98 protein-coding genes and 3 tRNA genes (1 of these 101 running past the window's edge) are annotated in these 115,343 nt (G+C 63.4%); 40 read left to right on the forward strand and 61 right to left on the reverse strand.

The genetic code is table 11. The features are described from left to right. Window positions 1-222: 222 nt before the first annotated feature. Window positions 223-1,422, reverse strand: coding sequence for a tyrosine--tRNA ligase (gene tyrS, locus C793_RS0112500; RefSeq protein WP_017431288.1), 1,200 nt, complete (start codon window positions 1,420-1,422; stop codon window positions 223-225). A 123-nt stretch (window positions 1,423-1,545) separates the two neighbouring features. On the opposite strand from tyrS, the gene C793_RS0112505 reads away from it, so the two are divergent. Then, window positions 1,546-2,670, forward strand: a complete 1,125-nt coding sequence (locus tag C793_RS0112505; protein WP_017431289.1) for an anhydro-N-acetylmuramic acid kinase — start codon at window positions 1,546-1,548, stop codon at window positions 2,668-2,670. A 49-nt stretch (window positions 2,671-2,719) separates the two neighbouring features. On the opposite strand, the gene C793_RS0112510 is transcribed toward C793_RS0112505, so the two are convergent. Beyond that, the gene (locus C793_RS0112510) at window positions 2,720-3,886 is read right to left on the reverse strand and encodes a PilT/PilU family type 4a pilus ATPase (RefSeq protein ID WP_017431290.1); all 1,167 of its coding nucleotides are present in this window, start codon (window positions 3,884-3,886) and stop codon (window positions 2,720-2,722) included. Window positions 3,887-4,054: 168 nt separating this feature from the next. Further along, entirely contained in the window at window positions 4,055-5,089 is a 1,035-nt protein-coding gene (locus tag C793_RS0112515) for a type IV pilus twitching motility protein PilT (protein WP_017431291.1), read from the reverse strand. A 33-nt stretch (window positions 5,090-5,122) separates the two neighbouring features. Here C793_RS0112515 and C793_RS0112520 point away from each other — a divergent pair, with 33 nt between their 5' ends. From C793_RS0112520 to C793_RS0112545, 6 genes are all read left to right on the forward strand, one after another. Then, window positions 5,123-5,827, forward strand: a complete 705-nt coding sequence (locus C793_RS0112520) for a YggS family pyridoxal phosphate-dependent enzyme (protein WP_017431292.1) — start codon at window positions 5,123-5,125, stop codon at window positions 5,825-5,827. Between the two features lie 151 nt (window positions 5,828-5,978). After that, a complete protein-coding gene (proC, locus tag C793_RS0112525) occupies window positions 5,979-6,803 on the forward strand; it encodes a pyrroline-5-carboxylate reductase (protein WP_017431293.1) in 825 nt (274 codons plus the stop codon). A gap of 90 nt (window positions 6,804-6,893) precedes the next feature. Beyond that, window positions 6,894-7,487 (forward strand): YggT family protein, encoded by a 594-nt coding sequence (locus tag C793_RS0112530; RefSeq protein WP_017431294.1) that lies wholly within the window; start codon window positions 6,894-6,896, stop codon window positions 7,485-7,487. A gap of 67 nt (window positions 7,488-7,554) precedes the next feature. After that, complete coding sequence (metX, locus tag C793_RS0112535) at window positions 7,555-8,754, forward strand: homoserine O-succinyltransferase MetX (RefSeq protein ID WP_017431295.1); 1,200 nt, start codon at window positions 7,555-7,557, stop codon at window positions 8,752-8,754. Then, on the forward strand, window positions 8,754-9,350 hold the full coding sequence (gene metW / locus C793_RS0112540) for a methionine biosynthesis protein MetW (RefSeq protein WP_017431296.1): 597 nt from the start codon (window positions 8,754-8,756) through the stop codon (window positions 9,348-9,350). The genes metX and metW overlap by 1 nt, the downstream gene beginning before the upstream one ends. A 42-nt stretch (window positions 9,351-9,392) precedes the next feature. Further along, window positions 9,393-9,842: a DUF4426 domain-containing protein gene (locus C793_RS0112545; protein WP_017431297.1), complete on the forward strand. Its 450-nt coding sequence runs from the start codon at window positions 9,393-9,395 to the stop codon at window positions 9,840-9,842. Between the two features lie 13 nt (window positions 9,843-9,855). On the opposite strand, the gene sfsA is transcribed toward C793_RS0112545, so the two are convergent. After that, the gene (gene sfsA / locus C793_RS0112550) at window positions 9,856-10,608 is read right to left on the reverse strand and encodes a DNA/RNA nuclease SfsA (protein ID WP_017431298.1); all 753 of its coding nucleotides are present in this window, start codon (window positions 10,606-10,608) and stop codon (window positions 9,856-9,858) included. A gap of 190 nt (window positions 10,609-10,798) precedes the next feature. Here sfsA and dksA point away from each other — a divergent pair, with 190 nt between their 5' ends. From dksA to C793_RS0112605, 11 genes are all read left to right on the forward strand, one after another. Continuing rightward, window positions 10,799-11,236 carry an RNA polymerase-binding protein DksA gene (dksA, locus tag C793_RS0112555; protein ID WP_026106279.1) on the forward strand — a complete coding sequence of 146 codons (438 nt, stop codon included), beginning with the start codon at window positions 10,799-10,801 and terminating at the stop codon, window positions 11,234-11,236. A gap of 132 nt (window positions 11,237-11,368) precedes the next feature. Beyond that, complete coding sequence (gluQRS, locus tag C793_RS0112560; protein ID WP_017431300.1) at window positions 11,369-12,274, forward strand: tRNA glutamyl-Q(34) synthetase GluQRS; 906 nt, start codon at window positions 11,369-11,371, stop codon at window positions 12,272-12,274. Window positions 12,275-12,276: 2 nt separating this feature from the next. Continuing rightward, window positions 12,277-12,453, forward strand: coding sequence for a hypothetical protein (locus C793_RS14575; protein WP_017431301.1), 177 nt, complete (start codon window positions 12,277-12,279; stop codon window positions 12,451-12,453). Next, on the forward strand, window positions 12,443-15,376 hold the full coding sequence (locus C793_RS0112570; protein WP_017431302.1) for a sensor histidine kinase: 2,934 nt from the start codon (window positions 12,443-12,445) through the stop codon (window positions 15,374-15,376). The genes C793_RS14575 and C793_RS0112570 overlap by 11 nt, the downstream gene beginning before the upstream one ends. Beyond that, entirely contained in the window at window positions 15,354-16,745 is a 1,392-nt protein-coding gene (locus C793_RS0112575) for a sigma-54-dependent transcriptional regulator (RefSeq protein ID WP_017431303.1), read from the forward strand. The genes C793_RS0112570 and C793_RS0112575 overlap by 23 nt, the downstream gene beginning before the upstream one ends. Before the next feature lie 1,110 nt (window positions 16,746-17,855). Continuing rightward, complete coding sequence (gene pcnB, locus C793_RS0112580; RefSeq protein WP_026106280.1) at window positions 17,856-19,241, forward strand: polynucleotide adenylyltransferase PcnB; 1,386 nt, start codon at window positions 17,856-17,858, stop codon at window positions 19,239-19,241. 7 nt (window positions 19,242-19,248) lie between these two features. Beyond that, entirely contained in the window at window positions 19,249-19,746 is a 498-nt protein-coding gene (folK, locus tag C793_RS0112585; RefSeq protein WP_017431305.1) for a 2-amino-4-hydroxy-6-hydroxymethyldihydropteridine diphosphokinase, read from the forward strand. 202 nt (window positions 19,747-19,948) lie between these two features. Further along, window positions 19,949-20,740 carry a 3-methyl-2-oxobutanoate hydroxymethyltransferase gene (gene panB / locus C793_RS0112590; protein WP_017431306.1) on the forward strand — a complete coding sequence of 264 codons (792 nt, stop codon included), beginning with the start codon at window positions 19,949-19,951 and terminating at the stop codon, window positions 20,738-20,740. Between the two features lies 1 nt (window position 20,741). Then, window positions 20,742-21,590, forward strand: coding sequence for a pantoate--beta-alanine ligase (gene panC, locus C793_RS0112595; protein WP_017431307.1), 849 nt, complete (start codon window positions 20,742-20,744; stop codon window positions 21,588-21,590). Between the two features lie 155 nt (window positions 21,591-21,745). Then, on the forward strand, window positions 21,746-22,126 hold the full coding sequence (gene panD, locus C793_RS0112600; protein ID WP_017431308.1) for an aspartate 1-decarboxylase: 381 nt from the start codon (window positions 21,746-21,748) through the stop codon (window positions 22,124-22,126). A 57-nt stretch (window positions 22,127-22,183) separates the two neighbouring features. Then, window positions 22,184-23,359, forward strand: a complete 1,176-nt coding sequence (locus tag C793_RS0112605; protein WP_017431309.1) for an acetyl-CoA C-acetyltransferase — start codon at window positions 22,184-22,186, stop codon at window positions 23,357-23,359. On the opposite strand, the gene C793_RS0112610 is transcribed toward C793_RS0112605, so the two are convergent. The 16 genes from C793_RS0112610 to rlmE all read right to left on the reverse strand — a co-directional run bounded on the left by C793_RS0112610 (window position 23,356) and on the right by rlmE (window position 40,677). Beyond that, a complete protein-coding gene (locus tag C793_RS0112610) occupies window positions 23,356-24,486 on the reverse strand; it encodes an MFS transporter (RefSeq protein WP_051038371.1) in 1,131 nt (376 codons plus the stop codon). The two genes, C793_RS0112605 and C793_RS0112610, sit on opposite strands and share 4 nt — an antisense overlap. A 190-nt stretch (window positions 24,487-24,676) precedes the next feature. Beyond that, window positions 24,677-26,830: a polyribonucleotide nucleotidyltransferase gene (gene pnp, locus C793_RS0112615; protein ID WP_017431311.1), complete on the reverse strand. Its 2,154-nt coding sequence runs from the start codon at window positions 26,828-26,830 to the stop codon at window positions 24,677-24,679. A gap of 271 nt (window positions 26,831-27,101) precedes the next feature. Next, entirely contained in the window at window positions 27,102-27,371 is a 270-nt protein-coding gene (gene rpsO / locus C793_RS0112620) for a 30S ribosomal protein S15 (RefSeq protein WP_017431312.1), read from the reverse strand. Between the two features lie 97 nt (window positions 27,372-27,468). Next, entirely contained in the window at window positions 27,469-28,428 is a 960-nt protein-coding gene (truB, locus tag C793_RS0112625) for a tRNA pseudouridine(55) synthase TruB (protein ID WP_017431313.1), read from the reverse strand. Continuing rightward, window positions 28,428-28,841: a 30S ribosome-binding factor RbfA gene (rbfA, locus tag C793_RS0112630; protein WP_017431314.1), complete on the reverse strand. Its 414-nt coding sequence runs from the start codon at window positions 28,839-28,841 to the stop codon at window positions 28,428-28,430. The genes truB and rbfA overlap by 1 nt, the downstream gene beginning before the upstream one ends. Before the next feature lie 17 nt (window positions 28,842-28,858). Next, window positions 28,859-31,378: a translation initiation factor IF-2 gene (gene infB / locus C793_RS0112635; protein WP_017431315.1), complete on the reverse strand. Its 2,520-nt coding sequence runs from the start codon at window positions 31,376-31,378 to the stop codon at window positions 28,859-28,861. Window positions 31,379-31,405: 27 nt separating this feature from the next. Next, the gene (gene nusA, locus C793_RS0112640; protein WP_026106281.1) at window positions 31,406-32,920 is read right to left on the reverse strand and encodes a transcription termination factor NusA; all 1,515 of its coding nucleotides are present in this window, start codon (window positions 32,918-32,920) and stop codon (window positions 31,406-31,408) included. Window positions 32,921-32,987: 67 nt separating this feature from the next. Next, window positions 32,988-33,449 (reverse strand): ribosome maturation factor RimP, encoded by a 462-nt coding sequence (gene rimP, locus C793_RS0112645; protein WP_017431317.1) that lies wholly within the window; start codon window positions 33,447-33,449, stop codon window positions 32,988-32,990. 365 nt (window positions 33,450-33,814) lie between these two features. Beyond that, window positions 33,815-33,891 (reverse strand) — tRNA-Met (locus tag C793_RS0112650). A gap of 144 nt (window positions 33,892-34,035) precedes the next feature. Then, window positions 34,036-34,122 (reverse strand) — tRNA-Leu (locus tag C793_RS0112655). 45 nt (window positions 34,123-34,167) lie between these two features. Continuing rightward, window positions 34,168-34,572, reverse strand: coding sequence for a preprotein translocase subunit SecG (gene secG, locus C793_RS0112660; RefSeq protein WP_026106282.1), 405 nt, complete (start codon window positions 34,570-34,572; stop codon window positions 34,168-34,170). A 4-nt stretch (window positions 34,573-34,576) separates the two neighbouring features. Next, entirely contained in the window at window positions 34,577-35,323 is a 747-nt protein-coding gene (tpiA, locus tag C793_RS0112665; RefSeq protein ID WP_017431319.1) for a triose-phosphate isomerase, read from the reverse strand. A 74-nt stretch (window positions 35,324-35,397) separates the two neighbouring features. Then, window positions 35,398-36,747: a phosphoglucosamine mutase gene (gene glmM / locus C793_RS0112670; RefSeq protein ID WP_017431320.1), complete on the reverse strand. Its 1,350-nt coding sequence runs from the start codon at window positions 36,745-36,747 to the stop codon at window positions 35,398-35,400. Beyond that, the gene (folP, locus tag C793_RS0112675) at window positions 36,744-37,643 is read right to left on the reverse strand and encodes a dihydropteroate synthase (RefSeq protein WP_017431321.1); all 900 of its coding nucleotides are present in this window, start codon (window positions 37,641-37,643) and stop codon (window positions 36,744-36,746) included. Before folP ends, glmM begins: the two co-directional genes overlap by 4 nt. Before the next feature lie 181 nt (window positions 37,644-37,824). Continuing rightward, window positions 37,825-39,813: an ATP-dependent zinc metalloprotease FtsH gene (gene ftsH / locus C793_RS0112680; protein WP_017431322.1), complete on the reverse strand. Its 1,989-nt coding sequence runs from the start codon at window positions 39,811-39,813 to the stop codon at window positions 37,825-37,827. Window positions 39,814-40,029: 216 nt separating this feature from the next. After that, entirely contained in the window at window positions 40,030-40,677 is a 648-nt protein-coding gene (gene rlmE, locus C793_RS0112685; protein ID WP_017431323.1) for a 23S rRNA (uridine(2552)-2'-O)-methyltransferase RlmE, read from the reverse strand. 117 nt (window positions 40,678-40,794) lie between these two features. Here rlmE and yhbY point away from each other — a divergent pair, with 117 nt between their 5' ends. Continuing rightward, entirely contained in the window at window positions 40,795-41,121 is a 327-nt protein-coding gene (gene yhbY, locus C793_RS0112690) for a ribosome assembly RNA-binding protein YhbY (RefSeq protein ID WP_017431324.1), read from the forward strand. A 100-nt stretch (window positions 41,122-41,221) separates the two neighbouring features. Here the strand turns inward: yhbY and greA are convergent, their stop codons facing one another. The 3 genes from greA to carA form a co-directional block, all read right to left on the reverse strand. Continuing rightward, window positions 41,222-41,698: a transcription elongation factor GreA gene (gene greA, locus C793_RS0112695; RefSeq protein WP_017431325.1), complete on the reverse strand. Its 477-nt coding sequence runs from the start codon at window positions 41,696-41,698 to the stop codon at window positions 41,222-41,224. Then, window positions 41,695-44,925: a carbamoyl-phosphate synthase large subunit gene (carB, locus tag C793_RS0112700; protein ID WP_017431326.1), complete on the reverse strand. Its 3,231-nt coding sequence runs from the start codon at window positions 44,923-44,925 to the stop codon at window positions 41,695-41,697. The genes greA and carB overlap by 4 nt, the downstream gene beginning before the upstream one ends. Before the next feature lie 65 nt (window positions 44,926-44,990). Beyond that, window positions 44,991-46,136 carry a glutamine-hydrolyzing carbamoyl-phosphate synthase small subunit gene (carA, locus tag C793_RS0112705; protein WP_026106283.1) on the reverse strand — a complete coding sequence of 382 codons (1,146 nt, stop codon included), beginning with the start codon at window positions 46,134-46,136 and terminating at the stop codon, window positions 44,991-44,993. 498 nt (window positions 46,137-46,634) lie between these two features. On the opposite strand from carA, the gene dcm reads away from it, so the two are divergent. Both dcm and C793_RS0112715 read left to right on the forward strand, forming a co-directional pair. Beyond that, the gene (gene dcm / locus C793_RS0112710) at window positions 46,635-48,080 is read left to right on the forward strand and encodes a DNA (cytosine-5-)-methyltransferase (RefSeq protein ID WP_017431328.1); all 1,446 of its coding nucleotides are present in this window, start codon (window positions 46,635-46,637) and stop codon (window positions 48,078-48,080) included. A gap of 11 nt (window positions 48,081-48,091) precedes the next feature. Beyond that, complete coding sequence (locus tag C793_RS0112715) at window positions 48,092-48,568, forward strand: very short patch repair endonuclease (protein ID WP_017431329.1); 477 nt, start codon at window positions 48,092-48,094, stop codon at window positions 48,566-48,568. Window positions 48,569-48,724: 156 nt separating this feature from the next. Here the strand turns inward: C793_RS0112715 and dapB are convergent, their stop codons facing one another. Beyond that, window positions 48,725-49,549, reverse strand: coding sequence for a 4-hydroxy-tetrahydrodipicolinate reductase (gene dapB / locus C793_RS0112720; RefSeq protein WP_017431330.1), 825 nt, complete (start codon window positions 49,547-49,549; stop codon window positions 48,725-48,727). Window positions 49,550-49,794: 245 nt separating this feature from the next. On the opposite strand from dapB, the gene C793_RS0112725 reads away from it, so the two are divergent. The 3 genes from C793_RS0112725 to C793_RS0112735 all read left to right on the forward strand — a co-directional run bounded on the left by C793_RS0112725 (window position 49,795) and on the right by C793_RS0112735 (window position 52,743). After that, window positions 49,795-50,814, forward strand: coding sequence for a TRAP transporter substrate-binding protein (locus C793_RS0112725; protein ID WP_017431331.1), 1,020 nt, complete (start codon window positions 49,795-49,797; stop codon window positions 50,812-50,814). Then, window positions 50,807-51,352: a TRAP transporter small permease subunit gene (locus C793_RS0112730; RefSeq protein ID WP_026106284.1), complete on the forward strand. Its 546-nt coding sequence runs from the start codon at window positions 50,807-50,809 to the stop codon at window positions 51,350-51,352. Before C793_RS0112725 ends, C793_RS0112730 begins: the two co-directional genes overlap by 8 nt. Window positions 51,353-51,423: 71 nt before the next feature. Beyond that, a complete protein-coding gene (locus C793_RS0112735) occupies window positions 51,424-52,743 on the forward strand; it encodes a TRAP transporter large permease (RefSeq protein ID WP_017431333.1) in 1,320 nt (439 codons plus the stop codon). 30 nt (window positions 52,744-52,773) lie between these two features. Here C793_RS0112735 and C793_RS0112740 read toward each other — a convergent pair whose 3' ends face one another. The 4 genes from C793_RS0112740 to grpE form a co-directional block, all read right to left on the reverse strand. Continuing rightward, window positions 52,774-53,655 (reverse strand): DMT family transporter, encoded by an 882-nt coding sequence (locus C793_RS0112740; protein WP_017431334.1) that lies wholly within the window; start codon window positions 53,653-53,655, stop codon window positions 52,774-52,776. 103 nt (window positions 53,656-53,758) lie between these two features. Then, a complete protein-coding gene (gene dnaJ, locus C793_RS0112745; RefSeq protein WP_017431335.1) occupies window positions 53,759-54,907 on the reverse strand; it encodes a molecular chaperone DnaJ in 1,149 nt (382 codons plus the stop codon). Between the two features lie 131 nt (window positions 54,908-55,038). Further along, complete coding sequence (gene dnaK, locus C793_RS0112750; protein ID WP_017431336.1) at window positions 55,039-56,964, reverse strand: molecular chaperone DnaK; 1,926 nt, start codon at window positions 56,962-56,964, stop codon at window positions 55,039-55,041. Window positions 56,965-57,123: 159 nt separating this feature from the next. Next, window positions 57,124-57,786: a nucleotide exchange factor GrpE gene (grpE, locus tag C793_RS0112755; RefSeq protein ID WP_017431337.1), complete on the reverse strand. Its 663-nt coding sequence runs from the start codon at window positions 57,784-57,786 to the stop codon at window positions 57,124-57,126. Between the two features lie 343 nt (window positions 57,787-58,129). Between grpE and recN the strand changes: the two genes are divergently transcribed. Beyond that, entirely contained in the window at window positions 58,130-59,803 is a 1,674-nt protein-coding gene (recN, locus tag C793_RS0112760) for a DNA repair protein RecN (RefSeq protein ID WP_017431338.1), read from the forward strand. A gap of 103 nt (window positions 59,804-59,906) precedes the next feature. Here the strand turns inward: recN and ilvN are convergent, their stop codons facing one another. From ilvN to rluD, 5 genes are all read right to left on the reverse strand, one after another. After that, on the reverse strand, window positions 59,907-60,398 hold the full coding sequence (gene ilvN, locus C793_RS0112765) for an acetolactate synthase small subunit (protein WP_017431339.1): 492 nt from the start codon (window positions 60,396-60,398) through the stop codon (window positions 59,907-59,909). Then, window positions 60,398-62,122, reverse strand: a complete 1,725-nt coding sequence (locus tag C793_RS0112770; protein ID WP_017431340.1) for an acetolactate synthase 3 large subunit — start codon at window positions 62,120-62,122, stop codon at window positions 60,398-60,400. Before C793_RS0112770 ends, ilvN begins: the two co-directional genes overlap by 1 nt. 497 nt (window positions 62,123-62,619) lie before the next feature. Then, complete coding sequence (clpB, locus tag C793_RS0112775) at window positions 62,620-65,223, reverse strand: ATP-dependent chaperone ClpB (RefSeq protein WP_017431341.1); 2,604 nt, start codon at window positions 65,221-65,223, stop codon at window positions 62,620-62,622. A 252-nt stretch (window positions 65,224-65,475) separates the two neighbouring features. Continuing rightward, window positions 65,476-66,249 carry a peptidoglycan editing factor PgeF gene (pgeF, locus tag C793_RS0112780; RefSeq protein WP_017431342.1) on the reverse strand — a complete coding sequence of 258 codons (774 nt, stop codon included), beginning with the start codon at window positions 66,247-66,249 and terminating at the stop codon, window positions 65,476-65,478. Between the two features lie 36 nt (window positions 66,250-66,285). Continuing rightward, complete coding sequence (gene rluD / locus C793_RS0112785) at window positions 66,286-67,245, reverse strand: 23S rRNA pseudouridine(1911/1915/1917) synthase RluD (protein ID WP_017431343.1); 960 nt, start codon at window positions 67,243-67,245, stop codon at window positions 66,286-66,288. Window positions 67,246-67,414: 169 nt separating this feature from the next. On the opposite strand from rluD, the gene C793_RS0112790 reads away from it, so the two are divergent. After that, window positions 67,415-68,218, forward strand: a complete 804-nt coding sequence (locus tag C793_RS0112790) for an outer membrane protein assembly factor BamD (protein ID WP_017431344.1) — start codon at window positions 67,415-67,417, stop codon at window positions 68,216-68,218. Between the two features lie 81 nt (window positions 68,219-68,299). On the opposite strand, the gene C793_RS0112795 is transcribed toward C793_RS0112790, so the two are convergent. Then, on the reverse strand, window positions 68,300-69,934 hold the full coding sequence (locus tag C793_RS0112795) for an NAD+ synthase (protein ID WP_017431345.1): 1,635 nt from the start codon (window positions 69,932-69,934) through the stop codon (window positions 68,300-68,302). A 181-nt stretch (window positions 69,935-70,115) separates the two neighbouring features. Here C793_RS0112795 and C793_RS0112800 point away from each other — a divergent pair, with 181 nt between their 5' ends. Together C793_RS0112800 and C793_RS14645 are read left to right on the forward strand one after the other, a co-directional pair. Then, window positions 70,116-70,388, forward strand: a complete 273-nt coding sequence (locus tag C793_RS0112800) for a PP0621 family protein (protein WP_017431346.1) — start codon at window positions 70,116-70,118, stop codon at window positions 70,386-70,388. Window positions 70,389-70,623: 235 nt separating this feature from the next. After that, a complete protein-coding gene (locus tag C793_RS14645; RefSeq protein WP_281103882.1) occupies window positions 70,624-71,253 on the forward strand; it encodes a GspH/FimT family pseudopilin in 630 nt (209 codons plus the stop codon). Between the two features lie 24 nt (window positions 71,254-71,277). On the opposite strand, the gene trxB is transcribed toward C793_RS14645, so the two are convergent. After that, a complete protein-coding gene (gene trxB / locus C793_RS0112810) occupies window positions 71,278-72,228 on the reverse strand; it encodes a thioredoxin-disulfide reductase (protein ID WP_026106286.1) in 951 nt (316 codons plus the stop codon). 367 nt (window positions 72,229-72,595) lie between these two features. On the opposite strand from trxB, the gene acnA reads away from it, so the two are divergent. Next, window positions 72,596-75,334 (forward strand): aconitate hydratase AcnA, encoded by a 2,739-nt coding sequence (acnA, locus tag C793_RS0112815; protein WP_017431349.1) that lies wholly within the window; start codon window positions 72,596-72,598, stop codon window positions 75,332-75,334. A 128-nt stretch (window positions 75,335-75,462) separates the two neighbouring features. Here acnA and C793_RS0112820 read toward each other — a convergent pair whose 3' ends face one another. The 15 genes from C793_RS0112820 to fliD form a co-directional block, all read right to left on the reverse strand. Beyond that, complete coding sequence (locus C793_RS0112820; protein WP_017431350.1) at window positions 75,463-77,139, reverse strand: NAD-dependent malic enzyme; 1,677 nt, start codon at window positions 77,137-77,139, stop codon at window positions 75,463-75,465. A 315-nt stretch (window positions 77,140-77,454) separates the two neighbouring features. Continuing rightward, window positions 77,455-78,477 (reverse strand): tryptophan--tRNA ligase, encoded by a 1,023-nt coding sequence (locus tag C793_RS0112825; RefSeq protein ID WP_017431351.1) that lies wholly within the window; start codon window positions 78,475-78,477, stop codon window positions 77,455-77,457. 74 nt (window positions 78,478-78,551) lie between these two features. Beyond that, window positions 78,552-80,174, reverse strand: a complete 1,623-nt coding sequence (locus C793_RS0112830) for a pilus assembly PilX family protein (protein WP_017431352.1) — start codon at window positions 80,172-80,174, stop codon at window positions 78,552-78,554. A gap of 47 nt (window positions 80,175-80,221) precedes the next feature. After that, window positions 80,222-80,689 carry a PilW family protein gene (locus tag C793_RS0112835; protein WP_017431353.1) on the reverse strand — a complete coding sequence of 156 codons (468 nt, stop codon included), beginning with the start codon at window positions 80,687-80,689 and terminating at the stop codon, window positions 80,222-80,224. Between the two features lie 11 nt (window positions 80,690-80,700). Continuing rightward, window positions 80,701-81,108: a prepilin-type N-terminal cleavage/methylation domain-containing protein gene (locus C793_RS14130; RefSeq protein WP_017431354.1), complete on the reverse strand. Its 408-nt coding sequence runs from the start codon at window positions 81,106-81,108 to the stop codon at window positions 80,701-80,703. After that, window positions 81,101-81,553: a GspH/FimT family pseudopilin gene (locus C793_RS14135; RefSeq protein WP_017431355.1), complete on the reverse strand. Its 453-nt coding sequence runs from the start codon at window positions 81,551-81,553 to the stop codon at window positions 81,101-81,103. The genes C793_RS14130 and C793_RS14135 overlap by 8 nt, the downstream gene beginning before the upstream one ends. Then, a complete protein-coding gene (locus C793_RS14815; RefSeq protein ID WP_017431356.1) occupies window positions 81,554-81,976 on the reverse strand; it encodes a type IV pilin protein in 423 nt (140 codons plus the stop codon). A gap of 63 nt (window positions 81,977-82,039) precedes the next feature. Further along, window positions 82,040-83,053: a 4-hydroxy-3-methylbut-2-enyl diphosphate reductase gene (ispH, locus tag C793_RS0112855; protein ID WP_017431357.1), complete on the reverse strand. Its 1,014-nt coding sequence runs from the start codon at window positions 83,051-83,053 to the stop codon at window positions 82,040-82,042. A gap of 84 nt (window positions 83,054-83,137) precedes the next feature. After that, complete coding sequence (gene fkpB, locus C793_RS0112860) at window positions 83,138-83,587, reverse strand: FKBP-type peptidyl-prolyl cis-trans isomerase (RefSeq protein ID WP_017431358.1); 450 nt, start codon at window positions 83,585-83,587, stop codon at window positions 83,138-83,140. Between the two features lie 131 nt (window positions 83,588-83,718). Beyond that, window positions 83,719-84,210, reverse strand: coding sequence for a signal peptidase II (lspA, locus tag C793_RS0112865; RefSeq protein WP_245550231.1), 492 nt, complete (start codon window positions 84,208-84,210; stop codon window positions 83,719-83,721). Window positions 84,211-84,262: 52 nt separating this feature from the next. Then, on the reverse strand, window positions 84,263-87,094 hold the full coding sequence (ileS, locus tag C793_RS0112870) for an isoleucine--tRNA ligase (protein ID WP_017431360.1): 2,832 nt from the start codon (window positions 87,092-87,094) through the stop codon (window positions 84,263-84,265). 7 nt (window positions 87,095-87,101) lie between these two features. Next, window positions 87,102-88,163 (reverse strand): bifunctional riboflavin kinase/FAD synthetase, encoded by a 1,062-nt coding sequence (gene ribF, locus C793_RS0112875; protein WP_026106290.1) that lies wholly within the window; start codon window positions 88,161-88,163, stop codon window positions 87,102-87,104. Window positions 88,164-88,324: 161 nt separating this feature from the next. Further along, entirely contained in the window at window positions 88,325-89,938 is a 1,614-nt protein-coding gene (gene murJ, locus C793_RS0112880) for a murein biosynthesis integral membrane protein MurJ (RefSeq protein ID WP_017431362.1), read from the reverse strand. A gap of 117 nt (window positions 89,939-90,055) precedes the next feature. Then, window positions 90,056-90,322, reverse strand: coding sequence for a 30S ribosomal protein S20 (gene rpsT, locus C793_RS0112885; protein ID WP_017431363.1), 267 nt, complete (start codon window positions 90,320-90,322; stop codon window positions 90,056-90,058). A 494-nt stretch (window positions 90,323-90,816) separates the two neighbouring features. After that, window positions 90,817-92,172, reverse strand: coding sequence for a flagellar filament capping protein FliD (gene fliD / locus C793_RS0112890; RefSeq protein ID WP_017431364.1), 1,356 nt, complete (start codon window positions 92,170-92,172; stop codon window positions 90,817-90,819). A 455-nt stretch (window positions 92,173-92,627) separates the two neighbouring features. Between fliD and nhaD the strand changes: the two genes are divergently transcribed. Beyond that, entirely contained in the window at window positions 92,628-94,103 is a 1,476-nt protein-coding gene (nhaD, locus tag C793_RS0112895; RefSeq protein WP_017431365.1) for a sodium:proton antiporter NhaD, read from the forward strand. A gap of 24 nt (window positions 94,104-94,127) precedes the next feature. On the opposite strand, the gene C793_RS0112900 is transcribed toward nhaD, so the two are convergent. The 8 genes from C793_RS0112900 to rplU form a co-directional block, all read right to left on the reverse strand. Next, window positions 94,128-94,850, reverse strand: coding sequence for a glutathione S-transferase (locus C793_RS0112900; protein WP_017431366.1), 723 nt, complete (start codon window positions 94,848-94,850; stop codon window positions 94,128-94,130). A gap of 16 nt (window positions 94,851-94,866) precedes the next feature. Then, complete coding sequence (locus C793_RS0112905) at window positions 94,867-95,094, reverse strand: DUF2835 domain-containing protein (protein ID WP_017431367.1); 228 nt, start codon at window positions 95,092-95,094, stop codon at window positions 94,867-94,869. A gap of 75 nt (window positions 95,095-95,169) precedes the next feature. Beyond that, a complete protein-coding gene (locus tag C793_RS0112910; RefSeq protein ID WP_051038370.1) occupies window positions 95,170-96,906 on the reverse strand; it encodes a putative bifunctional diguanylate cyclase/phosphodiesterase in 1,737 nt (578 codons plus the stop codon). Between the two features lie 325 nt (window positions 96,907-97,231). Next, window positions 97,232-98,521: a sensor domain-containing diguanylate cyclase gene (locus C793_RS0112915; protein ID WP_017431369.1), complete on the reverse strand. Its 1,290-nt coding sequence runs from the start codon at window positions 98,519-98,521 to the stop codon at window positions 97,232-97,234. 188 nt (window positions 98,522-98,709) lie between these two features. Beyond that, window positions 98,710-99,864: a glutamate 5-kinase gene (gene proB, locus C793_RS0112920; protein ID WP_026106291.1), complete on the reverse strand. Its 1,155-nt coding sequence runs from the start codon at window positions 99,862-99,864 to the stop codon at window positions 98,710-98,712. Between the two features lie 80 nt (window positions 99,865-99,944). Beyond that, on the reverse strand, window positions 99,945-101,138 hold the full coding sequence (gene cgtA, locus C793_RS0112925; protein ID WP_017431371.1) for an Obg family GTPase CgtA: 1,194 nt from the start codon (window positions 101,136-101,138) through the stop codon (window positions 99,945-99,947). Between the two features lie 173 nt (window positions 101,139-101,311). Then, window positions 101,312-101,569, reverse strand: coding sequence for a 50S ribosomal protein L27 (rpmA, locus tag C793_RS0112930; RefSeq protein WP_017431372.1), 258 nt, complete (start codon window positions 101,567-101,569; stop codon window positions 101,312-101,314). Window positions 101,570-101,600: 31 nt separating this feature from the next. Beyond that, a complete protein-coding gene (gene rplU / locus C793_RS0112935; RefSeq protein ID WP_017431373.1) occupies window positions 101,601-101,912 on the reverse strand; it encodes a 50S ribosomal protein L21 in 312 nt (103 codons plus the stop codon). A 380-nt stretch (window positions 101,913-102,292) separates the two neighbouring features. Here rplU and ispB point away from each other — a divergent pair, with 380 nt between their 5' ends. Continuing rightward, window positions 102,293-103,306 (forward strand): octaprenyl diphosphate synthase, encoded by a 1,014-nt coding sequence (ispB, locus tag C793_RS0112945; protein ID WP_017431375.1) that lies wholly within the window; start codon window positions 102,293-102,295, stop codon window positions 103,304-103,306. Between the two features lie 258 nt (window positions 103,307-103,564). Further along, window positions 103,565-103,641: transfer RNA gene (locus tag C793_RS0112950), tRNA-Pro, on the forward strand. Window positions 103,642-103,753: 112 nt separating this feature from the next. Here C793_RS0112950 and C793_RS0112955 read toward each other — a convergent pair. Next, entirely contained in the window at window positions 103,754-105,121 is a 1,368-nt protein-coding gene (locus C793_RS0112955) for an NAD-dependent succinate-semialdehyde dehydrogenase (protein WP_017431376.1), read from the reverse strand. 253 nt (window positions 105,122-105,374) lie between these two features. On the opposite strand from C793_RS0112955, the gene C793_RS0112965 reads away from it, so the two are divergent. Genes C793_RS0112965 through C793_RS0112975 form a run of 3 tightly spaced genes read left to right on the forward strand, consistent with a single transcriptional unit; the run spans window position 105,375 to window position 107,697 of the window. Beyond that, window positions 105,375-106,283 (forward strand): beta-keto acid cleavage family enzyme, encoded by a 909-nt coding sequence (locus tag C793_RS0112965; protein ID WP_017431378.1) that lies wholly within the window; start codon window positions 105,375-105,377, stop codon window positions 106,281-106,283. Continuing rightward, window positions 106,280-107,236, forward strand: coding sequence for an L-carnitine dehydrogenase (locus tag C793_RS0112970; RefSeq protein WP_017431379.1), 957 nt, complete (start codon window positions 106,280-106,282; stop codon window positions 107,234-107,236). Before C793_RS0112965 ends, C793_RS0112970 begins: the two co-directional genes overlap by 4 nt. Beyond that, on the forward strand, window positions 107,236-107,697 hold the full coding sequence (locus C793_RS0112975; protein WP_017431380.1) for a thioesterase family protein: 462 nt from the start codon (window positions 107,236-107,238) through the stop codon (window positions 107,695-107,697). The genes C793_RS0112970 and C793_RS0112975 overlap by 1 nt, the downstream gene beginning before the upstream one ends. A 33-nt stretch (window positions 107,698-107,730) precedes the next feature. Here C793_RS0112975 and C793_RS0112980 read toward each other — a convergent pair whose 3' ends face one another. Further along, a complete protein-coding gene (locus C793_RS0112980; protein WP_017431381.1) occupies window positions 107,731-108,693 on the reverse strand; it encodes a GlxA family transcriptional regulator in 963 nt (320 codons plus the stop codon). 210 nt (window positions 108,694-108,903) lie between these two features. Here C793_RS0112980 and C793_RS0112985 point away from each other — a divergent pair, with 210 nt between their 5' ends. Both C793_RS0112985 and C793_RS0112990 read left to right on the forward strand, forming a co-directional pair. Next, window positions 108,904-109,857, forward strand: coding sequence for a GlxA family transcriptional regulator (locus tag C793_RS0112985; protein WP_017431382.1), 954 nt, complete (start codon window positions 108,904-108,906; stop codon window positions 109,855-109,857). 159 nt (window positions 109,858-110,016) lie between these two features. Further along, complete coding sequence (locus tag C793_RS0112990) at window positions 110,017-111,240, forward strand: TauD/TfdA family dioxygenase (protein ID WP_017431383.1); 1,224 nt, start codon at window positions 110,017-110,019, stop codon at window positions 111,238-111,240. A 7-nt stretch (window positions 111,241-111,247) separates the two neighbouring features. On the opposite strand, the gene C793_RS0112995 is transcribed toward C793_RS0112990, so the two are convergent. Then, window positions 111,248-112,252 (reverse strand): GlxA family transcriptional regulator, encoded by a 1,005-nt coding sequence (locus tag C793_RS0112995; protein ID WP_051038372.1) that lies wholly within the window; start codon window positions 112,250-112,252, stop codon window positions 111,248-111,250. Window positions 112,253-112,355: 103 nt separating this feature from the next. On the opposite strand from C793_RS0112995, the gene tmpA reads away from it, so the two are divergent. The 3 genes in view from tmpA to C793_RS0113010 are tightly spaced (each overlapping or abutting the next) and all read left to right on the forward strand, a layout consistent with a single transcriptional unit that may run on beyond the window. Further along, window positions 112,356-113,474, forward strand: coding sequence for a 2-trimethylaminoethylphosphonate dioxygenase (gene tmpA, locus C793_RS0113000; protein ID WP_017431385.1), 1,119 nt, complete (start codon window positions 112,356-112,358; stop codon window positions 113,472-113,474). Next, window positions 113,471-114,076: an HD domain-containing protein gene (locus C793_RS0113005; protein ID WP_017431386.1), complete on the forward strand. Its 606-nt coding sequence runs from the start codon at window positions 113,471-113,473 to the stop codon at window positions 114,074-114,076. Before tmpA ends, C793_RS0113005 begins: the two co-directional genes overlap by 4 nt. Continuing rightward, on the forward strand, window positions 114,073-115,343 hold the 5' portion of the coding sequence (locus C793_RS0113010) for a 5-guanidino-2-oxopentanoate decarboxylase (protein WP_017431387.1). It continues 325 nt past the right edge of the window; the window shows 1,271 of its 1,596 coding nt (coding positions 1-1,271); the start codon lies at window positions 114,073-114,075; its stop codon lies off the right edge, out of view. Before C793_RS0113005 ends, C793_RS0113010 begins: the two co-directional genes overlap by 4 nt.

Genomic DNA, 115,343 nt, shown 5'->3' on the forward strand with positions numbered 1-115,343 from the left:
ACACCACTTCAACTTCCTGTCAACGACGATGAAAAATAAAATCAAACCAAAACATCGCGTAACCGACTGACAGGCAAGGCCTTTTCGGGCCCTGCACCGCCGGCAACGCGGGGCGTCGCCGGCAGCGGATGCGTACTATAAGGGCTGTGGAGGTGGTTGGCAACAGCCGCCGGCAAAAAAGTTGTGGCGGCGCCTGTTTCAGGTTTGCCAGCACGTCTGCCGCTACGTCAACGTGACGCTGGCGTAGCGCTTCTTGCCGGCCTGAATCACGTAGGTTTTCCCTGTGGCCAGCATGGCGTCCCTGGCCACCGCCTCGCCATCGACCTTGACGCTGCCGTTTTTCAGCATGTCCTTGGCCTGGGCGCTGTTTTTGGTCAGCTCGGCGCGGTTGAGGATGGCTGCAATAGGCGCTTCCGGACTGCCTTCAAAATCGACTTCCACTTCCGGCAGGTCATCCGGCAGTTCGCCGTCGGCCAGCTGGTTACCCGCCGACCTGTGCGCGGTGGCCGCCGCCTCTTCCCCGTGATAGCGGGTAATCAGTTCACGCGCCAGCTCCATCTTGATGTCGCGCGGGTTGGCGCCTTCATCTACCTGCTGCTTCAGCGCATCGATGGCTTCGTTCGACTTGAGCGACAGCAGATCGAAATAGCGCCACATCAAACTGTCGGGCATCGACACCAGCTTGTTGAACATCGTGCCCGGCGCCTCGTCCACGCCGACATAGTTGTCCAGCGACTTGGACATCTTCTGCACGCCGTCGAGGCCTTCCAGCAGCGGCATGGTCATGACCACCTGGGATTCCTGACCGTAGTGCTTCTGAATCTCGCGGCCCATCAGCAGGTTGAATTTCTGGTCGGTGCCGCCCAGCTCGACGTCGGCCTCCAGCGCCACGGAATCGTAGCCCTGCACCAGCGGATAGAGAAACTCGTGGATGGAGATCGCGCGGTTGGCGTTATAGCGCTTTTCAAAATCATCGCGCTCGAGCATCCGCGCCACGGTGCTCTGTGCCGCCAGCTCGATCATGTTTGCCGCGCCAAGCTCGCTGAACCACTCGGCGTTAAAGCGCACTTCGGTTTTCTGCGGGTCCAGCAGCTTGAACACCTGCGCCTTGTAGGTTTCCGCGTTGGCCGTGACTTCCGCTTCGGTCAGCGGCTTGCGGGTCACGCTTTTCCCCGAGGGGTCGCCAATGCGCCCCGTGAAGTCGCCAATCAGGAAGACAACCGTATGCCCCAGGTCCTGAAACTGGCGCATCTTGGTCAGCAGTACGCTATGCCCCAGGTGCAGATCCGGTGCGGTAGGATCAAAGCCTGCCTTGATGCGCAGTTGGCGACCGGAAGCGAGTTTGTCCCTGAGTTCATCCTCCACCAGGATTTCATCGGTACCGCGCGCCAGCAGCGCCAAAGCCTGATCCACCTCACTCATTTGTCTCTCTCCACTGACTTTCCAGGTCGCCGGATAGCAGGCGACGTTGATAAACGGCGTACGATGTTACCATGCTCACTCTTTACGAGTTGAGCTTTCGCCCGGGAGAATTTCGATAGCGCCATGCAAAGCCACACGGAGATCTACGCCGGCTTGATGTCCGGCACCAGCCTGGATGGCGTTGACGCCGCGCTCGTCGCCATAGCGCCCGATTCAGCGCCGCAGCTGCTGGCAACCCATGCCGAACCCATGCCCCGGTCGTTGCACCAACAGCTGCTGACGCTATGCCACGCCGATACCGTCAGCTTTGCCCAGCTGGCGGCAGCGGAACAGGCGTTCTGCCATCTGCAAGCGCGCGCCGTTAGAACACTGCTGGAAAACCGCGGCCTGGCCGCCGACGGGGTGATGGCCGTGGGCAGCCACGGGCAAACCATCGAGCACGCCCCCGGCGGTCATCACGGCGGACCGGCCTACACGCTGCAGCTGGACAACCCGAGCCTGTTGGCCGAACTGACCGGCTGCCGGGTCGTGGCCGATTTCCGCCGACGCGACCTGGCGGCCGGCGGCCAGGCCGCTCCACTGGCGCCCGCGTTTCACCAGGCGCTGTTCCACGACGCAAAGGAAGACCGCGTCATCCTCAACCTGGGCGGCTTTGCCAACATCACCTGGCTGGCTCGGGATGGCCATGCAACACAGGGGTTTGATACCGGCCCGGCCAACGTCCTGCTGGATGCCTGGTGCCAGCACCATGACCGGGGCAGCCACGACGAAAACGGGCGTTGGGCCGCATCGGGCAATGTCGACCCGGTACTACTCGCACACCTGCTGGACGAGCCGTTCTTTCACCAGCCGCCGCCCCGCAGCACCGGGCGCGAGCTGTTTCACCTGGCCTGGCTGAAGCAGCATCTGAGCGGCGCGGAGCATCCCGCCGATGTGCAGGCGACGCTTGCCCAGCTGACCGCCAACAGCGTAGCCAGCGGTATTCGCCAGCTGTGCGGCGAGCGCGCCACAACGCTGATTATCGGCGGCGGCGGCGCGCACAATGCCGACCTTTGCCGGCGGCTCGGCGACGCACTACCCCAATCGACCCTGCGCACGGCGGATGCCTGGGGCTGGCCCGCCGACTGGATCGAAGCCGGTGCCTTTGCCTGGCTGGCGTATCGGCGCCTCAACCATCTGCCCGGCAACCTGCCGGAGGTAACCGGCGCGGCCGGGGAGCGCGTGCTGGGCGGCGTCTACGCCCCGTGACCGTCATGCCCCGAGCCGGGCACTCAACGACCTCGGGCCACGCCCGACCCTAAAAATCATCGCCATCGCGCAGGGCCAGCCCTTCCGGCACCTGACTGTCCAGCGACGGCTGCGACGCTCCTTCGTCAATGCCGTATTTGAGCATCATGCGTAAATCATTGGCCGAGTCGGCATGCGCCAGGGCGCTGTCCTCGCTGATTTTGCCGGCCCGACACAAGGCATAAAGAGCCTGATCAAACGTCTGCATGCCGTCCTGGCGGGCATTGGCCATGGCCACTTTCAGCTCACCCACTTTGCCCTTGCTGATCAGGTCGGCAATGCGCGGCGAGCGGCGCATGATCTCAATCGCCGGGCAGCGGCCCCCGCCGGTTTCAGGCAGCAGCTGCTGGGCGATTACCGCGCTGAGGTTCAGGGACAGGTCCATCCATACCTGTTCGTGGCGCTCATGGGGAAAGAAATGGATGATCCGATCCAGCGCCTGGTTGGCGTTGTTGGCGTGCAGCGTGGCCAGACAGAGGTGGCCGGTTTCGGCGAACGTCAGCGCGTGCTCCATGGTTTCCCGGGTACGAATTTCACCGATCAGGATCACATCCGGAGCCTGGCGCAGCGTGTTCTGCAACGCCACTTCAAACGACTCGGTATCGATGCCGACCTCGCGCTGATTAACGATACCGCGCCGGTGCGGGTGCACGTATTCAATCGGGTCCTCGACGCTGACAATATGACCGCCCAGGGTGGTGTTGCGCTCCTGAATCATCGACGCCAGCGTTGTCGACTTGCCGGTGCCGGTACCGCCGACCACCAGCACCAGCCCGCGCTTCTGCCGAGCCAGCTCCGACAGCGCCGGCGGCACGCCAAGGCTCTCAAGCGGCGGAATTTCCAGGGCGATGCGCCGAATGACCATGGCCATCTGGTTGCGCTGCTGAAAGGCGCTAACGCGAAACCGCCCCAGATCGTCGAGGCTCAGGGCAAAGTTGGCTTCCTTGACGCGGTCAAAGCGCTCACGAAGTCCATCGGGCAGCGCGTGGCTGACCAGATCGCTGACCTGGCGCTCATCCAGCGACTCATGGCCCAGCGGCGTCAGCCCGCCGGGCATTTTCAGGCTGGGCGGTGCTCCCACCGATATCAGCAGGTCGGAAGCCTGCTGCTCGACCATGATGCCGAGCAGCTGGTGCAGCCACTGAACCGGCGTCATCGTGGTTGGCGTGTCGGCCATGTCAGCTCCCCCTGCGCCAAGAGCCGTTTATTCGAATACGGCTTATCCGAGTACGTTTTATCCAAGGTCATGTTATCCAGGTACGATTTGTACATATTGTGCGTGCGCTTTACCGCCTGGCAGCCGTAGCGCTGCGGTGCAGCGCGGTGTTATCGAGGCGAACGTGCGTTACCGGGATAAATCGCTCCGGGCCTGAAGACCGGCCTGCTCGTGGTCGACCAGGCCTTTGTGCACCAGCTGCTCAAGAGCGGCGTCCAGCGTCTGCATACCCAGCTCGCCCCCGGTTTGAATCGCCGAATACAGCTGGGCCACCTTGTCTTCCCGGATCAGATTGCGCACAGCGGGCGTGGCAATCATCATTTCGTGCGCGGCGATCCGGCCGCCGCCCTGGCGCTTGAGCAACGTCTGGGAAATAACAGCCCCCAGCGACTCCGACAGCATCGAGCGCACCATGGACTTCTCGGCGGCCGGAAAGACATCAATGATGCGGTCGATGGTTTTGGCCGCCGACGTCGTGTGCAGCGTGCCCAGTACCAGGTGGCCGGTTTCGGCGGCGGTCAACGCCAGGCGGATGGTTTCCAGGTCGCGCAGCTCGCCCACCAGAATCACGTCGGGGTCTTCGCGCAGGGCGCTGCGCAAGGCGTCGGCGAAGCTCCAGGTATCACGGTGCACTTCACGCTGGTTGATCAGGCAACGCTTGCTGGTATGGACGAACTCCACCGGGTCTTCGATGGTCAGGATATGCTCGTAACGCTGGTTGTTGATGTAGTCCAGCATGGCGGCGAGCGTGGTGGTTTTACCCGAGCCGGTGGGGCCGGTCACCAATACCAGCCCCCGGGGCAGCGACGAGAGGCGTTCAAACACCTCCCCCAGCCCCAGGTCTTCCAGCGACAGCACCTCATTGGGGATCGTCCGGAACACCGCGCCGGCGCCGCGCGCCTGATGGAAGGCATTGACACGAAAGCGCGCAATGCCGGGCACCTCGAAGGAAAAGTCCACTTCCAGGTGCTCTTCGTAGTCACGCCGCTGGCGGTCGCCCATAATGTCGTAAATCAGCTTGCGCACGTCGGCGCCATCCATGGCCGGGACGTTCAGCCGGCGAATATCGCCATCCACGCGTATCATGGGCGGCAGGCCGGCCGACAGGTGCAGGTCGGATGCATTCTGTTTTGCCGAGAATGCCAGCAGTTCGGTAATATCCATGTCTCTTTTCCTGCGGCGGTAAAGGTATTGAACATGACAGACATTGCGCTACCCGAGGCGCTGGCCAGCGCGCACAAGCGCCTTGAGCGTGCGCTCGACGAGGCCGGCCGGCCCCATGATGCCGCGATGCTGCTGGCCGTCAGCAAGACCCGGCCGGCAGAGCGGCTGCGCCAGGCTTACGCAGCGGGGCAGCGCGCCTTCGGCGAAAGCTACCTGCAGGAAGCGCGCGACAAGCAGGCAGCGCTGGCCGATCTTGACGACATTGTCTGGCATTTTATCGGCCCGTTACAGTCGAACAAGACGCGCGCCGTCGCCGAGCATTTTGACTGGGTGCACAGCGTCGACCGCCTTAAGGTAGCGCGCCGGCTCGACGAGCAGCGCCCTGCCGGGCTGGCACCGCTCAATGTCTGCTTGCAGGTCAACGTCAGCGGCGAAGACGCCAAGAGCGGTGTTTCGCCGGATGCGCTGGTTGAGCTGGCTCGCTCCGTTGACCAGCTGGCCAATGTGCGGCTCCGCGGCGTCATGGCCATTCCGGCGCCCGCCGACACCCGGGCAGCGCAGCAGCGACCGTTTGCCGAGCTTCGCAGCTGCCTGGAGAGACTGCAAAAAGCGCTGCCCGATGCACCACTGGATACGCTGTCGATGGGCATGAGCGGCGATCTGGAAGCCGCGGTTCAGGAAGGCGCCACCCAGGTCAGACTCGGCACCGCCATTTTCGGGCAGCGCCCACCCGGCTGAGCCGGGCTCGACGCGACCCGGCCATGATGACGCAACCCGGGGGTGCCTTCCAGCCGGAACACGCCCAGCGGACGTTTTGACAGAGATGTCTCACAAGGCGTTTCCAGGAGCGCTCCCACCGTTCACAAGGTTTCCTACAGGATTTGATTCCATGACAGACAAGGTGACGTTTATCGGCGCCGGCAACATGGCCGGCGCAATCATTGGCGGGCTGGTCGGGAACGGCACCGCCCCCGACAGCATTACCGCTACCGCAACAAGCGCCGAGACGCTGAGCGCTCTGGGCGAACGCCTGGGCATTCGCACCACCACCGATAACCACGCGGCCGCGGCCGACGCGGATGTGCTGGTTCTGGCGGTCAAGCCGCAGCTCATGCGTGAGGTTTGCCAGGGGTTGGCCGACAGCGTGCAGGCAAACCGCCCGCTGGTAATCTCGATTGCCGCCGGGCTGGACGCGACCACCATTGACCACTGGCTTGGCGGCAACAACGCGCTGGTACGCTGCATGCCCAATACGCCCTCGCTGGTGGGTCAGGGCGCCAGCGGGCTCTACGCCAACGAGCGGGTCAGCGCCGAGCAGCGCGACACCGCTACCCGCCTGATGGAGGCCGTGGGCCTGGTCGAGTGGGTTGACGACGAAGCTCTGCTGGAAGCGGTAACCGCGGTATCGGGCAGCGCTCCGGCGTACTTTTTTCTGATGTTTGAAGCCATGGAAGACGCCGGTACCGGCCTTGGCCTGCCGGCCGAAACGGCCCGCCGGCTGGCCATCCAGACGGCACTGGGCGCGGCCACCATGGCCGGTCAAAGCGAGCACGACCCGGCCACACTCAAGCAAAACGTGATGTCGCCGGGTGGCACGACCGAACGCGCCATTGCCCGCCTGGAAGACGCCGAGCTGCGCCAGGCGCTGGCAGACGCCATGAACACCTGCGCCGAGCGCGCCCGGGAAATGGCCGACGAGCTTGTCAGGCACTGACACAGCGCGCCGGCAGATTGAAACGCAACACGGCGCGGCGACGGCGCCGGCTGTTATGGTATAACGTCACACCGCCACGGAGATTTACCCATGGGCACACAACTCGGCAATGCCGGGCTCTCGCTGATCAATATGCTGATCGGCATTTACCTGTTTATTCTTATGCTGCGCTTTTTGCTGCAGGCTTCCGGCGCCGATTACTACAACCCGCTGAGTCAGTCGGTGGTCAAGGTCACTCAGCCGGTCGTGCAGCCGTTTCAAAGCTTTCTCGGCCCGGTAGCCGGGCGCTTCGACATGGCCACCCTGGCGGCCGGTTTTGTGCTCAAGGTGCTGAGTATTCTGGCGATTTTCATGATCATCGGCGTGGGCATGCCGCCCCTCGGGGGAATGCTGATCGGCGCGGTCGCCGCGCTGGCCAACGCCATTTTGAAGATTTACTTCTTTGCCCTGATCGTGATGATCATCCTGAGCTGGGTCGCCCCCAACGCCGACCATCCCGGTGCCATGCTGATCATGCAGCTGGTCGAACCGATCATGGCGCCGGTCCGCCGGGTGATTCCGCCGCTGGGCATGATCGACCTCTCCCCGATCGTGGTCTTCATCGCCATCAACCTGCTGGATGCGCTGGTGGTCGGCGCCATGATTCGCGCCGCCGGCATTTCCGGTAGGCTGGTGGGACTCTAACGGCTGCCACGGCTGCTTCCATGACTTTTTCCATGACTTCTCTTATTGCATAACACGACGACACTCCATGCCTGATTCACATTCGGCCGACGCGGAAAGCCAGCTGCCCCCCGATTCGGTGGGGCTGGTAACGCCCCGGGTCGCCCATTTTGATGCGCCGCTCGAGCTTGCCTGCGGCAAAACGCTGCCGGCCTACGACCTGGTGTATGAAACCTACGGTACGCTCAACGCCGCAGGCAGCAATGCGGTACTGGTGTGCCATGCGCTGTCCGGCCACCACCACGCCGCCGGCTACCATCATGCGGATGACCGCAAGCCCGGCTGGTGGAATGCCTACATCGGCCCGGGCAAGCCCGTGGATACCCGGCATTTTTTTGTGGTCTCGGTGAACAACCTGGGCGGCTGTCACGGCAGCACCGGCCCGCTGAGCCACAACCCGGCAACCGGCCGGCAGTGGGGGCCGGACTTCCCCGTCGTGACAGTCAGCGACTGGGTTCACAGCCAGGCGCGTCTGGCCGATCGTCTGGGCATCGAGCGCTTTGCCGCGGTGATCGGCGGCAGCCTGGGCGGCATGCAGGTGCTGCAGTGGAGCATGGAATACCCCCGGCGCATCGGGCGTGGCGCGGTCATTGCCGCCACGCCCCGGCTGTCGGCGCAGAATATCGCCTTTAACGAGGTGGCCCGCCAGGCCATACGCTCGGACCCGGACTTCCATGATGGCTGGTACGCCGAGCACGACGCCGTACCCCGGCGCGGACTCAAGCTGGCGCGCATGGTAGGCCACATTACCTATCTGTCCGAAGACGCCATGGGCTCCAAATTTGGCCGTGACCTGCGCAGCGATGACCTGCACTTCGGCTTTGGCGTGGAGTTTCAGGTGGAATCGTATCTGCGTTATCAGGGCGATACGTTTTCCAGCAGCTTTGATGCCAACACCTATCTGCTCATGACCAAGGCGCTGGATTACTTCGACCCTGCAGCAGAGTACGACGGCAAGCTGGCACTGGCCCAGGCGCTGGCACCGGCGCAATGCCCGTTTCTGGTACTGAGCTTTTCCTCCGACTGGCGCTTTCCCCCGTCGCGCTCGCGGGAGCTGGTTGACGCTCTGATACACGCCGACAAGCCGGTCAGCTACGCCAACATCGACTCGCCCTTCGGTCACGATGCCTTTCTCCTGCCCGACGCGCGCTACCAGGCTATCTTCGGTGCCTTCATGCAGCGCGCCCTGCCGGAAGCCACCGCCATACCCGAGGAGCCCACATCGTGATGCGCGCCGATCTGAATATTATCCACGACTGGGTACCGCCAAACGCTCATGTGCTCGATCTGGCTTGCGGCGACGGCGTACTGCTCGACACCCTGGCGCGGCACAAGAGCGTCACCGGCTACGGTCTGGAAATCGACCCGGACGGTATTACCGGCTGCGTGGCGCGGGGCGTCAGCGTGATTGAGCATGACCTGGACGACGGCCTGGCGAGCTTTCGTGACCACAGCTACGACCAGGTGATCATGACCCAGGCGTTGCAGGCGTTGCGCCGGCCGGACCGCATGCTGCATGAAATGCTGCGCGTTGCCGACGAAGGCATTATCACTTTCCCCAACTTTGCCTACTGGCGTCACCGCATCTATCTGGGGGTGCGCGGCTATATGCCGGTATCGCGCTCGCTGCCTCACGCCTGGTACGATACGCCCAACATCCACCTGTCGACATTCAACGACTTTGAACGCCTGTGTCGTGACCAGGGGCTGGTTATCGTTGACCGTGCGGTCGGCGTCGGCAACCATCGAGGCCACTGGACATCCCGGCTTTGGCCCAACCTGTTTGGCGAAATCGCGATTTTCCGCGTACGCCGGCGGTCATGACGCCAGGGTCCAACAACGCATCAGCCAAACGGGGAGGCAATCATGCAACAACGCTGGCTGCTCCGCATGACCGCATGCCTGGCACTCTGTCTCGTTGCGCTGGGCGCTTACGGCGAACAACAGCGCGCCGGCAACCATGAAATCCACTATAGCGCCGTCAGCACCCGCTTTTTGACGCCGGAAGTGGCCCATCAATACGGCCTTCAGCGCAGCGCCGGGCTGGGGCTGGTCAACGTCAGCGTGCTTGAACATCGGGAAGACGGCAGTACGCGCGCGGTCAATGCCGCCGTGGAAGGCAGCGTCGGCCTGCTGGATGAAGACCCCGATGCGCTGAATTTTCGCACCGTGCGCGACGACGGTTCCGTCTATCAGCTGGCCACGTTTCGGTTGCAACACGACGCCCCCATGCACTTTACGCTCAAGGTCCGCACCGATCGCGGCGTCGAGCCGGAAAGCGTCAGTTTCATCCAGCGCTTTTTTCCGCAACGCTGAAGCCCGCCGCCCGTCAACCGCGCACGGCCAGACGCCGCCCCAGCGTTACCGTGGCGGGCATCCTGTCGGCCCATGTAAAACACACCCCGTGGGCCAGCACTTCGACGCCGCAAGTCCTGGCCTCGGCCAGCGCCTCGGCATAGGCCGGGTCGATATGCGCCGCGGCAGCCACGCTGTCGATGCCTTCGTGCGCGACGCAGAATACCAGTACCGCGCGATAGCCCTCGCGGGCCAAACGGCTCAGGGTTTGCAGGTGGCGGGTGCCGCGCTTGCTCACCGCATCGGGAAAATAGCCCAGGCCGTCGGCCTCCTTCAGCGTTACCTGCTTGACCTCAACGTAGGCCGTGCCCCGTTCCGGGTCGTCAAGCCGGAAATCCAGCCGCGCATCGTCGACGCGCGCTTCACGCTTCAGCTGCGCATAGCCGCTCAGGGGGTCTATCAGCCCGGCTTTCAGCGCCTCTTCGACCAGACGATTGGCGCGCCCGGTATTCACCGAGGCCAGAGCAACGCCGCCTCCGCTTTCCGGCAGCTCGATCAACTCCCAGGTCCAGGCCAGCTTGCGCGCGGGGTTCTCGCTGTGTATCAGCCATACCCGGCAACCCGGCTGATTGACCGCTGTCATCGCCCCGGTGTTGGGGCAGTGCGCGACCACCTCGCGGCCGTCGTCCAGCCGCACGTCGGCCAGAAAGCGCTTGTAGCGGCGTATCAGCGTACCGCCCACCAGCGGCGGGTAGCGCCATGCGCCCTCGCGGTCATTATCCGGCATCGTCAAAAAAACCCTTTATTATCAGAACTATTGTAGCAAGACCCGGGCCATGAAGAGCCGGCCTCGACGCGTAGAGACTTGCATTCCACCATGTTTTAAGCTAAACAAGCATGCCTTTGGCGCGACATCATCAGGAGCTGATTGCCTGAATGGTCGTTCAGCAGTCATTTATGTAAGGGGCACTCCCACCATGCCAGTAGCGGAACAGAAACCGGAAGCGTCCAGGACCTTCACCCCGTACGAACCGGCACAGGGTGAAGAATATATGAACGAGCGGCAGCTGGCACATTTCCGTCAGCTGCTGCTGGACTGGAAACAGGAGCTCATGGAAGAGGTGGACCGCACCGTCCGCCACCTGCAGGAAGATGCAGACAACTATGCCGATCCGGCCGATCGAGCCACCCAGGAAGAAGGCTTTAACCTGGAGCTGCGCACCCGGGATCGTGAGCGCAAGCTGCTGAAAAAGATCAATGAAACGATCGAAAAGATCGATGAAGACGACTACGGCTTCTGCGAAGCCTGCGGTATCGATATCGGTATTCGCCGTCTGGAGGCACGCCCGACCGCGACGCTGTGCGTGGACTGCAAGACCCTGGACGAGCTCAAGGAAAAGCAGCTTGGCAGCTAACCGCCCTCCCGAGCATTCTCGCCGGGCAGCCGGAAACCAGCCACAACGGGCACCTGCGGGTGCCCGTTGGCGTTTTATACCGCGGCATGACGCTCGCGTACCGTTGCGTACCGGTGCTGTTACCCTACGCCCATGAGCAATGACCTGACGCGCCGGTACCGGGGCCGCTTTGCCCCGACACCGTCCGGCCCGCTGCACTTCGGCTCGCTGGTGGCCGCGCTGGGCAGCTATCTGGATGCCCGCGCCGCCGGCGGCGAATGGCGAGTACGCATCGAGGATATCGACCCGCCACGCTGCCCCGAGGGCGCTGCCGACACCATCCTGCGCCAGCTTGAGGCCTTCGGCCTGGCCTGGGACGGCAACGTACGCTGGCAGCACCGCCGCCACGAGGCCTATCAGGCCGCCCTGGAGCGGCTGGCCGCTCAGGGCCTGGCGTATCCGTGCAGCTGCTCGCGCAAGCAATGGCGCGAGCATGCCGTCTACCCCGGCTGGTGCCGCGACGGGGTTTGTCGCCCGGACGCCCCCGTGGCCTGGCGGCTGAGAAGCGACCTGGGCGAGCAGCCGGCGACGTTTGACGATCGCCGCCTGGGGCGCATCCGTCTGGACCCCGAAGCGCTGGGCGACGTGGTGCTCAAGCGCAAGGATGACCTCTTTGCCTACCAGCTCGCGGTCGTCGTGGACGACGCCGACCAGGGCATCACCGACGTGGTACGCGGGGAAGACCTGCTCGACAACACCCCCTGGCAGCGCCAGCTACAGCGCGCGCTGGGGTATCCGCTACCGCGCTATCTGCATCTGCCGCTGCTGGTCGCAGCCAACGGCCAGAAACTCTCCAAGCAAAATTTCGCCCCGGCGCTGGCTACCGACGCGGACGCTATCCGTCGTCAGCTGTTTTGTGCCCTGCAAGCGCTGGATCAATCGCCGCCGCTCGAGCTGGCGTCCTACCCGGTGAGCGAACAGCTGGCCCGGGCGACGTCACAGTGGTCGCCCTCCCGGCTGACCCGCGCCTCCACCCGCGCCGTTCCGCAGGAGTTATAGCCGTGTACGTCTATCGCATCATGCTGTTTCTGGTCTTCGGGGGCTACCTGCTCTCGCCGATGTTGATGAGCGGCTGGGGCAACCCGGATATCGCCTGGTATCGACCGTTCATGATCTGGGGCGGGCTGATCGCCCTGACCGTGTGGCTGGAACAGAAAAGGAAGCTGGATGAGCGTTGAACCGGCGACAATCATGGGGCTGGGGCTGGGCTATCTGGCCCTGCTGTTCGGCTGCGGCCTGGCCGTGGAACGCGGCTGGATAACCACTCGCTTCACGCGCCACCCGGCGGTGTATACGCTGTCGCTGGGCGTCTACGCCAGCGCCTGGGCGGTCTACGGCAGCATCGAGTTTGCCGCCGATGCCGGCTTTGGCTATCTGGCCTATTATCTCGGTGCCGCCGGCGCCTTTTTGCTCGCTCCGGTGCTGCTGGTGCCCGTGCAGCGTATTACCCGCACCTATCAGTTGGCCTCGCTGGCCGACCTCTTTGCCTTCCGCTTCCGCACCCGCTGGGCCGGCACCCTGGTGACGCTGGTGAGCATACTCGCGGTCCTCCCCTTGCTGGGCATCCAGGTCAAAACCCTGAGCGAAGCCATCAACGTCATGACCGGCACCCGCATCGGCAGCTCGGTGGCGCTGCTGTTCTGCCTGGTGATTGCGGCCTTTGCAGTGCTGTTCGGCGCCCGCTCCAGCCAGCTGCGCACGCGCCACAATACCCTGCTGGCGGCCATTGCCTTCGAGTCGCTGGTCAAGCTCGGGGCCATGCTGGCGCTGGGCGCGATAGCGCTGTGGGGTGTTTTCGGCGGCATCCAGCCGCTACAGCAGTGGCTGGAAGGCAACGGCCAGGCGCTGGTTGCACAAACGCCCACTCTGGAACCGGCGCATTGGCGCACCCTGCTGCTGCTGTTTTTCGCCGCCGCTTTCCTGATGCCGCACATGTTTCACGTCACCTTCGCCGAAAGCCTGTCGCGGCGTACGCTGCTGCAGGCCAGCTGGACACTGCCGCTATACCTGCTGCTGATGGCCCTGCCGGTGCCGCTTATCTGGTGGGCCGCACAAAGTACCCTCCAGGGGCCCATCAACATCGAGGGCTATGCGGCTTTTCTCATCAGCGAGCACGCCGGCGTCGGGGCTCTGGTGTTTATTGGCGGGCTGGCGGCGGCCAGCGGCACCATGATCATGATTGCGCTGGCGCTTTCGGGCATGGTGCTCAACCACATCGTGCTGGTGGCACGCCCGCCCGAAGCGCGCGCGGACCTGTATGGCTGGCTGCGCTGGCTGCGCCGCGGGCTGGTCATCGCGGTGGTGTTCGGCGGCTGGCTGTTTCACGTCAGCGTTGACCAGCACGGGCTCATGGCGCTGGGTATCGCCGCCTTTGCAGGCATGGTGCAGTGCCTGCCGGGCATCCTCGCGCTGCTCTACTGGCCTGGCGCCAACCGCAAGGGGCTGGTGGTCGGGCTGCTGGCCGGCGTCGCGGTATGGCTTTGGGGGCTTTGGCTGCCGCTGTTTATCCCGCTGCCCGAGTTTGGCCTGCTGCTACCGGACGAACCGCCCTGGTATCAGATCACATTACTGTCGCTGGCCGTCAATATTCTCGGGCTGATTGGCGTTTCGCTGTTTACCCGCACATCGGACGGCGAACGTTCGGCCGCCGAGGCCTGCTCGGTCGATGCCGTCATCCGCTCCAAGCGGCTGCCGCTGGAAGCGGCCGGGGTCAACGACTTTAGCGTTCAGCTGGCCGAGGCGCTGGGCGATGAAGCCGCCGATCGCGAAGTCGCCCGCGCGCTTGAGGTGCTGAATCTCGATCGCCGGGAACAGCGCCCCTACGCCCTGCGCCGGTTGCGCGACCGTATTCAGGCCAACCTGTCCGGGCTGATGGGCCCGTCGGTGGCCCGCGACATCGTTGACCGCTACCTGCCATACCGCCATAACGACGCGCCGGCCACCGACGACATCCACTTTGTCGAAAGCCGCCTGGAAGCCTACCGCTCACGACTGACCGGCCTCGCCCGGGAGCTTGACGGCCTGCGTCGCCACCACCGCCAGACGCTGGCCAACCTGCCGGTGGGGCTTTGCATATTCGGCAACGACGACGAGATCGTGATGTGGAACCGCGCGCTGGCAGACCTGTCGGGCATCGGCGGCGACAGCGTTATCGGTGCCCACCGCGACAGCCTGCCCGAACCCTGGCCAACGCTGATGCAAAACGCCCTGGCGAGCTCCAGCGTCACGCTGTATCAGCAGCCCGCGCGGCTGCACGAGCGCGACACCTTTCTGACCCTGCACAAGGCCAGCCTGGACGACGACGACAGCCACGGCGGCAGCGTGGTGCTGATCGAGGATCACACCGAAATGAAGTGGCTGGAAGACGAGCTGGTACACGCCGCCCGATTGGCGTCCATCGGTCAGCTGGCCGCCGGCGTGGCCCACGAGATCGGCAATCCGGTCACCGGCATTTCGTCGCTGGCCCAGAATCTGCGCTACGACACCGACGACCCGGTGGTGCTGGAAACCGCCGAACATATCCAGACCCAGACCGAACGCATTACCCGCATCGTCAACTCGCTGGTGGAATTTGCCCACGACGGCCGTCGCAGCGTGACCCTGCCGAGCGCCGCGGTGGGGCTGGGCCGCATCAGCGAGGAGGCCCTGCATTTGTTACACTTGGCGCGTACCGACGAGGCCGTCACGCTGTATAACGAATGCCCGGCGGATGTCGTGGTGCGCGGCGATGCCCAGCGACTCATCCAGGTCATGCTCAACCTGCTGGGCAACGCCCGGGATGCCTGCGCGCCGGACGGCACGGTCACCATCAGCGCCGGAACCCGGGGCAGCTACGCCTGGTGGCGCGTGAACGACGACGGCGCGGGCATCGACCCGGACATCCGCGACCGCCTGTTCGAGCCGTTTGCCACCACCAAGAGCGCCGGTGAAGGCACCGGGCTCGGGCTGTCGCTGGCCTACCAGATTGTCAGCGAGCACCAGGGCAGCATCGACGTCGCGTCGCCGGTTCCCGGCCATTCCTGCGGCACCGCCATCACGCTATGGCTCCCGCTCTACCCGGAGGACGATTCGTCGCCCCATGCACAAGATCCTGATTGTTGAAGATGAAGCGATTATCCGCAGCGCCCTGAAGCGTCTGCTGGAGCGCCATGACTACGACGTCAGCGAAGCCGACAGCGCCGAAGACGCCGAGCGGCTCGACCCTCAGGGGTATGATCTGGTGATTGCCGACCTGCGCCTTCCCGGCGCCGAAGGCACGACGCTGATCGAACGTGCCGCCCCGGTGCCGGTGCTGATCATGACCAGCTACGCCAGCATGCGCTCGGCCATCGACTCGCTCAAACAGGGCGCGGTGGACTACATTGCCAAACCCTTTGACCACGCCGAGCTGGTGGAAACCGTATCGCGCATCCTGCACCAGCAGGCCATGCGCCAGGGCGAGCCGCCGGACGTCACCGACGAGGGCGGCAGTCGCCAGCCGATGATCGGTGACTGCGCGGCCATGCAGCAGGTGTATACCCGCATCCGCAAAACCGCCCCGGCCGATGTCACCGTGATGATCCAGGGCGAATCGGGCACCGGCAAGGAGCTGGTGGCCCGGGCGCTGCATCAGCAAAGCAAGCGCGCGGCCGCGCCGCTGGTCTCGGTCAACTGCGCGGCGATTCCCGAAACGCTGATCGAATCCGAGCTGTTCGGCCACGAAAAGGGCGCCTTTACCGGCGCCAGCGCCTCGCGTACCGGGCTGGTCGAAGCCGCCGACGGCGGCACGCTGTTCCTCGATGAAATCGGCGAGCTGCCGCTGGACGCCCAGGCGCGGCTGCTGCGCGTCCTCCAGGAAGGCGAAATTCGCAAGGTGGGCTCGGTGCAGACCCGCCATGTGGACGTGCGCCTGGTGGCAGCATCGCACCGCGATCTGCGCGCGCTATCCAAAACCGGCGAGTTCCGGCTTGACCTCTATTACCGGCTCAACGTCATGCAGATTGACTTGCCGCCGCTGCGCGAGCGCGAGGACGACGTCCTGGCGATTGCCGACATCCTGCTCGACAAGGCGCTCAAGCGCCACAGCCGCGAAGGACTGCGCCTCTCCCGGGCCGCGCGCCAGGATCTGCGCGACTACCCCTGGCCGGGCAACGTGCGCGAGCTGGAAAATGCCCTGGAACGCAGCGTGATTCTCGCCGAAGGCTACCTGATTCACCCGGATGACCTGGGGCTTGCCCCGGCCACCACGCGCCCGCAGCCCGAAGCCGACCCGACACCCGACAGCGGCCTTGCCGAAACGCCCCCCGGCGATGAAACGGCCGAAGGTGTCTCGCTGGAGGATTACTTCCAGCACTTTGTTCTGGAGCACCAGGACCAGATGAGCGAAACCGAGCTGGCGCAAAAGCTGGGTATCAGCCGCAAAAACCTCTGGGAGCGTCGCCAGCGGCTGGGCATCCCGCGCAAGAAAAATGCTCGCCGCGCCAGCCAGTAAAGCTCTCCGACCATCATCACGCCCGAATAGCGGCCACCGAAACCGCTGCCCACCCTGGACCCCGGGCGTTACCCGACACTGTTACCGTCCCACACAACAACCCCACGCTCTGTGCCCCGGTGCGGTAACACGAGGCGGTAACACTGCGCCTTTCATTGTCTTTCCACATTCGGCCTTCTTTTCCAAGACACTGAAAAAAAAGGCTTTCCATAAAACTGGCACGCCAGATGCAACGTATAGGGCAAGAAAAACAAACACACCTGACATAACCGGGCCGGGTGGTCCTCGCTTGCGGAGAACGCAGGCATTCAACAACAACAAATCAGAGGCCACCTTCGCTTCTGCCGGCCAACAAGAACAACAAACCGGCAGAACACCAAAAACAACCGGAAGGGCGTCAACAAAAACAACAAATGCCACTTTCGCCGCTACCCGTCAGCGCTGCCAACAACAACAATCGGCGCCGGCGGGCAGTCAGCCCGGAAGAGAACGCGATGTACGCCAACAATGCACGCCACCACGGCTGGAGGGCAGCACAACAAGAACAACAACCGCTACCGGCGTACCCCCGGCAACAAAAACAATAGCCGGGGAGACAAATTCGCGGATGGATTATTGTTTTGAATACGAGGCGGTCGGATATTTCCGTCAACCCGGCGTCTGCCGACTGCGGTGCGTATTCAGGGCGATTGCCAACACGAAGAAAAAAATCAGCAAGGACGCTGACCTATCGACCTGCACTGATCGACTTCAAGGGGAGCCCTCACCGGCTCCCCTTTTCTATGGGCGCTTTCCTCTATTGGCGCTTTCCACAGTTCTGTGTCACAGGCCCCTTTTTCACAGCCCTCCCGTTTTTCACAGGCCTCCCGTTTTTCACAGGCCCCTTTTGCACAACCCACCCCTTTTCGACAGCCCTTTCATGGACCTTTTGCGTTGCCGCGCGGCCCTGGCCGGCGCTTGGTTGGCGGTGACGCCAGGCGGTGGGAAACACGCGCTGGTACACGGCATGATCACCGCTTGACAGTCTGCGCTTTGCAAGTCCCGGGGGGTCGGCTACACTTGAGCATTTCCTACCCTGTGTACTTGTATCCTGCGAGTTGAATTCGCCGCATGTTCAAAGGAATTACCCGTCTTTTAAACTTCGGAGAGCATTTGAAATCCCTCCACCCCGACAACGGCCAGGCCGTCACGACAACCCCCCGCATCATTCCGCGTACCGAGCATCCCATCTCGCGCCAGCACATCAGCGACGCCGCGCTCAAGGTACTTTACCGCCTGGACAGCGCAGGCTTTGATGCCTATCTCGTGGGCGGCTGCATCCGCGATGCGCTGCTGGGCAAGATGCCCAAGGACTTCGACGTGGCGACCAGTGCCACGCCCGAAGAGGTGCGCGACCTCTTCCGCAACTCGCGCATGATCGGCCGGCGCTTCCGCATTGTTCACGTCCGTTTTGGCCGCGAAACCATTGAAGTCACGACCTTTCGCGGCAAACCCCAGGAAGAGCACGCCGACCACATTGCCCGCCAGTCCGATGCCGGGCTACTGCTGCGCGACAATGTCTGGGGCAACATCGAGGAAGACGCCAGACGCCGCGACTTCACCATCAACGCGCTGTACTACAGCATTGCCGACTGCAGCCTGCACGACTTTGCCAACGGCGTGCAGGACATGGAAACGCGCACACTGCGCCTGATCGGCGACCCGGAAACCCGCTATCGGGAAGATCCGGTGCGCATGCTCCGCGCGGTGCGCTTTGCCGCCAAGCTGGACTTTACGCTGGACCCGATCACCGAAGCCCCGATTTATGACCTGGCACCGCTGCTGCTGCAAATCCCCCCGGCGCGGCTGTTTGACGAGGTGCTGAAGCTGTTCATGGCCGGCCACGGGCTGATGACATTCCGCATGCTCAGCCATTACGACCTTTTCGGCATGCTCTTTCCCGAAGCCGAGGAGGCCATGGCCGACGCCGCCTGGGTCGAGGATCTGATAGAAGCCGCGCTGGCCAATACCGACCGCCGCATTGCCGAGGGACGCCCGGTCACGCCGGCCTTTCTGCTTGCCGCCTTCCTTTGGGCGCCCGCAGCGGCGCGCCAGGCAGAGCTGAAGCAGAATGGCATGCCCGACGTTCCCGCCATGCAGACCGCCACTCAGCAGGTCATCTCGCGCCAGCTACACCACGTCTCGATTCCCAAGCGCTTCGGTATGCCCGTGCGCGATATCTGGGAGCTGCAGGCGCGACTGGGCAAGCGCCAGGGCAAACGCGCTTTCCAGACCCGCGAACATCCGCGCTTCCGCGCTGCCTATGATCTGCTGCTGCTGCGTGAACAGGCGGGCGAAATCCCCGCGGGGCTGGGCGACTGGTGGACCGCCTTTCAGCAGGGAGACGAACACGAAAAGCGCCGCCTGCTGAGCAAGGTGGGCAGCGACCCGGCCAGCCAGGGCAAACGCCGCAAGCGGCCACGCAAGCGCAAACCGCGCCCTCGCGTGGAAGAGTAGCCAACGCATGTCATCAACATCCGACCGCCAAACATCGCTGGCCTACATCGGCCTGGGCAGCAACCTTGAGCAGCCGCAGCAGCAGGTAGCCACCGCTCTTGAGGAGCTGGATACGCTCACCCTGTGCCGCGTAACCGCCGCTTCCCGGCTATACGCCAGCCGCCCGGTCGGCCCTCAGGACCAGCCCGACTTCGTCAACGCCGTTGCCGCCGTCGAGACCGGCCTTTCACCGCTGGCACTGCTGGACCAGCTGCAAGCGCTGGAACAGCGCCACCGCCGCCGCCGGGAACGCCACTGGGGCCCGCGCACCCTGGATCTGGACGTGCTGCTGTTCGACCGCACGCCGATTGTGCACGAACGTCTGCGCGTGCCGCACCCGTCCATGCACGAGCGCGCTTTCGTATTGCGCCCGCTATGCGAGATTGCCCCACGGCTGCCGCTGTACGAGCAGCCGCTATCGCAGTGGCTGGCCCGGCTCGACGACGATGTTACCCCGCTGAACTGAAGCCGCGTCGCGTTTTGCGTTCTGCTGCACGGCATTTGCTACCGTTCGACACACCTCTCGACACCGGCAGCCGGTTCAGGTAACAATTCGGGATCATATTCGGCATCGGGCCCGCCTCGATGGCGACCGTTATTCGGCGTATGCCGCCTGCTGAAAACAACGATTTCGAAAGCAACGACCCTGCAACCAACGAGAGCCTGCCATGAAAACCGTCACCCTGAACACGCTGCGCGAGTTCAAGCGCAGCGGCGAAACGTTCAGCTGCCTGACCGCCTACGATGCCTCTTTCGCCCGCGCGGCCAGCGAGGCCGGTATCGACGTACTGCTGGTGGGCGACTCGCTGGGTATGGTGCTGCAAGGACACGGCAGCACTCTGCCGGTGACGCTCGACGACGTCTGCTACCACACCCGGGCAGCCGCCGCCGGGAAAGGCACCAGCCTGCTGATGGCCGACCTGCCGTTCATGAGCAACGCTACCGTTGAGCGCACGCTGGAAGACAGCGCCGCGCTGATGCGCGCCGGCGCCGAGATCATCAAGGTCGAAGGCGAGGCGTGGATGGCCGACGGCGTGCGCGAGCTGACCCGCCGGGGCGTGCCGGTATGCGCTCACCTGGGGCTGACGCCGCAGACCGTACACCAGCTGGGCGGCTACAGGGTGCAGGGCCGCGATGCCGCCCACGCCGAGCGAATTATCGCCGATGCCCGCACCCTGGTCGACGCCGGTGCCTCGATCATTTTGCTCGAGTGCGTACCGGCCAGCCTGGGGCGTGCCGTGACCGAGGCGCTGGATGTTCCGGTTATCGGCATTGGCGCCGGCCCCGGCACCGACGGCCAGATACTGGTCATGCATGACATCCTGGGCGTCAGCGCCGGGCGGGCGCCGCGCTTTGTGAAAAACTATATGCAGGACGCCGACAACGTGCAGGACGCCTTCGCACGCTATCATGCCGAGGTCAAGCAAGGCGCGTTCCCCACAGACGACCACTGTTTCTGATATGCATACCCTGCAAACCATCGAAGCGCTTGACGACTGTCTGGCCGGCCCCCGCCGGCGCGGCCAGCGTATTGCGCTGGTGCCGACCATGGGCAACCTGCACGCCGGCCACCTGGCGCTTGTACATCACGCGCGCCGCGAAGCCGATCTGGTTGTCACCAGCCTGTTCGTCAATCCACTGCAGTTCAGCCCCGGGGAAGATCTGGATGCCTATCCACGCACCTTCGCCGACGACCGGGCCGCGCTGGAAGCTGCCGGCTGTGACGTCCTCTTCGCGCCGTCTACTCGTACGCTCTATCCCAATGGGCTCGACGGCCTCACCCGGGTGCAGGTACCCGGCGTCAGCGAAGGGCTCTGTGGCGGCTCGCGCCCCGGGCATTTCGACGGCGTGGCCACGGTTGTCAGCATGCTGCTACACCTGGTCGCACCGCACCTGGCGTGCTTCGGCGAGAAGGACTACCAGCAGCTGGCGGTCATCCGCAAAATGGTCGCCGATCTGCATATTCCCGTGGAAATTGCCGGCGTTCCCATCGTGCGCGCCGACGACGGGCTCGCGCTGTCGTCACGCAACGGCTATTTGAGCCCGAACGAGCGGACCACAGCGCCCAAGCTGTATCGCATACTCGGCGCCATGCGCGACCGGCTCGCCCGGGGCGAGGTGCCCGCCAACGTCCTCGATGACGGCCATCGGGCTCTACGCGAGGCGGGCTTCACCCCGGATTATCTCGCGCTGCGCGATACCCACCTGGCCCCGGTCGAGGCCGATACCCGGGACGCCGTGCTGCTGGCGGCCGCCTACCTGGGGCCGGCCCGCCTGATTGACAACCTGACGCTGCAACTTCCAGCCTGATCGGTCGGGGATACTTGCTCATGGCCGCCGACACGGCTACGTTGACGCCGTCTTTAACCACAACAGGGTAGCCGCCGGTTTTGTCACAGCGCTTTTGGCTACCTTGATTCACGCTATTCTCATTCACGACATTTCCCCGCCGCAGAGGATTTTCCATGCATACCGTCATGCTCAAGGCCAAACTGCACATGGCTCGCGTTACCCATGCCGTGCTCCACTATGAAGGCTCCTGCGCCATTGACGGCGAGTTGCTGGACATGGCCGGGATTCGTGAGAACGAGCAGGTACAGATCTACAACGTCGCCAGCGGCTCGCGCATTACCACTTACGCCATTCGCGGCGAGGAAGGCTCGAAGATCATTTCCATCAACGGCGCCGCGGCTCATCACGGCAGCCCCGGCGATATCGTGATCATCTGCAGCTACGGCCACTACGCCGAAAGCGAGCTGGACGATCACCAGCCGTCACTGGTGTATCTCCAGGAAGGCAACGAAGTCAGCCACACCAGTAACGCCATCCCCGTGCAGCTGGCCTGACCCGCCGCCCGAGGGCGGCAGCTGCCCGAGACTACTATCGCAATCGAGGAGGTTGGTATGCAGGATGTCGTAATCGTCGCCGCCAAACGCAGCGCCATCGGCACGTTCGGCGGTTCGCTGGCGGATATGCCGGCCAGCGAGATTGGCGCCCAGGTCATCCGGGATGTGCTGGAGACCACCGGCGTTGCCCCCGAAGAGGTCGATGAAGTCCTGCTCGGCCAGGTGCTCACCGCCGGCACCGGGCAGAATCCCGCACGCCAGGCCGCCATCGGTGGCGGGCTGCCGCACGGGGTGCCGGCCATGACGCTCAACAAGGTCTGCGGCTCGGGGCTCAAGGCGCTGCACCTGGCGACTCAGGCCATTCGCTGCGGCGACGCCGATATGGTGCTGGCCGGCGGTCAGGAAACCATGTCCGCCGCACCGCACCTGCTGCCCCACTCGCGCAAGGGCCAACGCATGGGCGACTGGAAAGCCGTCGACTCGATGATTCGCGACGGCCTGTGGGACGCGTTCAACGACTACCACATGGGCATCACCGCGGAGAATCTGGCCGAGGATTACGCAATCAGCCGTGAAGCCATGGACGCTTTTGCCGCCGATTCGCAGCAAAAAGCGCACAGCGCGGTGGAAAGCGGTCGCTTTGCCGGCCAGATCACCCCGATAGACGTACCCGGCCGCAAGGGCGAGACCACGCAGTTCGATACTGACGAAGGCCCCCGCCAACTGACTGCCGAGAAACTCGGCGGCCTGCGCCCGGCATTCAAAAAGGATGGCCGCGTGACCGCCGGCAACGCCTCGGGCATTAACGACGGTGCCGCCATTGTCATGCTGTGCTCGGCGGCCCGGGCCGAGGCGCTGGGACTCGAGCCGCTGGCACGCATTAGCGGCTACGCCAACGCCGGAGTGGACCCAGCGATCATGGGCATCGGCCCGGCACCGGCCACCCGCCGCTGCCTGGCCAAGGCCGGATGGCAGATGGACGATCTCGACCTGATCGAGGCCAACGAAGCCTTTGCCGCCCAGGCGCTGGCGGTCAACCAGGAACTGGGCTGGGACCCCTCACGCATCAACGTCAACGGCGGCGCCATTGCGCTGGGGCATCCCATCGGCGCCTCGGGTTGCCGCATTCTGGTGACGCTGGTTCACGAAATGCTCGCCCGGGACGCGCACAAGGGCCTGGCCACGCTGTGCATCGGCGGCGGTCAGGGCGTGGCCCTGGCCATCGAACGCTAGCCCCTGGGCCCGCCCTGAGTCACCAGCCGCGCCGGCGTGGCGATAATCAACACCGCGCCGGCCATGAATAGCGCTGATGCCGCCCAGAGGGTGCCGGTCAGGCCAATGCCGTCGACCAGACGGCCGCCAAACAGCGCCCCGGTACCGATGGAAAAGTTGAACACGAAGGCCATCAGCGCATTGGCCGCCTCGGTGTTGGGGGCAGTGCGCAACAACCACGTCTGAATGCTCACCGCGACGCTGCCAAAGATGGCGCCCCACAGCATCAGCAGCGCGATGCCGGTGGCCGGCACCACCCCGAGCAGCGGAAAACTGCCCACCACAGCCAGCAACGTGCAGGGAATCAACAGCACCGCGGTGTAGGGATGCCGCCCGGCAAACAGGCCTGCGGCGACGTTGCCCACAATGCCCGCCGCCCCGTAAAGCAACAGCAGGCTGCCGACCTGGCCGATGGCGATACCGCTGATGTCCTGAAGCACCGGGCTGATAAAAGTGTAGGCGGCAAAATGGCCGACCACCACCAGCCCGGTGGTCATCACTGCGACCCGCACTCCCCGGGTCGCCAGCTGCTCGCCCAGGGTGGCCAGGCGCACCGGCTCCCGGGGCGGAAGGCTCGGCAGCCAGCACCAGAGCGCAGCGGCGGTCGCCAGGCTGAACCCGCCCAGAGCGGCAAAGGCGATCCGCCAGTGGGTCCACTCGCCCAGCAGCGTTCCCAGCGGCACGCCCAGCACCGAGGCCCCGGCAATGCCGCCAAAGATGACCGTCATGGCCCGGGATACCTGCGCCGGCGCCACCAGCCGCGGCGCCAGACCGCCGGCAATGGCCCAGAAACCGCCGATACTCATACCCACCAGCACCCGTGCACCCAGCAGCAGCCAGAAATTGCCGGCCACCGCCGACAGACCGCTGGCGACGACCATCAGCAGCATCATCAGCGTCAGCATGATCCGCCGATCGAGCCGACCCACGGCCACGGGCAAAAGCGGCGCGGAAAACGCCGCTACCACGCCGGGCACAGTGACCATCAGCCCGGCGATGCCCGGCGTGACGTCCAGCGCCCCGGCCACCTGGGAGAGCAGCCCGATGGGCAGCTGCTCGGCGGTGACCAGCAGAAAGATGCCCGCCATAACCGCAACCACGCCCCACCAGGGGGCGGCTGAATTCGGGTTGCCTGAAGTCGCGTTTACCGACTCCACGCTCCGCTCCTGAGGTTCTTCCATCACCGGCCTCTACTCCCGGGTGAATAATCGGCGATCCAAACGCCGACGCCCCCGCCGCTTCAAAGCGACGGGGGCGCCGACGGCATAGCGGCAACGATCAGCTTTGCGACTCGACCGCAGCGGCTTCTTCGGCGGCCAACGCGGCCCGGTCGTCCTCGGTAATCTCCTTGACCGAGAGTTTGACCCGTTTGCGGTTGTCGATATCCAGCACCTTGACGACAGCCTCATCGCCTTCGTTGAAGTAGTCGCGCACGTTTTCCACCCGCTCGGGGATAATCTGGGAAATATGCACCAGGCCGTCGGTGCCCGGCATGATGTTCACGAAAGCGCCAAAGTCGGCAATGCGCACCACCTTGCCACGGTACAGCTTGCCGATTTCGGGCTCGGCGATAACCTCGAGCACCGTCTTCTCGGCGGCGCTGGCAGCCTGCTTGCTCTCGGCGTAAATGCGCACCGTGCCGTCGTCATCCACATCGACGGACGCGCCGGTCTCTTCGCAGATCCTGCGGATGGTCGCACCACCCTTGCCGATGACGTCGCGGATTTTCTTCGCGTCAATCTGCATCGTGCGCATCGACGGCGCGTTGTCCGACACCTCATCACGGCTGTCGCCAATCACCGCGTTCATCCGCGCAAGAATGTCCTGACGCGCCCTGTGAGCCTGCTGCAGGGCAGTCTCCATAATATCTTCGTCGATCCCCTCGATCTTGATATCCATCTGCAGGGCGGTAACGCCTTCGGCGGAGCCGGCGACCTTGAAATCCATATCGCCCAGGTGGTCTTCATCGCCGAGGATATCCGTCAGCACGGCAACGCCGTGGTCTTCCCGGACCAGGCCCATGGCGATCCCCGCCACCGGTGCCTTGAGCGGCACGCCGGCATCCATCAGCGCCAGCGACGAGCCGCACACCGAGGCCATCGAGCTGGAGCCGTTGGACTCGGTGATTTCCGATACCACGCGAATGGTATAGGGGAAGGCATCCTGATCCGGCAGCATGGCCTGAACACCGCGCCGCGCCAGACGACCGTGGCCGACCTCCCGGCGCTTGGGTCCGCCGATGAATCCGGTCTCGCCCACGCAGTACGGCGGAAAGTTGTAGTGCAGCATGAAGCGATCCTTGCGCTCGCCTTCCAGCGACTCGATGCGCTGGGAGTCGCGCAGGGTCCCCAAAGTGGCGACGGCAATCGCCTGGGTCTCGCCGCGGGTGAAAATGGCAGAGCCGTGAGTTTTCGGCAGCGCGCCCACTTCGATATCCAGCGGGCGCACGGTTTGGTTATCGCGGCCGTCGATACGCGGCTCGCCGTTCACCACCCGGGAACGCACCACCCGCTTTTCCAGCGCGGCAAAGGCGCCTTTCACCGCCGCTACGGGGAAGTGGCTCCCGGTCGACGCTGCATCGCTTGCGCCCAGCTCGGCAACGCCTTCTTCCCGAAGCGCTTCCAGCGCGTCCTGGCGCGCCATCTTGTCGGTAATGCGATAGGCATCGCCGACTCTGTCGGCAAAGCCGTCGGCCAGGGCCGCCTCCAGCGCCGGATCGGCGGCCGCGGGCTGCCAGTCCCAGCGCGGCTTGCCGGCATCCGCCACCAGTTCGTCGATCACGCTGATGGCCGTCTGCATTTCCTGGTGCCCGTAAAGCACGGCGCCCAGCATCTCGTCTTCCAGCAGCTCGCTGGCTTCCGACTCCACCATCAGCACGGCGTTGGCGGTGCCCGCCACCACCATATTCAGCTCGGACTCGGCAAGCTCGTCGACGCTGGGGTTGAGGAAGTAGCCCTGCTCGTCGTTGAGGCCCACCCGGGCGGCACCGATGGGGCCGCTGAACGGCACGCCGGCAATGCCCAGCGCGGCCGAGGTGCCCAGCATCGCCGCGATATCCGGATCCTGGTTGCGGTCGGCCGACAGCACCGTGCAAACCACCTGTACCTCGTTCATGAAGCCGTCGGGAAACAGCGGGCGGATGGGCCGGTCGATCAGCCTGGAGGTCAGCGTTTCCTTCTCGGTCGGGCGCCCTTCACGCTTGAGAAAACCGCCGGGAATCCGGCCCACGGCATAGGTCCTTTCCTGGTAGTGAACCGACAGCGGAAAAAACGCCTGGCCGGGTTTTGCCTCTTTCCGGGCGACGACGGTACACAGCACGACGGTGTCGTCCATGGTCACCATAACGGCGCCGGAGGCCTGGCGAGCAATACGCCCGGTTTCGAGCGTGACGGTACTGCGACCGTAGGAGAACGTCTTTTTGACCGAATTCACGGCAATGTCCTTTCGCGTTGGGATCGACTTGTCTTTACCACGGCGCGTTGACAGCTGCTGGTGATAATGGGCGGCACCAATACCGCTGACACAGCTAGCTCGGCTCGGGGCCATTCTAGGCGCTGGACCGCGCGGCGACCACCGCCCACGCCGCCTGTTGGCAATAACCGGAGTGCAACGCAAAACGGGCAGCCCACTGGGCTGCCCGTTTGGCCTGACGCAGAAGAGCCGCTATCCGCGTGCGCAGTGCGGCTCTTCCTGTCGGATGCACTTAGCGACGCAGGCCAAGGCTCTGGATGATTGTCTGATAGCGGCTATAGTCCTTGCGCTTCAGATAATCCAGCAGCTTGCGGCGCTGGTTGACCATGCGAATCAGGCCACGACGCGAGTGGTGATCCTGACTGTTGCTCTTGAAGTGGCTCTGCAGGCCGTTGATGTTGGCGCTCAGCAGGGCAACCTGAACCTCGGGAGATCCGGTATCGTTTTCGCCACGGCCGTATTCGTTAACAATCTCGGCTTTCTGTTCAGCGGTTAGTGCCATCTGTTTCTCCAGTAAGCAATATGCCTGAAAATGAATGAGAGAGACCACGCATATTTGCAGTCTCGATGAACCCTGCCCGTCACCCGCCGCTTTCGGCTCAGGAACGGGCAGCAGCGGTATTCAACAGCCGCTTTGGCGCTACGGTTGGCGCCTCGCCGGCATCGCCGGCCACTGATCCCAGACCGGCAAAGGCACCGGCATGATAAAGCCTGACAATGGCGCCGTCGTCCAGCTCGGCGGCCGGCGACCCGGCCGCCAGCTGCGCCTGCTGACCGTGAACCAGCCGCCCGTGAGCAGCGTCATCAAGCGTCAGCGCCGGCAGGTGTTCCACCAGCACGTCCGGCGTCATCAGCCGGGCTTCCCTGTCCGCCTGGTCTTCGAGGGCTTCCAGCGCCTCCAGTGTCCACATGCCGGCGGCCTGAAACGGCCCGGTTTGCAACCGCCTGAGCGCGGAGATATGCGCTCCACCGCCCAACGCCAGACCGATATCTTCGGCCAGCGTGCGGATGTAGGTGCCCTTGCTGCAGCTTACCTCCATGTCGAAGGCGCTGTTGCCCGAGGCACGATCAAGCGCTGCGAGGCGGGCATGATACACGCTTATGCGCCGTGCTGCACGCTCTACATGCTGCCCTTCCCGGGCCAGCTCGTAAAGCCTGCGGCCCTGGTGCTTGAGCGCGGAATACATCGGCGGGATCTGGTCGATCTCACCGCGAAAGCGCTCGAGCACCGCCTCGATACCGGCCTCATCAAGCGCCGGCACCTCGCGGCGCTCGACGACCTCGCCGTCGGCATCGCCGGTGTCGGTTATCACGCCGGGCTCGACTCGTGCGCGATAGACCTTGTCAGCGTCCAGCAAATAGGCGGAAAACTTGGTTGCCTCCCCCAGGCAAATCGGCAGCAGGCCGGTCGCCATGGGATCGAGGGTGCCGGTGTGGCCCGCCTTTTGCGCCTGAAACAGCCGGCGCACACGCTGCAGCGCCTGATTGCTGGACAGGCCCGCGGGCTTGTCCAGCAGGAGCACGCCGTTGACCGGCAGGCCGCGACGCCGACGCGCCATTAGCGCGGCTCTCCGTCGCTTTCCGTGCCCGGCTCGTCGTCGTCGACGTGACGCTCGCGATCGCTTTCGACCGCTTCGTCAATCAGCGATGACAGCTGCTGACCGCGCACGATGCTTTCATCGTAATGAAAGCGCAGCTCCGGCACATGGCGCAGCTGCACCCGGCGGGCTACCCGGGTGCGCAGAAAACCGCCGGCGTGCTTGAGCACCTGGAGATTTTCCCTGACCCGCTCGGGGTCCTGCTCACCCAGCAGGGTGAAATAGACGTCGGCGTAGCCCAGATCCCGGCTAACGCGCACGCCGCTCAGCGTGACCATGCCCAGACGCGGGTCTTTCACCTCGCGCTGGATGAGGACCGCCAGCTCCTGCTGGAGCTGGTCGGCGACCCGGTCTGTCCGCTTGAATTCGCGCATCCTGACTCCTGGCGACCCTAGAGGGTGCGCTCGATCCTGACCTGATCGAAGACCTCGATCTTGTCGCCCACCTGGACGTCATCGTAGTTTTTCACGCCGATGCCGCACTCGATGCCGTTGCGCACTTCCTGGACGTCGTCCTTGAAGCGACGCAGCGATTCCAGTTCACCTTCGTAGATCACCACGTTTTCGCGCAGCACGCGGATACGCTTGTGGCGGTGTACCGTGCCTTCGATGACCATACAGCCGGCGACCGAGCCGATCTTCGGCGCGCGGAAAACGTCGCGGACTTCGGCCACGCCGACGATTTCTTCCTTCCAGTCCGGCGCGAGCTTGCCGCTCATGGCCTGCTTGACCTCGTCGATCAGCTGATAGATGACGCTGTAGTAGCGCAGGTCCAGACCTTCGCGTTCGATGATATCGCGCGCGGCTACGTCGGCACGGACGTTGAAGCCGATCACGATGGCCTCACTGGCCAGCGCGAGGTTGGCATCGGTACCGGTAATGCCGCCCACGCCGGAGGACACCACGGCGACCTCGACTTCCTCGGTGGAAAGCTCTTCCAGCGCGCTGCGGATGGCTTCCAGCGAGCCCTGAACGTCCGCCTTGAGAACCACGTTGACCTTGGCGGTCTCGTTTTTCTCCATCTGGCTGAACATGTTCTCGAGCTTGGCTTTCTGCTGCCGCGCCAGGCGCACTTCACGGTATTTGCCCTGACGGAAGTTGGCCACTTCGCGCGCCTTCTTCTCGTCGGCGACCGCCATGAACTCATCGCCGGCTTCGGGCGTACCGTCCAGTCCCTGAATTTCCACGGGCATGGCCGGGCCGACGGTTTCCACCTGCTTGCCCAGCTCGTTGGTCAGGGCGCGTACGCGGCCATAGTGCAGGCCGGCGAGCACGATATCGCCCTTTTTCAGCGTACCGTTCTGTACCAGCACGGTGGCGACCGGACCGCGGCCCTTGTCCAGGCGCGATTCCACAACCACACCCTTGCCGGGGGCTTCGGGAACGGCCTTGAGCTCGAGCACTTCCGCGACCAGCTGGATGCCCTCGATGAGCGCATCGATGCCTTCGCCGCTTTTCGCCGAGACGTGGACGAACTGAGTATCGCCACCCCACTCTTCGGAGATAACGCCGTGCTGGGACAGCTCGTTTTTCACCCGGTCGGGATCGGCAGAAGGCTTGTCGATCTTGTTGACCGCAACCACCATCGGCACTTCGGCCGCCTTCGAGTGCTCGATGGCCTCGATGGTCTGGGGCTTGACGCCGTCATCGGCGGCAACCACCAGAATAACCACGTCGGTCGCCTTGGCACCGCGGGCACGCATGGCGGTAAACGCCGCGTGGCCGGGGGTATCCAGGAAGGTTGCCCCGCCGTTATTGCCTTCAACGTGGTAGGCGCCGATATGCTGGGTAATCCCGCCAGCTTCGCCGGTAGCCACCTTGGCCTTGCGGATATGGTCGAGCAGCGAGGTCTTGCCGTGGTCGACGTGGCCCATGACTGTGACAACCGGGGCGCGCGTGATTTCTTCACCCTCGTAGGACACGCTCTCGAGCACTTCGGCTTCCAGGGCGTCATCCTTGACCAGCTTGGGCTTGTGGCCCATTTCCTCGACCACGATCACCGCGGTGTCCTGATCGATGGTCTGGTTGATGGTGACCGCCGCGCCCATGGTGAACATGGCCTTGATCACTTCGTTGGCCTTGATCGACATCTTGTCGGCCAGCTCGGCCACGCTGATGGACTCGGGGATCGAGACTTCACGCACGATGGGCTGCGTCGGCTTCTGGAAACCGTGCTTGCCACCGCTCTGACCGCCGCCGCGGCGGCTGCCCCCACGACGCTCGGCGCGCCGGGCCTTCTTGCCGCCCCGACGACGATCGTCGCGATCATTGCGGGAATCGTCGTCGCGGCGCCCTTTCTTCTTCGCGGCTTTCTTGTTGCCCGGCGCGTTGCGGCGATCCGGGCGGCCTTCCTTGGGCGGTGCCGGCGGCATGTTGTCGCCCGCACCGGCATTGTCGTCCAGCTCGGGGACCGGAATTTCCAGCTCGGTGGGAACATCGGTGGGCTGGGCCTTTTCCTCGGCCAGCTTGCGCTCGGCTTCCTCCGCGGCGCGACGTGCGTCGGCGGCTTTCTGCTCTTCGGCTTCGCGCGCCTTGCGCTCGGCCTCGGCTTCGGCCATGTCACCGACCAGCTGACGCGGCCCCGTATGCGTGGGCTCCGGTGCGCTCGGCTTTTTCTCTTCGGCGCGCTTGACGTAGGTCTTTTTCTTGCGCACCTGGACGTCAATGCCCTTGCCCCGGTCGCCGGTCCTGATCCGGCTGCGGGTCTTGCGCGTCAGCGTAATGCGACTTTTGTTACCGTCATCGCCGCCGTGATTCTTTTTCAGCGAGTTGAGCAGTGTCTGCTTATCGCTTTCAGACACCGCATCGCTTTCCGAGGTATGCGAAAGCCCGGCGTCTTTCATTTGTTCCAGCAGGCGAGACGTATCGCGCCCCACCTTTGCTGCAAAATCTTTTACTGTCATGTCTGACATGATGACCCTCCTCAGCCCGTGACCTGTTTACTGTGTGTTCGAATCGGATTCGGCTTCGTCTTCGAACCAGGGCGCACGGGCAGTCATGATCAATGCCGCTGCGCGCTCTTCGTCCAACTCTTCAATATCGACCAGATCGTCGACAGACTGCTCGGCAAGGTCTTCCATGGTGACAATGCTGCGGCTGGCCAGGGTAAAGGCCAGGTGACGCTCCATGCCATCCATCCCGAGCAGGTCGTCGGCAGGCTGGACGCCGTCCAGTGCTTCTTCCGAGGCAATCGCCAGCGTCAGCAGTTCGTCCTTGGCTCGTGCGCGTAGCGCGTTGATCTGTTCTTCATCGAACTCTTCGATTTCCTGCATTTCCTCCAGCGGCACGTAGGCCACTTCTTCCAGCGTGGTGAAACCTTCGTCCACCAGCAGCCGGGCAATGTCGTCCTCGACGTTGAGATGCTGCAGGAAAAACTCGATCAGGCTGTCCATTTCCTGATCCTGCTTGGCATCGGCTTCTTCCTCGGTCATCACGTTGATGTGCCAGCGGGTAAGCTCGGATGCCAGACGGACGTTCTGTCCGCTGCGGCCGATGGCCTGCGCGAGGTTATCCTCGCTGACGGCCACGTCCATGGACACGGCGTCTTCATCCACCAGGATGGACACCACATCGGCCGGCGCCATGGCGTTGATGACCAGCTGGGCGGGGTTGTCGTCCCAGAGCACGATGTCGACACGCTCGTTTTCCAGCTCGCTGGTTACCGCCTGAACCCGCGATCCGCGCATGCCCACGCAGGCGCCGACCGGATCAATACGCTGATCGTTGGTTTTCACCGCGATCTTGGCCCGGGAACCGGGGTCCCGCGCCGCGCCCTTGATCTCGATCAGCTGCTCGGCGATTTCCGGCACCTCGATCTTGAACAGCTCGATAATCAGCTCGGGGCAGGTGCGCGACAGCTGCAGCTGTGCGCCCCGGGCTTCGGGATCCACCCTGACCAGCAGCGCGCGCACCCGCTCGTTCATGCGGTAGCGCTCGCCATAAATCATCTCGCTGCGCGGCAGAAACGCCTCGGCGTTGTCGCCCAGGTCAATAATCAGGCCCTCGCGCGTTGTACGCTTGACGATGCCCGCGACCAGTTCGCCTTCGCGGTCGGTGTACTGGCGCACCACTTCGGCACGTTCGGCTTCGCGCACCTTCTGCACGATGACCTGCTTGGCGGTCTGCGCGGCAATGCGGCCGAACTCGGCGTTTTCGATTTGCTCCTCGACCACCTCACCCAGCGCCAAAGGCGGCGTACGCTGCTCGGCAATGCTCTGCTTGATTTCGTAGTCGGGGGTTTCAAACTCGTCGTCCTCGACCACCGTCCAGGTACGGAAGGTGTCGTAGTCGCCGCTGCTGCGATCAATGCGCACCTGCACGCTTGCCTCTTCACGCTCAAAGCGCTTGCGCGAAGCGCTGGCCAGTGCCGCTTCGACCGCTTCAAAGATCACATCGCGGGGGACGCCCTTTTCATTCGAGATCGCGTCAACGACCATCAAGATTTCTTTACTCATGCGTGTGCCTCGCCAAAACCTGTCCTTATATGTTCAAGCCGGCCAAGCGCCGGTTGCGTCCGCCCGGTCAGTTATCGAACTGCGGTACGATATTCGCCTGATCAATACTCTCCACGGGGAAACAGTACTCTTCCCCGTCAAGCTGCAGCAGCACTTCGTCGCCCTCAACACCGGCCAACAGCCCTCGAAACTTGCGCTGCCCGTTGAACGGAGCACGCAGCTTGAGCGCGACCTGATGGCCCCGGAAACGGCTGAAGTGGTCGAGGGTATACAGCGGGCGTGCCATGCCCGGCGAGGAAACCTCCAGACGGTACGCCTCGTTAACCGGATCTTCAACGTCCAGCACGGCGCTGACCTGACGGCTGATATCAGCGCAGTCATCCACGCCGACGCCGTTCTCGTGCTCGATATAGATAACCAGACGGGAATGCTTGCCCTGGGCAAGATAGCTGATCCCCCAGAGCTCAAAGCCCATGGCGGTAACGACGGGTTCAATCAGCGCATGCAGCGCAGCGTGTTTCGTGGCCACAGACAAAGCTCCTATAGCCGTTGCATCAGGCACCTGGCCGGGAGTTGCCAATAAAGCCAGGGGCTGACAGGCATTGATCGGAAGCGCGCTTCCGGCAATCCGGTAGAGATCCGCTCATGAAACCGTCTATCAACCGGCCGGCCAGGATCATTCGGCCGATAGTCACAGCGAACAGCGTGGTGTTGACGTTAGCGGCCACCGCTGGCGGCCGGGCATGGTGGCGTTTGCCATCGCGGCGAGGCCGCCGGCGCCTGGCCTGGAGCCGGGCGATTCGTGACAGGGCTGCTAACAAAAAGCCCCTTCACTGGAAGGGGCTTTTTGCAAGAAAACCTGTAGTACCATCCACAACGCTTTGCGCTTGGAAATGGTAGCGGGGACCGGATTTGAACCGATGACCTTCGGGTTATGAGCCCGACGAGCTACCAGACTGCTCCACCCCGCATCAATGAGACAGCGATAATAAGCGTCAACCACGACTGCGTCAAGCTGCTTTCGCGTCTCGCACGTCTGAACGTGCCTGCATCAGTGCTGCCTGCTGCTGGCCATTGAAAGAAGGATCCGAGCGATAAGCTCCAACGCTTTTCAATGGTGCCGAAGGCGGGACTTGAACCCGCACGACCGTGAGGCCACTACCCCCTCAAGATAGCGTGTCTACCAATTCCACCACTTCGGCAACAGGGGAAATACCGGAAAAGCGCATCAGTCGCTCAATGACCGACTAGTCGCCGCTCTCCTCCAGCACTGGCGCCGTATTATCCACATCCTTGTCGGCTTCGTCAAGCGCTTTTGCCGACCCGTCCGGCGATTGTCCGTCTGCCTGCTGCGCATCGCCCGGATTATCCTGCTGCTCGACCAGCTTTGAATCGGGAATGCCGGCATCCGGCGCGTCGCCGGCCTGGCTTGCGATGTACGCCAGCGTTAGCGACGTGGCGAAAAAGCAGGCAGCCAGCACGCCGGTAAAACGTGCCAGGAAGTTGCCGCTGCCCTGGGCGCCGAACACGGTTTGCGACGCGCCGCCGCCAAAGGAGGCACCGGCATCGGCTCCCTTGCCCTGCTGAAGCAGGATCAGGGCGACCAGAGCGATCGCCAGCACCACGTGGATCATGAGTATTACAGCTTGCATGGGGTTATCCTGCTGATTGACATATAGCGAAAAATTCGTCGACCTGGAGCGATGCACCGCCGATCAGACCGCCGTCGATATCCGGCCGGGCCAGCAACTCGGCAGCGTTGCCGGCTTTCATGCTGCCGCCGTACAGCAACCGCAGCCCGGCCGCCAGGTCGCTGTTCAGCGCCTCCAGCCAACCACGGATCGCCCCCATGGCCGCCTGCGCCTCATCGGGGGTTGCCGTCAGTCCGGTACCAATAGCCCATACCGGCTCATAGGCAATCACCAGCCGTTCACGCCGTGCCGGCTCGAGCGGTTCCAGTACCGCGGCCACCTGCCGCAGTATCACCTCCCGGGTGGCGCCGGCGTTGCGCTGTTCGAGGGTTTCACCCACGCACAGCACCGGCACCAGATCGGCATCCAGCGCGGCGCATGCCTGCCGGTACACCTGCTCATCGGTTTCGCCCTGTTGCCGGCGCTCGGAGTGCCCGACCAGTACATGGGTAACGCCAAATTCAGCCAGCATCGATGCGCTGACCTCGCCGGTGTGGGCGCCGGCAGGCTCGGGGTTCAACGTCTGGGCGCCCGCCGCCAGCGGCGTACCGGCAAAGGCGCGCTGCGCTTCGGCCAGATAGGGAAACGGCGGCATTACCACCACTTCCAACGTGCCGGGCAGCCGAGCACCGGCAAACGCCTCGCCGAACGCGCGAATCTTCTCGGCAGAGCCGTTCATCTTCCAGTTACCGGCGATTAATGGCGTACGCATCGAGGCTCCTTTTCAAGAATGCGCAAAATGGTATAGGAGCGGCCGGGGCAAGACAACCGCTACCCGTCAGGCCGTCACGCCAGCAGCGTCTGCACCTGCCGGGCCAGTTCGCCGGCCAGCGCATCGACATCCAGGTGCGCGCGGCCTTCTACCATGACCCGAATCAGCGGCTCGGTCCCCGAGGGGCGGAGCAGTACCCGGCCTTCTTCTCCCAGCCGGGTTTCGATATCGGCCACGGCTCGCTCGACCTCGGGGGTTTCCAACACCGAGCGGGCCCGGGTGCCGGCCGGCAGACGCACGTTGACCAGCGCCTGGGGAACCTTTTCCAGGGTCGCCAACAGCGCCGGAAGCGTTGCCTTTTCGCGCACCATGATGGCCACAACCTGAAGCGCCGAGACGATACCGTCACCGGTGGTCTGGGCGTGGGCACAGACCACATGCCCCGAGGGCTCGCCGCCCAGCGACCAGCCGTTCGCCGCCATGCGCTCCATAACAAAGCGGTCGCCGACCCGGGCGCGCTCGAAAGGTATGCCCAGTTTTTCCAGCGCCATGGCCAGCCCGAAGTTGCTCATCAGCGTACCCACGACGCCGCCGTTGAGCACGCCATGCTGCTTGCGGTCCCGGGCTATCAGGTAAAGCATGTCATCGCCGTCGACTTCGTGGCCGCCGGAATCCACCAGCAGCACCCGGTCGCCGTCGCCGTCAAAGGCTATGCCCAGATCCGCCCCGCGATGAATCACCGCCGCACGCAGCGATGCGGTATGCGTGGAACCCACATCGCGGTTGATGTTCACGCCGTCGGGCTCGGCGCCGATCACGCTGACGTCGGCACCGAGCTCGCGGAAAACATTGGGCGCAATGTGGTAGGTGGCGCCGTGGGCGCAGTCGAGCACAATGCTCAGCCCGTGCAGACTCAGGCGTTCGGGCAGAGTCGATTTGCAGAACTCGACGTAGCGCCCCGGGGCATCGTGAACGCGCATGGCCTTGCCCAGCGCTGCCGCATCGGCGGTGGTCAGCGGCTCCTCGAGCATGGCTTCAATACGCTCTTCGACGTTGTCGGGCAGCTTGGTGCCGTCGGCCGAGAAAAACTTGATGCCGTTGTCGTCAAACGGGTTGTGCGAGGCGGAAATCACCACGCCGGCCTCGGCGCGAAACGTCCGGGTCAGGTAGGCAATGCCCGGCGTGGGCATCGGCCCCAGCAGCGCAACATCCACGCCGGCCGCCGAAAAGCCGGCTTCCAGCGCCGACTCGAACATATAGCCCGAGATTCGCGTGTCCTTGCCGATCAGTACCCGGGCGCGGCTGTCGTCGCGGCGCAGCACCTGGCCGGCGGCCCAGCCCAGCTTGAGCATGAAGTCAGCGGTAATCGGGTAGTCGCCGACGGTACCGCGAATGCCATCGGTGCCGAAATAGCGCCTTGTCATGCCGTTGCCTCCGCGGTGTCGGCAGTGGGGCCTTCGTTGAGGACGGCGCGGGTCATGTTGACGGCATCGACCGTTTCGGCCACGTCGTGCACGCGGAGTATGCGCGCACCGCGTTCAACCGCCAGCGTCGAGAGCGCCAGACCGCCGGGCAGGCGCTGGTCGACCGGGCGGTCCAGCGCCTTGCCGATCATGCTCTTGCGCGACATGCCTACCAGCAGCGGCAATCCCAGCTCGCCAAGCGTCGGCAACCGGTTGAGCAGGCGCAGGTTGTGTTCCAGCGTCTTGCCAAAGCCAAACCCGGGGTCCAGCAACAGCCGCTCGCGTGCGATGCCCGCGCCTTCGCAGGCGGCGACCCGCTCGAGCAGAAACTCGCTGACGGCCTTCTCCACCGGCTGATCGTAATGCGGCGCCTGCTGCATGGTCTGCGGCTCGCCCTGACGATGCATCAGGCAGATCGGCAGCCCGCTGTCCACAGCGGCATCCAGCGCGCCGTCGCGCTCCAGGGCACGCACATCATTGATCATGCCCGCGCCCAGCGAGCCGGCTTCACGAATCACGGCCGCACTGCTGGTGTCGACCGAGACCAGCGCATCCAGCTCCCGGGACAGCGCTTCCACTACCAGCGCCACGCGGTCCAGCTCCTGCTGCGCGGAGATCGGCTCGGCGCCGGGCCGGGTGGATTCACCGCCCACGTCGATAATCGCGGCGCCGTCGGCGAGCATACGCTCGGCCTGGCGCAGCGCAGCGTCCAGCGCCGCATAGCGGCCGCCGTCGGAAAAAGAGTCGGGCGTGACGTTGAGCACCCCCATCACCCGGGGAGCGGACAGGTCCAGCGAGTGGCGTCCGCAGCGTAGCGGCGGCGTCTCGCCGGAAGCGGCAGGAGAAACGTGTGACATGAGAAAGCTCGATCAGCAGCAGGGAAAAATACCCGAAAGGGCCATCAGGAAAGGTGCCACCAGGGAAAGTGCCATCAGGAAAAGCACCAGCGGAACAGGATAGCGAGGCATGACAACAAGGGACCGGGAGCGGCAAAAAAGGCGCCCTTTTCGGGGCGCCCTGTGCATACAACCGCGCGGATCAGGAGCCCGCCGGGCCACCCAGCGGATCCGACGGCCGCCGCCGGGGCGTATCGTCATCCCCGTCGCCGTCCTCCGCCGGCGTGTCGTCGGCCGGGCGCGACGCCGGCGTCCGGTTGTCGACGGGCGTACCGCCATCGGAGCCGCCGCTGTCATCCCAGCCGGCAGGCGGACGCGGATCCTGGCCGCCCATGATGTCCTTGAGCTGATGGGCATCGATGGTTTCGTACTTCATCAGCGCTTCGGCCATGGTATCCAGCTTGTCGCGGCTGTCTTCCAGAATCCGGTAGGCCTGGTCGTAGCAGCCGTCGATGATCTTGCGCACTTCCTTGTCCAGGCGCGTGGTAGTGTCGCCCGACTTGAGCATGCCGCCGCCCTGGCCGCCGCCCATGAACTGATGGGACTCATCCTCATCGTACATGATCGGGCCCATTTCCTCGGACAGCCCCCACTTGGCCACCATGTTGTGCGCCAGCTCTGTAGCGCGCTTGATGTCGTTGGAGGCGCCGGTGGTCACCCCGTTGGGCCCCAGCGTCATCTCCTCGGCAATGCGGCCGCCGAACAGCGAGCAGATCTGGCTGATGATCTGCTGACGCGAGAAGCTATAGCGGTCCTCATCCGGCAGGAACATGGTCACGCCCAGCGCCCGACCGCGCGGGATGATGGTGACCTTGTAGACCGGATCGTGCTCGGGCATGGTCAGCCCGATGATCGCGTGGCCGGACTCGTGGTAGGCGGTGTTGAGCTTTTCCTTGTCGGTCATGACCATGGACTTGCGCTCGGAGCCCATCATGATCTTGTCCTTGGCTTCCTCGAGCTCGTCCATGCCCACCAGCCGCTTGTCGCCGCGGGCGGCAAACAGCGCTGCCTCGTTGACCAGGTTGGCCAGATCGGCGCCGGAGAAGCCGGGAGTCCCCCGAGCAATCAGGCGCGCCTTGACGTCGTCGGCCAGCGGCACCTTGCGCAGGTGAACACCCAGGATATGCTCGCGGCCACGAATGTCCGGCAGCCCTACCGTGACCTGGCGGTCAAAGCGGCCCGGGCGCAGCAGCGCCGGGTCGAGCACGTCGGGACGGTTGGTCGCGGCAATGACGATCACGCCCTCGTTGGACTCGAAGCCGTCCATTTCCACCAGCAGCTGGTTGAGCGTCTGTTCGCGCTCATCGTTGCCGCCGCCCATGCCGGCACCGCGCGAACGGCCCACGGCATCAATCTCGTCGATGAAGATAATGCACGGCGACTGCTTCTTGGCCTGCTCAAACATGTCGCGCACGCGGGAGGCGCCCACGCCGACGAACATCTCGACGAAATCCGAGCCGGAAATCGTGAAGAACGGCACCTTGGCCTCGCCGGCAATGGACTTGGCCAGCAGAGTTTTACCCGTACCCGGCGGGCCTACCATGAGCACGCCGCGGGGAATGGTGCCGCCCAGACGCTCGAACTTGCCCGGGTCGCTGAGAAAGTCGACCAGTTCCTCGACCTCTTCCTTGGCTTCGTCGCAGCCGGCCACGTCCGCAAAGGTGGTCTTGATCTGCTCGTTGGACAGCAGCTTGGCCTTGGACTTGCCGAAGCTCATCGGGCCGCCCTTGCTGCCGCCACCGGCGCCGCCCTGCATCTGGCGCATGAAAAATATGAAAATACCCAGTATCAGCAGGATCGGGAAGCTGGCGATCAGCAGCCGCGACCAGATGCTCTGCTGCTCGGGCTCCTTGCCGACCACAGTGACATCGTTGGCCAGCAGGTCATCCATCATCTTGGGATCCTGCGCGGCCGGCCGCACGGTCTGAAACCGCGAGCCGTCGGAGCGCTCGCCCTCGATGGTATAGCCATCAATGGTCACGCTGCGTATCTGCTGATTTTGCACCTGCTCCACGAACTGCGAATAGTTCATGGACTGGGGTGAGCTTTCTGTACTGAAGTTGTTGAACACGGTCAGCAGTACGGCCGCGATGACCAACCACAGAACCAGGTTCTTTGCCATATCGTTCAAGAGGCTACCCTCATTACAAGAATCCGTCAGTTAACGCTGATACACGGACAATGGATCCGCTTCATGCGTTCATTGAATGTTGATACGCGCTGACTGCCCGAGAGCGTCGACGGCGCACCGGCCTTTATCGCCGGGCAAAATGTACAGAGGCCACTGTGGCATATTTTGCCCCCGGCTGTCCGGCCATTGCGATGATAAATCCTGGCTATACCAGCCTCAGCCCTTAAACCCGCTGGCCACCAGATAAACTTCCCGGGAGCGCGCGCGGGAGGCTTCCGGCTTGCGCGTCACGACCCGGCCAAAGTTGGCCCGCAGGGTTTTCAGATATTCATCAAAGCCTTCCCCCTGAAACACCTTGGCGACAAGGCGGCCGCCGGGGGCAAGCGTTTGCTGTGCCAGGTCCAGCGCCAGCTCGACCAGATACATGGCCTGCGGCTGATCGATAGCGGCCATGCCACTCATATTGGGGGCCATATCCGACATCACAAGGTCTGCGGTCTTTCCGCCCAGGCATTCGAGCAGCGTTTCGAGCACATGGTCGTCGGTGAAGTCGCCCTGCACGAAGGTCACTCCGGCCAGAGACGCCATCTCGAGAATGTCCGAGGCGATCACCTTGCCGTCGGGGCCGACTTTCTCGGCGGCGACCTGGCTCCAGCCGCCGGGCGCGGCTCCCAGGTCGACCACGGTCATGCCAGGGCGGAAAAGCCGATCCTTGTCGTCCAGCGCCAGCAGCTTGTAGCTGGCGCGGCTGCGGTAGCCATCCTGCCAACTCTGGCGGACGTAGGCATCATCAAAGTGTTCCTTCATCCAGCTACCGCTGGTTTGGCTCGCCTGGCGCTTACGGCCCCGGGACTTTTGCTGCATGTAACGGCATCCGGCGCTTGAAAGGGGATGGTGAGAGATGACGCCAACGCTTTCACCCGACGGCATTTCACCGTAAGATGGAGCGTTAAGCGAAAACTCGGGATAGCGCAAGATACCATGAGCTTGTCACAGGCACAAAAGAAAGCACTACGCCGCGTCGGCCACTACCTGAATCCGGTGGTAACCGTGTCGGAAAACGGCATCTCGGAAAACCTGCTCGCCGAGCTGGATCGAGCTCTGCGCGACCACGAGCTGATTAAAGTCAAGCTGGCGCTGCCGGAACGCGACGACCGCGCGCTGATGCTCGAAGAACTCACCCGCGACGGCGATGCCGACCTGGTACAGACGATCGGCAAGATGGCGCTGCTGTATCGCCGGAACCCGCAGGCCAACCCGAAGCTTTCCAACATTGCCCGCTTCGAGAACCACCACGGCCGGCGCTAACACGGCACCGCCGCCATAACGCAAAAACGCCCCCCGCAGGGGCGTTTTTTTATGCACGGCTGCCGGCCACGCCGACAGCACCGATGGGAACCGCCAACGGCTAGAGGTGCTCCACGCTTTCAATCTCGTACTCGACGTCGCCGCCGGGGGTTTTTACCACCGCGACGTCGCCTTCCTCCCTGCCGATCAGCGCCCGGGCGATGGGCGACGTGACGGAAATCCGGCCTTCCTTGATGTCCGCTTCATCCTCGCCCACGATGCGATAGGTAAACGGTTTATCGTCTTCAAGGTGCAGCAGCTCGACGGTCACGCCGAAGATCACCTTGCCGGTTTTGGGCAGCCTGGTGACGTCGATCACCTGGGCGCCGGAAAGTTTGCCCTCGATTTCCTGAATGCGCCCTTCGATAAACCCCTGCTGCTCGCGCGCCGCATGATACTCGGCGTTTTCCTTCAGATCGCCATGCTCGCGCGCTTCGGCGATGGCCGCGATCACTCGGGGACGCGCCTCACTTTTCAGCTGCTCGAGCTCCTCGCGAAGGCGCTTTTCTCCCGCAATCGTCATCGGGACCTTGTTCATTGACTGGCTCCTGCGTGCAATTCCTGAAGGCGCCGCACCGTAATCTCACGACCATACGCAAGCGCCATGCAAACAGCATTGGCCCCCGCCAGCGTTGTGGCGTAGGGCACCTTGCGTGCAAGAGCGGTACGACGAATGACCGACGAGTCGAGAATCGCCTGACGGCCTTCGGTGGTGTTGACGATATAGGCGATATCGTCGTTCTTGAGCAGATCGACGATATGCGGGCGTCCTTCATAGACTTTATTGACGCGCTCGACATCCAGCCCGGCGGCTTCGAGTGCCGCCGCCGTGCCTCGCGTAGCGCATAGCGTAAAGCCCGATTTTAGCAGAGAACGCCCCACCTCGATAATCCCTTCCTTGTCCGGCTGGCGTACGGACAGGAATGCCTTGCGCGGCCCTTCCGTGGCCGGGATCGCCTCACCGGCGCCGAGCTGCGCCTTGTAGAACGCCTCGGCGAAGGTATCACCGCTGCCCATGACCTCGCCGGTGGACTTCATTTCCGGCGACAGAATGGGGTCGACGCCGGGGAATTTATTGAACGGGAACACCGCTTCCTTGACGCTATAGAAAGGCGGCACGATCTCGTCCTCGAAGCCCTGATCGGCAAGCGTGGTGCCCGCCATGCAGCGCGCGGCGATTTGCGCCAGCGAGGTGCCGATGCACTTGGACACAAACGGCACCGTGCGCGACGCCCGCGGGTTGACTTCGATGACGTAAATTTCGTCGTACTGCCAGGCCAGCTGCACGTTCATCAGCCCCTTCACGCCCAGCTCGATCGCCATGCGCTTGATCTGGTCGCGCATGCGGTTCTGGACCTCGGCGGGCAGCGAGTACGGCGGCAGCGAGCACGCCGAATCGCCCGAGTGCACGCCGGCCTGCTCGATGTGCTGCATGATGCCGCCGATCACCACCTGCTGGCCGTCGGCGACCGCGTCCACGTCGATTTCGATGGCGGCGTTCAGGAAGTGGTCCAGCAGCACCGGCGAATCGTTGGAGACCTTGACCGCGTGGGTCATGTAGTTCTCGAGCTCCGAAGCGTCGTAGACGATCTCCATCGCCCGCCCGCCGAGCACGTAGCTGGGGCGCACCACCAGCGGATAGCCGATGGCCTCGGCCTTGGCGAACGCCTCGTCGAAGCTGCGCGCGGTGGCGTTGGGCGGCTGCTTGAGGCCCAGCTTGTTGATCATCTGCTGGAAGCGTTCGCGGTCTTCGGCGCGGTCGATGGCGTCCGGCGTGGTGCCGATAATCGGCACGCCGGCGGCTTCCAGCTCGCGCGCCAGCTTCAGCGGCGTCTGGCCGCCGAACTGCACGATCACGCCTTCGGGCTGCTCCTTGTCGGCGATTTCCAGCACGTCTTCCAGCGTTACCGGCTCGAAGTACAGGCGGTCGGAGGTGTCGTAGTCGGTAGACACGGTTTCCGGGTTGCAGTTGACCATGACGGTTTCATAGCCGTCGTCGTGCATGGCGAACGCCGCGTGCACGCAACAGTAGTCAAACTCGATGCCCTGGCCGATACGGTTGGGCCCGCCGCCCAACACCATGATCTTGGGCTTGTCGGAGACAGCCGCCTCGCACTCCTCCTCGTAGGTGGAGTACATATAGGCGGTGTCCGAGGCAAATTCAGCCGCGCAGGTATCCACTCGCTTGTAGACCGGACGAATGCCGGCCTTCTGACGCGTCTTGCGCAGCTCTTTCTCGGAAACCCCCAGCAGCCCGGCCAGCCGCGCATCGGCAAAGCCCTTGCGCTTGAGGCGGAACAGATCCTGCCCCGACAGCTCGGACAACGAGCGCTGGGCCAGCGCCTCTTCGCTGGCGACCAGGTCTTCCAGCTGCACCAGATACCAGGGGTCGATCCTGGTCAGCGCATAGAGCTCGTCCACGCTCATACCGGCGCGCATGGCGTCGGCGACGTAGAAGATACGGTCGGCACCCGCCGCCTGCAGCTCGCCCTTGATCCGCGCGATGGCCTCGTCGGTAAAGTTCGTGACGATGGGGTCGAGGCCGTCGACGCCGGTTTCGAGCCCGCGCAGCGCCTTCTGCAGCGACTCCTGAAACGTCCGGCCGATGGCCATGACTTCGCCCACCGACTTCATTTGCGTGGTCAGGCGATCGTTGGCCTGGGGGAACTTCTCGAAGGTGAAGCGCGGAATCTTGGTCACTACGTAGTCGATGGACGGTTCGAACGACGCCGGAGTGCGACCGCCGGTAATGTCGTTCTGCAGCTCGTCCAGGCTATAGCCCACTGCCAGCTTGGCGGCGATTTTGGCAATGGGGAAGCCCGTCGCCTTGGAGGCCAGCGCCGAGGAGCGCGACACCCGCGGGTTCATTTCGATGACCACCACGCGGCCGGTGTCCGGATCAACGCCGAACTGCACGTTGGAGCCGCCGGTTTCCACGCCGATCTCGCGCAGTACCGCCAGGCTGGCGTTGCGCATCGCCTGGTATTCCTTGTCGGTGAGCGTTTGCGCCGGCGCCACGGTGATGGAGTCGCCGGTATGCACGCCCATGGGGTCGAAGTTTTCGATCGAGCAGACAATGATGCAGTTATCGTTATGGTCGCGCACCACCTCCATCTCGTACTCTTTCCACCCCAGCAGCGACTCGTCGATGAGCAGCTCATGGTTGTTGGAGAGATCGAACCCGCGGGTGCAGATTTCCTCGAATTCTTCCTTGTTGTAAGCCACGCCGCCGCCGGAGCCGCCCATGGTGTAGGACGGCCGGATAATCGTGGGAAAACCCAGCTCCGCCTGAATCGCCCAGGCTTCGTCCATGCGGTGCGCCACCTTGGCTTTGGGGCACTCGAGGCCGATATTGCGCATGGCCTTGTCGAACAGGTCGCGGTCCTCGGCCTTGTTGATGGCGTCGGCGTTGGCGCCGATCATTTCGACGCCGTACTGGCCCAGCACGCCCTGCTTGTCCAGCTCCAGCGCGCAGTTCAGCGCCGTCTGGCCGCCCATGGTGGGCAGCACCGCGTCCGGCTGTTCGGCTTCGATGATTTTTTCTACCGCCTGCCAGGTAATCGGCTCGATGTAGGTGGCATCGGCCATGACCGGGTCGGTCATGATAGTGGCCGGGTTAGAGTTGACCAGAATGACGCGGTAGCCCTCCTCGCGCAGCGCCTTGCACGCCTGGGCGCCGGAGTAGTCGAATTCGCAGGCCTGGCCGATGACGATCGGGCCGGCGCCAATGATCAGGATACTGTTGATGTCGGTACGCTTGGGCATAGAGGTTCCCGCAAAAAAATGACGATGAGCAACAAGATAATGGCGTTAACAGGGCGACGCCGGGCTTAGCGGCGGGCCTGCATCAGGGCCACAAAGCGATCAAACAGCGCCGCCACGTCGCACGGGCCGGGGCTGGCCTCCGGGTGACCCTGAAAGCTGAACGCCGGGCAGTCGGTACGCTCAACCCCCTGCAGCGTGCCGTCGAACAGCGAGCGGTGCGTGGCGCGCAGCGTATCCGGCAGCGTGGTTTCATCCGAGGCGAAGCCGTGGTTCTGGCTGGTAATCATCACCTGCCCCGTCGCCAGATCCTGCACCGGATGATTGGCCCCGTGATGACCGTGGTTCATCTTCATCGAGTGCGCGCCGCTGGCCAGCGCCAGCAGCTGGTGGCCCAGGCAAATGCCGAACAGCGGAATACGGGTGTCCAGAAGCTCCTTTAGCGCCTCGATGGCGTAGTCGCAGGGCTCCGGGTCACCCGGGCCGTTGGACAGAAAAATCCCGTCGGGCTTGTACGCCAGCACCTCGGCGGCGGGGGTTTGCGCCGGCACCACGGTCACCCGGCAGCCGCGCGACACCAGCATGCGCAGGATGTTGCGCTTGACGCCGTAGTCGTAAGCCACAACGTGGTATGGCTGCTCAATATCCGCACCGGATTGATAGCCTGCGCCCAGCGCCCACTCGCCTTCACTCCACTCGTAGGGCGCTCGGCAGCTGGCGACCCTGGCCAGGTCCATTCCGGAAAGACCGGGAAAGCCCCTGGCCGCCGCCACCGCGCGCTCCACGGCGTCGTCGCCCTCGGCTTCCCTGCCCGCCAGAATGGCGCCGCTCTGGGCGCCCTTGTCGCGCAGCAGACGCGTCAGACGGCGGGTATCGATCTCGGCGATGCCCAGCACATTCCAGCTTTTCAGGTAGTCGGACAGGCTCTGCTCGGAGCGAAAGTTGCTGGCCGTCAGCGGCAGGTCACGAATCACCAGGCCGGCTGCGGCAACCGCGTCGGACTCGGTATCTTCGGCATTCACACCGGTATTGCCGATGTGCGGATAGGTCAGCGTCACGATCTGGCGGGTGTAGGACGGATCGGTCAGGATTTCCTGATAGCCGGTCATGGCCGTGTTGAAGACCACCTCGCCGCTCGTCCGGCCCTCGGCGCCGATGGCGATGCCGTGGAACACGCTCCCGTCTTCAAGCGCCATAATCGCGGGTTGGTTCAATGCGGGGTTATTCAAGGCAAGTCCTCCGAAGGCTGGTGAAAACACCCCTGTCACGACAGCGGCATCCGTCATGGCGGCGTTTTAGGCAAACGTCAGGTCGTAAAAAAGCGGGACGAAGCCGATTGGAAAAACCGGTTTCATCCCGCTTGTTGTTCGTCGCCAATAGGGTCCGGGCACAGCGGCGAACCGCTTTTCGCCGGACCGGCCTGCGCAACAAGCGCGGCTTTATGAACCACTCGACCAAAATCTACGGGATGTTACAGGATTTTCCGGCCAATCGCCAGCGCAGACGCTGCTAGCGAGGGCAATCGTCGCTGACTATATCCCTGACGCCAGGGGTCACTCGCTCAGGTGCCCGACAGCGATAAAAACCGCTCAGCCCCACGAGCTCTGCCCCACGAAACGCAATCGACAACTGGCGCAAGCCGGGGTATTCGGAATACCATGGCAATCCACTGTCACAAATATGATCCATATTTATCACCCAGAGGCTCCGCCATGTCACTGCTGCCAGGGCTCGACACAGATGATGCCGCCAACCCGGCAACCCCGGCGTCCCGCTACGACCTGCTGAGTGACAGCCAGCTGCTGCAGCGCGTGCTGGATATTTACGATCAGGGCACAATCGCTGCCGCGCTGGAGGAGGTCGACGACCGCTGGTGTCGTGAAACACTGAACCGGATGGCCAAAGGCAAAACCCGCCCCAGAATCACCCGCGACGAAGCGCGGCGTCTGATGGCCATGCTGCCCAGTGCCCCGGCCCATCAGGGGCGTGCCAACTTTACCTTTATCGATCTTTTCGCCGGTATCGGCGGCATACGCCAGGGCTTCGAATCCATTGGCGGCGAGTGCGTTTTTACCTCGGAGTGGGACCGCTTTGCCGTTCGTACCTACAAGGCCAACCACTACTGTGACCCGGCCTCGCACCGCTTCAATCGCGATATTCGCGACGTTACTCTGTCGGCCAAAGACGGCGTGGATGAAGAAACGGCCTACGCGCATATCCACAGGGAAATTCCGAACCACGACGTGCTGCTCGCCGGATTTCCCTGCCAACCGTTTTCTCTGGCCGGGGTGTCAAAGAAAAATTCGTTGGGCCTCAAACACGGGTTCGAGTGCGACACCCAGGGCACCCTCTTCTTTGACGTGGCGCGCATTATTGCCGCCAAGCGCCCGGCAGCTTTCGTGCTCGAAAACGTCAAGAACCTCAAAAGCCACGACAGGGGCAAGACCTTCCGCATCATCTGCGAGGCATTGGATGAGCTGGGCTACGACGTGGCCGATGCCGAGGCGCCCAAGGGTCGCGATCCCAAGGTCATCGATGCGCGTCATTTTGTCCCCCAGCACCGTGAGCGCATTGTGTTGGCGGGCTTTCGCCGTGATCTGAACGTACACCAGGGGTTTACGCTGCGCGATCTGGAGAAAATCCATCCGCAGCAGCGCCCCGCTTTTGGTGACCTGCTGGACGACTCGGTGGATGACAAGTACATCCTCACGCCCAAACTCTGGGACTACCTCTACCGCTACGCCCAAAAACACCGTGATAAAGGCAACGGCTTCGGCTTCGGCCTCACCGGCCCCAATGATGTCGCGCGCACGCTGTCGGCCCGCTACCACAAGGACGGCTCCGAGATCCTGGTGGATCGCGGCTTTGACGACCGGAAACCGTTTGATTCACCCGAGAATCAACGTAACCGCCCCCGCCGCCTGACGCCCCGGGAATGCGCGCGCCTGATGGGCTTCAACGCCCCGGGCGAAAGCCGCTTTGTTATTCCGGTTTCGGATACCCAGGCCTACCGTCAGTTCGGCAACTCGGTGGTGGTCCCGGTATTCGCCGCCGTCGCCGAGCTGATGAAGCCGCGTATCATCGAAGCGCGTCGCAAACAGCGCGAACAGTTACACCAGGCGCCGCACCAGCCCGAATTGGGGCTTGTCATCGAGTAAAGATCCAACCCATGACCGACATTGTCGACTCACAAACCCGCTCGCGGATGATGTCCCGCATCAGGGGCAGCGACACCCGCCCCGAGCTTATCGTGCGTCGCTACCTGCATGCGTGCGGGTTTCGCTATCGCCTGCACCGCCGGGATCTTCCCGGAAAACCCGACCTCGTTTTACCCAAACATCGGCTCGCCATCTTTGTTCACGGCTGCTTCTGGCACCGCCACGAAGGCTGCTTTTATGCCACCTCACCGGCAACCCGCAAGGACTTCTGGCGGCAAAAGCTCGACACCAATGCCGCCCGGGACAAACAGCAGCAAGGAAAGCTGATCAGCAGCGGCTGGCGGGTGCTGATCGTCTGGGAGTGCGGCCTGAAGCACCGGCTCAACGAGATTCAGACCGTCGCAGAGAAAATCACCTCTCCGGACGTTCTCGACGAATGGCCGGAGCGGCCACCCCGGGTGCGCCACGCCAATCCGCCATCCGCATAGCCCTCACCTATATAGTTCATTACCTGTATAGCCCGTTACCTGCATAGCACATCATCTTTATAACCCCTCGGCAGCGAAAACACGCGCTATCACGACAAAATGCCCCCGGCGCCGGGGGCATTTTTGTTCTGCGGCAAATCGTTATAAGCGACGGCGTCAGGCGTCGAGTTCGAGCACGTCCTGCATGCCGTAGCGGCCGTTGGGCTGTTGCGCGACCCAGCGAGCGGCACGCACAGCACCCCTGGCAAAGGTCATGCGGCTGGACGCCTTGTGGGCAATTTCGATGCGTTCGCCTTCGGTGGCAAACATCACGGTGTGTTCGCCGACGATATCGCCGGCGCGCACGGTGGCAAAGCCGATTTCCTCGTCGCTGCGCGGGCCGCACTGACCGACACGCTCGAACACGCCGTGCTCTTTCAGATTGCGGCCCAGAGCGTCGGCCATGACGCTGCCCATTTTCAGCGCGGTGCCGGAAGGCGCATCGACCTTGTGACGGTGGTGCGACTCGATCACTTCGATGTCGTAGCCTTCATCGCCCAGCGCTTTGGCGGCAGTTTCCAGCAGTTTGAGGGTCAGATTGACGCCGACGCTCATATTGGGCGCGAACACCAGCGGCATTTGCTCGCGGTAGCCGTCCAGCGTGGCGATTTCCTCATCGCTCATGCCGGTTGTGCCGATGACGATGCGCTTGCCGTGCGCGGCGCAGAACGCCAGGTTTTCCAGGGTCACGGCGGGCGCGGTGAAGTCGATCAGTACGTCGAAGTCGTGGACGCAGTCGGCCAGGCCATCCACGGCGGTTACGCCCTTTTTACCCAGCCCGGCAAGCTCGCCGATATCGCTGCCGGCCAGCGAGCTGCCGGGTTCGACGATGCCGGCCGCCAGCGTGGCGTTGGCGTCCTGTTCCACGGCGTTGACCAGGGTGCGCCCCATACGGCCGGCGACCCCGACAATGGCAATGCGGGTAGTGGCGGTTGATGACATGCGAGCTCCTGCGGTGAATAGGAAAAACAGTCCGGCGAGTATAGCAAAGCCCGACAACAGCCGCCGGAGGCGCAAGCCCGGACATAAAACGCTTTTTAGACAATTTATGAATTTGTCGAAATTATCCTAAAGTAATACACACTTCCGGCTATCCCTGTGCTTTACTGCAAATGGCAGATGCGCTCCCGGCAAGCACTGACCGGGCGCTACCACAACCACAACATCACTGCACCGGGGTACCTCCCATGAAGCTATCTCTGTTGGTCAAAAGCACACTCGCCGTTTCGGCGGCTGCTTCCCTTGTCGCCAGCCAGGCCGTCGCGGCCGACACCGTACGCTTACGCTTCCATACCTTTTACGGCACGGAAATGGACAGCATCGCCCAGGAGTTTCAGGACAGTGTCGAGGAAGCCAGCGATGGCAGCCTGCGCATCCAGTACTTCCACGGCGGCGAGCTGGTAGACAGCGATCAGTTCGTGGATGCCGTCAAGCGCGGCACCATCGACATCGGCTACGGGGTAGGCAGCTACTGGCCCGGGCAGGTCAATATCGGCAATATCGAAGCCGGTCTGCCGGGCGCCTGGGTCAATACCGAAGAAGCGCGCGACATCTTTGAAAACCAGGGCCTGAATGATCTTGCCAGGGAAGCTTACGCGGAAAAGGGCGTCAAACTCATCGGACGCGGCTACGGCAGCAACTACGATCTGCTGACCCGGGAGCCGGTTGAAAGCCTCGACGACCTCAAATCAATGCGTATTCGCGCCACCGGGCAGGTTGCCGAAGTTCTGCAGGAATTTGATATTCCCACGGTTTTTCTCCCGGCTCAGGAGCTCTACGTCGCCCTTTCCACCGGCGTTATCGATGGCGTTGTCTACGGTGGCCCGGTTGAGTACGAGCAGCTCAAGCTGCACGAAGCGGCCGACAACTACACCTTCATGAACATGCTGAATCCGGGCTGGATCGAAACGGCCATCGTCAACCAGGACACCTGGAAAAACCTGTCCGATGAGCATCAGACAATCCTTCGCGAGGGCATCGCCCAATACGCCGACGGTATTCACGAGTGGCTGGAAGAAGGCAACCAGCGTCTCATCGAGGAAGGAGAGCTGTTCAATTTCGCCTCGCTGCCCGATGCCGATGCCAAGCGCCTGACGGAAGCCGCCCAGAGCATTTGGCAGGATGAAGCCGACAAGTCGGAACGCAATGCCAAAGCCGTCGATATTCTGATTGATAACGCCGTCAAACAAGGACGCCTGAGTGAGTAGAGTAAACCGCTATTTACGGGTGCAGGATGGTCTTTCCGACTGGGTCGGGAAGACCATCTCCTGGCTAACGCTGGGGATGATCGGCATATTGTTGTTTGAAGTGGTGGCACGCTATTTTCTCAACGCCCCGACAATCTGGGGCAATGAGCTGACCACCATGTTCTTCGGTGCGCTGAGCATCCTCTCCGGCAGCTACACCCTCCGTCATCACGGGCACGTCCGCAGCGACGTCGTCTATGGCCTTCTGCCCCCGCGAGGACGGGCCTTTTGCGACCTGGTGGTCTTTGGCCTGGGTCTGGTGGTGCTCGTTATCTTCTTCAAGCTGGCGATAGAGTTTGCTTATACCTCCTGGCGTATGGGCGAATTCTCCAACCAGAGCGTCTGGCGCCCGCCGCTCTATCCGATTAAATCCACCATCGCGATAGCCGTTGGCCTGCTGATACTGCAAAGCCTGGCCGAGCTGTTGCGCGCCGTTCTCCGGCTATTCGGCGTGGCGTATGACGACCCGCGAGATGATGCGATCGATGACCCGGCTTGAAACACCCTGTTGACGTGATGATCCAACACCGACATGCCCTTTGACGGGCATGCCATTAAAAGAGCTTTTTTATGGCCAATCTAGAGCCTCTGACGATTACCGGCATCATGTTTTTTTCCATGCTGGTGCTGATGGCAATGGGCGCACCACTGGCCTGGGCGCTGATGATTTCCGGCATGGGCAGCGCCTATATCATGTTCGGAAACGGCGGGCTTGACCTGTTGCTGGCGTCTGCCTACAGCACCATGGATAACTTCCTTCTGGTTGCCCTGCCGCTGTTCATTTTCATGGGGCTGGTCCTCGAACGCTCCGGCGTTACCGATGACCTCTTTGAAATGATCCACAAGCTGATGGGCCGACTGCCCGGCGGCCTGGGTGTCGGGACCGTGCTGATTTGCGCGCTGATCGCGGCAATGGCCGGCGTTTCCGGGGCGGCTACCGTCAGCCTGGGCATCATTGCGCTGCCGGCGATGCTCAAGCGCGGCTACCACAAGCGCCTGGTGACCGGCACCATCATGGCCGGCGGCGCCCTGGGCTTTCTGATTCCGCCCAGCGTATTGATGATTGTCTACGCCTTTCTGGCCCGGGAATCCGTTGGCAAGCTCTTTGCCGCGGGGCTGATGCCCGGCCTGATGCTGGCCTCGATTTACATGATTTATATCCTGATTCGCTGCCGCATTGACCCTTCGCTTGGACCGCCCGCTCCCGAACAGGAGCGTTTCACTCCCAGGGAAAAGCTGCTCGCGCTTCGGCACCTGGTGGCTCCGGGCATCCTGGTGTTTGCCGTGCTGGGCTGCATCATCGGGGGTATTACCTCGCCGTCCGAAGCCTCCGCCGTGGGCGCCGGCGGTGCCTTGCTGATCGCCGCGCTACGCGGCAACGTCAGCTGGCGACTGCTGCGCTACGTGATGCTCAGCACCACCAAAATCACCGGCATGCTGCTGTGGATTGCTATTGCCGCGGTGTTTTTCAGCAAGATCTACATGGGCCTGGGCGCCGGCATGATTCTCACCGAGATGATTCAGGATTATAGCCTCTCCCCGTACACGGTGATCATTTTCATGCTGCTGAGCTTTTTCCTCCTGGGCATGTTCCTGGATGACTTTGCCATCCTGTTTATCACCATTCCGCTGTACGTGCCGATCGTGAATGATCTGGGTTTCGATACCACCTGGTTTGCCGTTCTCTTCATCCTGAGCATGCAGTCGGCCTACCTGACGCCGCCTTTTGGCTACAACCTTTTTTACATGCGGTCGGTAGCTCCAAAAGACATCACGATCACCGATATCTACCGCTCGGCGCTGCCGTTTGTTGCCCTGCAGCTCACCGGACTGGCGTTGATTGTCGCCTTTCCGAGTATTGCCCTGTGGCTCCCCAACAAGCTGTTCTAGCGCTCCACGGCGAAACGCCCAACAGCCGCGTCATTGCTCGGCGCGGCCGCTGGCCAGCAGCGCGATCGCCAGCACCACCAGAGCGCTGCCCGGCAGCCAGATCCAGTCGATCCGGCCGGGCTCGCGGAAGAACAGCAGCAGCATGGAGACAAACGGGACCAGGTAGCTGTACGCCGTCACCGCACCGGGTGTGAGCCTACCGGTGGCGTGCTGCATCAGCCAGAACGTTAGCGCGCTGGAGCCCAGCCCCAGATACACCAGCACCAGCGCATCCCGGCCGCGCATGTCGAGCAGGGCGTCGACCGGCTCCAACACGAGGCCCAGAGCGCCGATTAGCACTCCGCCCATCGCCAGGCTCCAGAAGGTACGCACCGCGGCGGAAGGCGCCAACAACTCGCGGGCAAGCCCCCACTTGCTGATCACCGGGTACAGCGCCGAAGCCACGCAGCCGAGGAAAAACACCGCCTCGCCGCGACCCAGCTGCAACGCTCCGCCCTGCACCACCGCTTCGGCCAGCGCCAGCAACAGCGCACCACACGCTCCCAGCAGCAGAATGGCGGGCATTCGCCAGCGCCTACGTTCCACGCCCAGCATCAGCCCGGCGGCGTAGGCCAGCAGCGGCACGGTGACGTAAAGCGTGGCCATGGAAACCGCCGTGGTGTGCTGCGCCGCCTGGAACATGGCGCTGAAAAATCCCGCCAGGCACAGCCCCATCAGACCGTACAGCGGCAGCGTGCGCCAGCGCGGCCAGAAGTCCGCCGAGCGTCGCGCCAGCCACCACAACCCCGCGCAGGCAATGGCGAAACGCAGCGCGGTCAGCAGGAGCGGCGGCAGGGCATCCAGCCAGCCCACCACGGGAAACGACAGCCCTACCAGCAGGGCCCACAGCAGCATGCCGGCATGTTCGCGCATCTTCTCTCCTGAATCGGTGTCGCGTTATCCCGAGCCCGGACGCAAAAATGCCGGCACCTGGAGATGCCGGCATCAGGACGTCGGATGGTCAATCAGGCCACGATCAGGACTTCATGTCCTCGAAAAACTTTTTGACGCCGTCAAAGAAGTTGGTCTTCTTTGGCGAGTGGTTTTGCGTGTTGCTGTCGTCAAAGCTTTTCTGCAGCTGCTGGAGCACGTCTTTCTGCTCGTCGTTGAGATTGACCGGCGTTTCCACCACGACCTTGCACAGCAGGTCGCCCTGAGCGCCGCCGCGCACCGGCTTCACGCCCTTGCCGCGCATGCGGAACAGCTTGCCGGTTTGCGTTTCGGGCGGAATCTTGAGCTTGACCCGGCCTTCGAGCGTGGGCACTTCCAGCTCGCCGCCGAGCGCCGCGTCGGCAAAGTTGATCGGCACTTCGCACTGCAAATGCCGGCCGTCACGCTCGAAAATCGGGTGCGGCTTGATGGCCACCTGGACATAGAGATCGCCGGGCGGGCCACCGTTGAGGCCGGATTCGCCCTCGGCATTGAGCCGGATGCGATCGCCGGTATCCACGCCGGCGGGAATCTTCACCGACAGCGTACGGGTCTCGCGCACGCGACCTTCGCCGTTGCACTTGTGGCAAGGAACCTTGATGTGCTCACCGCCGCCGTGACAGGTCGGACAGGTTTGTTGCACGGCAAAGAAGCCCTGCTGCATGCGTACCTGGCCCATCCCCTGACAGGTCGGGCAGGTTTCCTTGCTGGAGCCGGGCTCGGCGGCGTCGCCGTCACAGCGGTCGCAGCTGATATGGCGCGGCACCCGGATATCCACACTGGTGCCGGCTACCGCCTGCTCCAGGTCGACTTCCAGGTTGTAGCGCAGATCGGAGCCGCGCGCCGGCGCGTTGGGGCCTCGCCGACGGCCACCGCCGCCGAAGATATCGCCGAATACATCGCCGAAGATATCGCTGAAATCGCCGCCACCGCCGCCGAAGCCGCCGGCACCAAAGCCGCCGCCCTGGCCGTCGACGCCGGCGTGGCCGAACTGGTCGTAGGCGCCGCGCTTTTCGCTGTCGCCCAGCACTTCATAGGCGTCGGATACCTCGCGGAATTTTTCCGCGGCGGTATCGTCGTCCGGGTTTCGGTCGGGGTGATACTTTTGCGCCAGACGGCGGTAGGCCTTTTTGATCTCCTTCTGATCGGCCCCTTTATCGACCCCCAGGACGTCATAATAATCGCGCTTGGACATGGGTCCCACGCCTCCTGGTTAACTTGAGCACGAGTTGGCTTGAGAAACGGGTTGCTTGAGAACAGGGCCTGCGCAAACAGCAACGCGGGAGTTGCCTCCCGCGTCACCGTTTACTCTCGCAGCCAGTTGTCTTACGACTTTTTCTGGTCGTCGTTGACTTCTTCGTACTCGGCGTCAACCACGTCCTCTTCGGGCTGGGCATTGCCGCCGTCGGCCGCTTCGCCTTCACCCTGCTGGCCTTCCTGCTCGGCGTACATCTTCTGCGCCAGCTCGCCGGAGGCTTCGGTCAGGGCATCGAGCTTCTTCTGGATGTCGTCCACGTCGTCACCCTTGCTGGCTTCTTCCAGCTCGGTGATGGCGGTTTCGATCTTTTCCTTCTCGTCGTCGGTGGCCTTGTCACCGGCTTCCTCGAGCGTTTTACGCGTAGCGTGAACCATACCGTCGGCCTGGTTGCGCAGCGTGACCAGCTCTTCGAACTTCTTGTCCTCGTCGGCGTTGGCTTCGGCGTCCTGGACCATCTGATCGACTTCCTCGTCGGTGAGACCGCCGGAGGCCTTGATCACGATGGACTGTTCCTTGTCGGTCGCCTTGTCCTTCGCCGAGACGTTGAGGATGCCGTTGGCGTCGAGATCAAAGGCAACTTCGATCTGCGGTACACCGCGCGGCGCCGGCGGAATGTCGGCGAGGTCGAAACGGCCCAGCGACTTGTTCTGCGAGACCTGCTTGCGCTCACCCTGAACCGCGTGGATGGTCACCGCGGTCTGGTTGTCATCCGCCGTGGAGAAGGTCTGGGTCTTCTTCGTGGGGATGGTGGTGTTCTTCTCGATCAGCGGCGTCATTACGCCACCCATGGTTTCGATACCCAGCGTCAGCGGGGTCACGTCGAGCAGCAGCACGTCCTTGACGTCGCCGCCGAGCACGCCGCCCTGAATCGCCGCACCCACGGCCACGGCTTCGTCCGGGTTGACGTCCTTGCGCGCGTCCTTGCCGAAGTATTCGGCGACTTTTTCCTGCACCTTGGGCATGCGGGTCTGACCGCCGACCAGGATAACGTCGTCAACTTCGGAAGCGGACAGGCCGGCATCCTTGAGCGAGGTCTTGCACGGCTCCAGCGAGCGAGCGACCAGGTCTTCCACCAGCGCTTCCAGCTTGGCACGCGTGACCTTGACCTGGAGGTGCTTGGGACCGGTGTTGTCGGCGGTCACGTAGGGCAGATTGACGTCGGTCTGCTGGGCGCTGGACAGCTCGATCTTGGCCTTCTCGGCGGCTTCCTTGAGGCGCTGCATAGCGAGGTTGTCGCCGGACAGATCAATGCCGCTGTCGCTCTTGAACTGGTCGACCAGGTAGTTGATCAGCGCCAGGTCAAAGTCTTCACCGCCGAGGAAGGTGTCGCCGTTGGTGGCCAGCACTTCAAACTGGGTTTCGCCGTCAACGTCGGCGACTTCGATGATGGAAATATCGAAGGTGCCGCCGCCCAGGTCGTAAACCGCGATGGTGCGGTCGCCGCGCGACTTGTCCATGCCGTAGGCAAGCGCTGCCGCCGTGGGCTCGTTGATGATGCGCTTGACTTCCAGACCGGCGATGCGGCCGGCGTCCTTGGTTGCCTGACGCTGGCTGTCGTTGAAGTAGGCCGGCACGGTGATAACCGCTTCGGTGACGTCGTCACCCAGGTAGTCTTCGGCGGTCTTCTTCATCTTCTTGAGAATTTCCGCGCTGACCTGGGGCGGCGCCATCTTTTCGCCCTTGACTTCGACCCAGGCGTCGCCGTTGTCGGCCTTGGCGATCTTGTACGGCACCATGTCGATGTCTTTCTGGACGACCTTGTCGTCAAAGCGACGGCCGATCAGGCGCTTGATCGCGTAGACGGTGTTTTCCGGGTTGGTCACGGCTTGGCGCTTGGCCGCCTGACCCACCAGAATTTCGTCGTCGGTGTAGCCGATGATGGACGGCGTGGTGCGGCCGCCTTCGGCGTTTTCGATAACCCTGGATTCCTTGCCGTCGAGTACCGACAGGCAGGAGTTGGTGGTACCCAGGTCAATCCCGATAATGCGTCCCATGGCAATACCTCAAAAAAATCAGTGAAAAGTGGTTAATTGAGTGGTTAACAATGTATTGATAACAATCAAGACTTGTTGTCCAGTCAGGCGATCAACGTCGCCGGGATGTTCCTGTATCTGGGGGTCGCCGGCAGCATTTCAAGGGCTTTTTACCCCGTATCAGTCGGGTTTTTTGCTGACCACGACCATCGCCGGACGAATCAGGCGGCCGTTGAGCTGATAGCCTTTCTGGATGACTTCCATGACCGTGTTGGGATCCATATCCGGATTGGGCACCATGGTCATGGCTTCGTGCAGCTGCGGGTCAAACGGCTCGCCGTGAGGGTCAACCGACTCGACACCGAATTTGCCCAGCACGTCCAGCTGCATTTTCAGCGTCATGGACACGCCTTCGCGGTGGGCCTCGGTGGCTTCTTCGCCCATGGCTTCCAGCGCCTTTTCCAGGCTGTCGACCACCGGCAGCAGCTCCTTGACGAACTTTTCCAGCGCAAACTTGCGCGACTTTTCGGCGTCATGCTCGGCACGGCGGCGCATGTTCTGCGCTTCAGCGGCCGTGCGCATGGACTGCTCTTTGGTTTCTTCCAGCGCCTTTTCCAGCTCCTCTACCCGAGTCGCCAGCACTTCCGCTTCGGGGTTGTCGCTTTCGCTCTCGGTGTTGACGGTATCGCCTTCGTCGTCGATCAGGCTGCCCAGCTCGCTTTCGGCCAGGCGCTCTTCGGCCTGATGCTGTTCCGACGCGGCCTCGCCTTCGGGCGTTTGGGCATCGTCCTGGTCGTGGCGCTCCAGCTCGTCGTCGAGCGGGTTCTGCGGGTCTTTAGCCATTGGAGTCTCCTGAGAAAAGCAGCGGTTGAATTCAGCACGTCTGCGCTGTTACCTCGCGTTGGGGCCCTATATGGGGATTATGTGCGCCAACTCAAGAGGCATTTACCTGCGAACGTCACAGCCGCGTTGAAGCCGATCGCATTGAAGCCGGTTGCATTAAGTCCGGTCGTATTAAAGCCGGTCGTATTTAAATCACAGGCCGATACAACAGCATCCGTTGCTGTTGCGGTATAAAACATCATGCTGTATAAAAAACAATTATTGGTTAATCAGCCAGCCAGTGGCCCGCCTGTTTGTCATGGGTGGCCAGCTCCACAGCTCATCACGCGTACCGGGAGGCTTCATGCTGACACAGCTCGCAATCCAGGACTTCGCCATCGTTGACCGCTTTGAACTGGATCTCAAGGGCGGCATGACCGCCGTTACCGGGGAAACCGGCGCAGGCAAATCCATTCTGCTGGGAGCGCTGGGCCTATGCCTGGGCAGCCGCGCCGATGCCGGCAGCGTGCGCCACGGCTGCCAGCGCGCCGACCTGACGGCACGCTTTGATATCACCCGCCTGCCCGACGCCAAAGCCTGGCTGGCCGAACGCGAGCTGCCCACCGACGAATGTCTGCTCCGCCGCGTGGTCAGCGCCAACGGACGCAGCAAGGCCTGGATCAACGGCCGCCCTGCCGCCATCAGCGATCTCAAGGCGCTGGGCGAACGGCTGATTCAGATTCACGGCCAGCACGCCCACCAGGCGCTGATGCACGCCGATACCCATCTGACCCTGCTGGATGACTACGCCGGACTGAACCACGACGTCGAGGCCCTGGGCGAGGTGTTTCGTGACTGGCAAAACGCTCGGCGCCAGCTCAAAAAGCGCCGCGAGCAGGGCAGCGAGGCCGATGCACGCCGCCAGCTGTTGCACTATCAGGTCGAGGAGCTGGATCAGCTGGCGCTGGGCGACGACGAGCTCCCCACGCTGGAAGACGAACAGCAGACGCTCGCCCACGCCGAGGAAATTCTGCGCGATACGCAGTTCGCCGCCGACTGCTGCGAGGACGACGACAGCGGCGCGCTGTCGCTGCTGCACCAGGCCCGGAGCCGGCTGGAAAACCTGCCGGGCAGTGATACCGGCGTTCTGGCCAATACTCTGACCATGCTGGGCGATGCACAGATCCAGCTGCAGGAAGCCGCCAGCGAACTTAACCATCTGGCGGCCGACACTCCGCTTGACCCCGACCGCCTGGCGTTCGTGGAAAATCGGCTGGGCGACATTCATCGTATTGCCCGCCAGCACCACATCGCGCCCGAGGAGCTGCCCGATCTCCACGCACGCCTGAGCGAAGAGCTGGAGCAGCTCAACGCCAGCGGTGGCGATCTGGATGCGCTGAGCGCCGAAGTCAACGACCTGCACGACCGCTACCGCGACGCCGCCCGAACGCTGGGCAAGGCCCGGCGCCAGGCGGCGACCGCATTTGCCGACGAAGTCCAGCAGCAGCTGGCGTTTCTGGCGATGGGCAAAGCGCATTTCGAGGTCGCGTTTGAACCCCGCGATACCCCCGCCGCCGAAGGCCTGGAGCGCGTGCAGTTTTTCATTGCCGCCAACCCCGGCCAGCCGGCGCGCCCGCTGGCCAAAGTGGCCTCCGGCGGCGAGCTGTCGCGCATCAGCCTGGCGATTCAGGTCGTGGCCGCCAGCCATTCGACCATTCCCAGCCTGGTGTTTGACGAAGTCGACGTCGGGGTTTCCGGCGCCACGGCGGAAATCGTCGGCCAGCTGCTGCGCCGTCTGGGCGATAACGGCCAGGTGATGACCGTCACCCACCTGCCCCAGGTCGCCGCCCAGGCGCACGCCCATCTGCACATCGAAAAACGCGCCCGGGACAACAGCACCCATACCCGGATGGCGCTGCTCGACGACGGCGGGCGGGTCAGCGAACTGGCCCGCATGCTCGGCGGTATCAACCTGTCCGACCAGACCCTGGCCCACGCCCGGGAAATGCTCAATGCCAGCCAGCGCCCCGCGCATTGACGACTTTCCTCGAACCCATGGCTTTCAAGGCGCCTTCCCGACCATGAAAAAAGGCCGCTAAAAAGCGGCCTTTTTTCTACCTGTCTACCGGAAAAAGCGCCGGTTAGAGGGTCAGCACCTTGTCGCCCCGGGCGATACCCGAAACGCCGGTGCGGGCGACTTCCAGAATACCCACCGGCGCCATGGCCTGCAGGAAAGCATCCAGCTTGGTGGCATCGCCGGTAATCTGCACGGTGTACAGACTCGGGGTAACGTCGACCACCTGGGCGCGGAAGATATCGGCATTGCGCTTGACCTCATCCCGGGCGGCGCCCTGCGCTCTGACCTTGACCAGCATCAACTCGCGCTCGATGTGATTGCCCTCGGTCAGATCCACGAGCTTGACCACGTCAATGAGCTTATTGAGGTGCTTGGTGATCTGCTCGACCACCCGGTCGTCCCCCTCGGTAGTTACCGTCAGCCGCGACAGCGATTCGTCGTCGGTTGGTGCGACGTTGAGAGTTTCGATGTTGAAGTTACGCTGCGAAAACAGACCGACCACACGCGACAGGGCACCCGGTTCGTTTTCCATCAGAATCGAGATGATATGACGCATCAGGTACGCTCCGTTTTGGACAGCAGCATGTCACGCATGGAACCCAGCGGCACCTGCATCGGATAAACGTGCTCGAAGGGATCGACTTTGACGTCGAGGAACACCAGCTCGTGCTTGTCTTCAAACACCCGCTCAAGCGCTGGCGCCAGCTCGTCCAGGGTGTTCACCGTCAGCGCGGTGAAACCGTAGGCCTGGGTCAGCAGGTGGAAGTCGGGCATCGACTCCACGTAGGAGTTGGCGTGGCGGGACTTGTAGTTGAGATCCTGCCACTGGCGCACCATGCCCAGCGAGGCGTTGTTCAGGTTGATGATCTTGACCCCGATGCCGTACTGCTTACAGGTCGAGAACTCCTGCATCATCATCTGGAAGCTGCCTTCGCCGGTGATGCACACCACGTCGTCGTCGGGATAGTTCAGCTTGATCCCCATGGCCGACGGAAAGCCGAACCCCATGGTGCCCAGCCCGCCGGAGGTGATAAAGCGGCGCGGCCTGTCGAACTCATAGTACTGGGCGGCAAACATCTGGTGCTGGCCCACGTCGGTAGTGACAAAGGCCTTGCCACCGGTCCTGTCGCTGATGGCTTCGATGACTTCCTGAGGCTTCAGGACTTCGCCGGCCTGCGACGGCTCGTAACGCTTGCCCTCGCGCTCGGCGCGCCAGTCGTTGATCTGCTGCCACCAGTCCTCGAGCGCCTCGGGGTTGTCAATCTCCTTGCCCTGCACGAGGCTGATCATCTCGTTGATCACGCTGGACGCCGGGCCGACGATAGGCACGTCGGCGCGCACGGTCTTGGAGATCGAGCTGGGGTCAACGTCAACGTGGATGACCTTGGCCGTGGGGCAGAACTTGGAGACGTTGTTGGTCACCCGGTCGTCAAAGCGCGCGCCGATGGCAATCACCAGATCGGCATGGTGCATGGCCATGTTGGACTCGTAAGAGCCGTGCATGCCCAGCCACCCCAGGCACTGGCTATCGCTTTGCGGGTAGGCGCCCATGCCCATCAGCGTGGTGGTGATCGGATGGCCCAGCTTCTGCACCAGATCGGTGAGGCCATCGCCGGCATTGCCCAGCACCACGCCGCCGCCGGTATAGAACACCGGGCGGCGCGCCTTGAGCATCAGCTGCACGGCCTTCTTGATCTGGCCGGTGTGGCCGCGAGTCACCGGGTTGTACGAGCGCATCTTGATCTTTTGCGGGTAGGTGTACTCGTAACGCTCGGTGGGCGCGGTCATGTCCTTGGGAATGTCCACGACCACCGGCCCGGGCCGCCCGGTCGAGGCGAGGTAGTAGGCCTTTTTCAACACCTCGGGAATCTCGGACGGATGGCGGATCGCAAAGCTGTGTTTGACGATGGGCCGGGTCACGCCAACGATGTCGGTTTCCTGGAAGGCGTCTTCGCCAATCAGGTGGCTGACCACCTGACCGCACAGCACCACCATGGGCACCGAGTCCATATAGGCGGTGGCAATGCCGGTGACCGCGTTGGTGGCGCCGGGGCCGGAGGTGACCAGCACGGTGCCGGGGCGGCCCGAGGCGCGGGCGTAGCCGTCGGCGGCGTGGGTGGCGGCCTGTTCGTGACGCACCAGAATGTGCTTGACCTGGTCCTGGCGGAACAGCGCATCGTAAATATGCAGCGCGGCCCCGCCGGGGTAACCATAAATATATTCAACGCCCTCGTCTTGCAGGAAGCGGGCGATCATGTCTGCGCCGGAAAGCAGTTCCACAGTGTCTCTCCCCTGGAGGTCTCGAGTGCTGTCGGCGGGCGTTGGCCCACCAAGTCGAGTGCGGCGATATGCCGCTGCCGGTTACACCGGCACCTGATGCCAAACCCTGGCATATGACCCGGTTGGGGTCTGCACTCTCTCACGGCGGTTTACCGCGTCGGGGCGTTGGCCAGGTCGGGCGGATTAGCCCGGGCCCGGAAGTCCTTCGGCGGGTAAAGGCATTTGAACGCCTACCCTTCGCGCGGGGATAGGGGGTTGCCCGTGGTTCCGCGCCCGCAAATCAGGAGCCTTCAAGATTCCATTAGCGCGCTCGGATTGTCAACCGCCCGGCGCCCGGCACGGCGGGAAACCCGGCACGAAAACGCCCTGCCGGCTATCGCCAGTGGCGATGCCGGCAGGGCGTGTTGGCACTGATCTTGCATCAGCTTTTGGCCCGGCCGATTACGGCGCGTTCAAGCGGGCTTGTGCATGTTGCCGATCATCGGGCCGGCGTCGGCTCAGTCGGTGCCAAAGCGCAGCTCACCGTCTTCGGCGCCTACGTAAACGGTCCCGCCGTTGGCAAAACGACCGGCCAGCAGGTCCTGGGCCAGCGGGTTTTCGATCCGGCTCTGGATCGCCCGCTTGAGCGGCCGGGCGCCGAAGACCGGGTCAAAACCGGCCACCGCCAGCTGCGCCAGGGCGTCGTCGCTCACCTCGAGGCCCAGATCATGCTCGGCCAGCCGCGCCTTCAAGCGCTCCAGCTGAATGCCGGCAATCGCCCGAATCTGCGCTTGTCCCAGAGCGTGGAAGACCACGACTTCATCGATGCGGTTGATCAGCTCGGGGCGGAAGTGATTGCCCACCGTCTCCATTACCGCGCTGCGCATGGTTTCGTAGTCGTGGTTGTCGGTATCGCTTTGATCACCGCCCATGCGCTGAATGATTTCGGAGCCCAGGTTCGAGGTCATCACGATCACGGTGTTGCGGAAATCCACCGTGCGGCCCTGGCCGTCGGTGAGGCGGCCGTCTTCCAGCACCTGCAGCAGGATATTGAAAACATCCGCGTGGGCTTTTTCCACCTCGTCGAGCAGCAGCACCGAGTAAGGTTTGCGGCGCACGGCCTCGGTCAGGTAGCCGCCCTCCTCGTAGCCGACGTAGCCCGGAGGCGCGCCGATCAGCCGAGCCACGGAGTGCTTCTCCATGAACTCGGACATATCCACGCGCACCATGGCTTCCTCGGTGTCGAAGAGGAAGGTCGCCAGCGCCTTGCACAGCTCGGTCTTGCCCACACCGGTGGGCCCGAGGAACAGAAACGAGCCGTTGGGCCGGTGCGGGTCGGCAAGCCCGGCGCGGGAACGCCGCACGGCGTTGGATACCGCCTCGACGGCCTCGGCCTGGCCGATCACCCGCTCGTGCAGCGCCTCTTCCATGCGCAGCAGCTTGTCGCGCTCGCCTTCGAGCATCTTGGCGACCGGAATCCCCGTCCAGCGCGAAACCACCTCGGCGATTTCTTCCTCGGTGACGTTGGAGCGCAGCAGCTGGTGGGTCGAGGTATCGGCCTCTTCGCTTTCGCTGCTCTCGGCAATTTTCTGCTCCAGCGCGGGGATGGTGCCGTACTGAATTTCCGACATGCGCCCCAGATCGCCCTGGCGCCGGGCCTGCTCCATATCCAGCCGCGCCTGCTCCAGCTCGGCCTTGAACTGCGCCGCGCCCTGGATGCTGGCCTTTTCCGCCTTCCAGATTTCGTCGAGATCGGCGTATTCGCGCTCCAGCTCGTGGATTTCCTCCACCAGGGCATCAAGGCGTTTTTGCGAGGCGGCGTCGGTTTCCTTCTTCAGCGCTTCGCGCTCCATCTTGAGCTGGATCAGCCGACGGTCGAGCTTGTCCATCTCTTCGGGCTTGGAGTCCAGCTCCATGCGAATGCGCGAGGCGGCTTCGTCGACCAGGTCGATGGCCTTGTCGGGCAGCTTGCGGTCGGTAATGTAGCGAGTAGACAGCTTCGCCGCGGCGATGATCGCCGAGTCGGTAATATCCACGCCGTGATGGACTTCGTAACGCTCTTTCAGCCCGCGCAGAATCGCCACGGTGTCTTCTTCGCCGGGCTCGTCCACCAGCACCTGCTGGAAGCGGCGCTCGAGCGCGGCGTCCTTTTCGATGTGCTGGCGGTATTCGTCCAGCGTGGTGGCGCCGACGCAGTGCAGCTCGCCCCGCGCCAGCGCCGGCTTGAGCATGTTGCCCGCGTCCATCGAGCCTTCGGACTTGCCCGCGCCGACCATGGTGTGCAGCTCGTCGACGAACAGGATAATCCGCCCTTCCTCTTCCGCGAGCTCCTTGAGCACCGCTTTCAGTCGCTCCTCGAACTCGCCGCGGAACTTGGCCCCCGCGAGCAGCGCGCCGATATCCAACGAGAGAACGCGCTTGTCCTTCAGGCCCTCGGGCACCTCGCCGTTGACGATCCGGTTGGCCAGCCCCTCGACGATGGCGGTCTTGCCCACGCCCGGGTCGCCAATGAGCACCGGGTTGTTCTTGGTGCGCCGCTGAAGCACCTGGATGGTGCGGCGGATTTCGTCGTCGCGGCCGATGACCGGATCAAGCTTGCCGTCCAGCGCCCGCTGGGTCAGGTCCTGGGTATATTTGTCCAGCGCCTCGCGGGACTCTTCGGCGTTGGGGTCGTTGACACTTTCACCGCCGCGCACGTTGTCGATGGCGGTTTCCAGCGAACGGCGATCGAGACCGGCCTGCTTGAGCGCGCGAGCGGTATCGCCGCCGGCTTCCAGCGCGGCCAGCAGCACCAGCTCGGTGGCGACAAACTGGTCGCCGCGTTTCTGGGCCTCGCGGTCGGTCAGGTTGAACAGCTTGATCAGCTCCTTTGAGGGCTGAACGTCGCCGTCAAAATGGCTGACCTGTGCCAGCTTGTCCTGCTGGCGGGATAGCGCATCGCGGAGCGTCGAAGCGCTGCCGCCGGCTTTTTCCACCAGCGACTTGAGCCCGGTATCGGCGCTGTCCAGCAGCGTCAACAGCAGGTGTGCCGGTGCTATCTGATTGTGACCCTGCCCCACGGCCAGCGACTGGGCGTCGGCAATGGCGTTTTGCAGCTTGGCGGTAAATTTATCGAATCGCATGAATGGACTCCTTCCGGCCTGGCAGGGCGTCATGAATTACCGCGACGCGCCGGCCGGCCTCCTGATCATCAAGCCGCCGGGGGAATATCCCGCCCGGCGGTATGGGTATGTCCAATGAAATGGCGCCGGGGGGAAGGCGTTTCAAGAGCCGGGTGCGGCAAAGATGATGTGGCGCAGGAAAACGAGAGGAAAAGAGAGCAGCAGAGGAGAGGAAAGAAAAAGACAGGGCAAGACGGGTTCAGCCCGGCCGGATCACCCCAACCAGATCACGCTGGCCATGCGGCCGGTGCGGCCGTTATCGCGGCGGTGGGAATAAAAGCGCGGTTCGCTGGCGGTACAGAAGTGCCCGCCACTCACCTCATCGATCCCCAGCAGCTCCAGGCGTAGCCGCGCCAGGCGATAAATATCCGCCATGTGATGACCCAGCCGATAGGGGCTGGGATCAAAGGCCTCTTCCGCCTGGGGGTGGACGGCGACGAAGGCGTCGAACACCTCCGGGCCGACTTCAAACTGGGCGTTGGAAATCGCCGGCCCCAGCCAGACCATAATGTCCTCGGCGGGCGTATTGAGCGCGGCGACCGTGGCCTCCAGCACGCCGCCGGCCAACCCCCGCCAGCCGGCGTGCGCGACCGCTACCCGGGTACCGGCGCGGTTGCAGAAAAACACCGGCAGGCAGTCGGCGGTGAGCACCACGCAGGCGTAGTCGCGGCTGTCGGCCACGGCGGCGTCGGCCTCGGGAATCTCGCTCTGCACGGCGGTGCGCCGGGGATAGTGCTGCTGCACCCGGGCACCGTGGGTCTGGCTGAGCCATAAAAACGGCCGCTCATCGCCCACTTCCTTGCTCAGCAGGCGCCGGCAAAGGGCCACATGGTCGGCGTTGTCGCCGACGTGGGTCGCGGCGTTGAAAGCGGCGAAATCACCCTGGCTGGGGCCGGTTTCCCGGGTAGTGACAAAAGCATGTACGTTGGCCGGCGCCGGCCAATCGGGCGTCATCAGCGTCGGATGCAGGTCCAGCGCATCGCTCATCGGATCGTCTCCGGGTTTACCGCATGTTGTCGTGGTTTACCGCATCATTTCGTGGTCTTCGCGCAGGAAGTCGATCAGCATCAAGAGGTTATCCGGCAGCGGGGCACGAAAGGTCAGCGTCTGGCCGCTGTGCGGGTGGTCAAACGACAGCCGGCGGGCGTGCAGCGCCTGGCGGGGAAACTCGCGCAGAATCTCCTTGAGCGTATCGGAAGCCCGCGGCGGCAGCCGGGGCCGGCCGCCGTAGAGCGGGTCCCCCACCAGCGGATAGCGGGCGTGGGCCATGTGCACCCGGATCTGGTGGGTGCGGCCGGTTTCCAGGGTGCAGCGCAGATGGGTATGAGCGCGAAAACGCTCGACCAGGCGAAAGTGGGTCACCGCCGGCTTGCCCGAGGCGTTCACGGCCTGGCGCTTGCGGTCTCCGGGGTGGCGGCCAATGGGCGCATCCACCTTGCCGCCGGCCACCGGCGTGCCGATAACCACGGCATCGTACTCGCGCGACACCGTACGCGCCTGCAGCTGCTCCACCAGCGCGGTTTGCGCTGCCAGCGTCTTGGCGACCATCAGCAAGCCGGTGGTATCCTTGTCCAGGCGATGCACAATGCCCGCCCGGGGCATCTCGGCCAGCGGCGGATGATGATGCAGCAGCGCGTTGAGCAGCGTGCCATCCGGATTACCGGCGGCGGGATGCACGACCATGCCGGCGGGCTTGTTGACGATCAGCAGATGATCGTCCTCGAATATCACGTCGAGCGGGATATCCTGAGCCACAAAACGCTGTTCGTCTTCGACAACGGCATCGAGCACCAGCGTTTCCTCGCCGTGTAGCCGCGCCCTCGGCCGGGTTTGAGCGCCGTCAACGGTCAGCTCACCGCGCTTGATCCAGGCCTTCAGCCGTTCGCGTGAATGGTCGTGAAACAGCTCGGCGGCCGCCCGGTCCAGGCGCGTGCCGGCCAGCGCTTCCGGTACGCGCGCCCTGGCTTCAACGGTGCGGGTCATAGGTCACAGTCATGGGCAAAATCATCAGCGGAAGTCCTTGAGCGTACGCGCAGCATCGATGATGCCTGCGTTTTGCGTCGAGGTGTTTTATAGTGTGTCAACTGCGTTCATTCTACCACGGCCGTCGCCGCTTTTCGGTGATCCAGGCTTGATTGTCACGAGGAACTTCATGCGCGTTTTTTCCGCAGCGACCCGTTTTGGCGCCGTCGCGCTCAGCCTGACGCTACTCGCCGGCTGCGCCGGCAACGACACCCGGCCCGACGTGGATGCCGGCAAGTATGCCAATACCGGCGAGCGCGAGCTCTATGAAATGGCCCGCGACGCGCTCGACCGCAACCTGTACACCACCGCGACCGAACGGCTCGAAGCGCTGGATTCGCGCTATCCGTTCGGCAAGCACGCCAAACAGGCGCAGCTGGAGCTGATTTACGCCTATTACGAGAACAGCAAGTGGGAAGAAACCCGGGCCGCCGCCAGCCGCTTCATCCGCCTGCACCCGGATCACCCCCAGGTCGACTACGCGCACTATCTCAGCGGCCTGGCCGCCTGGCAGGCCGGGCGTTTCAGCATGGAGCGCCTGCGCGTGATTGATATTTCCAAACGCGACCTGGGCGCCACCCGCGACGCCTACAACGATTTCCGCGACCTGCTCAGGCGCTATCCGCAAAGCGACTACGCGCCGGATGCCCGCCAGCGCATCGTGTACCTGCGCGAGCTGCTTGCCCGGCACGAGCTCCACAGCGCCGACTACTACCTGCGGCGCGGCGCCTTTGTTGCCGCGGTGAAGCGCGGCCGCTGGGTGCTGGAACACTACCCCGACTCCAACGCCACCGACGATGCGCTGGCCACCATGGTGGAAGGCTACCAGGGGCTGGGCATGGACGACCGCGCCGAGGAAGTGCTCAAGGTCCTGAAAGACAACGCGCCGGACCACGACCAGCTGAAAAACGGCGAGTTCAAGCCCAAACACTGATCATCTACAATGAGATACCTGGCCCGCCGGATTCGTTGGCTCCGGCGGGCTTTTTTGTGCCCGAATCAGCTGCTGAAGACCCTACTCCCCCGGCTGCCAGCCGTTGACCAGCGGATAGCGCCGGTCGCGACCGAAGCCCCGGGGCGTAACGCGCACGCCCACCGGCGCCTGGCGGCGCTTGTATTCGCAGCGATCCACCAGCTTGATAACCCGATAGACATCGTCGCGGTCAAAGCCCACGGCGATGATTGCCTCGGCGCTCATGTCGCCTTCGATATAGCGCTGCAGAATGGCATCGAGCACGTCGTAGTCGGGCAGCGAGTCGCTATCCTGCTGGTCGGGCGCCAGCTCCGCCGAGGGCGGACGCTCGATGACCCGCTCGGGGATCGCCGGCGACTGAGCATTGCGCCAGCGCGCCAAGCGGTACACCCAGGTCTTGTAGACATCCTTGATGGCGTTATAGCCGCCGACCATATCGCCGTAGAGCGTGGTATAGCCCACGGCGATTTCGCTCTTGTTGCCGCTGGATAGCACCATCAGGCCTTTCTTGTTGGACAGCGCCATGAGCAACACCCCGCGGCAGCGCGCCTGGAGGTTTTCTTCGGTGGTGTCACGCCCGGTGCCCTCGAACACGCCGGCCAGCGTGCCCATGAAGGACTCCACCACGGGCTCGATGGGCAGCACCTCGTAGTGTACGCCGAGCATATCGGCCTGTTGGGCCGCGTCTTCACGTGAAATATCGGCAGTATAGTGGTACGGCATCATCACCGCCCGAACCCGCTGGGGCCCCAGCGCGTCCACGGCAATCGCCAGCGACATCGCCGAGTCGATCCCGCCGGACAGCCCCAGCACCACGCCGTCAAAGCCGCTCTTGTTGACGTAGTCGCGCAGCCCGGTGACCAGCGCGCAGTAAAGGCTCTCTTCAGGATCGACGTCGGGCTCGATTTCGCCGTCCCCCGGCGTCCAGGCGCCGCTATCCTGGCGGCGAAGCTGCACCGGCATCAGCCCCGGCTGCCAGTACGGCGCCAGCACCGCGAGTTTGCCTTCGCCGTCGAGGCAGCAGGAGCCGCCGTCGAACACCAGCTCGTCCTGACCGCCGATGGTATTGACGTACACCACCGGGCAGCCCGCTCCGGCACTCCGCGCTTCGAGCAGGCGCAGCCGCTCGGCGGGCTTGTCCTGGTGGTAGGGCGAAGCGTTGAGACTCAGGATGGCATCGGCGCCGGCAGCGCGTGCAGCATCGGTCGGCGCTTCGTGCCACAGGTCTTCACAAATCAGCAGACCCAGCCGAACCCCCTTGTGCTCGTGGACCAGCGTTTGAGTGCCGGGAGCAAAGTAGCGCTGCTCATCGAACACCTGGCGGTTGGGCAGCGTCTGCTTGGCATACTCGGCTTCCCAGCGGCCGTTGTAGAGCACGCCGGCCAGGTTATAGCGCTGACCCTCGCGCACGCCGGGATAGCCGATGATCACCAGCACATCGCGGGCCATTTTTTCTGCCATTGTCGCCCGGGCTTCGTCCAGGCGCGCCTCCAGCGAGGGGCGCAGCAGCAGGTCCTCGGGCGGATACCCGGAAAGAAACAGCTCGGGGAAGACCACCACATCCGCCCGATGCTCAATGCGCGCCTCGCGCACGGCCTCGATGGCCCGCGCGGCGTTACCCGGAATATCCCCGACCAGGGGGTCGAATTGCGCCATCACCAGCGTCAAGTCTTGCATGGGCGTTGAAATCTCTTGAAAATCCAGAGGGGTAAAGCCGGGCGCCCCGTGGTGTATCGCACCGGGCCCGGGAACCGGCTTGCGCGTTTGGCGCTGTCCTTGCACAGCGTCCTGTGGCATTGTCCCGCAAGCGCTGCCGACTGGCAAAGGCCGGCAGGCTCGACACCGGGAGACACGAAGGATGAACCTCTTGATTATTCGGCTGATCATTTTTGGCGTGCTGTTTTTCGCCGGCCTGAAGCTGTACGGCATCTACCGCGAGTGGAAAACCGAGCGTGCCGCACGCCTGGCGCAGGAGCGCCGCCGCGACGGCGGGCAGATGGTGCGCTGCCGCTGGTGCGACGTTCACGTCCCGGAAAATGAAGCGCTGCGCAAGCGCGCCGAATGGTTTTGCTGCGCCGCCCACCGCGACCGCTTTATCGCGGAGCAGGATCAGGCCGACGACCGCCGGTGATGGCCGGCCTCGGTAGCCCACCTCCCCTCGCTATTCGCCCAAATCTGATTGGCAGGCTGCTTACCGCCGGGTAAGCCGCTAACGCCGATGATGTTGCGTTCTGTCTTACAGACAGCACGCCGCACCCCTCTACCCTGCAAGCAAGCACGCTGTAAAAAGAACTCGGTAAGCAAAGCACTCAGTAAGCAGGGAAAAGTCCGCCACTTTGTGACGGCATCGGGCAGGGAGCATGGCCATGGAAAGGGCACATCAGCACAGGGCGTATCCACACAGAGCGTATCTACACGGGGCATATGCACACGGGTTATATATAAACGGGGCATATACAAACGGGGCGCGTCAGCAGGGCGTGACACTCATCGAGCTGCTGGTGGTAATGGCTCTGATCGTCATGATTGCCAACGTGGGCTACCCCGGCATGCGCGCTCTGGCCGAGCGCAACGCGCGCCGCGCGGCCGTGATGCAGCTACAGGATGCGCTGGCTCTGACGCGCAACACCGCCATCACGCGCCATGCCGAGGTGTCTCTTTGCCCACGGGCAGCGGATAAAACCGCTCAAGCGACCTGCGGCACGGACTGGAGCAAGCCGCTGTTGGTAGTCGCCGGCAGCACCGAGGCCGAGATTGATCCCGACCATATTCAGCGCGTATTTCCCGGCATCGACGCCCGCGTTACCTACAACCGCGGCTGGAAGCGGGTAAAGTACAACATGCTGGGCCATAGCGGCGGGCACAACGGAACTTTTACCCTCTGCCCGGCGGATCATCGCCAGCCGGGCGGCAGGGGCACCGAGCTGATACTCAGCCAGCTCGGGCGCACCCGGCTGGAAAAGACGACCTGCACCGCTGCGACGGATAACACCTGACCCTGGCGAACGGGCGGCCCTTCATCAGGCCAGGCCGTCCAGGTAGCGCTCGGCATCGAGTGCGGCCATGCAGCCGCTGCCGGCGGAGGTAATCGCCTGGCGATAGACGTGGTCCATGACATCGCCCGAAGCAAATACGCCGGGCACGCTGGTCGCGGTGGCGTTGCCGTTCAGCCCCGACGTTACCTCGATGTAGCCGCCGTTCATGGTCAGCTGACCGTCAAACAGGCCGGTGTTGGGACTGTGGCCAATGGCGATGAACACGCCCGGCGCATCCAACTCGTGGGTGCTGCCGTCTTCGGTGGACTTGAGACGCGCGCCGGTCACGCCGGTATTGTCGCCCAGCACCTCGTCCAGGGTGTGGTTCCACTCCATGACCACCTTGCCTTCCTCGACCTTGGCGAACAGCTTGTCCTGCAGGATTTTCTCCGCCCGCAGCGAATCGCGGCGGTGGACCAGCGTGACCTTCGAGGCAATGTTGGCCAGGTACAGCGTTTCTTCCACGGCGGTATTGCCGCCGCCCACCACCACGACTTCCTGATTGCGGTAGAAAAAACCGTCGCAGGTGGCACAGGCCGACACCCCCTGCCCCATGAACTGCTGCTCCGACGGCAGGCCCAGATAGCGGGCGCTGGCGCCGGTGGCAATAATCAGCGCATCGCAGGTATAAACGCCGTTGTCGCCGGTCAGCGTGAACGGGCGCTCGCCCAGGGTGACATCGTTGATGTGGTCAAACAGCACCTCGGTATCAAAGCGCTCGGCGTGGGCTTTCATGCGCTCCATCAGCTCGGGGCCCTGCACGCCTTCGGCATCCCCCGGCCAGTTATCCACATCGGTCGTCGTGGTCAGCTGGCCGCCCGCCTGCATGCCGGTAATCAGCAGCGGTTTGAGATTGGCGCGCGCTGCATACACTGCTGCCGTATAGCCCGCCGGACCGGAGCCGAGAATAATCAGGGGTTCGTGCCGCGTTTCCATGAAAACACCTTTCTTCGTCATCAACAGATCAAGAATATCGAGCGTACGCCGGAGCGCTGTGCCGGCCCCGTGCAGGGTGCGCTCGGCGTTCTTCAGACGCAAGGACCGGCCAACAAAACCTTAGCCATTGGGCGTAGATCCTTGAAACAGGCCTCGTCAGCCCCCATTCAGTATCGATAGGATAGGCCCAAACCAACGGAATCCGACCATGGAAAAGCCCTTTTCTCATGGCGGAAAACACCCCGCAAAGCCCGTTCATCCGTGGTCTCGTTATCACGGGCATGACCGTCGCAGGCCCGCCCGGCTCCCTCGGAGTTCGGTTGGTCAGGGCCTGTCGGTCTGGACCCGGTCAGCAAAGGAGAGTCGCATGAGCAAAATCCCCGATACGCGCCAAACCCTCGACGTTGGCAGCGAGCAGTACGACTATTACAGCCTGCCCAGCGCCGCCGACGCGCTGGGCAATATCGATCGGCTGCCCAAGACGCTCAAGATTCTACTCGAAAACCAGCTGCGCTTCGCCGGCGATGAAAGCGTCAGCGCCGACGACCTTCAGGCGCTGGTGGACTGGCAGAAGGAAGGCAAATCCAGCCGCGAGATCGGCTACCGCCCCGCGCGGGTACTGATGCAGGATTTCACCGGCGTGCCCGGCGTGGTCGATCTGGCATCCATGCGCGATGCAGTCCAGAAGCTCGGCGACGATCCGGCGCGCATCAACCCGCTGTCGCCGGTGGATCTGGTCATCGACCACTCGGTCATGGTGGACAAGTTCGGCAACCCCCAGGCGTTCAACGACAACGTTGACATCGAGATGAAGCGTAACCGTGAGCGTTACGAATTCCTGCGCTGGGGCCAGAACGCCTTTGACAACTTCCGCGTGGTTCCCCCCGGCACCGGCATCTGCCACCAGGTCAACCTGGAATATCTGGGCAAGGCGGTCTGGACCAAGGAACAGGACGGCAACACCCTGGCCTACCCCGACACCCTGGTGGGTACCGACTCGCACACCACCATGATCAACGGCCTGGGCGTACTCGGCTGGGGCGTGGGCGGCATCGAAGCCGAAGCCGCCATGCTCGGCCAGCCGGTCTCCATGCTGATTCCCGAAGTGGTCGGCTTCAAACTCACCGGCAAGCTGCGCGAAGGCATTACCGCCACCGACCTGGTGCTGACGGTCACCGAAATGCTGCGCGAAAAAGGCGTTGTGGGTAAGTTCGTCGAGTTCTACGGCGACGGCCTCAAGGACCTGCCGCTGGCCGACCGCGCCACCATCGCCAACATGTCGCCGGAATTCGGCGCGACGTGCGGCTTCTTCCCGGTGGACGAAGAAACCCTGCGCTACATGCGCCTGACCGGCCGCGACGAAGACCAGGTACAGCTGGTAGAAGCCTATACCAAGGCACAGGGCCTGTGGCGCGAGCCCGGTGAAGAGCCAGTCTTCAGCGATACCCTGGCGCTGGACATGAACGACGTTCAGGCCAGCCTGGCCGGCCCCAAGCGCCCTCAGGATCGCGTGACTCTGGACGACATGCCCCAGGCGTTCGCCAGGGTCATGGAAAACGACAACAAGGCCATGTCGACCGAAGAAAAAGGCCGACTGTTCTCCGAAGGCGGACAAACTGCCGTGGGCGTGGATCGCAGCTACGAGCACACCGACAGCCAGGACGTCAGCTACCGGGGTGAAGACTTCAAGCTCAACCCGGGGGCGGTGGTCATCGCCGCGATTACCTCGTGCACCAACACCTCCAACCCCAGCGTGATGATGGCCGCCGGGCTCTTGGCGCGCAAGGCGCGGGAGAAAGGTCTGGTCACCAAACCCTGGGTCAAGACCTCGCTGGCACCGGGCTCCAAGGTAGTCACCGACTACCTCGCCGCCGCCGGGCTCAACGATGACCTCGATGCGCTGGGCTTCAACCTGGTGGGCTACGGCTGCACCACCTGCATCGGTAACTCCGGCCCGCTGCCCGATGAAATCGAAAAGGCGGTCACCGACGGCGACCTGACCGTGGCCTCGGTGCTTTCGGGCAACCGCAACTTTGAAGGCCGGGTGCATCCGCAGATCAAGACCAACTGGCTGGCCTCGCCGCCCCTGGTCGTGGCCTACGCGCTGGCCGGCAACGTGCAGAAAAACCTGAGCGATGAGCCGCTGGGAGCCGATAACGACGGCAACCCGGTTTTCCTCAAGGATATCTGGCCGTCGCAGGCAGAAATCGCCCAGGCCGTGGAGCAGGTCAATACCGGGATGTTCCACAAGGAATACTCCGCCGTCTTTGAGGGCGACGAAACCTGGAAGGCCATCAACGTGCCGCAAAGCCAGGTGTACGAATGGCCGGATTCCACCTACATCCAGCATCCGCCCTTCTTTGACGGCATGGCCCGCGAGCCGGAAGCCGTGGAAGACGTGGCCGATGCGCGCGTGCTGGCCATGCTCGGCGACTCGGTGACCACCGACCACATCTCGCCCGCCGGGGCGATCAAGCCCGACAGCCCTGCCGGCCGCTACCTGCAGGACAACGGCGTCAAGCCGGTGGACTTCAACTCCTACGGCTCGCGCCGGGGCAACCACGAAGTGATGATGCGCGGCACCTTTGCCAACGTGCGTATTCAAAACGAAATGCTCGACGGCGTGGTCGGCGGCGAAACCCGCCATGTGCCCTCCGGCAAGCAGATGGCGATCTACGACGCCGCCATGCAGTACCAGCAGGAAGGCACGCCGCTGGTGGTCATTGCCGGCAAGGAGTACGGCACCGGCTCCTCGCGCGACTGGGCCGCCAAGGGCACGCGCCTGCTGGGCGTACGCGCCGTGCTGGCCGAGTCCTACGAGCGTATCCACCGCTCCAACCTGATCGGCATGGGCGTGGTACCGCTGCAGTTCCCCGAGGGCAAGGACCGCAAGGCGCTGGGCCTCACCGGCGACGAGCAGGTCTCGATCAGCGGCCTTTCCGAGCTGACGCCGGGCGGCAGCGTCAAGGTCACCATCACAACCCCCGGCGGTGACGTGCACAAGCTCGACGCCAAGTGCCGTATCGACACCGAGAACGAGCTCTCGTACTACCGTCACGGCGGCATCCTGCACTATGTGCTGCGCAAGATGATCGGCGCGGCTTAAACCGATCACGCAGGAAACGCTGTAAAGCGAAAGCCCCCGCCAACCAGGGTTGGCGGGGGCTTTTTTGTGGCTGCCGGTTGGGGTGCGGTGCGTGCCGGCCCGGGTGCCTGAGCGGCTACATGCAACGGCTACATGGAACGGCGCCGATAGGCGCGGTACTCGGGCTCCCAGCAGTTGCGGCGGATGGCCGCGCGCAGCTGGGTTCCGTCGGTGTTCAGGGCCACGCCGTCGTGCTGGGCCTGGGCGGCTACTTCAAAGGCAATGGCCATGCTGATTTCGCGGATGCGCGACAGCGGCGGCAGCAGCGCTCCCTTGCCCTCCTTGACCAGCGGCGCTTCCCGGGCCAGCGCCCTTGAGGCGCTCATGAGCATCTCATCGGTCACCCGGGACGCCCTGGCGGCGACCACGCCCAGGCCGATACCGGGGAAGATGTAGGCGTTATTGCACTGGGCAATGGGAATGCTGCGGCCGTTGTGAACCACCGGCGCAAAGGGGCTGCCCGTTGCCACCAGGGTTTCGCCGTCGGTCCATTCCAGAATATCTTCCGGCACCGCCTCGGCCTGCGAGGTCGGATTGGAGAGCGGAAAAATCACCGGGTTGTCGCAGCCCCGGTGCATGGTGCGTACCACGCGCTCGGTGAAAATGCCTTTCTGGCCGCACACGCCGATCAGCACCGTCGGCTGCAGCCGGGCGATGGTTTCTTCCAGCCCCTGGCCATCCCAGTCGGTCACCAGCGAGGCATCCTGCGCCAGACGGCGCTGAAAGTCGCGGTGCCAGTCCTGGTCGTTGGTCATCAGGCCTTCGCGGTCGACCATGAAGACCTGCTCGCGGGCCTTTTCTTCGCTCAGGCCCTCGGCCTGCATGGAGACAATCACCTGCTCGGCAATGCCGCAGCCGGCGGAGCCGCCGCCCACGAACACCACGCGCTGGTCGGCCAGCGTCTGCTTTCGCGCCTGGCAGGCGGCCATCAGTGTGCCGACTACCACGGCGGCGGTGCCCTGCACATCATCGTTGAAGCAGCAGAGCTCATCGCGGTAGCGCTCGAGCAGCGGCACGGCGTTGGCCTGGGCAAAGTCCTCAAACTGCAGCAGCACGTTGGGCCAGCGACGCTTCACCGCGGCGATAAACTCGGCCATGAAGGCGTCGTATTCTTCCTGACTGACGCGCTCGTGCCGCCAGCCCATGTACATGGGGTCGTCCAGCAGCGCCTGGTTATTGGTGCCCACATCCAGCGTGATGGGCAGCGTGTAGGCCGGGCTGATGCCGCCGCAGGCGGTATACAGCGACAGCTTGCCGATGGGAATGCCCATGCCGCCGATGCCCTGATCACCCAGCCCGAGGATGCGCTCGCCATCGGTCACCACAATCACCTTGACGTTATCCTTGGTCGCGGTGCGCAGGATATCGTCCATGTAGTCGCGGTCGGGGTAGTTGATGAACAGCCCCCGGTGGTTGCGGTAGATATTGGAAAATTCCTGGCACGCCTTGCCCACCGTAGGGGTATAGATAATCGGCAGCATCTCTTCCAGGTGGTCCGATACCAGCCGGAAGTACAGCGTCTCGTTGTCGTCCTGGATAGCGCGCAGGTGAATATGCCGCTCCAGGTCGCTGTTGCACTGCTGATACTGACGGTAGGCACGCGCCAGCTGATCCTCGATGGTTTCCTCGTCCTGGGGCAGCAAGCCAATCAGGTTGAACGCCAGGCGTTCCTGTTGGCTGAACGCGCTGCCCTTGTTCAGCAGCGGCATTTCCAGCAGGGCGGGACCGGCGTAGGGGATATACAGGGGACGTTTGTTGGTTGTCATGGCGACTCTCTAAAACGGCTGACTAACGGCGAACGGTGACATCGACCAGCGGGAAAACAGCTTATACCCGGCACGATTCTTGAGCTAACAGGGTTGGGTTGGTGGCAACGACTGATAGCAACTACCGGCGCGTAATGTAACACGCCGGCGGGGTAAAAGCCGGCGTGTGTACAATCCGCATCATGTATTGCATACAACCTTGACGCAAAAAGCCCGGCGTGAAAACCGGGCGTGTCAAAACGACAGGCAACAAGGCTGACAGAGGGGGCTGCAAGGCGCGGCGCCAGACGCCCGAGGCACAGCGCACAGGGCTATTCAGATAAAGCGGCCAAGGCCAACCGCCTGGCGCAGCGCGGTCATCGTCGTGGCGGCTTCTTCCCGGGCGCGATCGGCGCCCTGCTGCAATACCGCTTCAATATGGCCGGGATCGTCCATCAGCGCGTTGTAGCGCTCGCGCGGCTCGGCCAGGTGGGCGTTCAAGTGCTCGAACACCTGGTCCTTGGCCTCGCCCCAGCCAATGCCCTCGGCATAGCGGCGGCGCATGTCGGCGGTGTCGTCGGCGCTGGCGAAGGCCGAGTAGATCTGGAACAGCGTGCAGCTGTCCGGGTCCTTGGGTTCGCCGGGTTCCAGCGAGTTGGTCTTGATCTTGCGCACCAGCTTCTGCAGCTTTTTCTCGGAGACGAACAGCGGAATGGTGTTGTTGTAGCTTTTGGACATCTTGCGTCCGTCCAGCCCGCCCAGCACCTCGACGTTTTCGTCTACCGCCGCTTCGGGCAGGGTGAAATACTCGCCTTTATAAAGGTGATTGAAGCGCCCGGCGATGTCCCGGGCCATCTCGATGTGCTGAATCTGGTCGCGGCCCACCGGCACGCGGTTGGCGTTGAACATCAGAATATCCGCCGCCATCAGCACCGGATAGCCGAACAGGCCCACGGTCACGCCCTTGTCGGCGTCCTGGCTGCCGGCCGCTTCGTTCTCGGCCACGGCGGCCTTGTAGGCGTGGGCGCGGTTCATCAGCCCCTTGGCGCAGACGCAGGACAGCATCCACGTCAGCTCGGGAATCTCGGGAATATCCGACTGGCGATAGAACACGGCATTGTCGGTATCCAGCCCCAGCGCCAGCCAGGTCGCGGCGATTTCACGGCGCGACTGCTGCACGCGTTTGGGGTCCTGGCACTTGATCAGCGCGTGGTAGTCGGCCAGAAAGTAGAACGACTGCACGTTGGGGTCCCGACTGGCCTCGATCGCGGGCTTGATGGCGCCCACATAGTTGCCCAGGTGGGGCGTGCCAGTGGTGGTAATGCCGGTCAGCACGCGGGTTTTGGGGGAATCGGTCATGGTTACGCACTTCTTCAGCAAGGTCAGGCGGCTATTGTCACACAGTTGCGCGTGTGGCTATAGGCACTTGCAGCTTACTCCCAGGTCACTGAGCCTGAGCCCGTCTTGCCTGCGCCGTCCATCAGTGGGCCATCAAAGCCACTGAATTCAGGACATTTTTCACTATAGCCGCTGCTGTAAAATTTTTTGATGGATGGGTCTGCTTCAAAATCAATCTTTCCTTTTGCTATCAATCCGCCACAGAATTCCATGTTGGGACTTTCATCAATCTCCATTTCGATTTTTTTGCCGCTGTAAAACCAGCCGCCATTCACCCGTGCCTCATTCTCAAACTCCACATCAATCTTGCCGCCCGACATTATCAGCGCGGTTTTTATTATGGGTTCATCAGCAGCGTCAATTTCTATTTTCTTTCCTGAAACAACGACGGCATTTATCAAGCTAAAACCACCACCATCATCATCGTCATCACCGATTTCTATCTTATCATTCACGACGATTCTTGAACAACTAATATCAAAACCAGCATCCGCATCTAACTTATCATCAAAGTAAACAGTAGACTTACTGCTACATTCTTCATCAACAAAAACATCGCCACCAATAGAAAAATCGCCATCTATCTCAACCGTATCACCAAAATAAACCGTAGAATCATTGCTGATGGACAAACTGCCATCTATCTCGAACTTACTGGCAAAGTATACCTTCGACCCTTCAATACTTACATCACCTTCTGAATAAAACTTCTTTTCAAGGTAAACATCAGATTCTTTTATAGAGGAGGATTCTTCTACCTCAACTTTATCAGCACAGTAATGCTTCCCTTCGCTCAATTCATAGTTGCCACTGAAATCACAGCCTTTATCTTTTGGCATCTCAACAGGCAAAAACTCTGATCTTACCTTATCCAAAAAACCGTTAAAACCAAACGCTGGAACTGCAAAATAATAATCATTTCGCGTTGTAATTCTTGAATACTTTTTATCGCCTTCCAAACTTACTTCTAGATCATCGACTTCATCATTTTTCTTATTGGTGTGTATAAGACCATAAAATGGAATATTTTTATCGTTATCAGCTTCAATCTCGATTTTTTTATCGCTCAGAACTCCGTATTTGTTGAACGCATTGATAATGTCTTGGCCTGGGAAAGAATTATTTGCACCCTGAGAAGATTCATCTCCACCTCCATCTTCATCTCCATTTTCTTTTAGACCAACCAACACAACGTGCTGACTTACCAGCTTATCTTTCTTTTTTACTGCGCCGAATGCCGCCCAATACTTTTTCTCACCTATTTTAATAGGAAAATAAAAGCACTCGTTTTCTTCACCTGTGCAGTTTTTACCCTTTTTCAATAGGATATCTTTTTCCTCAGCCTCAGCCTCAGCTTCAGAGTAACTAATATTTCTTAATTCTTCTTTGGTCTTTACCTTATTATCTCCCTCCCTACCATCATTAAATTCAGATAAATCATCATCAGTCTTACTCTCCGAATAGCTATTATTCTTTATATCTTTAGCAGCCGCCGCAGCCGCTTGCTCAGCGTTCATTTGCGCCTGAACGGAGGCGCTATAGTTACCCGCCAGGCGCTCGTCAACCAGCGTACTTTGCATCCCGGCCACGCCGACCACCATCGCGCCGGTCAAAAGCGCCATGACAATCACCAGGGCTGCCCCACGTTGCTCTTTCATGCCTTACCCACCTCTAATAACGCTTTGGCTACGCGATATTCATCCGATTAATCATCTTCGTCAGAAAGATATTCATTCAACACCCGAGGGCGATTAGTCACTTTAAACATGATATCCTTACCATTTTCTTCCAGCGGTAAAGAGATAATATTATCATCATCGATTAATTCTATCTCTTGACAATCTTCTTTTGAAGAGCCTTCATCAAACGATCGGGAAAACGTTACCACCGGCTGGCCATCATTATTTTCATCTATAAGCGTACATCGACATTGATCGTCTAACTTTTTGCACTTCAGCTCGTAGTCCTCTTTACCCTTCCTGATGCTAGAACTCAGGGTGTGGGCAGCAAAGATTACCGCTTCCTGCTTTCGGCTCAGTTCGTCTACCTTTTGAAAGGTCTGGAAGGTGGTGAAAAACAGATAGCCGGCGCCCAGCACGACGATGCTGCCGATCAGCAAGGCAACCATTAGCTCGACCAGGGTAAAGCCGGTTTGTCGTGAGGTTGTCGTCATGGCACATTTCCCTATTTTTCTGGCAGGCGAACCCGGTACGTCACGGTACTATAGCCTTCATCGTCATCGTTCTCGGCGCTACCCAGAGGTATGCTGATGGTATAGGTGCATCCTTTAGGAACGATATCCAACGAGCCGGCATTACGCAGCGGGTTGGAAGACTTATCGTTTTCCCAATGATCTTTCCATTCAGACTCTATCTCGCCGTCGAGATTCCTGCAGTCGTCCGCCTTTTCCAGCTTTTCCCACAGCCACTCCTGGGCATCGACGGCGGCCAGGGTGGCGACCGAGTGCTGGTAGCTGCGGGTGGCGCTGTGCAGGGCATTCAGCTGCATGGCGGCAATGCCCAGCATCCCCAGCGAGAGTATGAGCAGCGCAACCAGCGCTTCGATCAGAGTAAACCCTCCCTGCTTAGTCATCGTCGTCCTCTATTGTCAGCCCGCCTGCCTTGCTGATCTTGATAGTGCGCGGGTCACCTGCCTTGCTATCCTCGGGCTCAACGGTCAAATTGCACGGTGAACAGCTATCCACCATGCCCAGGCGGCCATACGTTACCTTGGCCGGGGTAACGCTAACGTTTTGGCCGCCCCCCGTGACATGGCGAATATCATCCCCTTCCTTTTCCCGGACATCGATACGCCAACCGTCACCGTCCGACTGCAGCTCTGCGGTCACATTGGTACGACGCTTGATCGCTTCGCTGCGAGCAAAATTGAAAGCCGAGACCACCTGGTTCACGTCGCTGGCAAGCCGGGCACGCGCCATAAACGTCGACATTGACGGCGCGACGATGGTGGCGAGCAGGCCGGCGATGGCCAGCGTCACCAGAAGCTCGATCAGAGTAAAACCACGCACCCTTTGCATTTACCAGCAACCTTCGGGGAGTTGCTCACCGTTGCTTTTTAGCTTGAGAGTTTCGCACCCATCCTTGGCACGGCTGCCGCTTTTGTTGGCCGACACCATGTACTCATTGGCCTTGTCTGGTTTTGTTATCTCAAATTTTTCATACAGCTCGCTTTTGGCGTTTCCAGCTTTTGTTTCGGCCTTATCACAGGAGTTATAGCTGTAGTTACGGGTATAACAACGCTCCAGCTCACTGGCAATGTCCAGCATAACGGCCTGGGCGTCGGCGCGCTGGCCGCGCTCGACATATTTCGTATAGGCGGGATAGGCGATGGTCGCCAGGATGCCGATGATGACGACCACGATCAGCAGTTCGATCAGGGTAAAGCCGCGCTGGCGGTCAGCGAGAGCGCCAGCGCGGTGGCGGGCAGGAGAGTCGGGCACGGCGGATGCTCCTTGCAGTCGGCACATACCTTTTCAGTATGTCGCAAACCGTTACGGATTGCATCAGCCCGTGGCGATCACTTCCTGACGCAGCTCATGGGGCATGGAAAAAGTGATGTCTTCCTCGCGCCCGGCGAGTTCGTCGGGCAGGCTGGCGCCAAGCTCCTGCAGGCGTTCGATCACACCCTTGACCAGCACTTCCGGGGCGCTGGCGCCGGCGGTAACGCCGACCTTGCCGACCCCCGCCAGCCAGTCGGCGTCGATCTGCTCGGCGTTGTCGATCAGCCAGGCCGGCGTGCCCATGCGCTCGGAGAGTTCGCGCAGGCGGTTGGAGTTGGAGCTGTTGGGGCTGCCCACCACCAGCACCAGGTCGCTTTCATCGGCCAGGTCGCGCACCGCGTCCTGGCGGTTCTGCGTGGCGTAGCAGATGTCGTTCTTGCGCGGCCCCTGAATCGCGGGAAAGCGTTCACGCAGCGCGTCGATAACCTGGGCGGTATCGTCCATGGACAGCGTGGTCTGGGTCACAAACGCCAGGGTGTCAGGGCTTTTGACGTCCAGATGGGCGACGTCGGCCTCGTCTTCCACCAGATAGATCCGCCCGCCGTGGGAGGTATCGTAGCGGCCCATGGTGCCTTCCACTTCCGGGTGGCCGTGGTGGCCGATGAGCACGCATTCCTGGCCGCGTTTGGCGTAGCGCAGCACCTCCATGTGCACCTTGGTCACCAGCGGGCAGGTGGCGTCGAAGACTTTCAGCCCCCGGCGCTCGGCGTCCTGCTGCACCGCCCGGGAGACACCGTGGGCGGAAAAAATCACGATCACGTCGTCGGGCACTTCGTCGAGCTCCTCGACGAAGACGGCGCCGCGCTCGCGCAGGGTTTCCACGACAAAACGGTTGTGCACTACCTCGTGGCGTACGTAAATCGGCGGGCCGAAGACGTCGAGCGCGCGGTTGACGATATCAATCGCGCGGTCCACACCGGCACAAAAGCCGCGCGGGTTGGCCAGCTTGATCGCTACCGGCGGCGCTTCTGCCGCGCCGGTCTGCGCCGGATAACGCTGCACGGAATCAGTCTGCATGGTATCGCCTTGATGACAGCTCATCGATGAAAACGCGCCGCGCTGCGCGGCGCAGGGTGAACGAAACAGCGCTGTGCGGCCGCGTTAATGCGTAACAGCCGGCGTAACGCTGATGACCTCGACCTCAAACGTCAGGGTGCGCCCCGCCAGCGGATGATTGAAATCCACTTCAACGCGGTCGCCGTCGACTTCCTTGACCACGCCGGGCAGCTCGGTGCCCGCCTTGTCGGCAAAGGACAGCATCAGCCCGGGCTCGGGGGTCTCATCGCCGAAATCCTCGCGCTTGAGGATCTGAATGTTCTGCTCGTTGTGCTGGCCAAACCCCTGTTCGGGCGGAATGCTGAAGTGCTCGTGGGCACCGGCCGCCAGGCCTTTCAGCGGATGCTCAAAGCCGGCCGGCAGATTGCCGTCGCCGAACTCGAAGGTGGCCGGATCCTTGTCTTTTGTGGAATCGACCACCGTATCGTCTTCCAGCTTCAGCGTGAAGTGCAGGGTAATTTCCATGCCTTCATCAATCAGGTAATCGTGGCTCATGGGACCGTGCCTCGCGTATGCGTGCCTCGTGTATAAACGACGCCAATGGGAAATTGAATAGGGACGACAGGGCTAATGACAGCGTTGGCTGACGAAAGTTGGCTGACGAGAGCCGGACGACAGCAACGAGCTCAGGCCGCCGGCGTTTTTTTCCGCCGCCGATCGCCCAGGATGGATTCCAGAATCAGGCCGATGGCGCCCAGCGTAATACCGATATCGGCGACGTTAAACGCCGGGTAGTACCAGCCGCCAAGGTGAAACGAGAGAAAATCCACCACGTAGCCGTGCACCACGCGGTCGAACAGGTTGCCCAGCGCTCCGCCGATAATCAGCGCCAGCGCCGCGGCCAGGCGTTTTTCGTTGGCTTTCAATCGCATCAGCCATATCCCGAGCCCGATACAGGCGCCCACGGCGATGGCGGCAAACAGCCAGCGCTGCCAGCCCGGATGGCTGGCCAGAAAGCTGAACGCCGCGCCGGTATTGTGCACCAGCGTCAGGTTGAAAAACGCCGTCACCTCGACGGGTTGCGCATAGCCGAGCCAGTGGCTGGCGGCATATTTGACGGCCAGGTCCAGCGCCAACACCGCCAGCGCCAGCCACAGCCAGCGCATGGGTCTGTGCATGGGCCTGTGCATGGCACGGTGCCCGGGCGCCGGCGTCTGTGCCCCGCGGTTATCAGGCATAGCGGCGGGTCTCGCCTTCGCCCTCGGGCAGGTTGCTGATGCAGCGCCCGCAGAGGTCGGTATGTTGCGCGTGCTCGCCGACGTCCGGGCGGTGGTGCCAGCAGCGTTCGCACTTGGCGTGGGCGCTGGCATTGACCGCCACTTTCAGGCCGTCGAGCTCGGTGGCTTCGGCGTCTTTTGCCTCGCCCAGCGGCTTGAGCGTTACCTCGCTGGTGAGCATGACAAAGCGCAGCTCGTCGCCCAGGCGGGCCAGGGTGGCGTGTAGCGCTTCATCCACGTAAAGCGTGACCTCGGCGGCCAGGCTGCCCTTGATCACCCCGGCGTTGCGCGCGTCTTCCAGGCACTTGTTCACCGCGTTCTTGACGTCGAGGAGCTGCGCCCAGAAATCGCGGCCCATCTCGGCGTCGGCGTCCAGGGTGGCCAGGCCGGTGTAATACTCTTCCAGCAGCACGCTGTCGCCGCGCTCGCCGGGGATATGCTCGAAGATTTCCTCGGCGGTGAACGACAGAATCGGCGCAATCCAGCGGCCCAGCGCCTCGATCACATGGTACAGCGCGGTCTGGGCGCTGCGCCGCGCGAGCGAATCGGCCTGGGTGGTGTACTGACGATCCTTGATCACGTCGAGATAGAAACCGCCCAGCTCACCGGCGCAGAAGTTGTGCACCTGCTGGTAGACGTCGAGAAAGCGGTACTCTTCGTAAGCTGTGTGAATACGCGCCTGCAGCTGTGCGGCGCGGTCGACTACCCAGCGGTCCAGCGCCAGCATGTCGCCAAACGCCAGGGCATCGCGCGAGGGCTCGAACCCGGTGAGGTTGCCGAGCAAAAAGCGCGAGGTATTACGGATGCGGCGGTAAACGTCGGCGGTGCGCTTGAGGATTTCGTCCGACACGGCCATTTCGCCGGAGTAGTCGGTGGAAGCGACCCAGAGACGCAGAATGTCCGCCCCCAGCTTGTCCATTACTTCCTGGGGCGCGACGACGTTGCCGGCGGACTTGGACATCTTGCGGCCCCGGGCGTCCACGGTGAAGCCGTGGGTCAGCAGCTCGCGGTACGGCGCGTGGCCGTCGATGGCGCAGCCGGTCAAAAGCGACGAATGGAACCAGCCGCGGTGCTGATCCGAGCCTTCCAGGTAAAGGTCCGCGCGGGGGCCGGACTCATGACCGTGGGGGTGCGAGCCGCGTAATACGTGGCGGTGAGTGGTGCCGGAGTCAAACCAGACGTCGAGGGTGTCGGTGACCTTGTCGTAGTTCTCGGCCTCGGCGCCCAGCAGCTCTGCCGGGTCGAGTTTGAACCAGGCGTCGATGCCGCCCTGCTCGACCCGCCTGGCGGCTTCTTCGATCAGCCCTACGGTGCGCGGATGCAGCTCGCCGCTTTGCTTGTGCAGGAACAGCGGCAGCGGCACGCCCCAGTTGCGCTGGCGGGAGATACACCAGTCGGGGCGGTTGGCGATCATCGCGTGCAGTCGCGCCTGGCCCCAGCCCGGCGTGAAGCGGGTGGCGTCGACGCCTTCGAGCGCACGCTCACGCAGCGTTTTGCCGCCCTTGCCGGGCAGGTCCATGCCCACAAACCACTGCGCCGTGGCGCGATAGATCACCGGCGTTTTGTGCCGCCAGCAGTGCATGTAGCTGTGGGTGATGGGGATGTGCGCCAGCAGCGCGTCTTCTTCACGCAGCTTGTCGACGATATGCGGGTTGGCCTTCCAGATCATCTGGCCGCCGAAATGCTCCAGATCATCGGCGTAGACGCCGTTGCCCTGCACCGGGTTGAGCATGTCGTCAAACTCCATGCCATGGTCGCGGCAGGTGTTGAAGTCGTCGACCCCGTAGGACGGCGCGGAGTGAACGATGCCGGTGCTGCCCTCTTCGCATTCCACGTAGTCGGCCAGATACACCGGCGACAGGCGCGCATACAGCGGGTGGCGAAAGCGAATCAGGTCCAGCGCCCTGCCCGGCGCAGTGGCAATCGATTTGCCCGCGAGGCCAAAGCGTTCGAGGCAGCTGGCCACCAGCTCTTCGGCGACCAGCAGCAGGCGTTCGCCCACGTCGACCAGCGCGTAAGTGAAGTCCGGATGGACGTTGAGCGCCTGGTTGGCGGGAATGGTCCAGGGCGTGGTAGTCCAGATGGCCACCGCCGCCGGTTTGGGCAGCGCCTCAAGGCCGAATGCGGCCGCCAGGGAGTCGGCGTCTTCCACCGGGAAGGCGACGTCGATGGCGTCGGATTTCTTGTCTGCGTATTCGACCTCGGCCTCGGCCAGCGCCGAGCCGCAGTCGAAGCACCAGTTCACCGGTTTGAGGCCCTTGAACACGTAGCCGGCCTCTACCATTTCGCCCAGCGCGCGGATTTCACCGGCTTCGTTGGCATAGTCCATGGAGCGGTAGGGATGGTCCCAGTCGCCCACCACGCCCAGGCGAACAAACTCGGCCAGCTGGGTTTCGATCTGCGCGCCGGCGTATTCGCGGCACAGATCCCGGGCGTGGGCGGCTTCGAGATGCTTGCCGTGGGTGGTTTCCACCTTGTGCTCGATGGGCAGGCCGTGGCAGTCCCAGCCCGGCACGTAGGGCGCATCAAAGCCCGCCAGGTTTTTCGACTTGACGATGATGTCTTTCAGAATCTTGTTGACCGCGTGGCCGATATGGATGCTGCCGTTGGCGTAGGGAGGGCCATCGTGAAGCACAAACAGCGGCTTGCCCGCGCGAGCCTGGCGCAGGCGCTGGTAAATATCCATGTCCTGCCAGCGGGAGACGCGCCCGGGTTCGCGTTTGGGCAACATGCCGCGCATGGGAAAATCGGTTTCGGGCAGGTTCAGCGTGTGCTTGTAATCCATAGTCCGGTCAGCCGTCGTTAGCGTCGGCGGCGCTATCCGCCGAGGAAGAATCAAAAGAGAATGCCGCTTCCGGCCCGGGCGGGGCCGACGCCAGCGGCAAGGCATCCATATCATGCAGCGTGGTGCTGTCCGCCGGGAGCCGGCACGGCGCGAAATAGCGCCGGGCGCTCGCCTGGTCCCGGGCAATCTGGCGCTTCAACGCGTCAAGGTCGTCGAACGTCACTTCACCGCGCAGCCTGGCGCAGGGGACAACCGTCATCCGCTGCCCGTACAGATCGCCGTTGAAATCGAACAGGTGCACTTCCAGCGTTGGCCGTTTGGCCGCCACCGTGGGGCGAAAGCCGACGTTGGCCACCCCCGTGTAGCAGCTGCCGTCTTCCAGCCCCACCATGACCGCAAACACGCCGCGCAGGGTCAGCGGCTGCGTGAGCATGGGCAGGTTGGCCGTGGGCGCACCGATGGTGCGGCCCAGCTGCTGGTCGCGCACCACGCGACCCGCCAGCGCATGGGGCCGCCCAAGCAGCCGCGCCGCGGCGTGAAAATTGCCGCTGGCCAGCAGGGTACGCACCCGGGTGCTGGAGACGCGCTCGTTGTCCAGGTTGAAGCTGCGGGTATTTTCCACGCCGAAACCACATTCTTGGCCCACGGCTTCCAGCAGGGCAAAGTCGCCCTGGCGGTCGCAGCCAAAGCGAAAGTCATCGCCCACTACCAGGTACTCGACGCCCAGCCCGGCGACCAGTATCCGGTCGATAAATTCTCGCCCGGTCAGGCTGCGCAGGGCGTTGTTGAACGGCAGGCACAGAATCCGGTCGACGCCGTAATGCTGCAGCAGGCGGACCTTGTCGCCGAGCCGGGTCAGCCGTGGCGGCGCCTGGTCGCCAGCGAAAAATTCCCGGGGCTGGGGCTCGAACACCACCACGGTCAGCGGCAGATTCAGGCGTGCAGCGTGCTCGCGGCACTGCTGCAGTATGGCCTGGTGGCCGCGATGCACGCCGTCAAAATTGCCGATGGTTGCCACGCAACCCCGGCCCGATGCGGGTAGATTGTGCAAACCTCGTATGACGTGCATGCCACCTCAGCCGTTGGTTGGTTGCCGGATATCCGCTGGTTTTCCGGCTATGGAGTGACGCCCCCTCATGGCCATTACGCCCGCGTACAACGCGGGATTATACCCCACCCGGCGCCGGGTTCCAGGCCTGGTCGATCGGCGGGCCGGCTAACGCTTTATCGCTAACTGTTCATGCGCAGATGCCGCAGCCTGAGCCCGGCCAGCCACAGCCAGGCAAAATACAGGCTCGCGCCGGCTACCACCAGCCACGCGGCCCGGCCCACGCGCTGCATCAGGCTGAAATCAAACCATGCCTGCCCGTCGGGGGCCAGCGCAAACAGCCCCGCCACCATTACCCCGCAGCCGCCCAGCAGCTGCACGGCAAAGCGCCCCCAGCCGGGCTGAAAAACCAGCACGCCGCGCTTGCGCAGCAGGTAGCCCAGCAGCCCGGCGTTCAGGCAGGCCGAGAGCCCGGTAGCCAACGCCAGCCCGGCGTGGGCCAGCGGCCAGATCAACACCAGATTGAATAGCATATTGGCCACCATCGCCACCACGCCGACCTTGACCGGCGTTTTGGTGTCCTGGCGGGCAAAAAAGCCCGGCGCCAGCACCTTGATCAACATGAACGCGGGAAGCCCGAAGGCATAGGCCCGCAGGCTCATGGCGGCCATCTGCATATCCCGATCGGTCATCGCCCCATAATGGAACAGCGTGGTCAACAGCGGCTCGGCGAGCACCGCCAGCGCCAGCGCCGCCGGGAGTCCCAGCAGCAATACCATACGGATCGCCCAGTCGAGCATGGCGGAGAAGTGCTCCCGGGACTGATCGGCATGGCGCCGCGACAGCGCCGGGAGGATCACCGTGCCAATGGCGACGCCGAACACGCCCAGCGGCAGTTCTACCAGGCGGTCGGAATAGTACAGCCAGGAAACGCTGCCGCCGGCCAGCAGCGACGCCAGCACCGTATCCAGCAGCAGGTTGATCTGGGATACCGAAACGCCGAACAGCGCCGGCGCCATCAGCTTCAGAATGCGCCTGACGCCGGGGTGGGCAAAGTTCGGCCAGGGGACGGGCAAAAGCCCCAGCCGCGCCAGAAACGGCACCTGAAACCCCAGCTGCGCGCAGCCGGCAATCAACACGCCCCAGGCCAGCCCCATCGCCGGCACGTCCATCAGCGGGGTCAGCAACAGCGCCGCGCCGATCAGCGACAGGTTGAGCAGCACCGGCGTGAAGGCCGGTACGGCAAAGCGGCTCCAGGTATTCAGCACGCTGCCGGCAAACGCCGTCAGCGAAATCAGCAGCAGATAGGGAAACGTCAGCCGCAGCATGTCGGCGGTCAGCGCGAGCTTGTCGGGATCGCGGCCAAAGCCCGGGGCAAAGGCCCAGACCAGCCAGGGCGCGGCGAACATGGCCAGCGCCGTCAACAGCGCCAGCACCGCCCCGAGGCTCCCGGCGGTGGCGTTCAGCAGCTGGCGGATATCGGCCCGGGAGCGCTGAATGGAATATTCCGACAGCACCGGCACAAACGCCTGGTTGAAGGCCCCTTCGGCAAATAGCCGGCGCAGGAAATTGGGGATCTTGAAAGCGACAAAAAACGCATCGGCCCCGCCGCCGGCACCCAGCAGCGCGGCAATTACCACGTCGCGCACCAGCCCCATGACCCGAGACAGCAGGGTCATGGAGCTGACAACCAGCCCCGAACCTATCAGCCCCTTGCGTACCGGCGGCGCGGTTTTATCGGCCGCCCGAGGGGCGCGGTTCGGGTGATCTGTACCGGCCGGGGGTTCTGTGCTCATCGCTTGTATTCCGTGCTCGTCCTGCGGGCCTGCCCTTATTGAGGGTTTGCGGCAACGGCGCTGTTTGCCGGGCATAAAAAAACCGGCCGCAGCCGGTTTTTTCGGGCGCCTGCCGGCTTACGCCGCCAGTGCCTTGACGCGCTTGTTCAAGCGGCTTTTCAGGCGTGCGGCCTTTTTCTTGGACATGGCGTCCTTGTCGGCAATGCGGTCGATCACCGGCTGCGCTGCCTTGAACTCCGCCATGGCCGCAGCGTGATCGCCGGTTTCAACGGCCTTGATCACACGCTTGACGTAGGTACGCGCCATGCTGCGCTGGCTGGATTTGCGAGCGCGACGCTGCTCGGACTGACGGGCACGCTTGCGGGCTTGTTTGGTGTTCGCCACGGGCTATCTCCTTGGAGAATGAGGCTGCCGGCCTGGCAGCCACGGGTAAATTCAATGTTGGTTGAATTCGATACTGACCGAATTCAACGTCGCCGCCGGTGCGGCGCTGCGTTAAACCGCGATTCGGGTATCCGCGTGCCGGGCAGGCCGCACTGTACGGTCTGTCGCCGGCTGCTGTCCTCACGGATACCGTCTCTCGCCAAAAGCTGTATTTCGCTAAAAGCGACGTTTCGCTAAAAGCTATATCTCGCCAAAGTCAGTGTCGTACAGGCGGCAAGGCCATCTGCCGACAAGGGCTTTATACGGGCATGTCTGAGAGGATGGCGCATCCTAGCACAGGCGGTATTGACTGGCCAGCGCCATGACCCAGGCCGGACATTGCCGCTGGCCGGCGACTCAGGAGCCGAACCGCTGACGAAAAAACCTAGCACAAAGACAACAGCCCGCCTGAAAGGCGGGCTGTTACTGCGCCGTAGCGCCGGGTGGGCAATAACTTACTGGCCGCCCAGCCCGCTCAGCTGCTGGCTGAGATAGCTACTGGTCTGGTTCATCTGCGCCACCATGCTATCCAGCTCGCTGAACTGGGAGCGATAGCGGGAGACGGTGCGATCGACCGACTGCTCCATGCGCTCGTGGCGCTGGTTGAGCGATTCGATGCGGTTTTCAGCGCCGGTAATGGCGTTTTCTACCGCGCCGTTATCGCTGAGCATCTGGCCCACCGTTGTTTCGGCCTGGGCGGCAAAGCCCTCCTTGCCGTCAACGCCGGTGAAGAAGTCCGACAGCGCCTGCTGGTCGTTGGAAAGCACATCGTCGAGCTTGTCGCTATCCAGCGAGAGGGTGCCGTCGACCTCCATGGAAATGCCGACGTCGTTGAGCATGGAGAATTCGCTGCCGGTATCGCTGGAACCGCCCATTACACTGCGCAGGCGCGATTCCACCATGCGCACCGAGCTATCCCCGTTAAGCTCGCCGGCCTGGCCGGTCTCGGCGTTGAAGGATGTCAGGTCGCCGGTGGTTTCCTTGAGGCCGTTGTAGGCATCAACAAAGCCGTTTACCGCTTCGCGCACGGCCAGCGTATCCTGCTGGACTTCCACAGTGCTGTCACCGGCTTCGGCCAGATCCAGCGTTACGCCCTGAATAGCACCTTCGACCTGGTTGCTACCGCTGGTGATACCAACGCCGTTGACCGTCAGATCCGCATCGCTGCCTTTCTGCAAGACACCATCACCACCGTCAACACCGGCGTTCAGATCACCACCAAACGAAAAGTTGTTGACCGAAGCGTCACTGCCAGTCTCTGCCGAACTCAGCGCCAGACGATAGTTGCCGCTGCTGCTACCGTCATTGACGATGCTGGCATTGACACCGGCGTTTTCATTGGCGTTGATCGCATCGCGGACATCTTCCAGCGAACTGCCGGCCGCAATATCCACGGTCTGATCACCTTTACCTTCAAAGTTCAGGGTGAGCGTTTGCTCCGAACCATTGGTCAGGTCGCTTTCGGTATCGTCAACACCTTCCGAGGCCAGGGTGCCGCGCGATGCCAGTTCGTTTACCGTGACTTCGTAGCTGCCGGCCACGGCTTCCTTATCGGCAGAGGCTTCAACGGCGTCGCCGCTGGTGCTGGTCGACAGGCTTGAATACAGGTTGCTGTCATTCAGCGTTTTCGAGGCATCCTGAAACTCGGAGAGCGCGCTCTTCAGCTGGCCGAACGCCGAGATTCGGGTGTCCTGGTTGTCTATCTGTTGCTCAACGGGCTTGAGTTTCTGCTGTTCAGCGTTTTTGAGCTGATCCAGCATGCCGTTCAGGTCAAGGCCTGAACCAATACCCAGTGATGTAATCGTACCCATGTTAAAACCATCCTTTTCATAGGGCAGCGACCCCACGAATTATCCGTTGCGACGTTATCACTCCATGTGTATCCGTCATGGTGACGTTATCCGTATTATAGTATGTCGGCCGCATGCCGGCCAACTTTAACCCCGAATACACAAGCCGTGGAACCTTGTCCATGGAAACCGGGCCATGAAAATTCGGCCATGGAAACCGGGCATTGTTGCAATACGCCGCCGGTCTTATCAGCCAGCTCGTGTGGCCGATTCCTTTTATCGATCTATCAGGTTTACGCCAAGGGGCTGAAAGATGCTATTCCACCAACGGCTAATTTCCAGAAAAAACACTGAATCAACACGTTAAGGCCGTTGTTCATTCGCTTTTCTTACGTATCTTATGGCCGGGACGCCTGATAGCATAGCCGGCGCAATACGCTTTCTCTTGATGTCCGGCCGTAAGGAAAAACGTCGTCATGAAACAGCTAGCCATGCTTCTGCGCCAGCCGCGATCCCTTCGCCGCTGGCCTTTTTTGTTGGTCGCTCCGTTACTGCTGGTCAGCCTGCCCGGCTATGCGGTAACCGGCGAGCTTGACCTGACAGGCAAGGGGATCGGCCTGTTTGCCGTTGCGATCTTCGTGCTTGCGTACCTGTTGGTCATTGCCGAAGAAAAGATCCACATGCGCAAGTCCAAGCCGGTACTGGTCGCGGCGGGCCTTATCTGGGGGCTGATTGGCTGGGTGTATGTGCAGAACGGCATGAGCGCGGCCTCCGAGCATGCGTTTCGCATGACGCTGCTGGAGTTCACCGAGCTGATGCTGTTCCTGCTGGTGGCCATGACCTACATCAACGCCATGGAAGAGCGTCGCGTTTTCGACAAGCTGCGCTCCTGGATGCTGATCAAGGGATTCAGCTACCGCACGCTTTTCTGGATTACCGGGGGGCTGGCCTTTGTGCTCTCTCCGATTGCCGACAACCTCACCACGGCACTGCTGATGTGTGCGGTTATCACCAAAGTGGCCGAAGGCGACAAGCGGTTTATCAATCTGGCGTGCATCAACGTGGTGATTGCGGCCAACGCCGGCGGCGCGTTCAGCCCCTTTGGCGATATTACCACCCTGATGGTATGGCAGGCGGGGCTGGTCGGCTTTCAGGAGTTTTTCAACCTGTTCGTGCCCTCGCTGGTCAACTTCCTCGTGCCGGCCGTGATCATGAGCCTGTTCATCAAGAGCGCCAAACCTTCAAGCGTGCTTGAGGATGTCTCGCTCAAGCGCGGCGCCATCCGCATCGTGCTGCTTTTTCTGCTGACTATCGTGACCGCGGTGCTCTGCCATACGCTGCTGCACCTGCCGCCGGTGCTGGGCATGATGACCGGGCTGGGCTACCTGCAGTTCTTCGGCTACTACCTGCGCCAGAGCCTGCCCCGCTCGCTGGCGCGCAAGCGCGAACGCTACAGCCGCCGGGGAGATGACAAAAAGCTCGCCCAGCTGGGCAGCGTGGTGCCCTTCGATGTTTTCAGCCGGGTTGCCCGGGCCGAGTGGGATACGCTGCTGTTTTTCTATGGCGTGGTGATGTGCGTCGGCGGTCTGGGCTTCATGGGCTATCTGGGCCTGCTGTCGGAAACGCTGTACGGCAGCTGGGATGCCACCTGGGCCAACGTCACCCTGGGCGCGGTTTCTTCGCTGGTGGATAACATACCGGTGATGTTTGCCGTGCTGACCATGGAGCCGGACATGTCCCACGGCCACTGGCTGCTGATTACCCTGACCGCCGGCGTCGGTGGCAGCCTGCTGTCGATCGGCTCGGCGGCCGGCGTCGCGGTCATGGGCCATGCGCGCGGCGCCTACACCTTCATGGGGCACCTGCGCTGGATGCCGGTGATTATGCTGGGCTACATTGCCAGCATTCTGGTTCACCTCTGGCTCAACGCCGACAGCTTCGCCATCGGCTAACACAGCCTCTCACGCCCGGTCCGGCTACGCCTGGCCGGGCAGCCTCACCGGCCCGACACGCTTGACCACTCGCTGCCAGGCCGGGTCCTCTTCAATACGCTGGATGAACGCGGCAATGGCCGGATAGCCGTTGCCCGCGTCATCCAGCGCTCGCGTCAGACCCAGCGCCTGCAGCGGGAAGCTCATCTGAATATCCGCACCGCTCGGCCAGCCCGGGGCAAACTCGCCATGCCGGGCCAGGTGCGCCTCGATCAGCGCCAGGTGACGGTCGAGCTGCGGCGTCAGAAACCGCTGGTTGACCGCCTTGCTCACACCTCTGACGACCGGCCTGACCGGCCAGGGCGACTGCCCGGGCAGCTTGCCGAAGATCAGCTGCATCACCAGCAGCGGCATCAGCGAGCCCTCGGCGTAGTGCAGCCAGTAACGGTAATCGACCCAGCCCTGCGTATCGTCGGCTGCCGGCTGGCAGCGCCTTTGACCATGCTCCTGGCCATGCCCTTGACCATGCCCTTGTTGACCATAGTGCGCCAGCAAATACTCGATGATGGCGCCGGATTCGGCCACGGTCTGTTCGCCGTCGGTAATCACCGGCGACTTGCCCAGCGGATGCACCTGCCTGAGCGAACTCGGCGCCAGACCGTCGGCGTTGCGCTGGTATTCCACCAGCTCATGGTCGAGCTCGAGCACTTCCAGCAGCCACAGGATGCGGTGCGAGCGGGATTGTTCCAGATGATGGAGGCGAATCATGGGGGGAACTCCGAAATCAGCGGAGCGCCAGCGGCTGAATGCGCTGAAAGCGCCCCTCCGGGGAAAATGTCAGCCGATACAGGCCGTGTACGCCGTCACGGGTTACCACGCGGCGCAGCGCCTCGGCCGGAAATACTACGCGGCGCCCGTCCAGGCTGCGCGTACGCACGTTGGCAACGCTGCCGGCGTAGTAGGCCAGACACTCGTCGTATGTCAGGTCAATGACGACATCAATACTGGGCATGGGTGTGGAATACAGATACCGGTTCCGGGCGTTAACGTCAGCCCCACGTCATACCGGCGGCCACACCGGCGGCGCTCAGGGCTCGGGCATCGTGGCCAGGGTGAGCCACTCTTCGCGTTCCTGCCAGTCGACCAGCCACGGTGCCATGGCGGCCGGCGGCATGGGACGGGCAATACCATAGCCCTGGGCGAGCGGGCAGCCAAGCGCTATGAGCGCCCGGGCATGATTCAGGGTTTCCACCCCTTCGGCAAGCATCGGGCGGCTGAAACGATTGGCCATGTAGATCACGCTTTCGACGATGGCCATGTCGTCGAGGTCGGTCAGCATATCACGGACAAAGCTCTGGTCGATCTTGATCAGGCTGACCGGCAGCCGCCGCATGTGCGTCAGCGAGGAAAAGCCGGTGCCGAAGTCATCAATGGCAAAGCTGATGCCCAGCGCCTGGCAGTACGCCATGGTTTCCAGCGCGGCTTCGATATCGTGCAGGGCGGCGCTTTCCAGCACTTCCAGCTTGAGCATGCCGGGCGAGACTTGCGGATAGTCGGCCAGCATTTCGCCCAGCCGCCGGCTAAAGCGATCGTCCAGCAGGTGGGTGGGGCTGATATTCACGCTGATCGGCAGCGCGATGTCTTCCTTTTGCCACTGCACCAGCTGTTGCAGCGCGGCATCCAACACCCATTCGCCCAGGTCGACTTCCAGCCAGGTCGCTTCGATCACCGGCAAGAACGCCGCCGGTGACAGCAGCCCCTCGCGGGGATGCTGCCAGCGCACCAGCGCCTCGACGCCCACGACTTCGCCGCTGTGCATATCGACCTGGGGCTGATAGTGCAGGCGCAGCTCGTCCTCCCTGATGGCATCATGGAAGCGCTGGCGTTGCTCGTTGCGCACCTGTAGCTGGCGGTCGTGCTCCGGGTCGAAAACGTGCCAGGTATCGCGTCCGCGCTGCTTGGCGCGGTACATGGCCTGGTTGGCGTGGCGCAGCAGGACGTCGCCCTGGGCGGCGTCCTGCGGGTACAGCGTCACCCCGAGGCTCGCCGAGAGCTGGAGGCTGCGCCCTTCGATCATCAGCGGTTTGCGAATAGCCGCCAGCAACTCCCGGAAGTAATCGTCATCCACGGGATGATGCAGCAACAGCACGAATTCATCGCCGCCGACGCGAGCCATGATGTCATCACCGAACAGCATGTGGCTGATGCGCTGCGAAAAGCTGGAAAGCAGCACATCGCCGATATCATTGCCGAAGACATCGTTGACCTTTTTGAAGAAATCGATATCCAGGGTGCAAATCGCCAGCCGCAGGTCGTTTCGGTCGACATAGTCCATGGATTCCTGAATCAGCTGGGTCAACAGCTGCAGGTTGGGCAGGCCGGTGAGCGCGTCGAAGTACACTTCGCGGCTCAAATGCCGCGCCTGGGCAGGGATAACCGACAGATCGGCCAGCACGGCGACGTGGTGCGAGAGCTCGCCCTGGTGATTGCGGACACCGCGCACCGACATCAGCCCCGGGTACAGCTCGCCATCGCGGTGACGATAGGTCACACGGGTTTTGCACTGGCCGTGACGACGCAGCTCTTCCTGAACCAGCACCGCACTGGTGTCGTTGTCCTGCGCCAGAATGCTGAAGGCGTCGGGGGTTTTGCCGCGAATATCTTCGGGCAGATAGCCGGTCAGGTGGGTAAAGGCCGGATTGACGTGGGTAACGCGGTTATGGGCATCGGTGATGATCAGCGCCTCATTGGCCTGATGAAACACCGTGTCGGTAACGGCGTCTGTGTCATTGGACACCGGACGTTGCAACGTCGGTGGGCACATGCCATTGCTCCCTGGATTGCCTGGCGCCGGGGCCGGCGGTTGTTGTTGTATGGGTCTGCCTGAACGCTGCTACCCAATCAATCTACATGATTGTTTTATATCAGCATTTTATGCAAGCACTGCACAACGATTTTCTATAACCTTTTTATATGTCCTTTTTCCATGACCTTTTTCCATGATCTTTTTACATGGCTTGTTTATCGGGCCTGTTTATAGGGCCCTTTACACCGGATGACGTGTCAAAAGGATCGACGCCGACACGCGTTAGCGGCGCCCGCCATGCCCCGCGCCGTATGCCCGAGGGCAATTATCGCGGCGCCCATCGTCATACCGAGGCGGGCTCGGAGGCAACGGCGGTGTCGCGCCCGCGATGCTTGGCTGCGTACAGCGCCTGGTCAACGCGGTTGATGAGCGATTCGTGCGTTTCGTCCGGCTGGTATTCGGCAACGCCGATGCTCACCGTAATGCGGTGCCCGAAAAACGTCTGCCCGCGCACGTTGTGCAGAATCCGCTCGGCCAGCACCCAGGCGCCCTGGTGGCCGGTGCCGTGCAGCAGTACGGCAAACTCTTCTCCGCCCCAGCGGGCCAGCAGGTCGCTGGCGCGCAGACAGCCACTGAGGCACTGCGCCAGCTGTTGAAGGATGAGATCGCCGCGATCGTGGCCGTGGGTGTCGTTCACCTGCTTGAAGTGGTCGATATCAAACAGCAGCAGGGAAAAGGGCTGCGTCTCGTTGACGCAGCGGGCCAGCGCGGCGTCAAAGGCCCGGCGGTTGTAGGCGCCGGTGAGGTGGTCGTTCATCGCCTGGGTTTCCAGCTTTTCTTCCATGCGCTTGCGCTCGGCAATATCGTGGAAGACGGAAACGTAGTGGCACACTTGACCGTCGGCGTCGGGAACCGCGCTGATCGACTGCCACAGCGGGTATATATCGCCATACTTGTTGCGGTTCCAGATCTCTCCCTGCCAGTGGCCGGTGTCCACCAGCGTCTGCCATAGCCGTTGATAGAAGGTGACGTCGTGACGCCCGGACTTGAACAGCCGGGGCGTTTGCCCGATCACTTCGTGGCTCTGGTAGCCGGTAATATCGGTAAAGGCCTGGTTGACCCGGCGGATTACCATGTTGGTATCGGTAATCAGCGTCGCCTGGCCGGTATCGAAGGCGGCGGCCATCAGGCGCAGCTCACGCTCCTGGGCGCGGCGGCGGGTCACGTCTTCCTTGATGGTCACATAGCTGACAATGTCGCCGCTGGTGTTTTTCACCGGGGTAATGGTCTGAACTTCGCGATAGAGCTCGCCGCTCTTGCGCCGGTTCAACAGCTCGCCTTCCCATATCCGCCCGGCTTGCAGGGTGGACCAGAGATCGTCGTAGACGGCATCGGGGGTCTCGCCCGACTGGATGACCGCGGGCGTCCTGCCCAGCAGCTCTTCCCGGGCATAGCCGGTCACATCCAGAAAGCGCTGATTGACGAATTCCAGATGGCCGTTGGTATCGGTAATCGCCGTGGCCACGGGGCTTTGTTCGACGGCGATGTAGAGCTGTTCAAAGCGTTCCTGCAGGTCCGCCTGGCCGCTGCCGCCGGACCGGGTAAACGCCTTTTTCAGGGGTGGCTTGTCCATGGCCGCCGCCCTCCTGTAGTGACCGACAGTGACCGACTGCCTGCCGTGCCCGCAACCGGGAGACAGAGCAGGAAAATAATAAACAACCGTAACCGGATGTTATCGTCGCGCCTACCGCTTGAGGAGGTTGAGGAAAGTTAGTCGGCCGGAGCTTGACGTACATCAAGCCACAGCGGCGCGCCGGCGCCTTATGGCGATGCCGTGCGAATGACCACGAGATTGTCCCGGTGAATCAGCGAGGACGCTTCCACATAGCCCAGCAGCGCCTCGATGCGGTCGCTGGGCTGGCCGGCCAGGGTGCGCGCCTCGTCGGCTCCGTAGTTGATCAGCCCCTTGGCCACCAGGGTGCCCCGGGCATCCACGCAGGCCACCATGTCGCCGCGACGAAACGCCCCCTGCACCCGGCTCACACCCACCGACAAGAGGCTGGAGCCGCGTTCGCGCAGTACCTGTACCGCGCCGGCATCGAGTGTCAGGGTGCCGCGCACTCTGAGGTGGCCGGCCAGCCAGCGCTTGCGCGCCGCCAGCGGCGCCTGCACCGGGCGCAGCAGCGTACCAAGCGGCTCGCCCGCCATCAGCTGGGTCAGCACGCCAGGGCGACGGCCGCTGGCAATCACCGTAACGGCACCGGAGCGCGCGGCCAGCCGGGCGGCGCGCACCTTGGTGCTCATGCCGCCGCGCCCCAGCGCCCCGCCACCGCCGGCCACATCGGCCAGGCGCGGATCGTCGGCCCGGCCTTCAGCGATCAATCCGGCGTCGGGGTCATGGCGGGGGTCAGCGTCAAACAGCCCTTCCTGATCGGTGAGCAGCAGCAGCGCGTCGGCTTCCAACAGGTTGGCCACCAGCGCGCCCAGGGTGTCGTTATCGCCGAAGCGGATTTCATCGGTGACCACGGTGTCGTTTTCGTTGACCACCGGCACCGCGCGCATTTCCACCAGCGTCCGCAGCGCCGAGAGCGCGTTGAGGTAGCGCTTGCGGTTGGAAAGGTCATCGTGGGTCAGCAGGATCTGCGCGGTCAGCACGTCGTGGCGGGCAAAGTGCTGCTCGTAGCACTGGGTCAGGCCGTTTTGCCCCACGGCGGCAGCGGCCTGCAGCTCGTGGACCTCGCCGGGGCGTGCCTGCCAGCCCAGCCGCGACATCCCCGCGGCCACGGCGCCGGACGATACCAGCACCACCTCGACGCCGCGATGATGCAGCGCGGCAATCTGGTCGACCCAGTCGCCGATGGCGGCCTCATCCAGCCCGCGGCCGTCGTTGGTCAGCAATGAACTGCCGATCTTGACGACGACCCGCCGCGCCTGCGACAGCGCCTCGCGCCCCGGCTGCTGCTCATTGTTCACGATGCGGCTCCCTTCCCTCTATCGTTGGCGGTGTAAACGTCGACGGTGCGATCCGTTGCGTGGCTCAGGGCCGAAGCGCGCGATCAGGGCGCGTACTCCACCGCCACGTCGTAATCATCGTCGTCAAAGTCGTCATCATCATCCTCGTCGTCGCGCGGCTTGCGCTTGCGGCCCAGGCGAGCTTCGGTGCGCTCCACCGACTCCTCATCCATGCGCCGGCGCATGGCCCGCTCTTCAGCGCGCACGGCGTCGTCCTCGTGCTCCAGGCGCTGCTGCTCGACAAGCCAGCGGTGCACCGCCTCAACCAGCGGCCGGGTGCCCTCCTGGCTGATGGCGGAAAGGCTGAACACCGGCCCTTCCCAGCCCAGCTCCTGAACAATCGCTTCCGCGCAGGCGCCGCGCTTTTCCTCGGGCAGCAGGTCGAGCTTATTCAATACCAGCCAGCGCGGCCGCTCGGCCAGCGCCGGGGAGAACTCCGTCAGCTCCCGGGCAATGGCTTTTGCCGATGCGACCGGATCGGACTCATCAAAGGGTGCGACGTCAATCACGTGGAGCAGCAGGCGGGTACGCGTCAGGTGCTTCAAAAAGCGCAGCCCCAGCCCGGCGCCGTCGGAGGCGCCTTCAATCACGCCGGGAATATCGGCCATGACGAAGTGCTCGTGCAGCCCCAGCTGCACCACGCCCAGGTTCGGCACCAGGGTGGTGAACGGGTAGTTGGCTACCTTGGGCTTGGCCGCCGACACCGCGCGGATCAGCGTGGACTTGCCCGCGTTGGGCAGCCCCAACAGCCCCACGTCGGCCATCACCTTCATCTCGAAGCGCAGGTTGCGGCGCACGCCGTCGGTGCCCGGTGTGGTACGCCGCGGCGCACGATTGGTGGACGACTTGAAATGAATGTTGCCCAGCCCCCGGCGACCGCCTTCGGCCACCAGCACAACCTGGCCTATTTCGGTGACATCGGCAATGACTTCCAGCGTATCTTCATCAATGACCGTAGTGCCCACCGGCACCTTGATGTGAAGATCGTCACCGGCGCGCCCGCTCATTTGCCGGCCCTGGCCGGGGCGGCCGTTTTCCGCCTTGTAAAAACGCTGGTACTTGAAGTCGATCAGCGTATTCAGCGATTCATCACCGATGAGGTGAACGCTACCGCCGTGGCCGCCGTCACCACCGTCCGGGCCGCCCTTGGGCACGTATTTTTCGCGGCGAAAGCTCAAGCAGCCGTTGCCGCCATTTCCCGCCTCGACAATCACCGAGGCTTCATCGAGAAACTGCATGGTTGTTGCTCCTGGCCGCTCTCGCCGCCGGTTGTAATCGTGGCAGCCCCACCGCTACCGTTCCTGCATTCTGCGGTCCGGGCCGGTTTGCCACAATACGTGCCCCACACGGCCTACCCGGACAAAAAAGCCCCGCCGTGGCGGGGCTTTGAGTTCGCGGGCAGCGGTGTCGCTTACGCGGACACGATGCTGACGAACTTGCGGTTCTTCGGACCCTTTTTCTCGAACTGGATCACGCCTTCGTTCAGAGCAAACAGGGTGTCATCCTTGCCGATACCCACGCCGGCACCGGGGTGAAACTTGGTGCCGCGCTGACGCACGATGATGTTGCCCGGCGTTACCGCCTGGCCACCAAAGAGCTTCACGCCAAGGCGTTTGGATTCACTGTCGCGACCGTTACGTGTGGAACCGGCGGCTTTCTTGTGTGCCATGGTTAATACCTCCTTGAAGGAAAATAACCGCTTACGCGGTAATTCCGGTGATCTTGACTTCAGTGTACCACTGACGATGGCCCTGGCGGGTCATGCTGTGCTTGCGGCGGCGAAACTTGATGATCCGGACCTTGTCACCGCGACCGTGATCGATCACTTCGCCGGTCACCTTGGCGCCGCTGACGGACGGCGTGCCGATTTTGACGTCGTTGCCGTCGTCAACCATCAGCACCTGATCAAACTCGATGGTATCGCCGGTGGGGCGCTCGAGCTTTTCGAGCTTGAGCGTCTGGCCTTCCTGAACGCGGTACTGCTTGCCACCGCTCTTGATTACTGCGTACATGTCTCTACTCCGGAACGGATTACAATGGCAGCAGGCCATCAGGCGCTGCCGCCACGCTCATCGCGCCTGGCTCTTGTTCGATGCGCGCACGATCGACCTGCGGCGAGTGGCGCCCCTTTTGGCAGCCATCTGACAGGGAGCATGACGAGCGGGCGCGCATTATAGCCTCGTCGCGGCACAACCACAACCACCCGCCAACATCAAGCACCCGGCCGCCTTCATGCCGTGTAGCCGGCACCTTGACGCCCACCCGGCGCCCCCATAGCATGACCTTCATCCGTTTTTCCCGGCGTCGGGCGTGTGGCCGCTTTTCCCTTTTTGTGCCACTGCGCTTTTCCTCTTCGTACGCCGGCCCTACTTTGCCGCATTGAATGGAATCCATGACCACCGACACCCCCGCCTCAACGCCTGCCAGTTCGTCACCGCTACATGCGGCAGTCGCCGATGACTTTGCGGCGGTCGACCGCACCATGACCGAGCAGCTCAGCTCCCGGGTGCCGCTGGTCGAGGCCATCAGCGGCTATATTGTCAAAAGCGGCGGCAAGCGCGTGCGGCCGCTGCTGGTGCTGCTGGCCGCCCGCGCGCTGGGTTACGGCGGCGAGACTCGGGGCGGCGACAAGCACATTACGCTTGCCACGCTGATCGAATTCATGCACACCTCGACGCTGCTCCACGACGACGTGGTCGACGAGTCCGGCCTGCGCCGAGGCAAACAGACGGCCAACGACGCCTGGGGCAACGCGCCCTCGGTGCTGGTGGGCGACTTTCTCTACTCGCGTTCCTTCCAGATGATGGTCGACGTGGGCTCCATGCGCATCATGGAAATTCTCTCCGCTGCCACCTGTGTAATCGCCGAGGGCGAAGTCCGCCAGCTGACCAACATCGGCAACCCCTCGGTCAGCGAAGACGACTACTTCGCCACCATCCAGGGCAAAACCGCCCAGCTGTTCGAGGCGGCCTCACAAACCGGCGCCGTCATCGCCGAGGCCACGCCGGAGCAGGAAGAAGCGCTCAAGCTCTACGGCCGCTATCTGGGGCTGGCGTTCCAGCTGGTCGATGATCTGCTCGACTATCAGGGCGACGCGGACGCCATGGGCAAGAACGTCGGCGATGATCTTGCCGAGGGCAAGCCTACCCTGCCGCTGCTGCGCGCCATGCAAAAAGGCACGCCGGAACAGGCCAAACTGATCCGCCAGGCCATCCGCCAGGGCGGACTCGACCGGCTGGATGAAGTGCTCGACATTGTCCACGCCACCGGCGCGCTCGACGACACTCGCGACTACGCCAACCGGATGGCCGACAAGGCGCTCTCCCAGCTGAATACCCTGCCACCCAGCGAATTCCGCGACACCATGCAGCAGCTGGCCCGCGCCGCCGTGGAGCGCACGACCTGACCGGCCCGCCAGCAGGGCTATCAACGTTAAGCTCAATGCCTGGGCGAGCCGTCAACCGGTCGGCGAAGGGCGCTATAAATCCATCCCTGGACGCTACCTACGCCATCCCTGGCGTAGAACCCCTCGCCGACCTGTCCCCGGCTCTCTGGACATAACCAGCAGCTGGAAAAAGCTTGAAAGACCACCGCAAGCGACGTATAGTGCTGCCGTGTTGACGCACAGAATGCTCATGACGAGCGTTCACAAGTGCCATTATCACGGAATATAGCTCAGCTTGGTAGAGCGCTGCCTTCGGGAGGCAGAGGTCGTAGGTTCGAATCCTGCTATTCCGACCAAACAGATGAAAAAAGGGCTTGCGCCACGGCGCAGGCCCTTTTTTGGTTCCCGCTTCTGGTGCATGCCACATTCATGGCACGCTGCCCGGCCTACAAGCCGGGCATTCGAGGGTCATGTCACCCGGATAAGCTTCTTGTTGACGAATTCGTCCATGCCCAGAGAGCCCAGCTCGCGCCCGAAGCCGCTGCGCTTGACCCCGCCAAAGGGCAGCTCCGCCGACTCGCCGCCGACTTCGTTGATGTAAACCATGCCTACCTCCAGGCGATCGGCCACGCGCAGCGCCTTTGGCTCGTCACTGGAAATGACGATGGCGCCGAGCCCGTAAGGCGAGGCGTTGGCCAGTTCCACGGCTTCGTCTTCGCTGGCAACCCGATAGACCACAGCGACGGGGCCAAACAGTTCCTCGTGGTAAACGTCCATTGCCGGGGTAACGTCGGTGAGCACCGTGGGAGCAAAATAGTTGTCCTCGGGATCGGCCCCGCCGGCGCGAAGCACGGCGCCCTGATCGAGCGCCTTTTGCACCTGCTGCTGCAGATTGCGGGTAGCGCTTGCCGACGACAGCGGCCCCAGCATGGCACCGTCGACGGTTGGATCAGCGGGGCGTTGCGCGGTCATGGCGGCGGCAAAGCGTTCGACGAACTCGGCGTAGAGGTGATCCATCACCACCATGCGCTTGGAGCCGTTGCAGGCCTGGCCGTTGTTGCCCAGCCGCCCGGCGACGGCCATTTCCACGGCGGTATCGATATCGTCGGTGTCGAGCACCAGAAACACGTCCGAGCCGCCGAGTTCGAGCACGACCTTTTTCAGATGGCGCCCTGCCTGCTCGGCCACAGCGGCGCCGGCACGTTCGGAACCGGTCAGCGACACGCCCTGAACGCGAGGGTCGGCAATCACGTCGGCCACCTGCGCGTTGGTAGCGAAAATGTTGACGTAGGCGCCCTCGGGCAGGCCGGCATCAATAAACAGACGCTCCAGCGCCAGTGCCGACTCGGGGCACTGCGGCGCGTGCTTGAGCAGAATCGTATTGCCCAGCGCCAGGTTGGGGGCCACAAAGCGCGCCACCTGATACAGCGGAAAGTTCCACGGCATGATGCCGGTCAGCACGCCAAGGGGCTGACGGCGGATAAAGGCCGAGCCGCCGGCGGGCGAGTCGATGGGCTCATCCCGGAGAAACGCCGCGGCGTTGTCGGCGTAGTAGCGGTAGATATCCACGCAGACATCGACTTCCTCGCGCGCCTGGTCAACGGGCTTGCCCATTTCGCGCACGATAATCTCGGCCAGCGCTTCCCGGCGTTCGGCGTGCAGCTCCGCCACCTGTTTGAGGCACGCTGCGCGACCGGCGACATCGACATCGCGCGACCACTGGCGGTACGCGCTCGCCGCGCTGGTCAGCGCCTGCTGAATATCGGCATCGGTCGCCGTGGGATAGTCGGCCAGCTTTTCGCCGGTGGCCGGGTTTATAACGGAGTAGTCAGCCATGAACGGCCTCCCTGAAGCAGTGTTGCTGAGGAACGTGTTACTGAAAATCGTGTTGCTGAAGATCGTTCTGGTAACAGCGGTGCAGGATACGAGCGCGAGCCGACCCTATCATAGCGCGCTCGCCGGACGGCGATAGCCCTGCCCGCCGAACAGGTGGGCATTGTGGCGCATTATGTCAATTTGACGTCGCTTTATGCATGTCAGGCGCGGAGCGGATTGCGGATACTGGCGCCACTTTATGAAGGAGGTCCCCATGAACCGCAATGTCATCCTCACCTGCGCCGTTACCGGCGCCGGCAATACCACCGGCAAGAATCCCAACGTGCCGGTCACTCCCCAACAGATCGCCGACAGCTGCATCGAAGCCGCCCGCGCCGGCGCCAGCGTGGCGCACATCCACGTCCGCGACCCGGAAACCGGTGGCATCAGCCACTCTACCGACCACTTCCGCGAGGTGATGGAGCGCGTCCGCGAGGCGGATACCGACATCGTCATGAACATCACCGCCGGCGGCGGCGGCGACTGGACCCCGGACGCCAACGACCCCACCCGCGGCGGCCCCGGCACCGACATCCAGACCCCCGCCGAGCGTCACGCACCGGTGGGCGAGCTGCTTCCCGAGCTCTGCACCCTGGACTGCGGCAGCCTCAACTTCAGCGACATGGTCTACATCAACACCGCCGACTGGCTGCGCGAGCATGCCCGCCTGGTGCAGCAAGCCGGCGTCAAGCCCGAGCTGGAATGCTTCGACCTGGGCCACGTCTGGTTCGCCCGCCAGCTGCAGCAGGAAGGCCTGCTCGACGGCGACCCGCTCTACCAGCTGTGCCTGGGCATTCCCTGGGGCGCCGAGGCCGATACCGAGACCATGCAGGCCATGCGCAACAAGCTGCCGGACAACGCCAACTGGGCCGCCTTCGGCATCGGCCGCCACCAGATGCCCATGGTCGCCCAGGCCATGCTGCTCGGCGGCCACGCCAGGGTCGGCCTGGAAGACAACCTCATGCTCAAGAAAGGCGTGATGGCGACCAACGGCCAGCTGGTAGAGAAAGCCGGCGGCCTCATCGAAAATCTCGGCGGACGCGTCATGACCCCGGCCGAAACCCGCGCGCACCTGAAACTGCGCGATCCGAGCACCGGCAAGACCGTGGGAGGTGAGGCATGAGCCAGCAACTTTCCGTTATCGGCACCGGCGTCATCGGCAACGGCTGGATCGCCCGGGCGCTGGCCCAGGGCTGGGACGTGGTCGCCTTCGATCCGGCAGACGGCGCCGAGGCGCGCACCCGGGAATTCGTCGCCAATGCCTGGCACTCGCTGACCCGCGCCGGGCTGGCCGAGGGCGCCGACCCCGAGCGGCTGACCTTCGTCGGCAGCCTGGAAGCGGCCGTGGAAGGCGCCGACCTGATCCAGGAAAACGTGCCCGAGCGCATCGAGCTCAAGCGCGAGATTCTCGCCGCTATCGACGCCGCGGCAGCGCCCGAAGCGATCATCGGCTCGTCCACCTCGGGCTTCAAGCCCAGCGATCTCCAGCAGGATTGCGCCAATGCGCCCGGACGCGTGATCGTCGCGCACCCCTTCAACCCGGTTTACCTGCTGCCGCTGGTCGAGCTGGTGGGCGGCGAAGCCACCGTCGCGGCGCAGACCGAGCGCGCCCGGTCGCTCTACCAGGCACTGGCCATGCGCCCGCTGGTCGTGCAGCGTGAAATCGAAGGCCACATCGCCGACCGCCTGATGGAAGCGCTGTGGCGCGAGGCGCTGCACCTGGTCAACGATGGCGTAGCCACCACCGAGGAAATCGACGCCGCCGTGGTTTACGGCTGCGGGCTGCGCTGGTCACTGATGGGCACCTTCCTGACCTTCCACCTGGCAGGCGGCGACGCGGGTATGCGTCACATGCTCGAGCAGTTCGGCCCGGCGCTGAAGCTGCCCTGGACCAAACTCGAAGCGCCCGAGCTGACCGATGGGCTCATCGACAAGGTGGTGGAAGGCTGCGAGCACCAGGCCGCCGGTCGTTCCGTGGCCACGCTTGATCGCCGCCGCGACGACTTCCTGGTCGAACTGCTGGGTCTGGTACAGAAATACTGGCCCGAGGCCGAAGGCCTCGAAGGGCGTATCTGATGGCGCTGCTCAACACCCGTGTCGCGCCGGAATGGGTCGACTACAACGGCCACATGAACGACGCCGAATACGCCCGGGTATTTTCCCTGGGCGTCGAGCAGCTCATGGTCGCCATCGGCCTGGACGAACACGGCTGCCAACAGCACGGCTACACCATCTATACGCTGGAAACGCACCTGTGCTATCGCCGTGAAGCCCACGAGGGCCAGCCGCTGACAGTGGACGTCACGCTGCTCGACCGCGACGCCAAGCGGCTGCACGTCTACTTCACGCTGCACGACGCCGAGGACAACCTGCTGGCCAGCAGCGAGCAGATGCTGATGGGCATCGACAGCGACGCCGGCCGACCGGCGCCCTTCCCCGAGGCCGTGGCGGAAGCCATTGCCACCCTGCCCGGCGCAGGCGATGACTGGCCGCGACTCGCCGGCCGGCGTATCGGCCTGCCGCCGGCCCGGGGCTGACTTCCCTTCAGCGCCAACCCGCCGGGTATGCCGTCAGCGACGGCGTGCCCGGCGCGGCGGCACCCCCCAGTGCGCGCGGAATGCCCGGGTAAAGCTCGACGCCGAGGCAAAGCCGCAGGCCACTCCCACCGCCAGAATATCCATGTCGGTTTCCTCCAGCAGGTAGCGCGCGCGTTCCAGGCGCAGCGCGAGGTAATACCCTTTCGGTGACGCCTCCAGCGTCTCCTCGAACAGCCGCTGCAGCTGGCGTAGCGACACGCCGCTGCGACGCGACACCTCGGTGAGCGCCAGCGGCGCTTCGAGATGATGCTCCATCAGGTTCACGGCATCGATCAGCCGCCGGTTGTGCGTTCCCAGGCGCCGCGCCAGAGTCATGCGCTGCTGGTCGTGGCGGGTGCGAATGCGCGCGTGCACCAGCTGTTCGGACACGTCCACCGCCAGTCGCTGCCCGTGACGGCGCGCTATAGCGTGCAGCGCCATGTCCATGGCTGCGGTGCCACCGGCGCAGGAAAACCGCCGCTCGCCCAGCTCAAACAGTTCATCGGAGGTGGCAATGGCGGGAAAACGCTCATGAAAAGCCGGCAGGCTTTCCCAGTGCAGCGTTACCCGCTCGCCCGCCAATAGCCCGGCCGCCGCCAGCAGGAAGCAGCCGGTATCCAGCCCGCCCAGCGCGATGCCGGCGGCGTCCAGGCGTTGCAGCCAGCGCACCAGCGCCCGGTCGCCAGAGTGCTCGGGGGCAAAGCCGCTGCATACCGCCAGCGACGACAGCGAATACGTCTGGCCGATGGACTGATCGGCCAGCAGCGTCATGCCGTTGGAGGCGGTTACCGGCTCGCCGCCCTGGCTGATCAGCGACCAGTCAAACAGCGGCCGGCCGCTGATGCGATTGGCGATGCGCAGCGGCTCCACCGCCGAGAAAAACGCCATCATCGAGAATCGCGGCAGCAGCAGAAAGCCCACCGGCTCGGGAGTGGGGCCGAAGTAGTCAAGGCGCATGGCACAGACCGCAAAAGCAAATGGAAAAAAACAAGGACACAGAAAAAAGGAAAAAGGAAAAAGGAAAGCCCGCTATACTGGCCGCCCGACGCCGACCCGACAAGGGCATCGTTGCAACCGCCCGCGCAGTCTCTACAATCGGCACGACCCCAGAGTCGACACGCCCCACCATCGGCAACCACGACGACGCCACGACGCCGGCCCGCACCCATGAGACTTCAAGCCCCCGAGACTACCCCGGAACGCATCGGCTTTTTACTGCTGCCGCGCTTTGCCATGGTCGCGTTCTTCTCGGCCGTGGAACCTTTGCGCATCGCCAACCGCATCAGCGGTAACTGCCTGTTCGACTGGGATGTCATCAGCCAGGACGGCGGGCCGGTGACCGCCTCCAACGGCATGACGCTGGAAGCCGGCTACGCCATGAACGCAGCGCCGGCGGTGCCCAGCCTGGCGGTGTGCGCGAGCTTTGCCCCGGATGCCGGCATCAATGACGCCCTGCTTGACGGGTTACGCGAGCGCGCCGCCGCGGGATGCGTGCTCGGCGGCGTGGACACCGGCTGCTTTGCGCTGGCGGCCGCCGGCCTGCTCGACGACCGGACGGTGACGCTGCACTGGGAATCGCTGCCCGACTTTCGCGCGCGCTACCCCCGGGTCGACGCGGTGGAGTCGATCTTTGAAGTCACCCCCGAGAGCTTCTCCTGCGCCGGGGGAAGCGCCGCCATCGACATGAGCCTGGATCTGATCCGCCGCCGCCACGGCGACGCCCTGGTCAAGCGCGTGCGCGACCAGCTGATCCACGACCCCGGGCGCCGTCCGGCCAGCCGCCAGCGCGCGCCCGGCCGACCCGACGACCCCGATCTGCAGGAAGCCCTCGACCTGATGGAAGCGCATCTGGAAGCGCCGCTGACCATCGGCGAGCTGGCCCACCGGCTGGGGATGTCCTGGCGGGGGCTCGAACGGCTGTTCCACCGCTCCCTGCAATGCTCGCCGCGCCGTGCCTATCTCGACCGGCGGCTGAATCATGCCCTCCGCCTGCTCCGCGAGACCCACCACAGCGTGATGGATATTGCTCTGGCGTGCGGCTTTGCCTCGGCGTCGAGCTTTACCCGCGCCTTTCGCCGGCGCCACGGGCTGACACCCAGTGCCTGGCGAGAGCTGCCCTGAGTGACACCTGCCAGGCGCCGCACCTGTTCAACACCGCATCAGTTCAGCACCACATCTGTCGAATTGTGCACAGTTAGCGTCGAATTCGGTCGCGAGCGCTCTGCCCGATGCTGGCATCCTGCGCAGTGATCCCCATGACGACGCTCAGGAGCTTCCACGATGTCTCACGAACTGCCGCTTACGCCCGACTATGATAGCTGGCCGGTCGATACCCCGCTGACCGACGTTTCCTTTACCCCGCGCCTGGTCACGGTGAACTGGAGCGACGGCCGCGTCAGCCGCTATCACAGCGTCTGGCTGCGCGAAAACGCCGCCGACGAAAGCACCGTCAATCCGGCAACCCGCGAGCGTATCCTGGATCTCTCTACTCTGTCGGCCTGGCCGGAAGTCACCGCCGCTGAGATCGACGACGCCGGCGCGCTCTGCGTCACCTTCCAGCCCGAGGATCGCCGTCTGCGCTTCCACCCCGGCTGGCTGCGCGCACACGACTACGACAACGCCGCCGATCCCGAAGCGCCGCTGGTGCCGGTCACTACCTGGATGGGCGGCGACGATGCCAGCCCCGACACCCTGGACGCCAGCGGGCTGCTGGATACCCAGCCGGACAGCGACGCCGAGGAAGCCATTCTCGCCCCGGCGCTGGAAAGCGTGCTGGGCAAGGGCCTGGTGCGGCTTCGCAACCTGCCCACCGAGCCCGATTCCATTGAGTCGCTGGCGCGGCGTATCGGCCCGGTACGGCCGACCAACTTCGGCCAGCTGTTCGACGTCAAGGCCAAGCCCGACCCCGACTCCAACGCCTACACGTCGATCGCTCTGCCGCCCCACGTCGACCTGCCCACCCGGGAATATCACCCCGGCCTGCAGATGCTCTACTGCATGGAAAACAGCGTGGAAGGCGGCCAGGCGGTGATGATGGACGGCTTCGCCATCGCCGAGACCCTGCGCGATCATCACCCCGAGGCCTGGAAAACGCTGACCCGGGTTCGCTGGTGCTACGCCAACACCGCGCGCACCACCGACTACGTCTGGTTCGAGCCGATGATTCGCCTCGATGCCCGCGGCGAGCTGTTGGAAGTGCGCATCGCCGACTTCCTGCGCGGTCCGTTGCAAACCGCTTTCGAGGACGTCGAGCCGGCCTACGAAGCGCTGATGACGCTGCAGGGGCTGCTGCGCGACCCGGCGTTTTCCATCCGCTTCACCTACCATCCCGGCGACGTGGTGATCTTCGACAACCGCCGCCTGCTGCACGCCCGGGACGCCTTTGAGGGCAGCACCGGCCACCGCTGGCTGCAGGGTTGCTACATGGAGCGCGACGAAGTGCGTTCACGCTATCGCATGATCCAGCGCACTCGCCGCCAGCGCCGTCTGGACGGCGCTGCCTGAGCACCGCTCAGTCTGCCTCCCGGGCTGCGGTTTCCCTGGGAGGCTCGCCAAAACGCGCTCGGTAGGCGCGCGAAAAGTGCGCCAGATGCTGAAAGCCGGTAGCAACCGCCGCCTCGGTGGTCCGACAGCCGCTGCCGGCCAGCAGCTGCTGGGCGCGATCCAGCCGCATGCCCAGGTAGCACTGCTTGGGCGTCTCGCCGAAATACGCGCGAAACAGCCGCGTCAGCTGGCGCTGGGACTGCCCGGCGAGCCGGCAGATGTCGGGAATCGGCAGCGCCCGGGCCATGTTGGCCTCCATCACCGTCAGACTCTTGACCACGCTGCGCGGCAGATGGGCCTGGCGCGCGTCGATATCCATCGGCGAACGCTCGTGGCGCTGGTAGATCAGCTGCCGGCCCACGGCATCGGCGAGCGCGGTGCTGTAGGCCATGCCGATCCAGGCAAGCATCATGTCGATGCTTGCCACACCCCCGCCGCCGGTCAGCCGCGTGGCGCTCAGCTCGTAATACGACGGGCTGACCGCCAGCCGGGGAAACTCCCGGCGAAACGCGGGTTCGCTTTCCCAGTGCAGTGCCACCCGGCAGCCCTCCAGTACGCCGGCCCGCGCCAGAATAAAGGGCGCGGTATCCAGTCCGCCCAGCCAGCCCCCGTGGGCCGCCACGCGCCGTAACACTGCACGCTCCCGGGCGGTTACCTCGGCCTCCGGCTGGTAGGACGACACCACCATCAGGCTGGCACCGTCGGCCACTCCGTCCAGCTCGCCGTCGACTTCGATACGCACGCCGTTGCTGGCCACTACGCCCCCACCGTCGAGCGAGCGCAGCCGCCAGGCAAAGAGGTCGCTGCCAAAGCGGTTGGCGACCCGCAGCGGTTCCAGCAGACAAAACAGCGTCAGCATCGAAAAGCTGGGCAACAGCCAGACGTCCAGGGTGTACTCGGCCTGCCCGGGCGAGAGAAGCGGCGGCGAGTCGGGGCGCGGATAGGGCCAGGGGGCATCAAAAGTGGCGTTCATGGCTAAAATGATCAACAAAAAGTCGATTTTTATCAAGTGATATCCACCGGCTGCCACTAGGGTAGATGTCCGTCACCCGTAGCATGCTTGTGGAGAGACCGCCATGACACACGTCAATCTCGTTGCCGACAATCGCCGCCTGGCTTTGGACGACCAGGACCAGACCCGGGAGCTGCCCGCGCTCTGGCTACGCGAGCGCAGCCCCGCGCCCGATACTCTGGACCCGCGCACCGGCCAGCGCCTGATCGAAGCCGCCGACCTGCCGCTGGACCTGCGTATTGAGCAGGCCGACGTTGACGGCCAGCAGCTGTCCGTACGCTTCAGCGACGGGCACCAGGCGGATTTTGATCTCGACACGCTGCTCAAGCCGTCCTCCCGCCAGGCAGACAAGCCGCTCTGGGATGCCGGCCTCGAACACACGCCGGAAGCCGACTTCAACGCGGCGCTGGACGACGACGGCGCGCTGCTCGACATGCTCGACGAACTGCACCGCTACGGTTTCGTGCTGGTGTCCAACGTCCCCACCACCGAGGACGGCATGCACGCGCTGATCGAGCGCATCGGCCCGCTGCGGCGCACCAACTGGGGCGGCATTGCCGACGTCAAGTCGGTGGCCAACGCCTACGACCTGACCATGACCCAGCGCGGTCTGGAGCCGCATACCGACAACCCCTACCGCGATCCGATCCCCGGCTATATCTGGCTGCACTGCCTGACCAACGCCGCCGACGGCGGCGACAATACGCTGGTCGACGGCTATCGCGCCGCCCAGGTGCTGCGCGAACGCGACCCGGCCGCCTTTGACGCCCTGAGCCGGGTCTGGCCCACCTTCCGCTACGAGGATGAAACCACCTATCTGGAAAGCGAAGGGCCGCTGATCGAGCTCAACAGCGAGGGTGAGCCGGTTCGGGTACGCTTCTCCAACCGCACCGAGCTGGTGCCGGCGCTGCCCGCCGACGAACTGGAGGCCTATTACGCCGCCCGCCAGCAGTTCAACCAGCTGATTACCGGCGACGAGCTGACCGTGCACCTCAAGCTCAACCCCGGCCAGATGCTGATCATGGACAACTACCGCCTGTTTCACGGCCGGCGCGCCTACGAACTCGCCGGCGGTGTCCGCCACCTGCGCCAGGGCTACGTGGACCGCGACAGCACCGCCAGCCGCCGCGAAGTGCTGCGCCGCCAACAGCAAACATCGCGCAACAACGAGGAGGTCGCATGAGCCAGTCTCAGGCACATTTCCGCCACTTCGGCGAGGCCCGCCCGGAAGAATGGGCGCTGATTGACGATCATTTCCGCGACTATGTGGCCGATGCCCCGCGCCGGGTGCTCGAACACCTGAATCGCCTTTCCGGCGACAACCACGGCTACCCGGTGGACCGCTACGAGCACAGCCTGCAAACCGCCACCCGGGCGCTGCGCGACGGCGCCGACGAGGAGATGATCGTTTGTGCGCTGCTCCACGACATTGGCGACGACCTCTCGCCGGCCAACCACGCCGAGATCGCTGCGGGCATCCTCGAGCCGTTCATCGATCCGCTCAACGCCTGGATGATCCGCCATCACGAGCTGTTCCAGGGCTACCACTACCGCCACTTTTTCGGTCTGGACCCCCACGCCCGGGAGCAGTTCAGCGACCATCCGGCCTATGAGCGCACGGTGCGCTTCTGCGACCGTTGGGATCAGGCCAGCTTCGACCCCGACTACGATACGCTGCCACTATCGCACTTTGTGCCCATGGTCGAGCGCGTGCTGGGCCGCGAGCCCTTCGGCGGCCTGCCGGCAGTCAGCGACGCGGGCGACAACGAGAAGGAAGGCGCATGAACTGTGCTCAGCGACTGATTCAGCTACTCGAAGAGCGCGGTGTCGACACCGCGTTCGGCATTCCCGGCGTGCATACCATCGAGCTCTACCGCGCTCTGGGCGATAGCCGGCTGACTCATTTTACCCCGCGCCACGAACAGGGCGCGGGCTTCATGGCCGACGGCTACGCCCGTGCCAGCGGCAAGCCCGCCGCCTGCTTTATCGTCACCGGCCCGGGCATGACCAATATCGCCACTGCCATGGGCCAGGCGCTGGCCGACTCGGTGCCCATGCTGGTGATTTCCAGCGCCAACCATCGCCCCACGCTGGGGCGCGGCCAGGGCCGGCTGCACGAAATGCCCCACCAGAGCGAGACGCTCGCCGGGGTCAGCCGGCTCAGCCACAGCCTCAACGACCCGGCGGCGCTGCCCGAAGTGCTGGCGCGCGCCTTTGCGATCTTCGCAAGCGCCCGGCCGGGGCCGGTGCATATCGAAATGCCCCTCGACGTCATGGATGCCCCGGCACCGGCAACCGCCGCACCGCCGGCGCGCATCTTTCCACCGGCCCCGGCGCCCGAGGCGCTGGCGCTGGCCGGCGACTGGCTTGATAGCGCCGCACGCCCGCTGGTCATGCTGGGCGGCGGTACCGCTGCCTACCCCGAGGCCGCCCGGGCGCTGGTCGAACAGCTCGACGCGCCGGCGTTTACCACCATCAACGCCAAGGGCGTTCTCGGCCGTGCGCATCCGCTGAACCTGGGCGCCACCATGAGCCTGCCCGCCGCGCGCCGCCTGGCCGCCGAGGCCGACGTGGTGCTGGCGCTGGGCACCGAAATCGGCGAAACCGACTACGAGCTGGACGCCGAGGATGACTTCCAACTCAACGGCCGGCTGATCCGGGTCGATATCGACCCCGAGCAGCTGGGCCGCAACCAGTCCGCCGATCTCGCCATCCAGGCCGACGCCGGCGAAGCCCTGCGCGGGCTGAGCGCGCACCTGCCGGCGAGCGCCGCGCGCGACGGTGCCCGCCGCACCGCTGACCTGCACCGCGACCTGGCGCTGGCCGACGATGCGGAGCTGGCGCCCTACGCGCCGCTTTTCACCACGCTGAACGAAGTGCTGCCCGACGCGGTGGTCGTGGGGGATTCCACCGGGCCGGTCTACGCCGGCAACTTCCTCGCCGACATGCCCGCCCCGCGGCGCTGGTTCAACGCCGCAACCGGCTTTGGCACCCTCGGCTACGGGCTGCCCGCCGCCCTGGGCGCGGCGCTGGCACAGCCCGACCTGCCGGT

Origin of the sequence: Vreelandella jeotgali Hwa (assembly GCF_000334215.1) — a bacterium.
Lineage (GTDB): Bacteria > Pseudomonadota > Gammaproteobacteria > Pseudomonadales > Halomonadaceae > Vreelandella > Vreelandella jeotgali.

Excerpts from the sequence above, each read along its gene's own strand:
- tyrS (WP_017431288.1), bottom strand. The coding sequence starts at position 1,422 with ATGAGTGAGGTGGATCAGGCTTTGGCGCTGCTGGCGCGCGGTACCGAT.
- C793_RS0112505 (WP_017431289.1), top strand. The coding sequence starts at position 1,546 with ATGCAAAGCCACACGGAGATCTACGCCGGCTTGATGTCCGGCACCAGC.
- C793_RS0112510 (WP_017431290.1), bottom strand. The coding sequence starts at position 3,886 with ATGGCCGACACGCCAACCACGATGACGCCGGTTCAGTGGCTGCACCAG.
- C793_RS0112515 (WP_017431291.1), bottom strand. The coding sequence starts at position 5,089 with ATGGATATTACCGAACTGCTGGCATTCTCGGCAAAACAGAATGCATCC.
- C793_RS0112520 (WP_017431292.1), top strand. The coding sequence starts at position 5,123 with ATGACAGACATTGCGCTACCCGAGGCGCTGGCCAGCGCGCACAAGCGC.
- proC (WP_017431293.1), top strand. The coding sequence starts at position 5,979 with ATGACAGACAAGGTGACGTTTATCGGCGCCGGCAACATGGCCGGCGCA.
- C793_RS0112530 (WP_017431294.1), top strand. The coding sequence starts at position 6,894 with ATGGGCACACAACTCGGCAATGCCGGGCTCTCGCTGATCAATATGCTG.
- metX (WP_017431295.1), top strand. The coding sequence starts at position 7,555 with ATGCCTGATTCACATTCGGCCGACGCGGAAAGCCAGCTGCCCCCCGAT.
- metW (WP_017431296.1), top strand. The coding sequence starts at position 8,754 with ATGCGCGCCGATCTGAATATTATCCACGACTGGGTACCGCCAAACGCT.
- C793_RS0112545 (WP_017431297.1), top strand. The coding sequence starts at position 9,393 with ATGCAACAACGCTGGCTGCTCCGCATGACCGCATGCCTGGCACTCTGT.
- sfsA (WP_017431298.1), bottom strand. The coding sequence starts at position 10,608 with ATGCCGGATAATGACCGCGAGGGCGCATGGCGCTACCCGCCGCTGGTG.
- dksA (WP_026106279.1), top strand. The coding sequence starts at position 10,799 with ATGCCAGTAGCGGAACAGAAACCGGAAGCGTCCAGGACCTTCACCCCG.
- gluQRS (WP_017431300.1), top strand. The coding sequence starts at position 11,369 with ATGAGCAATGACCTGACGCGCCGGTACCGGGGCCGCTTTGCCCCGACA.
- C793_RS0112570 (WP_017431302.1), top strand. The coding sequence starts at position 12,443 with ATGAGCGTTGAACCGGCGACAATCATGGGGCTGGGGCTGGGCTATCTG.
- C793_RS0112575 (WP_017431303.1), top strand. The coding sequence starts at position 15,354 with ATGCACAAGATCCTGATTGTTGAAGATGAAGCGATTATCCGCAGCGCC.
- pcnB (WP_026106280.1), top strand. The coding sequence starts at position 17,856 with ATGTTCAAAGGAATTACCCGTCTTTTAAACTTCGGAGAGCATTTGAAA.
- folK (WP_017431305.1), top strand. The coding sequence starts at position 19,249 with ATGTCATCAACATCCGACCGCCAAACATCGCTGGCCTACATCGGCCTG.
- panB (WP_017431306.1), top strand. The coding sequence starts at position 19,949 with ATGAAAACCGTCACCCTGAACACGCTGCGCGAGTTCAAGCGCAGCGGC.
- panC (WP_017431307.1), top strand. The coding sequence starts at position 20,742 with ATGCATACCCTGCAAACCATCGAAGCGCTTGACGACTGTCTGGCCGGC.
- panD (WP_017431308.1), top strand. The coding sequence starts at position 21,746 with ATGCATACCGTCATGCTCAAGGCCAAACTGCACATGGCTCGCGTTACC.
- C793_RS0112605 (WP_017431309.1), top strand. The coding sequence starts at position 22,184 with ATGCAGGATGTCGTAATCGTCGCCGCCAAACGCAGCGCCATCGGCACG.
- C793_RS0112610 (WP_051038371.1), bottom strand. The coding sequence starts at position 24,486 with ATGGCGGGCATCTTTCTGCTGGTCACCGCCGAGCAGCTGCCCATCGGG.
- rpsO (WP_017431312.1), bottom strand. The coding sequence starts at position 27,371 with ATGGCACTAACCGCTGAACAGAAAGCCGAGATTGTTAACGAATACGGC.
- truB (WP_017431313.1), bottom strand. The coding sequence starts at position 28,428 with ATGGCGCGTCGGCGTCGCGGCCTGCCGGTCAACGGCGTGCTCCTGCTG.
- rbfA (WP_017431314.1), bottom strand. The coding sequence starts at position 28,841 with ATGCGCGAATTCAAGCGGACAGACCGGGTCGCCGACCAGCTCCAGCAG.
- infB (WP_017431315.1), bottom strand. The coding sequence starts at position 31,378 with ATGTCAGACATGACAGTAAAAGATTTTGCAGCAAAGGTGGGGCGCGAT.
- nusA (WP_026106281.1), bottom strand. The coding sequence starts at position 32,920 with ATGAGTAAAGAAATCTTGATGGTCGTTGACGCGATCTCGAATGAAAAG.
- secG (WP_026106282.1), bottom strand. The coding sequence starts at position 34,572 with ATGCAAGCTGTAATACTCATGATCCACGTGGTGCTGGCGATCGCTCTG.
- tpiA (WP_017431319.1), bottom strand. The coding sequence starts at position 35,323 with ATGCGTACGCCATTAATCGCCGGTAACTGGAAGATGAACGGCTCTGCC.
- glmM (WP_017431320.1), bottom strand. The coding sequence starts at position 36,747 with ATGACAAGGCGCTATTTCGGCACCGATGGCATTCGCGGTACCGTCGGC.
- folP (WP_017431321.1), bottom strand. The coding sequence starts at position 37,643 with ATGTCACACGTTTCTCCTGCCGCTTCCGGCGAGACGCCGCCGCTACGC.
- rlmE (WP_017431323.1), bottom strand. The coding sequence starts at position 40,677 with ATGCAGCAAAAGTCCCGGGGCCGTAAGCGCCAGGCGAGCCAAACCAGC.
- yhbY (WP_017431324.1), top strand. The coding sequence starts at position 40,795 with ATGAGCTTGTCACAGGCACAAAAGAAAGCACTACGCCGCGTCGGCCAC.
- greA (WP_017431325.1), bottom strand. The coding sequence starts at position 41,698 with ATGAACAAGGTCCCGATGACGATTGCGGGAGAAAAGCGCCTTCGCGAG.
- carB (WP_017431326.1), bottom strand. The coding sequence starts at position 44,925 with ATGCCCAAGCGTACCGACATCAACAGTATCCTGATCATTGGCGCCGGC.
- dcm (WP_017431328.1), top strand. The coding sequence starts at position 46,635 with ATGTCACTGCTGCCAGGGCTCGACACAGATGATGCCGCCAACCCGGCA.
- C793_RS0112715 (WP_017431329.1), top strand. The coding sequence starts at position 48,092 with ATGACCGACATTGTCGACTCACAAACCCGCTCGCGGATGATGTCCCGC.
- dapB (WP_017431330.1), bottom strand. The coding sequence starts at position 49,549 with ATGTCATCAACCGCCACTACCCGCATTGCCATTGTCGGGGTCGCCGGC.
- C793_RS0112725 (WP_017431331.1), top strand. The coding sequence starts at position 49,795 with ATGAAGCTATCTCTGTTGGTCAAAAGCACACTCGCCGTTTCGGCGGCT.
- C793_RS0112735 (WP_017431333.1), top strand. The coding sequence starts at position 51,424 with ATGGCCAATCTAGAGCCTCTGACGATTACCGGCATCATGTTTTTTTCC.
- C793_RS0112740 (WP_017431334.1), bottom strand. The coding sequence starts at position 53,655 with ATGCGCGAACATGCCGGCATGCTGCTGTGGGCCCTGCTGGTAGGGCTG.
- dnaJ (WP_017431335.1), bottom strand. The coding sequence starts at position 54,907 with ATGTCCAAGCGCGATTATTATGACGTCCTGGGGGTCGATAAAGGGGCC.
- dnaK (WP_017431336.1), bottom strand. The coding sequence starts at position 56,964 with ATGGGACGCATTATCGGGATTGACCTGGGTACCACCAACTCCTGCCTG.
- grpE (WP_017431337.1), bottom strand. The coding sequence starts at position 57,786 with ATGGCTAAAGACCCGCAGAACCCGCTCGACGACGAGCTGGAGCGCCAC.
- recN (WP_017431338.1), top strand. The coding sequence starts at position 58,130 with ATGCTGACACAGCTCGCAATCCAGGACTTCGCCATCGTTGACCGCTTT.
- ilvN (WP_017431339.1), bottom strand. The coding sequence starts at position 60,398 with ATGCGTCATATCATCTCGATTCTGATGGAAAACGAACCGGGTGCCCTG.
- clpB (WP_017431341.1), bottom strand. The coding sequence starts at position 65,223 with ATGCGATTCGATAAATTTACCGCCAAGCTGCAAAACGCCATTGCCGAC.
- pgeF (WP_017431342.1), bottom strand. The coding sequence starts at position 66,249 with ATGAGCGATGCGCTGGACCTGCATCCGACGCTGATGACGCCCGATTGG.
- rluD (WP_017431343.1), bottom strand. The coding sequence starts at position 67,245 with ATGACCCGCACCGTTGAAGCCAGGGCGCGCGTACCGGAAGCGCTGGCC.
- C793_RS0112790 (WP_017431344.1), top strand. The coding sequence starts at position 67,415 with ATGCGCGTTTTTTCCGCAGCGACCCGTTTTGGCGCCGTCGCGCTCAGC.
- C793_RS0112795 (WP_017431345.1), bottom strand. The coding sequence starts at position 69,934 with ATGCAAGACTTGACGCTGGTGATGGCGCAATTCGACCCCCTGGTCGGG.
- C793_RS0112800 (WP_017431346.1), top strand. The coding sequence starts at position 70,116 with ATGAACCTCTTGATTATTCGGCTGATCATTTTTGGCGTGCTGTTTTTC.
- C793_RS14645 (WP_281103882.1), top strand. The coding sequence starts at position 70,624 with ATGGAAAGGGCACATCAGCACAGGGCGTATCCACACAGAGCGTATCTA.
- trxB (WP_026106286.1), bottom strand. The coding sequence starts at position 72,228 with ATGGAAACGCGGCACGAACCCCTGATTATTCTCGGCTCCGGTCCGGCG.
- acnA (WP_017431349.1), top strand. The coding sequence starts at position 72,596 with ATGAGCAAAATCCCCGATACGCGCCAAACCCTCGACGTTGGCAGCGAG.
- C793_RS0112820 (WP_017431350.1), bottom strand. The coding sequence starts at position 77,139 with ATGACAACCAACAAACGTCCCCTGTATATCCCCTACGCCGGTCCCGCC.
- C793_RS0112825 (WP_017431351.1), bottom strand. The coding sequence starts at position 78,477 with ATGACCGATTCCCCCAAAACCCGCGTGCTGACCGGCATTACCACCACT.
- C793_RS0112830 (WP_017431352.1), bottom strand. The coding sequence starts at position 80,174 with ATGAAAGAGCAACGTGGGGCAGCCCTGGTGATTGTCATGGCGCTTTTG.
- C793_RS0112835 (WP_017431353.1), bottom strand. The coding sequence starts at position 80,689 with ATGACGACAACCTCACGACAAACCGGCTTTACCCTGGTCGAGCTAATG.
- C793_RS14130 (WP_017431354.1), bottom strand. The coding sequence starts at position 81,108 with ATGACTAAGCAGGGAGGGTTTACTCTGATCGAAGCGCTGGTTGCGCTG.
- C793_RS14135 (WP_017431355.1), bottom strand. The coding sequence starts at position 81,553 with ATGCAAAGGGTGCGTGGTTTTACTCTGATCGAGCTTCTGGTGACGCTG.
- ispH (WP_017431357.1), bottom strand. The coding sequence starts at position 83,053 with ATGCAGACTGATTCCGTGCAGCGTTATCCGGCGCAGACCGGCGCGGCA.
- fkpB (WP_017431358.1), bottom strand. The coding sequence starts at position 83,587 with ATGAGCCACGATTACCTGATTGATGAAGGCATGGAAATTACCCTGCAC.
- lspA (WP_245550231.1), bottom strand. The coding sequence starts at position 84,210 with ATGCACAGACCCATGCGCTGGCTGTGGCTGGCGCTGGCGGTGTTGGCG.
- ileS (WP_017431360.1), bottom strand. The coding sequence starts at position 87,094 with ATGGATTACAAGCACACGCTGAACCTGCCCGAAACCGATTTTCCCATG.
- ribF (WP_026106290.1), bottom strand. The coding sequence starts at position 88,163 with ATGCACGTCATACGAGGTTTGCACAATCTACCCGCATCGGGCCGGGGT.
- murJ (WP_017431362.1), bottom strand. The coding sequence starts at position 89,938 with ATGAGCACAGAACCCCCGGCCGGTACAGATCACCCGAACCGCGCCCCT.
- fliD (WP_017431364.1), bottom strand. The coding sequence starts at position 92,172 with ATGGGTACGATTACATCACTGGGTATTGGTTCAGGCCTTGACCTGAAC.
- nhaD (WP_017431365.1), top strand. The coding sequence starts at position 92,628 with ATGAAACAGCTAGCCATGCTTCTGCGCCAGCCGCGATCCCTTCGCCGC.
- C793_RS0112900 (WP_017431366.1), bottom strand. The coding sequence starts at position 94,850 with ATGATTCGCCTCCATCATCTGGAACAATCCCGCTCGCACCGCATCCTG.
- C793_RS0112905 (WP_017431367.1), bottom strand. The coding sequence starts at position 95,094 with ATGCCCAGTATTGATGTCGTCATTGACCTGACATACGACGAGTGTCTG.
- C793_RS0112910 (WP_051038370.1), bottom strand. The coding sequence starts at position 96,906 with ATGTGCCCACCGACGTTGCAACGTCCGGTGTCCAATGACACAGACGCC.
- C793_RS0112915 (WP_017431369.1), bottom strand. The coding sequence starts at position 98,521 with ATGGACAAGCCACCCCTGAAAAAGGCGTTTACCCGGTCCGGCGGCAGC.
- cgtA (WP_017431371.1), bottom strand. The coding sequence starts at position 101,138 with ATGCAGTTTCTCGATGAAGCCTCGGTGATTGTCGAGGCGGGAAATGGC.
- rpmA (WP_017431372.1), bottom strand. The coding sequence starts at position 101,569 with ATGGCACACAAGAAAGCCGCCGGTTCCACACGTAACGGTCGCGACAGT.
- rplU (WP_017431373.1), bottom strand. The coding sequence starts at position 101,912 with ATGTACGCAGTAATCAAGAGCGGTGGCAAGCAGTACCGCGTTCAGGAA.
- ispB (WP_017431375.1), top strand. The coding sequence starts at position 102,293 with ATGACCACCGACACCCCCGCCTCAACGCCTGCCAGTTCGTCACCGCTA.
- C793_RS0112955 (WP_017431376.1), bottom strand. The coding sequence starts at position 105,121 with ATGGCTGACTACTCCGTTATAAACCCGGCCACCGGCGAAAAGCTGGCC.
- C793_RS0112965 (WP_017431378.1), top strand. The coding sequence starts at position 105,375 with ATGAACCGCAATGTCATCCTCACCTGCGCCGTTACCGGCGCCGGCAAT.
- C793_RS0112970 (WP_017431379.1), top strand. The coding sequence starts at position 106,280 with ATGAGCCAGCAACTTTCCGTTATCGGCACCGGCGTCATCGGCAACGGC.
- C793_RS0112975 (WP_017431380.1), top strand. The coding sequence starts at position 107,236 with ATGGCGCTGCTCAACACCCGTGTCGCGCCGGAATGGGTCGACTACAAC.
- C793_RS0112980 (WP_017431381.1), bottom strand. The coding sequence starts at position 108,693 with ATGCGCCTTGACTACTTCGGCCCCACTCCCGAGCCGGTGGGCTTTCTG.
- C793_RS0112985 (WP_017431382.1), top strand. The coding sequence starts at position 108,904 with ATGAGACTTCAAGCCCCCGAGACTACCCCGGAACGCATCGGCTTTTTA.
- C793_RS0112990 (WP_017431383.1), top strand. The coding sequence starts at position 110,017 with ATGTCTCACGAACTGCCGCTTACGCCCGACTATGATAGCTGGCCGGTC.
- C793_RS0112995 (WP_051038372.1), bottom strand. The coding sequence starts at position 112,252 with ATGAACGCCACTTTTGATGCCCCCTGGCCCTATCCGCGCCCCGACTCG.
- tmpA (WP_017431385.1), top strand. The coding sequence starts at position 112,356 with ATGACACACGTCAATCTCGTTGCCGACAATCGCCGCCTGGCTTTGGAC.
- C793_RS0113005 (WP_017431386.1), top strand. The coding sequence starts at position 113,471 with ATGAGCCAGTCTCAGGCACATTTCCGCCACTTCGGCGAGGCCCGCCCG.